This window comes from Halovulum sp. GXIMD14794 (assembly GCF_054457455.1).
On the sequence record NZ_JBTLNF010000008.1, the window covers coordinates 221,967 to 323,481 of the forward strand.

At 66.9% G+C, this 101,515-nt stretch carries 102 protein-coding genes, 1 tRNA gene and 3 pseudogenes; 68 read left to right on the forward strand and 38 right to left on the reverse strand.

Going from position 1 to position 101,515, the window contains the following annotated elements; translation table 11 throughout:
- Window positions 1–41 precede the first annotated feature (41 nt).
- Window positions 42–1,337, forward strand: coding sequence for an aminotransferase class I/II-fold pyridoxal phosphate-dependent enzyme (locus ACW9UR_RS20215; protein ID WP_458918871.1), 1,296 nt, complete (start codon window positions 42–44; stop codon window positions 1,335–1,337).
- Entirely contained in the window at window positions 1,307–2,089 is a 783-nt protein-coding gene (locus tag ACW9UR_RS20220) for an SDR family NAD(P)-dependent oxidoreductase (RefSeq protein WP_458918872.1), read from the forward strand. Before ACW9UR_RS20215 ends, ACW9UR_RS20220 begins: the two co-directional genes overlap by 31 nt.
- A 6-nt stretch (window positions 2,090–2,095) precedes the next feature.
- On the opposite strand, the gene ACW9UR_RS20225 is transcribed toward ACW9UR_RS20220, so the two are convergent.
- From ACW9UR_RS20225 to ACW9UR_RS20235, 3 genes are read right to left on the reverse strand one after another with little or no spacing between them, the layout of a single operon-like run.
- Window positions 2,096–3,154, reverse strand: coding sequence for a GNAT family N-acetyltransferase (locus tag ACW9UR_RS20225; RefSeq protein ID WP_458918873.1), 1,059 nt, complete (start codon window positions 3,152–3,154; stop codon window positions 2,096–2,098).
- The gene (locus tag ACW9UR_RS20230) at window positions 3,147–4,691 is read right to left on the reverse strand and encodes a GH3 family acyl-acid amido synthetase (protein WP_458918874.1); all 1,545 of its coding nucleotides are present in this window, start codon (window positions 4,689–4,691) and stop codon (window positions 3,147–3,149) included. Before ACW9UR_RS20230 ends, ACW9UR_RS20225 begins: the two co-directional genes overlap by 8 nt.
- Complete coding sequence (locus tag ACW9UR_RS20235) at window positions 4,688–5,116, reverse strand: GtrA family protein (protein ID WP_458918875.1); 429 nt, start codon at window positions 5,114–5,116, stop codon at window positions 4,688–4,690. Before ACW9UR_RS20235 ends, ACW9UR_RS20230 begins: the two co-directional genes overlap by 4 nt.
- Before the next feature lie 272 nt (window positions 5,117–5,388).
- Here ACW9UR_RS20235 and ACW9UR_RS20240 point away from each other — a divergent pair, with 272 nt between their 5' ends.
- The 5 genes and pseudogenes from ACW9UR_RS20240 to ACW9UR_RS20260 all read left to right on the forward strand — a co-directional run.
- Entirely contained in the window at window positions 5,389–6,249 is an 861-nt protein-coding gene (locus ACW9UR_RS20240) for a ceramidase domain-containing protein (RefSeq protein ID WP_458918876.1), read from the forward strand.
- A gap of 45 nt (window positions 6,250–6,294) precedes the next feature.
- Window positions 6,295–7,491 (forward strand): bifunctional phosphopantothenoylcysteine decarboxylase/phosphopantothenate--cysteine ligase CoaBC, encoded by a 1,197-nt coding sequence (gene coaBC, locus ACW9UR_RS20245; RefSeq protein ID WP_458918877.1) that lies wholly within the window; start codon window positions 6,295–6,297, stop codon window positions 7,489–7,491.
- Entirely contained in the window at window positions 7,488–7,967 is a 480-nt protein-coding gene (dut, locus tag ACW9UR_RS20250) for a dUTP diphosphatase (protein WP_458918878.1), read from the forward strand. Before coaBC ends, dut begins: the two co-directional genes overlap by 4 nt.
- Window positions 7,967–8,644 (forward strand): hypothetical protein, encoded by a 678-nt coding sequence (locus ACW9UR_RS20255; protein ID WP_458918879.1) that lies wholly within the window; start codon window positions 7,967–7,969, stop codon window positions 8,642–8,644. Before dut ends, ACW9UR_RS20255 begins: the two co-directional genes overlap by 1 nt.
- Window positions 8,644–9,390, forward strand: a pseudogene (locus ACW9UR_RS20260) (HesA/MoeB/ThiF family protein); the annotation flags it as partial. The gene ACW9UR_RS20255 and the pseudogene ACW9UR_RS20260, both read left to right, overlap by 1 nt.
- On the opposite strand, the gene ACW9UR_RS20265 reads toward ACW9UR_RS20260, so the two are convergent.
- The 3 genes from ACW9UR_RS20265 to ACW9UR_RS20275 form a co-directional block, all read right to left on the reverse strand.
- Window positions 9,387–9,854: a DUF1203 domain-containing protein gene (locus ACW9UR_RS20265; RefSeq protein WP_458918880.1), complete on the reverse strand. Its 468-nt coding sequence runs from the start codon at window positions 9,852–9,854 to the stop codon at window positions 9,387–9,389. The pseudogene ACW9UR_RS20260 and the gene ACW9UR_RS20265 sit on opposite strands and share 4 nt — an antisense overlap.
- A gap of 231 nt (window positions 9,855–10,085) precedes the next feature.
- Window positions 10,086–10,496, reverse strand: coding sequence for a hypothetical protein (locus ACW9UR_RS20270; RefSeq protein WP_458918881.1), 411 nt, complete (start codon window positions 10,494–10,496; stop codon window positions 10,086–10,088).
- A gap of 42 nt (window positions 10,497–10,538) precedes the next feature.
- Window positions 10,539–11,525: a 2-hydroxyacid dehydrogenase gene (locus ACW9UR_RS20275; RefSeq protein WP_458918882.1), complete on the reverse strand. Its 987-nt coding sequence runs from the start codon at window positions 11,523–11,525 to the stop codon at window positions 10,539–10,541.
- Between the two features lie 103 nt (window positions 11,526–11,628).
- Between ACW9UR_RS20275 and ACW9UR_RS20280 the strand changes: the two genes are divergently transcribed.
- A complete protein-coding gene (locus ACW9UR_RS20280; RefSeq protein ID WP_458918883.1) occupies window positions 11,629–12,141 on the forward strand; it encodes an SH3 domain-containing protein in 513 nt (170 codons plus the stop codon).
- Here the strand turns inward: ACW9UR_RS20280 and ACW9UR_RS20285 are convergent.
- From ACW9UR_RS20285 to ACW9UR_RS20295, 3 genes are all read right to left on the reverse strand, one after another.
- Window positions 12,138–13,901, reverse strand: a complete 1,764-nt coding sequence (locus ACW9UR_RS20285) for a hypothetical protein (protein ID WP_458918884.1) — start codon at window positions 13,899–13,901, stop codon at window positions 12,138–12,140. The two genes, ACW9UR_RS20280 and ACW9UR_RS20285, sit on opposite strands and share 4 nt — an antisense overlap.
- Before the next feature lie 254 nt (window positions 13,902–14,155).
- A complete protein-coding gene (locus tag ACW9UR_RS20290; RefSeq protein WP_458918885.1) occupies window positions 14,156–14,863 on the reverse strand; it encodes a response regulator in 708 nt (235 codons plus the stop codon).
- Complete coding sequence (locus ACW9UR_RS20295; RefSeq protein ID WP_458918886.1) at window positions 14,860–15,372, reverse strand: MarR family winged helix-turn-helix transcriptional regulator; 513 nt, start codon at window positions 15,370–15,372, stop codon at window positions 14,860–14,862. Before ACW9UR_RS20295 ends, ACW9UR_RS20290 begins: the two co-directional genes overlap by 4 nt.
- Before the next feature lie 144 nt (window positions 15,373–15,516).
- Here ACW9UR_RS20295 and ACW9UR_RS20300 point away from each other — a divergent pair, with 144 nt between their 5' ends.
- The 3 genes from ACW9UR_RS20300 (at window position 15,517) to ACW9UR_RS20310 (ending at window position 17,358) form a co-directional block, all read left to right on the forward strand.
- The gene (locus ACW9UR_RS20300) at window positions 15,517–16,383 is read left to right on the forward strand and encodes a branched-chain amino acid aminotransferase (protein WP_458918979.1); all 867 of its coding nucleotides are present in this window, start codon (window positions 15,517–15,519) and stop codon (window positions 16,381–16,383) included.
- Between the two features lie 7 nt (window positions 16,384–16,390).
- Window positions 16,391–17,005 (forward strand): nucleoside/nucleotide kinase family protein, encoded by a 615-nt coding sequence (locus ACW9UR_RS20305; RefSeq protein ID WP_458918887.1) that lies wholly within the window; start codon window positions 16,391–16,393, stop codon window positions 17,003–17,005.
- Between the two features lie 86 nt (window positions 17,006–17,091).
- Window positions 17,092–17,358, forward strand: coding sequence for a YdcH family protein (locus ACW9UR_RS20310; RefSeq protein ID WP_458918888.1), 267 nt, complete (start codon window positions 17,092–17,094; stop codon window positions 17,356–17,358).
- 170 nt (window positions 17,359–17,528) lie between these two features.
- Here the strand turns inward: ACW9UR_RS20310 and ACW9UR_RS20315 are convergent, their stop codons facing one another.
- A complete protein-coding gene (locus ACW9UR_RS20315) occupies window positions 17,529–17,972 on the reverse strand; it encodes a nucleoside deaminase (RefSeq protein WP_458918889.1) in 444 nt (147 codons plus the stop codon).
- A gap of 31 nt (window positions 17,973–18,003) precedes the next feature.
- The gene (locus ACW9UR_RS20320; protein WP_458918890.1) at window positions 18,004–18,252 is read right to left on the reverse strand and encodes an excalibur calcium-binding domain-containing protein; all 249 of its coding nucleotides are present in this window, start codon (window positions 18,250–18,252) and stop codon (window positions 18,004–18,006) included.
- A gap of 77 nt (window positions 18,253–18,329) precedes the next feature.
- Here ACW9UR_RS20320 and ACW9UR_RS20325 point away from each other — a divergent pair, with 77 nt between their 5' ends.
- The 16 genes from ACW9UR_RS20325 to ACW9UR_RS20400 all read left to right on the forward strand — a co-directional run bounded on the left by ACW9UR_RS20325 (window position 18,330) and on the right by ACW9UR_RS20400 (window position 31,747).
- Complete coding sequence (locus ACW9UR_RS20325; RefSeq protein ID WP_458918891.1) at window positions 18,330–19,274, forward strand: nucleoside hydrolase; 945 nt, start codon at window positions 18,330–18,332, stop codon at window positions 19,272–19,274.
- Window positions 19,275–19,453: 179 nt separating this feature from the next.
- Window positions 19,454–19,834, forward strand: coding sequence for a ribosome silencing factor (gene rsfS / locus ACW9UR_RS20330; protein WP_458918892.1), 381 nt, complete (start codon window positions 19,454–19,456; stop codon window positions 19,832–19,834).
- 18 nt (window positions 19,835–19,852) lie between these two features.
- Window positions 19,853–20,323 (forward strand): 23S rRNA (pseudouridine(1915)-N(3))-methyltransferase RlmH, encoded by a 471-nt coding sequence (rlmH, locus tag ACW9UR_RS20335; RefSeq protein ID WP_458918893.1) that lies wholly within the window; start codon window positions 19,853–19,855, stop codon window positions 20,321–20,323.
- A gap of 67 nt (window positions 20,324–20,390) precedes the next feature.
- Window positions 20,391–21,383, forward strand: coding sequence for a hypothetical protein (locus ACW9UR_RS20340; RefSeq protein WP_458918894.1), 993 nt, complete (start codon window positions 20,391–20,393; stop codon window positions 21,381–21,383).
- Window positions 21,384–21,462: 79 nt separating this feature from the next.
- Window positions 21,463–22,989 carry a 2,3-bisphosphoglycerate-independent phosphoglycerate mutase gene (gene gpmI / locus ACW9UR_RS20345; protein ID WP_458918895.1) on the forward strand — a complete coding sequence of 509 codons (1,527 nt, stop codon included), beginning with the start codon at window positions 21,463–21,465 and terminating at the stop codon, window positions 22,987–22,989.
- Complete coding sequence (locus ACW9UR_RS20350; RefSeq protein WP_458918896.1) at window positions 22,989–24,116, forward strand: murein hydrolase activator EnvC family protein; 1,128 nt, start codon at window positions 22,989–22,991, stop codon at window positions 24,114–24,116. Before gpmI ends, ACW9UR_RS20350 begins: the two co-directional genes overlap by 1 nt.
- Before the next feature lie 14 nt (window positions 24,117–24,130).
- Window positions 24,131–25,483, forward strand: coding sequence for a S41 family peptidase (locus ACW9UR_RS20355; RefSeq protein WP_458918897.1), 1,353 nt, complete (start codon window positions 24,131–24,133; stop codon window positions 25,481–25,483).
- Window positions 25,484–25,490: 7 nt separating this feature from the next.
- Window positions 25,491–25,967, forward strand: a complete 477-nt coding sequence (locus ACW9UR_RS20360; RefSeq protein WP_458918898.1) for an RNA pyrophosphohydrolase — start codon at window positions 25,491–25,493, stop codon at window positions 25,965–25,967.
- 104 nt (window positions 25,968–26,071) lie between these two features.
- A complete protein-coding gene (locus ACW9UR_RS20365; RefSeq protein ID WP_458918899.1) occupies window positions 26,072–26,503 on the forward strand; it encodes a PACE efflux transporter in 432 nt (143 codons plus the stop codon).
- A gap of 2 nt (window positions 26,504–26,505) precedes the next feature.
- Complete coding sequence (pcaD, locus tag ACW9UR_RS20370; RefSeq protein WP_458918900.1) at window positions 26,506–27,339, forward strand: 3-oxoadipate enol-lactonase; 834 nt, start codon at window positions 26,506–26,508, stop codon at window positions 27,337–27,339.
- Window positions 27,340–27,487: 148 nt separating this feature from the next.
- Window positions 27,488–28,828 (forward strand): NAD(P)-dependent oxidoreductase, encoded by a 1,341-nt coding sequence (locus ACW9UR_RS20375; protein ID WP_458918901.1) that lies wholly within the window; start codon window positions 27,488–27,490, stop codon window positions 28,826–28,828.
- Window positions 28,825–29,274, forward strand: coding sequence for a DUF3052 family protein (locus ACW9UR_RS20380; RefSeq protein WP_458918902.1), 450 nt, complete (start codon window positions 28,825–28,827; stop codon window positions 29,272–29,274). Before ACW9UR_RS20375 ends, ACW9UR_RS20380 begins: the two co-directional genes overlap by 4 nt.
- Entirely contained in the window at window positions 29,267–30,568 is a 1,302-nt protein-coding gene (preA, locus tag ACW9UR_RS20385; RefSeq protein ID WP_458918903.1) for an NAD-dependent dihydropyrimidine dehydrogenase subunit PreA, read from the forward strand. Before ACW9UR_RS20380 ends, preA begins: the two co-directional genes overlap by 8 nt.
- A 1-nt stretch (window position 30,569) precedes the next feature.
- Window positions 30,570–31,037, forward strand: coding sequence for a HEAT repeat domain-containing protein (locus ACW9UR_RS20390; protein WP_458918904.1), 468 nt, complete (start codon window positions 30,570–30,572; stop codon window positions 31,035–31,037).
- A 59-nt stretch (window positions 31,038–31,096) separates the two neighbouring features.
- Complete coding sequence (locus ACW9UR_RS20395; RefSeq protein WP_458918905.1) at window positions 31,097–31,486, forward strand: VOC family protein; 390 nt, start codon at window positions 31,097–31,099, stop codon at window positions 31,484–31,486.
- A gap of 99 nt (window positions 31,487–31,585) precedes the next feature.
- Window positions 31,586–31,747: a hypothetical protein gene (locus ACW9UR_RS20400; RefSeq protein ID WP_458918906.1), complete on the forward strand. Its 162-nt coding sequence runs from the start codon at window positions 31,586–31,588 to the stop codon at window positions 31,745–31,747.
- Between the two features lie 46 nt (window positions 31,748–31,793).
- Here the strand turns inward: ACW9UR_RS20400 and ACW9UR_RS20405 are convergent, their stop codons facing one another.
- Window positions 31,794–32,426, reverse strand: coding sequence for a TetR family transcriptional regulator C-terminal domain-containing protein (locus tag ACW9UR_RS20405; protein ID WP_458918907.1), 633 nt, complete (start codon window positions 32,424–32,426; stop codon window positions 31,794–31,796).
- A 190-nt stretch (window positions 32,427–32,616) separates the two neighbouring features.
- On the opposite strand from ACW9UR_RS20405, the gene aptA reads away from it, so the two are divergent.
- The 6 genes from aptA (at window position 32,617) to hydA (ending at window position 38,207) form a co-directional block, all read left to right on the forward strand.
- A complete protein-coding gene (gene aptA, locus ACW9UR_RS20410) occupies window positions 32,617–33,945 on the forward strand; it encodes an omega-aminotransferase AptA (RefSeq protein WP_458918908.1) in 1,329 nt (442 codons plus the stop codon).
- A gap of 106 nt (window positions 33,946–34,051) precedes the next feature.
- Window positions 34,052–35,302, forward strand: coding sequence for a Zn-dependent hydrolase (locus ACW9UR_RS20415; protein WP_458918909.1), 1,251 nt, complete (start codon window positions 34,052–34,054; stop codon window positions 35,300–35,302).
- Window positions 35,299–35,739, forward strand: coding sequence for a hypothetical protein (locus tag ACW9UR_RS20420; protein WP_458918910.1), 441 nt, complete (start codon window positions 35,299–35,301; stop codon window positions 35,737–35,739). Before ACW9UR_RS20415 ends, ACW9UR_RS20420 begins: the two co-directional genes overlap by 4 nt.
- Window positions 35,736–36,083 (forward strand): hypothetical protein, encoded by a 348-nt coding sequence (locus ACW9UR_RS20425; protein WP_458918911.1) that lies wholly within the window; start codon window positions 35,736–35,738, stop codon window positions 36,081–36,083. Before ACW9UR_RS20420 ends, ACW9UR_RS20425 begins: the two co-directional genes overlap by 4 nt.
- Before the next feature lie 26 nt (window positions 36,084–36,109).
- Window positions 36,110–36,655: a hypothetical protein gene (locus tag ACW9UR_RS20430; protein ID WP_458918912.1), complete on the forward strand. Its 546-nt coding sequence runs from the start codon at window positions 36,110–36,112 to the stop codon at window positions 36,653–36,655.
- A 91-nt stretch (window positions 36,656–36,746) separates the two neighbouring features.
- Complete coding sequence (hydA, locus tag ACW9UR_RS20435) at window positions 36,747–38,207, forward strand: dihydropyrimidinase (RefSeq protein WP_458918913.1); 1,461 nt, start codon at window positions 36,747–36,749, stop codon at window positions 38,205–38,207.
- Window positions 38,208–38,248: 41 nt separating this feature from the next.
- Here hydA and ACW9UR_RS20440 read toward each other — a convergent pair whose 3' ends face one another.
- Window positions 38,249–38,662, reverse strand: coding sequence for a cupin domain-containing protein (locus ACW9UR_RS20440; RefSeq protein ID WP_458918914.1), 414 nt, complete (start codon window positions 38,660–38,662; stop codon window positions 38,249–38,251).
- A gap of 45 nt (window positions 38,663–38,707) precedes the next feature.
- Here ACW9UR_RS20440 and ACW9UR_RS20445 point away from each other — a divergent pair, with 45 nt between their 5' ends.
- From ACW9UR_RS20445 to ACW9UR_RS20465, 5 genes are all read left to right on the forward strand, one after another.
- Complete coding sequence (locus tag ACW9UR_RS20445; RefSeq protein WP_458918915.1) at window positions 38,708–39,529, forward strand: ABC transporter ATP-binding protein; 822 nt, start codon at window positions 38,708–38,710, stop codon at window positions 39,527–39,529.
- Between the two features lie 138 nt (window positions 39,530–39,667).
- Window positions 39,668–40,585 (forward strand): ABC transporter permease, encoded by a 918-nt coding sequence (locus tag ACW9UR_RS20450; RefSeq protein ID WP_458918980.1) that lies wholly within the window; start codon window positions 39,668–39,670, stop codon window positions 40,583–40,585.
- The gene (locus ACW9UR_RS20455) at window positions 40,582–41,508 is read left to right on the forward strand and encodes an ABC transporter permease (RefSeq protein WP_458918916.1); all 927 of its coding nucleotides are present in this window, start codon (window positions 40,582–40,584) and stop codon (window positions 41,506–41,508) included. The genes ACW9UR_RS20450 and ACW9UR_RS20455 overlap by 4 nt, the downstream gene beginning before the upstream one ends.
- 55 nt (window positions 41,509–41,563) lie before the next feature.
- A complete protein-coding gene (locus ACW9UR_RS20460) occupies window positions 41,564–42,556 on the forward strand; it encodes an ABC transporter substrate-binding protein (RefSeq protein ID WP_458918917.1) in 993 nt (330 codons plus the stop codon).
- A 135-nt stretch (window positions 42,557–42,691) separates the two neighbouring features.
- Window positions 42,692–43,498, forward strand: coding sequence for an AAC(3) family N-acetyltransferase (locus ACW9UR_RS20465; protein ID WP_458918918.1), 807 nt, complete (start codon window positions 42,692–42,694; stop codon window positions 43,496–43,498).
- A gap of 4 nt (window positions 43,499–43,502) precedes the next feature.
- On the opposite strand, the gene ACW9UR_RS20470 is transcribed toward ACW9UR_RS20465, so the two are convergent.
- The 7 genes from ACW9UR_RS20470 to ACW9UR_RS20500 form a co-directional block, all read right to left on the reverse strand.
- Window positions 43,503–44,114, reverse strand: coding sequence for an MliC family protein (locus ACW9UR_RS20470; protein ID WP_458918919.1), 612 nt, complete (start codon window positions 44,112–44,114; stop codon window positions 43,503–43,505).
- A 58-nt stretch (window positions 44,115–44,172) separates the two neighbouring features.
- Window positions 44,173–44,670, reverse strand: a complete 498-nt coding sequence (locus ACW9UR_RS20475) for a hypothetical protein (RefSeq protein ID WP_458918920.1) — start codon at window positions 44,668–44,670, stop codon at window positions 44,173–44,175.
- 101 nt (window positions 44,671–44,771) lie between these two features.
- A complete protein-coding gene (locus ACW9UR_RS20480) occupies window positions 44,772–47,141 on the reverse strand; it encodes a 5'-nucleotidase C-terminal domain-containing protein (RefSeq protein ID WP_458918921.1) in 2,370 nt (789 codons plus the stop codon).
- Between the two features lie 245 nt (window positions 47,142–47,386).
- Window positions 47,387–49,486, reverse strand: a complete 2,100-nt coding sequence (locus tag ACW9UR_RS20485; RefSeq protein ID WP_458918922.1) for a hypothetical protein — start codon at window positions 49,484–49,486, stop codon at window positions 47,387–47,389.
- Window positions 49,487–52,270: a DUF4159 domain-containing protein gene (locus ACW9UR_RS20490; RefSeq protein ID WP_458918923.1), complete on the reverse strand. Its 2,784-nt coding sequence runs from the start codon at window positions 52,268–52,270 to the stop codon at window positions 49,487–49,489.
- The gene (locus ACW9UR_RS20495) at window positions 52,271–53,167 is read right to left on the reverse strand and encodes a DUF58 domain-containing protein (protein ID WP_458918924.1); all 897 of its coding nucleotides are present in this window, start codon (window positions 53,165–53,167) and stop codon (window positions 52,271–52,273) included.
- Window positions 53,164–54,186 (reverse strand): AAA family ATPase, encoded by a 1,023-nt coding sequence (locus ACW9UR_RS20500; protein ID WP_458918925.1) that lies wholly within the window; start codon window positions 54,184–54,186, stop codon window positions 53,164–53,166. Before ACW9UR_RS20500 ends, ACW9UR_RS20495 begins: the two co-directional genes overlap by 4 nt.
- 165 nt (window positions 54,187–54,351) lie before the next feature.
- On the opposite strand from ACW9UR_RS20500, the gene ACW9UR_RS20505 reads away from it, so the two are divergent.
- Entirely contained in the window at window positions 54,352–54,984 is a 633-nt protein-coding gene (locus ACW9UR_RS20505; protein WP_458918926.1) for a sulfotransferase family 2 domain-containing protein, read from the forward strand.
- Window positions 54,985–55,038: 54 nt separating this feature from the next.
- The gene (locus ACW9UR_RS20510; protein ID WP_458918927.1) at window positions 55,039–55,638 is read left to right on the forward strand and encodes a DUF1285 domain-containing protein; all 600 of its coding nucleotides are present in this window, start codon (window positions 55,039–55,041) and stop codon (window positions 55,636–55,638) included.
- Here ACW9UR_RS20510 and truA read toward each other — a convergent pair.
- Window positions 55,635–56,402, reverse strand: a complete 768-nt coding sequence (truA, locus tag ACW9UR_RS20515) for a tRNA pseudouridine(38-40) synthase TruA (protein WP_458918928.1) — start codon at window positions 56,400–56,402, stop codon at window positions 55,635–55,637. The genes ACW9UR_RS20510 and truA overlap by 4 nt on opposite strands.
- 93 nt (window positions 56,403–56,495) lie before the next feature.
- Between truA and ACW9UR_RS20520 the strand changes: the two genes are divergently transcribed.
- From ACW9UR_RS20520 to ACW9UR_RS20545, 6 genes are all read left to right on the forward strand, one after another.
- Window positions 56,496–57,923, forward strand: coding sequence for a YcjX family GTP-binding protein (locus ACW9UR_RS20520; protein WP_458918929.1), 1,428 nt, complete (start codon window positions 56,496–56,498; stop codon window positions 57,921–57,923).
- Entirely contained in the window at window positions 57,920–58,387 is a 468-nt protein-coding gene (locus tag ACW9UR_RS20525; protein ID WP_458918930.1) for a GNAT family N-acetyltransferase, read from the forward strand. Before ACW9UR_RS20520 ends, ACW9UR_RS20525 begins: the two co-directional genes overlap by 4 nt.
- The gene (locus ACW9UR_RS20530) at window positions 58,384–59,394 is read left to right on the forward strand and encodes a YcjF family protein (protein ID WP_458918931.1); all 1,011 of its coding nucleotides are present in this window, start codon (window positions 58,384–58,386) and stop codon (window positions 59,392–59,394) included. Before ACW9UR_RS20525 ends, ACW9UR_RS20530 begins: the two co-directional genes overlap by 4 nt.
- Window positions 59,395–59,534: 140 nt before the next feature.
- A complete protein-coding gene (locus ACW9UR_RS20535) occupies window positions 59,535–62,297 on the forward strand; it encodes a DUF2339 domain-containing protein (RefSeq protein WP_458918932.1) in 2,763 nt (920 codons plus the stop codon).
- Window positions 62,298–62,459: 162 nt separating this feature from the next.
- The gene (gene ileS, locus ACW9UR_RS20540) at window positions 62,460–65,420 is read left to right on the forward strand and encodes an isoleucine--tRNA ligase (protein WP_458918933.1); all 2,961 of its coding nucleotides are present in this window, start codon (window positions 62,460–62,462) and stop codon (window positions 65,418–65,420) included.
- Window positions 65,417–65,902, forward strand: coding sequence for a hypothetical protein (locus ACW9UR_RS20545; protein WP_458918934.1), 486 nt, complete (start codon window positions 65,417–65,419; stop codon window positions 65,900–65,902). Before ileS ends, ACW9UR_RS20545 begins: the two co-directional genes overlap by 4 nt.
- A gap of 4 nt (window positions 65,903–65,906) precedes the next feature.
- On the opposite strand, the gene ACW9UR_RS20550 is transcribed toward ACW9UR_RS20545, so the two are convergent.
- The 5 genes from ACW9UR_RS20550 to fsa all read right to left on the reverse strand — a co-directional run bounded on the left by ACW9UR_RS20550 (window position 65,907) and on the right by fsa (window position 69,700).
- Window positions 65,907–66,572 (reverse strand): CDP-alcohol phosphatidyltransferase family protein, encoded by a 666-nt coding sequence (locus ACW9UR_RS20550; RefSeq protein ID WP_458918935.1) that lies wholly within the window; start codon window positions 66,570–66,572, stop codon window positions 65,907–65,909.
- A 121-nt stretch (window positions 66,573–66,693) separates the two neighbouring features.
- Window positions 66,694–67,269 carry a cytochrome P460 family protein gene (locus ACW9UR_RS20555; RefSeq protein ID WP_458918937.1) on the reverse strand — a complete coding sequence of 192 codons (576 nt, stop codon included), beginning with the start codon at window positions 67,267–67,269 and terminating at the stop codon, window positions 66,694–66,696.
- 111 nt (window positions 67,270–67,380) lie between these two features.
- Entirely contained in the window at window positions 67,381–68,319 is a 939-nt protein-coding gene (locus tag ACW9UR_RS20560; RefSeq protein WP_458918938.1) for a tyrosine recombinase XerC, read from the reverse strand.
- Window positions 68,316–69,032, reverse strand: a complete 717-nt coding sequence (locus ACW9UR_RS20565) for a DUF484 family protein (protein ID WP_458918939.1) — start codon at window positions 69,030–69,032, stop codon at window positions 68,316–68,318. The genes ACW9UR_RS20560 and ACW9UR_RS20565 overlap by 4 nt, the downstream gene beginning before the upstream one ends.
- Before the next feature lie 14 nt (window positions 69,033–69,046).
- The gene (gene fsa / locus ACW9UR_RS20570; RefSeq protein WP_458918940.1) at window positions 69,047–69,700 is read right to left on the reverse strand and encodes a fructose-6-phosphate aldolase; all 654 of its coding nucleotides are present in this window, start codon (window positions 69,698–69,700) and stop codon (window positions 69,047–69,049) included.
- A gap of 87 nt (window positions 69,701–69,787) precedes the next feature.
- Between fsa and ACW9UR_RS20575 the strand changes: the two genes are divergently transcribed.
- From ACW9UR_RS20575 to ACW9UR_RS20605, 7 genes are all read left to right on the forward strand, one after another.
- Window positions 69,788–71,983, forward strand: a complete 2,196-nt coding sequence (locus ACW9UR_RS20575) for a primosomal protein N' (RefSeq protein ID WP_458918941.1) — start codon at window positions 69,788–69,790, stop codon at window positions 71,981–71,983.
- Window positions 71,984–72,049: 66 nt separating this feature from the next.
- Window positions 72,050–73,138 (forward strand): histidinol-phosphate transaminase, encoded by a 1,089-nt coding sequence (gene hisC, locus ACW9UR_RS20580; protein ID WP_458918942.1) that lies wholly within the window; start codon window positions 72,050–72,052, stop codon window positions 73,136–73,138.
- A complete protein-coding gene (locus tag ACW9UR_RS20585) occupies window positions 73,135–74,067 on the forward strand; it encodes a prephenate/arogenate dehydrogenase family protein (RefSeq protein WP_458918943.1) in 933 nt (310 codons plus the stop codon). Before hisC ends, ACW9UR_RS20585 begins: the two co-directional genes overlap by 4 nt.
- Window positions 74,064–74,690, forward strand: a complete 627-nt coding sequence (locus ACW9UR_RS20590; RefSeq protein ID WP_458918944.1) for an extensin-like domain-containing protein — start codon at window positions 74,064–74,066, stop codon at window positions 74,688–74,690. Before ACW9UR_RS20585 ends, ACW9UR_RS20590 begins: the two co-directional genes overlap by 4 nt.
- Before the next feature lie 32 nt (window positions 74,691–74,722).
- Window positions 74,723–76,138 carry a pyridoxal phosphate-dependent decarboxylase family protein gene (locus ACW9UR_RS20595; RefSeq protein WP_458918945.1) on the forward strand — a complete coding sequence of 472 codons (1,416 nt, stop codon included), beginning with the start codon at window positions 74,723–74,725 and terminating at the stop codon, window positions 76,136–76,138.
- A 4-nt stretch (window positions 76,139–76,142) separates the two neighbouring features.
- Window positions 76,143–76,751, forward strand: coding sequence for an SOS response-associated peptidase (locus ACW9UR_RS20600; RefSeq protein ID WP_458918946.1), 609 nt, complete (start codon window positions 76,143–76,145; stop codon window positions 76,749–76,751).
- 51 nt (window positions 76,752–76,802) lie between these two features.
- Window positions 76,803–77,129 carry an antibiotic biosynthesis monooxygenase family protein gene (locus ACW9UR_RS20605; protein ID WP_458918947.1) on the forward strand — a complete coding sequence of 109 codons (327 nt, stop codon included), beginning with the start codon at window positions 76,803–76,805 and terminating at the stop codon, window positions 77,127–77,129.
- 121 nt (window positions 77,130–77,250) lie between these two features.
- Here ACW9UR_RS20605 and ACW9UR_RS20610 read toward each other — a convergent pair whose 3' ends face one another.
- The 3 genes from ACW9UR_RS20610 to ACW9UR_RS20620 all read right to left on the reverse strand — a co-directional run bounded on the left by ACW9UR_RS20610 (window position 77,251) and on the right by ACW9UR_RS20620 (window position 79,028).
- Window positions 77,251–77,628 carry a hypothetical protein gene (locus tag ACW9UR_RS20610; protein ID WP_458918948.1) on the reverse strand — a complete coding sequence of 126 codons (378 nt, stop codon included), beginning with the start codon at window positions 77,626–77,628 and terminating at the stop codon, window positions 77,251–77,253.
- A gap of 84 nt (window positions 77,629–77,712) precedes the next feature.
- Window positions 77,713–78,051 carry a hypothetical protein gene (locus tag ACW9UR_RS20615; protein ID WP_458918949.1) on the reverse strand — a complete coding sequence of 113 codons (339 nt, stop codon included), beginning with the start codon at window positions 78,049–78,051 and terminating at the stop codon, window positions 77,713–77,715.
- Between the two features lie 143 nt (window positions 78,052–78,194).
- Window positions 78,195–79,028 carry a DUF6782 family putative metallopeptidase gene (locus tag ACW9UR_RS20620; RefSeq protein ID WP_458918950.1) on the reverse strand — a complete coding sequence of 278 codons (834 nt, stop codon included), beginning with the start codon at window positions 79,026–79,028 and terminating at the stop codon, window positions 78,195–78,197.
- Window positions 79,029–79,076: 48 nt separating this feature from the next.
- Between ACW9UR_RS20620 and ACW9UR_RS20625 the strand changes: the two genes are divergently transcribed.
- A complete protein-coding gene (locus ACW9UR_RS20625; protein ID WP_458918951.1) occupies window positions 79,077–79,547 on the forward strand; it encodes a methyltransferase family protein in 471 nt (156 codons plus the stop codon).
- A 36-nt stretch (window positions 79,548–79,583) separates the two neighbouring features.
- Here ACW9UR_RS20625 and ACW9UR_RS20630 read toward each other — a convergent pair whose 3' ends face one another.
- Window positions 79,584–79,838 (reverse strand): hypothetical protein, encoded by a 255-nt coding sequence (locus tag ACW9UR_RS20630; protein ID WP_458918952.1) that lies wholly within the window; start codon window positions 79,836–79,838, stop codon window positions 79,584–79,586.
- 280 nt (window positions 79,839–80,118) lie between these two features.
- Here ACW9UR_RS20630 and ACW9UR_RS20635 point away from each other — a divergent pair, with 280 nt between their 5' ends.
- On the forward strand, window positions 80,119–80,766 hold the full coding sequence (locus ACW9UR_RS20635; RefSeq protein ID WP_458918953.1) for a hypothetical protein: 648 nt from the start codon (window positions 80,119–80,121) through the stop codon (window positions 80,764–80,766).
- A gap of 65 nt (window positions 80,767–80,831) precedes the next feature.
- Here ACW9UR_RS20635 and uvrB read toward each other — a convergent pair whose 3' ends face one another.
- Window positions 80,832–83,012, reverse strand: a complete 2,181-nt coding sequence (gene uvrB / locus ACW9UR_RS20640) for an excinuclease ABC subunit UvrB (protein WP_458918954.1) — start codon at window positions 83,010–83,012, stop codon at window positions 80,832–80,834.
- A 324-nt stretch (window positions 83,013–83,336) separates the two neighbouring features.
- Between uvrB and ACW9UR_RS20645 the strand changes: the two genes are divergently transcribed.
- The gene (locus tag ACW9UR_RS20645) at window positions 83,337–83,648 is read left to right on the forward strand and encodes an ETC complex I subunit (RefSeq protein WP_458918955.1); all 312 of its coding nucleotides are present in this window, start codon (window positions 83,337–83,339) and stop codon (window positions 83,646–83,648) included.
- Window positions 83,649–83,721: 73 nt separating this feature from the next.
- A tRNA-Arg gene (locus tag ACW9UR_RS20650) sits at window positions 83,722–83,798 on the forward strand.
- Window positions 83,799–83,980: 182 nt separating this feature from the next.
- On the opposite strand, the gene ACW9UR_RS20655 is transcribed toward ACW9UR_RS20650, so the two are convergent.
- Together ACW9UR_RS20655 and ACW9UR_RS20660 are read right to left on the reverse strand one after the other, a co-directional pair.
- Entirely contained in the window at window positions 83,981–85,837 is a 1,857-nt protein-coding gene (locus ACW9UR_RS20655) for a TniQ family protein (protein WP_458918956.1), read from the reverse strand.
- 709 nt (window positions 85,838–86,546) lie between these two features.
- Window positions 86,547–87,230: pseudogene (locus ACW9UR_RS20660) on the reverse strand (IS6 family transposase).
- 166 nt (window positions 87,231–87,396) lie between these two features.
- Between ACW9UR_RS20660 and ACW9UR_RS20665 the strand changes: the two are divergent.
- From ACW9UR_RS20665 to ACW9UR_RS20705, 9 genes are read left to right on the forward strand one after another with little or no spacing between them, the layout of a single operon-like run.
- Window positions 87,397–87,777 (forward strand): hypothetical protein, encoded by a 381-nt coding sequence (locus ACW9UR_RS20665; protein ID WP_458918957.1) that lies wholly within the window; start codon window positions 87,397–87,399, stop codon window positions 87,775–87,777.
- A gap of 3 nt (window positions 87,778–87,780) precedes the next feature.
- Window positions 87,781–89,976 (forward strand): 4Fe-4S binding protein, encoded by a 2,196-nt coding sequence (locus tag ACW9UR_RS20670; protein WP_458918958.1) that lies wholly within the window; start codon window positions 87,781–87,783, stop codon window positions 89,974–89,976.
- Between the two features lie 5 nt (window positions 89,977–89,981).
- Window positions 89,982–91,928, forward strand: coding sequence for a TAT-dependent nitrous-oxide reductase (gene nosZ, locus ACW9UR_RS20675; protein WP_458918959.1), 1,947 nt, complete (start codon window positions 89,982–89,984; stop codon window positions 91,926–91,928).
- Window positions 91,925–93,256 (forward strand): nitrous oxide reductase family maturation protein NosD, encoded by a 1,332-nt coding sequence (locus ACW9UR_RS20680; RefSeq protein WP_458918960.1) that lies wholly within the window; start codon window positions 91,925–91,927, stop codon window positions 93,254–93,256. Before nosZ ends, ACW9UR_RS20680 begins: the two co-directional genes overlap by 4 nt.
- Window positions 93,225–94,115: an ABC transporter ATP-binding protein gene (locus tag ACW9UR_RS20685; RefSeq protein WP_458918961.1), complete on the forward strand. Its 891-nt coding sequence runs from the start codon at window positions 93,225–93,227 to the stop codon at window positions 94,113–94,115. The genes ACW9UR_RS20680 and ACW9UR_RS20685 overlap by 32 nt, the downstream gene beginning before the upstream one ends.
- Window positions 94,115–94,942 (forward strand): ABC transporter permease, encoded by an 828-nt coding sequence (locus ACW9UR_RS20690; RefSeq protein WP_458918962.1) that lies wholly within the window; start codon window positions 94,115–94,117, stop codon window positions 94,940–94,942. Before ACW9UR_RS20685 ends, ACW9UR_RS20690 begins: the two co-directional genes overlap by 1 nt.
- Window positions 94,939–95,493: a nitrous oxide reductase accessory protein NosL gene (locus tag ACW9UR_RS20695; RefSeq protein WP_458918963.1), complete on the forward strand. Its 555-nt coding sequence runs from the start codon at window positions 94,939–94,941 to the stop codon at window positions 95,491–95,493. Before ACW9UR_RS20690 ends, ACW9UR_RS20695 begins: the two co-directional genes overlap by 4 nt.
- 1 nt (window position 95,494) lies before the next feature.
- Entirely contained in the window at window positions 95,495–96,412 is a 918-nt protein-coding gene (locus tag ACW9UR_RS20700) for an FAD:protein FMN transferase (RefSeq protein ID WP_458918964.1), read from the forward strand.
- Between the two features lie 14 nt (window positions 96,413–96,426).
- Window positions 96,427–96,849, forward strand: coding sequence for a c-type cytochrome (locus ACW9UR_RS20705; RefSeq protein ID WP_458918965.1), 423 nt, complete (start codon window positions 96,427–96,429; stop codon window positions 96,847–96,849).
- A gap of 37 nt (window positions 96,850–96,886) precedes the next feature.
- Here the strand turns inward: ACW9UR_RS20705 and ACW9UR_RS20710 are convergent, their stop codons facing one another.
- Window positions 96,887–98,086 carry an NnrS family protein gene (locus ACW9UR_RS20710; protein WP_458918966.1) on the reverse strand — a complete coding sequence of 400 codons (1,200 nt, stop codon included), beginning with the start codon at window positions 98,084–98,086 and terminating at the stop codon, window positions 96,887–96,889.
- A 111-nt stretch (window positions 98,087–98,197) separates the two neighbouring features.
- Here ACW9UR_RS20710 and ACW9UR_RS20715 point away from each other — a divergent pair, with 111 nt between their 5' ends.
- A complete protein-coding gene (locus tag ACW9UR_RS20715; RefSeq protein ID WP_458918967.1) occupies window positions 98,198–98,899 on the forward strand; it encodes a Crp/Fnr family transcriptional regulator in 702 nt (233 codons plus the stop codon).
- Here the strand turns inward: ACW9UR_RS20715 and ACW9UR_RS20720 are convergent.
- Both ACW9UR_RS20720 and ACW9UR_RS20725 read right to left on the reverse strand, forming a co-directional pair.
- Window positions 98,874–99,143 carry a DUF1858 domain-containing protein gene (locus ACW9UR_RS20720; RefSeq protein WP_458918968.1) on the reverse strand — a complete coding sequence of 90 codons (270 nt, stop codon included), beginning with the start codon at window positions 99,141–99,143 and terminating at the stop codon, window positions 98,874–98,876. The genes ACW9UR_RS20715 and ACW9UR_RS20720 overlap by 26 nt on opposite strands.
- Before the next feature lie 218 nt (window positions 99,144–99,361).
- Window positions 99,362–99,592 (reverse strand): annotated as a pseudogene (locus ACW9UR_RS20725) (DDE-type integrase/transposase/recombinase); the annotation flags it as partial.
- Between the two features lie 162 nt (window positions 99,593–99,754).
- Here ACW9UR_RS20725 and ACW9UR_RS20730 point away from each other — a divergent pair.
- Complete coding sequence (locus ACW9UR_RS20730) at window positions 99,755–100,387, forward strand: tyrosine-type recombinase/integrase (protein ID WP_458918969.1); 633 nt, start codon at window positions 99,755–99,757, stop codon at window positions 100,385–100,387.
- Window positions 100,388–100,463: 76 nt separating this feature from the next.
- On the opposite strand, the gene ACW9UR_RS20735 is transcribed toward ACW9UR_RS20730, so the two are convergent.
- Together ACW9UR_RS20735 and ACW9UR_RS20740 are read right to left on the reverse strand one after the other, a co-directional pair.
- Window positions 100,464–101,228, reverse strand: a complete 765-nt coding sequence (locus tag ACW9UR_RS20735) for an SDR family oxidoreductase (RefSeq protein WP_458918970.1) — start codon at window positions 101,226–101,228, stop codon at window positions 100,464–100,466.
- A 47-nt stretch (window positions 101,229–101,275) separates the two neighbouring features.
- Window positions 101,276–101,515: carboxymuconolactone decarboxylase family protein (locus ACW9UR_RS20740; RefSeq protein WP_458918971.1), on the reverse strand; the 240-nt coding region annotated here is incomplete at its 5' end.

Consider the following 101,515-nt stretch of genomic DNA (forward strand, 5'->3'; position numbering starts at 1 on the left):
GCAATACGCTTCTCCCGCAGTCATCAGCGGGAGGGACAAAGATGCAAACGCCAACCCCGTCTCCGTCCGACCGGATCAAGGCTCTTGTCCAGAAGGTCAAGGCGTCGGACCTGTATCCGAGGAATCCGATCGTCAACAGCGCCACGACGGAGCCCGTCATCTGGGTTGATGGGCGCGATCATCTGCTCTTCTGCTCGAACAACCTGCTCGGGCTGTCCAACCACCCCGAGGTGAAAGAGGCCGCGAGCAAGGCCCTGGATCGCTATGGCCTGGGATCCGGAGGGTCGCGGCAGATGGCGGCCAATATCGACGTACACCGGGCCCTGGAACTCCGCATCGCCGAGCATGTGGGGCAGCAGGATGCGATCTGCTTCGCTGCGGGATACATGGCCAACGTGGGCGCGATACCTGCCCTGATGAAGGTCGACCTGCTCCAGGCTATCGCAGAGGCGCATCTGGGCGGCGCCACCATCGACGCCCCGCAAAAGGGCCAGACGCCCGGGTGGGAAATATTCAGCGAAGAGCTCAACCACGCCAGCGTGGTAGACGGAGTTCGCCTTGCGACGGCAACCGTCAGCAAGTTTCCTCACAAGGACACGAACGTTCTGGCCGCGCAACTCGGGCGATCCGAAGCGGCGTCGAAGCTCGTTGTGAGTGACGGCGTCTTCAGCATGGACGGCGACATCGCGCCCGTCAAAGATCTGGCACGGCTCGCGCGCGAGCATGGGGCGATGCTCATGATCGACGATGCGCATGGCGTTGGCATGCTGGGGGCCAACGGTCGAGGAAGCCTTGAGCACTGCGGGGTTTCGACGACGGATGTCGACCTGCAGATGGGTACCTTCACCAAGGCTTTCGGCGGTATCGGCGGCTACGTAGCCGGAGATCAGGAACTGATTGATTTCCTGCGGATCTCCGCGCGCACCTACATCTTCTCCGCCCCGTTGCCGCCGGCGATCGCGGCCGGCGTGGCGGAAGCGATCGACATCGCGGAGCGCGAGCCCTGGCGGCGCGAGAAGGCGATGGAGAATGCGTTCTACTTCCGCCGCGAGGTCGAGGCGATGGGCTTCAGCACATTGGGCAGCGAGGCGCATATCGTGCCGGTCCTGATCGGTGACGAGCTCAAGGCCGGGGAAGTGACCCGCGATCTGCGGCACCGCGGGATCGTGGCGCCGCATGCGCGCTATCCTGCCGTGGCGCTGGGCATGGCCCGGATCCGGTTCGTGATGACGTGCCAGCACGAGCGGGACCAGATCGATTTTCTTCTGAGATGCCTTCGTGAGATCCGCGAGAAAGCCAAGCTGAAATGCCCGGACGCGGAACAGACGCCGTCCTGATAACCGGCGCCTCCGCCGGTATGGGACTCAGCTTTGCGCGGGCCTACGCGAAGACGGGCAGGAACCTGGTTCTGGTTGCGAGGCGCGAAGACCTGCTTCGGGAAACCGCGCGAGACCTGACCGAGAAACACGGGATCGACGCCGCCGCCCTGTCTGCGGATCTCGCTGACCCCGGCGCACCGACGCGGTTGTTCGAGGAGATCGCGTACCTGGGGATCGATGTCGGGGGCCTCGTCAACAATGCCGGGTTCGGAGTGCCTGGACACCTCTGCGCGGTAGACTGGTCCCGGCACCGCGATACCATTCAGGTCATGGCGACGGTGCCTGTCCACCTGACCCGGTTGTTCGCACCGGCGATGATGCAGCGCGGCCGGGGCACGATCATCAACGTGGCGTCCCTGTCGGCGCTGCTGCCGCCCCATGCCGGGGGGACCTTGTACTATCCGGTGAAGTCGTTTCTCTATCAGTTCTCGCTGGCGACGCATGAAGAATTGCGTCCCCGGGGTGTGCATGTCACCGCCCTCTGCCCCGGTTTCACGGTAACCGATTTCCAGAAGGCGGCTGGCGGAACGGTGGAGTCGGTTTCCGTGCCGCAATGGATGTGGAGCAAGCCGGAAGACGTCGTCGACGCGGCCATTGCAGCCGTGGACCGCAATCAGCCCGTCTGTATCCCCGGCTTCGCGAACAAGGCGATTGCGCAGGCCTTCAAACTGATGCCAGGAGCCCTTGGGCGTTGGCTGGTGCGGGCCTGATAACCGCTACATCACGTCGCCAGCGCTGACCAGCAACGGGCGGTCCTTCAGCCTGGCCAGCATCCGCTCCGGCATGTCCGCGACGTCGATATGAAGCCTTGCCGACCCGGAAAGCGCGCCGGACAACAGTCCGAGTTTCCGCTGTGCAAGCAGGCGTTTGAGCACCGGGCTCCGGCGATCCAGCATGATCAGGCCCACGCGGGCCGAGTGCCGCGCCAGCGCAGTCGCGAGAACACGCAACAGGGCTGTTTCGGATCCGACCGGCATAAGCATGTTGGTGAAGCGGACGATCCTCAGATCGGCCAGATCCAGAAACCGGTTCCACCCCGGCATGTGCGGCAGCACCTTCAGCAACACGTACCCCGCCAGCCCGGGCATGGATTGCACCGACCAGCGCAGCACCTCGGTCTGTACGCCTGCCAGGATCTGCCCGTCCTCCCGGATGGCCAGGTAGGCATCCGGGCGCAAGGTGGTCTCGAAATCGCTCAATTCGTGATCGGAGTAGAGGGTGTCGAGAGCCCCGAGGACGGTCTCGCGATCCTCTTCCGCCAATGTGCACACCGCCGGATCACTCCGCGGGCGCAGGCGCGAGAACAGCGTGAGCGGAATGTCCGCATGAGCCGAGTATCCGATCTTCTCGGACAATCTGAGCGAAAATTCGGTGCTGGCTTCGACATAGGCAAAGCCGAAACCCGGCGCACCGACCGTCTCGACGCAATATGCGCGAACATGTTCGATCAGCCTGCCGCCCAGCCCCTCGTTCTGCCGCTCGGGCAAGGTCGCGGCCATGACGAAATGCCAGGCGCCCACTTGCTGATGCATCAGGCGCTTGTGGCAGAAGTCCAGAACGAAGACGCAAAGTTCCCGTCCGTTCTCCGAGAGGGTAAAGAAGGTCGGGTTGCGCAAGCGCGCCAGTTTCCGCTCGATTCCGAGTATCTTGTAGCGCGTGGCGCGACTGCCCCAGACCGTGCCTTGCAGAAGCGCGATCGTCTGGGCGCTCGGCCTGTTGTTTCGCGTGATCTGAAGACCCGTCTCCGGATCCGACCAGGTGGCAGCTTCACTCATCGGCGGCCTCGGGATCACACACCACTTGGGCGATGTCGGCAAACAGCGCCGGGTCGGTCACGATGCGGGGCACCTTGTTCTGCCCGCCAAGCTTCCGCCGCCGTTTCATCCAGGTCGAGAAACCTCCCGGCGCCACCAGTCGGATCCGCGGCGGCCCGAGGGCGCGGCTCTGACGCAGTTCGGCATAGTCCGCATTGAGCTCCGCCAGCCGGCGGTCGATCGCATTCGCCAGGTGCGAGGCGCAATCGCGCGGCGCGGACGTCGTGGCCTCGATCAGATACTCATGGTGGCCCGGCGCCGTTTCCCGGGATGCCGCGACGGAGTAGTCGAGTATCGCCATGTCGAGGGTCCTCGACGCCTCGGCAACGGCGTCGGCGATCTCGGACTCGATCAGATGCTCGCCGAAGGCCGACAGGCTCTGCCGGACCCGTCCGGTCACGACAAGGCGGGGCGGATCAAAATCGACGACGCGCACGATGTCGCCCACGCAGTAGGACCAGAGGCCAGCCGCCGTGGAAATCACCAGGGCATAGTCCTGCCCGGGCGTGACGTTGGCGATCCAGCGGCGGTCCGGCCCGGGATCGTCGAGCTGTTCCGGCGGGACGAACTCGAAGAAGATCCTGCCGTCCAGATGCAGGCGCAGGCCCTCTCCGTCGCCACGGTCGGCATAGGCGAAGACCCCCTCGGAGGCCGAGTACATCTCGCGGGTTTCGGCGTGACCGCCCTCGAGCAGCGCGGCGAACCGGTCGCGATAGGGCGCGAAGTTCACGCCGCCATGAACGATGAGTTCCAGATGCGGAAACCAGTCGACAAGGCGGCTGCCGTGGTTCGCGTCGGACTTCGCCACCTCGGCAAGAAACAGCAGAAGCCAGTTCGGCGAGCCGCCCATGACGCGCAGATCGCTGCCCAGCGCCAGCGGCGCCAACCGCCGGATCTTCTCTTGCCAGTCCTCGAGATCCGCCAGCTCCGGCGGGGGCAGGAACCGCTTCCGCAGCAGGCTCGGAAGCGCCGCAGCCGTGATGGCACTGACCGCGGCCGCCGTCGCGCCTTCGTCCGACGGATCGAGCGATGTCGGCCCGGTCAGACCCAATGCGGTGCCTCCCAGCATGTGGCTTTGCGGTCGGTTGATCAGGTGAAAGCACAGAAGATCCAGGAATCCGCGAGCGGCGGACCAGCGCATTTCCTCGGTGTAGGGGATGTATTTCGACCGGCCGGTGGTCGTTCCCGATGTCATTGCAAAGAAAGGGATCTCTCCCGGCCAGCTGACATTTTCGAGGGTCGGATAAGGCGCCGCCCACCAGCCGTCCCAGAAATCCTCGTACTTTCGGACCGGCACGGCGCGCTGGAAGCTCGCCACATCGCTGATCTGGTCGAACCGATGGGTGCGCCCGAACTCGGTCTCGCGCGCTTTGCGCAGCATCGTCCGCAGGGCCGCCTCCTGCGCCTCGGCCGGGCGGATCGCTTCGAGTTGACGGACCCGAAGCCGGGCGTATCGCCGCATGAGCGGCGTGAAGTCCATGTATCGTGGCCCGCTCACGACCGCTTCCCCGACCGGCCTCGAAACACGTAGAGCTTCATCATCGTGTAGTCCAAGGCCGCGACTGTCAGCAGGCAGACGGCCCAGGTGGTGCGATGGTGAAACCCGAAGATCGACACGAGCGTGTAGTTCAGCCCCGCGCTCGCAGCCAGGATCCAGATGCTCGACCAGATCTCCCGCGTCAGAGAGATCAGGTACGAGTTCCTGTTGTTCGGGAATGACAGCCTCCTGTGCAGATGGTGCTGCCGGAAGATGCCGATGGTGAAGGCGATCACCCAACTGGTGGTGGCGCGGGAGTCGAGGCCGTTCAGTGCATAGACGATCTCGTAGGTGATCCACGCCAGAACCGTGTTTATCAGCGCGGTGATAGCGACACGAACCAGTTCCGGCCGGCGATGTATCCAGCCGATAACTCTCTGCAGCATGGTTTGAGTACCCGGAATGCGCGGAATGTGAACCATGCTTTCCGCCTCCCTTCATTGACCTGCATCCATGCAAGTTCACCGCAAACGAACCGGCAATGATCTCGGTCAAGTTTCGACCTTTCGCTCGACGGCTCATGGCCCACGCCGAAAGTCTGGATCGGGACGCCTGAAAGGGCGGAGCATTCCAGGAACGAGCCTCGGTCTTGGGCCGGCAGGTCCCGCCGGATCGTGCGCCTTGCGCCTGAGGTGCAGCGGGCTAGAATGGCCGCTCCATGCCAATTCTGATCTTCGTACCCTGGGCGTTCACCGCCCTGCTCATGGGCGCATTCTTCGCGGTCGGCGCACTCGGTTGGCCCGGCGAATTCGTCGGCGCGGGAGCCATGTTCTGCGAGGCGTTTCGCGATTCCTGGATCAGGCAGCCCGCGAACACCTGGTCCAACCTGGGGTTCGTGGCGGCCGGGTTGTGGATGGTCTCCCACGCGGCTCAGGCTGGCAGGCGCGCGTCCGCGCCGGGCAACATCTTCTCGAACTCGCGATCCCTCCCGATCCTCTATGCTGCGCTGGTCATCTCCATTGGTCCGGGCAGCATGGCACTGCATGGTACGGGGCATGCGTGGGGACACAGCGCCGACGTGGTGGCGATGTTCACCTTCATCATGTTTCCGATCGCCTGGGCGGTAACCCATCTGGCCGGTGGCTCAGAGCGCGCTTTCTGGACGGTTTATCTGGCTCTGACCGGCCCGGTCACACTCGCCCATCTGCTCGAGGTCCTGCCGTTCTCAGGTATCGTCCTCTACGCCATTCTGATCCCGACCGCGGTTGCGCTCGAACTCGTGCGGTACTTCAGGAAGCCGACCGGAACACGAAGCCTCATCCTGACCCTCGGCGCGCTGGGGTGTTTCCTGCTCGGGTTCGTGGCCTGGCGTCTGTCCCTCACCGGAGCCCCGCTGTGCGCCCCGGGGTCACTCCTCCAAGGTCACGCGCTCTGGCACCTGCTCTGCGCCGCGGCAACTGTGTGCCTTTACCTTGCTTACATGAACGAAAGAACCGGCGCCGCAGCGGATACCCGCCGCGCCGCTCGGTCGGCGCCAGATGCGCGACCTGCGATTGCCTGTCGGGCCCCGCGCCCCTAAGTTGCCCGCAGGCACCACGCAGGTGACATGATGCAGGGGCGAGACATGGTTCAGGGCAGACACATCCTGCTGATCATCGGCGGCGGCATCGCCGCCTACAAAAGCCTTGAGCTGATCCGCCTCCTGCAGAAACAGGGCGCCAGCGTCACTCCGGTCCTGACCCGCGCGGCCGAGCAGTTCGTGACGCCCCTCACCGCCGGGGCGCTGGCCGGGAACAAGTGCTTCCGTGACCTGTTCGACCTGACCGACGAGGCCGAGATGGGGCATATCGAACTGTCCCGCGCCGCCGACCTGGTGGTTGTCGCTCCCGCCACCGCCGACCTGATGGGCAAGATGGCCAACGGGCTGGCGGATGACCTTGCCTCGACCCTGCTGATGGCCACCGACAAGCGCGTGCTGATCGCGCCCGCGATGAACGTGCGCATGTGGGAGCACCCGGCGACCCGCCGCAATCTCGCGACGCTGCAAGCGGACGGCATCCTGACCGTCGGCCCCGACGAGGGGCCGATGGCCTGCGGCGAGTATGGCTTCGGCCGCATGGCCGAGCCGCCCGGCATCGTCGAGGCCGTGGCCCGCGCCCTGACCGACGGCCCGCTCAAGGGCCGCCACATCGTTGTCACCTCCGGCCCCACGCACGAGCCGATCGACCCGGTGCGCTACATCGCCAACCGGTCCTCCGGCGCGCAGGGCACCGCGATCGGCGCGGCGCTTGCGGGCATGGGGGCGGAGGTCACATTCATCACCGGCCCCGCCAGCGTGCCGCCGCCGCAGGGCGTCAAGGTCGTCCGCATCGAGACCGCCGCCCAGATGGCCGCGGCGATGGAGCAGGCCCTGCCCGCAGACGCCGCGATCTGCGCCGCCGCGGTCGCCGACTGGCACGTGGTCGGCGCGGGCAACAGCAAGCTGAAGAAGGACGGCAGCGGCAAGGCCCCGGCGCTGGAGTTCGCCGAGAACCCGGACATCCTGAAGACCGTTTCCAACCACGCCACGCAGCGCCCGCGCCTCGTCATCGGCTTCGCCGCCGAAACCGATGACGTGATCCGCCACGCGACCGAGAAACGCGCCCGCAAGGGTTGCGACTGGATTCTCGCCAACGACGTCCGGCCCGAGACCGGCATCATGGGCGGCACCGACAATGCGGTCACCCTGATCAGCGCCGACGGCGCCGAGGACTGGCCGCGCATGACCAAGGATCAGGCCGCCCGCCGGCTGGCGCACAAGATCGTCGAGGCACTGTCATGATCCGCGTCCTGCCCGAAGAAGAGGTCGAAATCCTGCGCCTCGAGGGGGCCGATCCGGCCGTGCCGCTGCCCGGCTACGAAACTGCACAGGCCGCCGGGATGGACGTCCGCGCCAATTTCGACGCGCCCCGGCGCGGCCACGGGATCACCCTGCAACCCGGCGAGCGGGCGCTGATCCCCACCGGGTTCGCCATCGCCCTGCCGCGCGGCTACGAGATGCAGGTGCGGCCCCGCTCGGGGCTGGCGCTCAAGCACGGGATCATGCTGGTCAACAGCCCCGGAACCATCGACGCGGATTATCGCGGGCCGGTGGGTGTCATCATGCTCAACGCCGGGCAGGACCCTTTCACCGTTGCCCACGGCGACCGCATTGCGCAACTGGTACTGGCGCCGGTGTTCCGCACCGTCTGGCGCAAGGTGGACGCACTGGATACCACCCAGCGCGGCGCGGGCGGGTTCGGCTCGACGGGCGTCTGATGCTGGAGATTCTCGGCCAGGGCGGCGTGCTGACGCTTGCAGTCATCGGCCTGCTGGCCTGGGGCTTCGCGCGCGTGCTCGACGGCCCGGCCTGGTCGGGCCGGGCGATCCTGCTGGCGCTGGTGCTGCTGGCGCTCGCAGGGCTGATCCTGCTGCCCGAGGACGCGCCCTTCCGGCAAAGCGTGCAAGGCTCGCTCAGCTTCGCACTGGTCGCCGCCATCGTCGCGGTGCCGGTGCTGGCCTATCGCTGGGGCTTTCGCCGCCTTCGCGCGCGCCATGCGCCGGAACCGCAACCCACGGGTATCACTGGCCGTACCGTTCTGGTCCCGGAGGCGCCGGCGCTGGCTGCCGATCTCGACCGCGCGCTGGATGCCGAGACGCCGCACCGGATCGGCCTCGTCCACCGCGCGCCCGATGGCAGCCTGCTCGCCGGGGCGAGTGTCACACTGACCGGCGCCCGCGCGACGCTCGCGCCGCTCTGGTGGGACGAAGACGCCGACACCGCGCAGGTCGTCGCGCCGCTGCTTGACGCCGCCGCGGCCGAGGCCCGGCAGCGCGGCGCGCACCTTCTGGCCGCCGAGACCAGCCAGCCCCGCATCGCCCGCGCCCTGATCGCGCTGGGCTTCACCCGGACCGAGACCGGACCCCCGCAACGCCTGATACGGGAACTGCCATGAGCTTCACCCCCGACGAGCTGGAGCGCTACGCCCGCCACATCGTCCTGCGCGAGGTCGGCGGCATGGGGCAGCGCAAGCTGTCCGAGGCCACCGTCGCGGTGATCGGGGCAGGGGGGCTGGGCAGCCCGGCGCTTCTGTATCTTGCCGCTGCCGGGGTCGGGCGGCTGATCGTGATCGACGACGACCACGTGAGCCTGTCGAACCTGCAGCGCCAGGTGCTCCATACCACCGCGCGCGTCGGCATGGCCAAGACCGACAGCGCCGCCGAGACGATCCGCGCGCTCAACCCGCACGTCACCGTCGAGGGCCGGCCCGAGCGCCTGACCGGGGACAACGCCGCCCGCCTGCTGGACGGCGCGCAACTGGTGCTGGACGGCTCGGACAGTTTCGCCACCCGCGCAGCGGTCAACGCCGCCTGCGTGGCGCTGGGCCTGCCGCTGATCTCGGGCGCCATCGCGCAATGGGAGGGGCAGATCTCGCTGTTCCACCCGGCCAGCGGCCTGCCCTGCTATGCCTGCCTGTTTCCCGACCCGCCCGCGCCGGGGCAGGCCCCCAGTTGCGCCGAGGCCGGCGTCATGGGCGCGCTGCCCGGCGTCGTCGGGTCGATGATGGCGACCGAGGCGCTCAAGCATATCACCGGCGCGGGGCATACCCTGTCCGGCGAGATGCTGATCTACGACGCCCTCTGGACCGAGACCCGCAAGGTCCGCATTTCCCGCAATCCGTCCTGCAAGACCTGCGGCTAGGCGCGCAGAGCCCGCGCCGCGAAACAGCCCGGCGCGGCATAGTGTATGTGAACCTGCGCGATCTCGGGGATATTGAAAATCCGCTCCAGCGCCGGTGCGGCGGCATCGCCCGGTATGACCTCGGCCTCCAGCAGCATCTGCCCGGCATCGAAGGCCCGCAGCGACAGTACGCGCCGCGCCATGACCCCGGGCACATCCCCCGGCGCGGGCCGGGCCTGCGCGGCATTCTTGCGGACGTAGATCGCATGGCTCGCCCTGAACGGCGATGGCCCCGCAAGGTGCTCGTGGTTCAGCAGAAGGACGGTCTCGCCGATGGCGGCGTCCTCAAGGCTCACACGGCATGGATAACCGGGCGCGCTGTCCGCCATCATCCTGCGAATGCCACGGGATGTGAGGTCCGTCTCGGGCAGGGAAAAGAGCGCCGTGTATGGCGCGGGATCGAGCGCGTGGATCTGAAAGCTCATCGGATGTCTCCTGAAATTGCCAGAGACCTTATTCCCGCGCGAGGGTCTACGAGTGACCCGATCCATGCGTGTTCGTCTAGCGGGCCCACGACGCCGCACGATGTTCGAATGCTCGCGCCGCAAGCGGCTTTGCGCCATCGGACGGGGTAAAGTTGCCCGTATTGGAGGTTCGTTTCGAGCATGGGGTCACCATGCCGCGACCACGTCTACAGCTGAATCACCGGCCCGCGCCTAGCGCTCGCGGTGCGGGTTCTCGGGCTCGCTGAAGGCGGCATTGGCGCGCGCCTCGGCCTCGGCCTCCAGCAGCGCCTCGATTTCCTTCTGCTTGTGCACCTCGCCCCGCGCGTGGGCTCGCCGCGAGCGTTCCACGGCGGCATAGATCTCGTCCCGGGACTTGCTGCGCTTCCGCTCCGGCGGGGCGAGCATCTTGCCCAGCGTCTTGGGCGACAGCGTACCGCGATAGCTTTGGCCCATCGAGCGGTTGTCCCGCACCGTCGGCGGTCGGTTCAGCGCCCAGATCAGCAGGAACACCAACCCCATGACACCGACCAGCAGCCAGATCGGATCGACCTGCCGCGTCTGGTCCGCCACGCCCTGAAGCGCGGCGATCGGACCCCAGTTCCAGAACCACTCCAACGCCACCTACTCCCCTACCGTCCAGGCGGGTCTAGCAGCAGAATGTGATCAAAGCATGGACGGCACGACCTGGTCCGGCGGGCGGTGCCCGTCGGCGAAGGTCTTGATGTTGATGATCACCTTCTCGCCCATCTCCAGCCGCCCCTCGACGGTGGCCGAGCCCATGTGCGGCAGCAGGAACACGTTCGGCAGCTCGCGCAGCCGCGGGTTCACGTTATGCCCGTGCTCGTAGACGTCCAGCCCCGCGCCGGCCAGCTCTCCGGCGCGCAGCATCCGGGTCAGGGCGTTCTCGTCGATCACCTCCCCGCGCGAGGTGTTCACGACGTATGCGGTGGGCTTCATCAGTTTCAGCCGCCGCGCGTTCAGCAGATGGAAGGTCGAGGGCGTGTGCGGCGCGTTCACCGACAGGATGTCCACCCGCGCCAGCATCTGGTCGAGGCTCTCCCACCAGGTGGCCTCCAGCGCCTCTTCCTGCTCGGGGCGCAGGCGGCGGCGGGTGTGATAGTGGATCTGCAAGCCGAAAGCGCGGGCGCGCCGCGCGACGGCCTGGCCGATCTGCCCCATCCCCAGGATCCCCAGCCGCTTGCCGCCGATCCGGTGGCCCATCAGCGCGGTGGGGGACCAGCCGGCCCACTGCCCCGACTGGATCATCTCGGCGCCTTCCTTCAGGCGGCGCGGCACGGCCAGGATCAGCGCCATGGCCATGTCGGCGGTGTCCTCGGCCAGAACGCCGGGCGTGTTGGTGACGGTGATCCCGCGGCTCAGCGCGGTCTGCACGTCGATGTGATCGAAGCCCGCACCATAGTTCGCCAGCAGCTTCAGCTCCGGCCCCGCCTGCGCCAGCAGGGCGGCGTCGATCTTGTCGGTGAGCGTCGGCACCAGCACCTCGGCGCGGCCCATCGCGTCGGCCAGCGCCTCGCGGCTCATCGGCGCATCGGTGTCGTTCAACTCGACATCGAACAGCTCATGCAGCCGCGTTTCCACCGGTTCCGGTAGCTTTCGGGTCACAATGACCTTCAATTTCCTGCCTGGCATGCCCGATCCCGTTCCCAGTTCCCGCTTGCGCGGCTATGTTTCAGGCAGTTTATGGCACGCGGGGTCGGTCCGAGAAACCCCCGGCATGAGGTGAGAGCAACGGATGCGCAGAGGCGCGCGACCCCTGATAGCGGCGCTGGCCGCCCTGTTGAGCATGGCGGCGGCAGCCCCCGCGCAACAGGAAGGCGCGCCCGGCCCGGTGACCAATCTGCCGATCCCCCGCTACGTCTCGATCAAGACATCCGAGGCGAACGTGCGGCGCGGGCCCAGCCTCAGCCACCGCATCGACTGGGTGTTCCAGCGCCGCCACCTGCCGGTACAGATCACCGCCGAATACGGCCACTGGCGCCGGGTCCGCGACATCGAGGGCGCTGGCGGCTGGGTCCACTACTCGCTGCTGTCGGGGGCACGCTACGTGCTCGTGACCGAGGATCAGGCCGCGCTGCGCCGCCGCCCGGACCCCGACGCCCAACCCGTCGCCCGGGCCGAAGCCGGGGTTGTCGCCCGCCTCGGCGACTGCGAGCGCGAATGGTGCGAGATCACCGCGGACCGCCTGACCGGCTGGGTCCGCAAGTCGGACCTCTGGGGCGTCGATCCGGACGAGATCCGCGACTAGTCCGACAGCGCGTCCAACGCCTCGGTCCGCGCAGCCTCGATCTCGGACAGAAGCTCCGCGCGCAGCGCCTCGCGGTTCATCTCCTCATCCAGCATCAGCAGCAGTTGGTCAGTGCCCACGCCTGCCGCGATCCCGCCGATCGCAGCGCCGACCGTCGCGCCTAGCGCGGTGCCGGGCCCCGGCACGATCGAGCCAGCCACGCCGCCAACCCAGCCGCCGACCACCGCGCCCGCGCCGCCGCCCGCGATCCGGGCGCCCGCGACCTTGCGCAGCGCACCCGCCGCCAACCGCACGGTGCCCTTCGCCGCCAGACGACCGGCCATCGCACCCGCGACCGCGCCAGACACACCCGCCGCACCCGTAACGGCCGCACGCCCGCGCATCCAGTCCCGGGTCGCTGCGATGTTTCCACCCGCATCCCGCACGGGCAGGGGCGGCACTACGCCCGCGCCGGTGTCCAGCATCGGTGCGCCGCGCGCATCCAGCGCGTTCTGCGCCAGCAGCGCCTCGCGGGCCCCGCGCCATTCGTCCAGCGTAGCAATCTCGGTCGTCTCGGCCAGATCCAACGCGGCCTCCAGCCCGCCGAACGGATCGCCCTCGGCCAGTCGCTCGGTCAGCTGGTCAGACAGGTAGTCTTCGAAATCCCCGGCGACCAGTTGACCCAGCCGCGCGTACTCGGCGGGCAGGCTGTAGTACCAGTCGAGGAACCCGTCGAGATTGGCCTCCATCCGGTCGAAGCCCGCGTTCACCGCTGCCGCCAGAGGCTCCGCCGCCTGGGCGAAGGCCGCGCGGCGCAGGCTGTCGAGTTCCTCCAGCGCCGCCAAAGTGCCGCCCTTGTACCAGGCGTCGCCGATCCGCTCGGCGGGCTGCATCAGCCCGGTGACGGGCCGCGCCTCGGGTGGACGCTGCGAGAGCCGCGCCTCCAGCCACCCGGCGCCCGCGAGTGCCAGCGCGGAGGCAACTACCAAAGCGCCCCCGGCCCGTGTCCATGCCCCTGCGCCGGGGGCCCCAGCCACACCCGCCGGGCGCACCGCCCGCGCCAGTTCGGCACGCGGGATCCAGAATACCGCAATGGCCGAGACCGCCGCCCAGAACAGCCCGACCGTACCTGCCACCGCCAGCAGCGCCGCGCCCGCCCGGCCCCAACTGCCAAGCGTTGCGACTTGCCCGAAGACGAACCCCTCCAGCCCGCGCCAGAGATGGCCGAGCGCCAGATACTCGCCCACAACCGCGCTTTTCGCCCCGGCCACGGCGTCGATCTGCAAGGGAGCGGTGGGCGCGCTCGTCGCCGCGCCGAGGCCGAGCCACAGCACCAACAGCACGGCAACGGTTCCCCATTTCGCCCATTTCAGCGATTGCGCCAGCGCGAACTGCGGGCGCATCTCGGCGCTCATCAGCGGAGTGATCCGGTGCAGCAGTGCGGCGAGGACGAACGGCGCGGCAGCGAGACACAGAAGCTCCGGCCCGCCACTGTGCAGCCGGTAGAGCATCGCCGAGGCGACCACGGCCACCGCCACCACGAAGCGCCCCGAAAGGCGCAGCATCCAGCCCGAGAGCAGCGCCCGCAGACGGCCATCCGGCGCGAACCGGTCCAGCAGGTGCCCCCGGTCGAGCGCCGCCGCCCAGCCGCCCTGCAGCGTGATCGGCACCGCCGTCGCGAGGATCAGCGCGACGAAGGCGACCAGGCCGAAACCTTCCAGTCCCTGCGCCAGCGCCCAAAGCGCGGCGAGCAGGATCAGGCTGGTGAGGATCGGGCGCATCGCGGTCTCCGGTCGGGAATGGGCGCAGGGTAGGAGCGTGCCGGGGGTCTCGCAAGCCTTGCGGACGGCGGTTTGTGCGGCTGGCCCGGGGACGCCTCTGGCGGGAGTATTTTGGGGGGATGAAGAAGGCTGGAGCGCGTTGAAATTTCAGGTCACGCGGGCATTAACGAAGTTTTCAGAAAGTTTTCACGTTATAAGTCATGGGCTTAAGGGGGTTTTCACGATGAAATCCCCCATTTTCACGCTGAAACCCGTCAGTCCGGCGCCAGCATGTAGCCCGCGCCGCGCACCGTCTGAAGATAACGCGGGGTCTTCGGATCGGCCTCGATCTTGCGCCGCAGACGGGTGATCTGCACGTCCACCGCCCGCTCCTGCGCCTGGCCATCGTCGCGGCCCAGATCGTGCACCAGCTGGGTCCGGCTGATCGCCTCGTTCGGACGCGCCGAGAAGATCCGCATCAATGCGCTTTCGGTGGCGGTCAGGCGGATCATCTCCTGTCCGTTCCACAGCTCTCCGCGCACCATGTCATAGCGGATCGCCCCCATCTGCAGCGTCTTCGGAGGCTCGTTCTGACCTTCGGTCCGGGGCACCCGCCGCAGGATCGCGTTGATCCTCAGCAGCAGCTCGCGCGGCTCGAAGGGTTTCGGCAAGTAGTCGTCGGCCCCCGCCTCCAGCCCCTTGATCCGGTCGTCCGCATCGCCCTTGGCGGTCAGCAGCAGGATCGGCGTCGCGATCTGGTCCGACAGCGCCCGTGTCAGCGTGAAACCGTCCTCGCCGGGCATCATCACGTCGACCACCAGCAAGTCGAACTCCAGCCCGTCCAGCAGCTTGCGGGCGTGCGCCGCATCCCGGGCGGTGCTCACCAGGTAGCCGTTCCGGGACAGGAACTTCTTAAGCAGGTCGCGTATCCGCTCGTCGTCGTCCACCACCAGGATGTGGGCGTCGGGCAGGGCGTCAGTCATTCCCGTTTCTCCAGAAGGCTTTGCATCCGGTTGCGCATCTCGGGCTCTATAATCTGTTCAAGCACCTGGCGGAACCCCTGCACCGCCTCGGGGCCCGCAGCCGAGAATGCCCGCCGCATCCGCGCCTGCTGCGCCGCCGAGAGCTTGCTTTCCAGCGCCCGCCCGGTCTCGGTCAGGGTCAGGTTCCGCTGCCGCCGATCCTGCCGCCCCACGCGGCTGGCCACCAGCCCATCCTCGACCAGCTGCCGCAGCACCCGGTTCAGCGATTGCTTGGTGACATCGAGGATCGCCAACAACTCGTTCACCGTCAGCCCCGGCCGCCGCGAGACGAAGTGCAGCACCCGGTGATGCGCCCGGCCGTAGCCATGCTCTTCGAGGATCCGGTCCGGGTCCGAGGTGAAGTCGCGATAGGCGAAGAACATCAGCTCGATTCCCTGCCGAAGCTGCTCGTCGGTCAGGAACAGAAGCTGCTCGCCGCTGCGCACGCCGGGGCGGGCGGGATGGGTCATGTGGGGCTCCGATCGTTTGGCCGGATTTTATGTCAGCCTTGTTGACTTTCCAAGGTGCGAATGTTAGCGGATTCGCAGTTTTCAGAAATATCGTGTCGCGCAGTCGGTGTTTCGCGCAACATGAGTAAATCGGAGGGAATGGTCATGGGCAGCTATGACGATCGCGACGGCACCATCTGGATGGATGGAGTCCTGACCCCCTGGCGCGAGGCGAAGGTCCACATCCTGACCCACGCACTGCACTACGGCAGCTCGGTCTTCGAGGGCGAGCGGGCCTACAACGGCAAGATCTTCAAGAGCCGCGAGCACTCGCAGCGGCTGCTCGACTCGGGCCGGATGATGGACATCCCGATCCCCTATACGCTCGAGGAGATCGAAGCCGCAAAAGCCGAGACGCTGGCCGCGTCTGGCCTTTCGGACGCCTATGTTCGCGCGCTCTGCTGGCGCGGGTCCGGCGATGACATGGGCGTCGCTTCGGCCCGCAACCCGGTGCACATGGCGGTCGCGGTCTGGGCCTGGGGCGCCTATTATGGCGATGCCAAGATGCAGGGCGCGAAGCTCGACATCTCCAAGTGGAAGCGGCCCTCGCCCGAGACCATCCCCTGCTTCGCCAAGGCGGCCGGGCTCTACATGATCTGCACCATGTCCAAGCACGCGGCCGAGGCCAAGGGCTGCTCGGATGCGCTGATGTTCGACTACCGCGGCTATGTCGCCGAAGCGACCGGGGCCAACGTCTTCTTCGTCAAGGACGGCAAGGTGCACACGCCCACGCCCGACTGCTTCCTGAACGGGATCACCCGGCAGACGGTCATCGGCATGCTGCAGGCGCGCGGTGTCGAGGTCATCGAGCGCCACATCATGCCGGACGAACTGGACGACATGGAGCAGTGCTGGCTGACTGGCACCGCGGCCGAGGTCACCCCCGTCGGCCAGATCGGCGAGCATACGTTCGAGGTCGGCACGCTGACCCGTTCGATCGCCGAGGAATACGAGAAGCTCGTCCGGGCCTGAGCAGGCGATGGTGACGCTCGAACAGCTCGCCGCCGACGCCGCCCGCCTGGGCGGTGCCGGTCGGGCGATCCTGGGGCTGGTGGGGGCACCGGCCTCGGGCAAGTCGACGCTGGCCGAACGGCTGGCGGCGGAAATCTCGGGGTCGGTGGTGCTGCCGATGGACGGGTTCCACCTGGACGACGGCATCCTCGTGCCGCGCGGTCTGCGCCCACGAAAGGGCTCGCCCGAGACCTTCGATGTCGGCGGGTTCGTCAATACCCTTAAAAGGGTGCGTGCGGGCGAGACGGTCTATGCCCCGCTCTTCGACCGCAGCCTGGAACTGGCCCGCGCCGGTGCGATCGAAATCGGCGCCGACGCCGCGCTGGTGATCGTCGAGGGCAACTGGCTGCTGCACCAGGGCGGCGGCTGGGAGGCGGTGCGCCCGCTGCTCGACGCCTGCTGGTATGTGGACGTGCCCGAGGACGAACTGGCGAAACGGCTCGCCGCCCGCTGGCGCGGCTTCGGGCTGTCCGAGGCCGAGGTGCGCGCAAAGGTGCAGGACAACGACCTGCCGAACGGAAAGCTGGTGGCTCGGGGGCGCGCCCGCGCCGACCGCGTCGTGTCGCCCGAGGTGCTCGACTGAACATCTCAGCGGATTGATGCAGGTCAAGGGCAGGCCCGCGCGAGTCGCTATCCTGATCCGCGAAAGATGGACAGGAGACACCCCCGATGACCCACGTGCCGCACGAACTCATGGAAGACTTTCCCGGCATGGGCGACCGCCTTCACCGGCTGAAGATCAGCGACCTGCACTTCGCCCGGCTCTGCGACGAGTACCACGAGCTGAACCGCGCGATTCACCGCGCCGAGACGAATGTCGAACCGACGGACGATTTCCACATCGCGGTGATGCGCAAGAACCGGATGCTGCTGAAGGACAAGATCGCCGCCCGGCTGGGAGAGCCGGACGCCGCGGCGGAAGCTGCCGAGGGCTGACTCCCGGAGGCCCAGACGCAGCTTGTACGGGCGGTTGCCGAGGTGGGGCAGCCGCCCGTCGCATTTTCGGACGCAGGAAACGCCTGCCGGCTGGCGCGGGCGCAGAGCGACCGGGCCGTGCGGGTGGGCTCGATGCCCGCCCGCGCGGCGGCCCCAACACGAGCGCCGCGCTATTCGCCGATGTCCTCGTCCCAGAGTTCCGGATGCGCCGAGATGAAGTCACGCATCATCTCGATGCACGCGGGATCGTTCAGGACCGTCACCTCGATACCGCGCGAACGCAGGAATTCCTCGTTGCCGCCGAAGTTCTGGTTTTCGGCGATCACGACGCGCGGAATGCCGAACTGAACGATCGTTCCCGCGCACATCATGCAGGGGGAGAGCGTGGTGAACAGCGTCATCTTTCCATAGTCGCGGCGGCGTCCGCAGTTCTCGATCGCTGCCATCTCGCCGTGCAGGATCTGGCTGCCGCGCTGGACCCGCTGGTTGTGACCCGCGGCGATCACCGCGCCGTCGATCATCAACGACGAGCCGATCGGAATGCCGCCTTCGGCCAACCCCTTGCGGGCCTCCTCGACTGCTGCCGCCAGACCGGCCTTCGTATTTTCGTCCATGTGCATCCCACGCTCCTGTCGTTGCCGCGGCTCAGCATCGCCGGGAGCAGAGGGACTCGCAAGGGATGCCGTCGTTGTCGCCGTCGCGTGCGGTGTCGCCGCAGACCAGCAGCGCGTGGCAGGCCTCGGCGCACGAGCGCATCCGCCCGCAGGTCTTCCGCGAGCAGGTGAAGCTTTGCGCCATCTGCAGTTCGGGGGCGTTCAGCGCCTGCAGCCGTTCCGAGACGGGGCCGGCCTGCGCGCTTGTCGAAAGGATCAGAAACAGGATCAGTGTCCGCATGGGTGGAATCGCCTTGCTCAAAATGCAATGCCATCCCGATAGGCAGCCAATCCGGCGGAATTAAGGAATTGTTAACCATGTGCGCGGCGCGAAAGATCATCATCGACACCGATCCCGGCCAGGACGACGCTGTCGCGATCCTGCTGGCGCTGGCCTCGCCCGAGCTCGAGGTGCTGGGCATCACCGCCGTCGCCGGGAACGTCCCGCTGCACCTGACGCAGGTGAACGTACGCAAGATCTGCGAACTGGCGGGACGGTCCGACATGCCGGTCTTCGCCGGTGCCATCCGGCCGTTGGTACGGGATCTCGTGACGGCGGAATACGTGCACGGCAAGAGCGGCCTCGACGGCCCGGACCTGCCCGCGCCGACCATGCCTCTGCAGCCGCAGCACGGTGTCGATTTCATCGTCGAGACCCTGCGCGCCACGCCCGAGGGCGTCACGCTCTGCGCGCTGGGTCCGCTGACCAATATCGCGCTGGCGATCAACCGCGCGCCCGACATCCTGCCACGGATCGATCGGATCGTGGCGATGGGCGGCGGCTTCTTCGAGGGCGGCAACACCACGCCCGCCGCCGAGTTCAACATCTACGTCGATCCGCATGCCGCCGACGTGGTCTTCCGCTGCGGCCGCCCGGTGACGCTGCTGCCGCTGGACCTGACGCACCAGTGCCTGACCACCCGCGCCCGCGTCGCACGTTTCCGCGAGTTGGGCACGCCGGTGGGCACAGCAACGGCCGAGCTGCTGGATTTCTTCGAGCGCTTCGACGAGGAGAAATACGGCACCGACGGCGGCCCGCTGCACGATCCCAACGTGATCGCCTGGATGCTGAAGCCCGAGCTTTACGAGGGGCGCGAGGTCAATCTCATGGTCGAGACGGGTTCCGAGCTGACCATGGGCATGACCGTGGTCGACTGGTGGGGCGTCACCGGGCGCGCGCCCAACGTGCTCTACCTGCGCGACGTGGACAGCGACGGATTCTACGATCTGCTGGTCGAGCGGCTGGCCCGGTTGCCGCTCTAGCGGCGTCGCTTGCCGGTCACGCACTACGACAGTTTCGCGACCCTGGCCCGCAAGGCTTGAGAAAACGGCCCTCAGCGACTACCTTTCGGTTACTGAAGCCGGGAAACCGGCGCTTTATTGGAGGCAAAGTTCTGTCGGAACGTGTAGATGCAGCGCCTGCCGCTGCGACACCGCGTGAAATGACCACCCCGGCCGGGCCGGGCGCGCGGGACACCGCCCTTCTGAACCTGATCCTGACATCGCTGGACGATGACAAGGCCGAGGACGTGATATCCATCGACCTCGCCGGGAAGTCCGAAGTCGCCGACCACATGGTCGTCGCCTCGGGCCGGTCGTCGCGCCAGGTGACCGCGATGGCCGAGAAACTGGCCGACCGGTTGAAGCAGGCGACGGGACAGAGCGTGCGGATCGAAGGTAAGGACACCGGAGACTGGGTGCTGATCGATTGCGGCGACGCCATCGTTCACCTGTTCCGTCCCGAGGTTCGTGACTTCTACCAGCTGGAGAAGATGTGGCTGTCGCCCGAAGAGCAGCGCAAGCGCGCCCCGCTCGACGCCTGATCGCCGTCTGATCCGCCTGTGAAGGTCACTATCGCCGCCGTCGGCCGGCTTCGCGCCGGCCCCGAACGCGAGTTGATCGACGACTATGCCACCCGGTTCGACCGGACCGGGCGGACGCTGGGTCTTGGTCCGTTGAACGTGGCCGAGGTCGAGCCTCGAAAGGGGCAGGGCCCCGAGGTCGAGGCGCCGCTGCTGCGCGGCGCAATCCCTGACGGCGCGGTCGTCATCGCGCTGGACGAACGCGGCAAGCTGATGACATCCCCTGAATTCGCCCGGCAACTGGGCGACTGGCGCGACCAGGGCCGCCGCGATGCGGTGTTCCTGATCGGCGGCGCGGACGGTCTGGCCAAGGACCTGCGCGGCGCTGCGGATGCGCGGCTGTCCTTCGGCAAGATGGTCTGGCCGCACATGCTGGCGCGGGTGATGCTGGCCGAACAGCTTTACCGCGCGGCCTCGATCCTGGCGGGCAGCCCTTACCACCGCGCGTGACAAGGCTTGCCAAAATGCCCGTCATGTCAGAGACTTGGGGCAGTCAGCAGTGCCCAGAGTAGCGTAGATGCCATCCGTACTCGAACAGTACCGTAGCGGCGCGCACGCGGCTGCATGGCAGGCGCTCGATACCGATTGGCAAGAAGGCCTGACCTTCCGCGCCTGGGCCGATCGTCCTTCGTCGGACGAGGTCGAGGCGCTGATGCACGAGACCTTCGGACGCGTCGCCCGCAACATCGACCTGCTGATCGAACGCCTGCGCGACACCGGCTACAGGTTCGAATGCGAAAGCGGGCGGGTTGGTCCCGCGGTGCCGCCGCGCCGCCCGGTCGCGGATCTGCGCGAGGCGGACGTGGCCGCGGCGCTGCGCCGCCGGTTCGCGGCCCTGCCGGGTCTCGAGGCCGAGCACCTGGCGCTGCCCGGTGCACTGACCTGGTTCGCCCGCATCGTCGGCACAGTCGACCTGCGCCAGCGCTTTCCGCCGCGAGGCAGGCTGGACCTGCCGGACGAGTTGGATCTGCTGGGCGAGGACGAAGACGACGATCTGCTGGAGTCGCTCGATTTCCTTGACGCGCTCGACGACGAGAGTCGGGACGACAGCCGTCTGCGAGACCTGGCCGAGGAGGACCGCGCGCCGCATCCCCACGCTGACGATCCGGTCCTGTCGCGGCTGGGCGATTGGGACCCGCTGGTGGTCGAGCCCGAGATGCTTCTGGCCGATATCCTCGACCCTGACGCCGACTGGCAGCTCGTTCCCGGCGGCGGCGTCGGCCTCGCGCCGGAATTTGCCCCCAGTTTCGAGCATAAGGCCGATGTCAGTGGCGCGGTGAACTATCACATCTACCTACCGACGGGCCGCTTCGATCCGATCGTGCATGCCGAGCGGGTGAACCTGTCGTTCTTGACCTACCTGCGCACCACCCTCTCGCGCGGCGGTTTCTTCGGCGTGCCCCGGCCCCTGCGCAAGGCCGAGGTTGCTGCGCAGGAGGTCTCGCCCGGGATCTGGCTGCCCGAACATCCGGTTTTCGCGTCGCTCGCCGCCGATATGGAGCCGTTCTAGGCCGATCCGGCATGGCGGACTTGAGGCCGGTCCGGGTGGGGGATAGGTTGCGCGCGATCCAAGCCGGAAAGGACCCCGCATGGCCACCAAACCCGTCGTCCTGTGCATCCTCGACGGATGGGGTCTGAACCCCTCGCGCGAGGCGAATGCCGTCGCCCTGGCGGATACCCCGAATTTCGATCGCATCATGCGGGACTGCCCGAACGCGACGCTGACCGCCCATGGCCCCGCCGTGGGTCTGCCCGAGGGGCAGATGGGCAATTCCGAGGTCGGGCACACGAACATCGGTGCGGGCCGGACCGTCTGGATGGATCTGCCGAAGATCGACAAGGCGATCGAGGACGGGGAGTTCGACGCGAACCCCGCGCTGGCCGAGTTCGCCGAGGCGTTGAAAGCCTCGGGCGGGACCGCGCATCTGGCGGCCCTGGCCTCGCCCGGCGGGGTGCACGCGCATCAGCGCCACATCGCCCGCGCCGCGAAGGTGCTGGCGGGGCATGGCATCCCGGTGGCGATCCACGCCTATACCGATGGCCGCGACGTTGCACCGAAGTCCGCGCGCGAGCAGTTGGCGAAGCTCGAGGCCGATCTGCCCGAGGGCGCGCGCATCGTCACCGTCTCGGGGCGGTTCTACGCCATGGACCGTGACAAGCGCTGGGATAGGGTCGAGCAGGCCTTCCTCGCCATGACCGCCGCCAAGGGGGACAAGGCCGAGAGCGCCGATGCCGCCGTCGCCGCCGCCTATGACGCGGACACGACCGACGAGTTCGTGACGCCCACGGTGATCGGCGACTATGACGGCATGAAGGACGGCGACGGCCTGCTGTTCCTCAACTTCCGCGCTGACCGCGCGCGCGAGATCCTTGCGGCGCTGGCGGACCCGGAGTTCGGCGATTTCGACGTCTCGGCCCGGCCGACGTTCGCCGCCGTCTGCGGACTGGTCGAGTATTCCGACCGGCACAACGCGTTCATGCAGGTGATGTTCCCCTCCGAGGAGATCGTGAACACGCTGGGGTCCTGGGTCGCGAAACAGGGTCTCAAGCAGTTCCGCATCGCCGAGACCGAGAAGTACCCGCACGTCACCTTCTTCCTGAACGGAGGCGTCGAGACGCCGGAAAAGGGCGAAGCGCGCTACATGGCGCCCAGTCCGAAAGTGAAGACCTATGACCTGCAGCCGCAGATGTCTGCCGAGGAGGTGACCGAGAATCTGGTCGGCGCCGTCGAAAGTGGCGAGTACGCGCTGATCGTGGTGAACTATGCCAACCCCGACATGGTAGGGCATACCGGCGATGTGGACGCCGCCATTGCCGCCTGCGAGGCGGTGGACCGGGGGCTGGGGGAATTGCTGGACGCGCTGGAAAGCGTCGGCGGCGCGGCTATCGTGACCGCAGACCACGGCAATTGCGAGATGATGATCGACCCCGAAACCGGTGGACCGCACACCGCGCACACGCTGAACCCAGTGCCGGTGATCCTTGTCGGTGGCCCCGACGGCGCGACCGTGCGGCCGGGCGGAACGCTCGCGGATCTCGCCCCGAGCCTGCTGAGCCTGATGGGTCTCGAGCAGCCCGCCGAGATGACCGGCCGCTCGCTGATCGAGGGGGCATGATGCGGCGCGCCACGGCGCTCCTGACGATCCTGCTGGCGCTTGGCACGCCCGCGCTGGCGCAGACCGGCGGTGCCCAGGGCCGGGTCGAGGCGCTGCGCGCGGCCGAGGACCGGTTGGGCGAGGCGCGGACCAGCATTGCGCAGCGCCGGGCGCTGGCCGGGGCGATCCGCGCCTACGAGGCCGCGATGCAGTCCCTTCGTCGGGACATCGGCAAGGTCGCTGCAAAGGCCCGCGCCCGCAGCCGCGCCCTGACCGAGCAGGAGGCCGAGCTGCGCCGCCTGACCGGCAGCATCGCGCGGCTGGGGCGGGTGGCCGCTCCGCTGGTGCTGACCGGCGCGCAGGATCCCCGCGACGGCGCTCGGGCGCTGATGCTGATGGAGGATGCCGCCGCCAACGTGCGCGAGCGGGCCGAGGCGTTGCGGAACGAACGCGCCGCCCTGTCGAATCTGCAGGCGCAGCAGCAGGCGCTTCTTTCGGACCTCGAGGACAGCCGCGACCGGCTGGCCGAGGTGCGCGACCGGCTGATCGAGCGGGTCGAGGAGGATCGCGTCTCGACCGGCCCTCTGCCCGATCTGGGCGAGGATGCTGCCAACCTCGCGATGCTGGCGGTCGCGCTGGAGACCACGCTGCCCGCGGACCCGGACACGGTGCCGGACGACCTTGGGCCCTATGCGACGCCGGTGGATGGGCCGCTGACCCGCGAATTCGGCACGCCCGACCCCGCGGGGCTGGAGCGGCCCGGCATCGCCATTGCCACGACCCCCGGCGCGCTGGTCACCGCGCCCGCCGAGTCGACGGTGCGCTTCACCGGCAGGCTCGACGGATACGGCGAGGTGGTGATCCTCGAGCCGCAGGAAGACGTATTGATGGTACTGTCCGGGCTTGGCACCTACCTTGTCCGCTCGGGCGAGGTGGTGGAACCTGGCGGCGTCGTGGGCTTCATGCCGGGACTGGATGAGGAGGCCCCGGACGAGGTGGGGCTGGACAGTCCGGCGGCATCTCACGAAGAATTATCCGCGCAAGGGGGCGAAGCGGGTGGCAATGCGGCCACGAAAACGCTCTATATGGAAGTGAGAGTGAACCAGAGCCCGGTCGACCCGCTGCCCTGGTTCGAGGCATTGAGATAACGACAGGGCAAGACATGAAAAAGCTGATGATTGCCGCCGTCGGCGGCGCGCTTGCAGGCTTCGTCGTCACGACGCAGTTTGCCGCCCCGATCATCGCGCAGGAGGTAGACCGGGACCGGCTCACCTATGAACAGCTGGACCTGTTCGGCGATATCTTCGAGCGCATCCGTTCGACCTATGTCGAGGACGTCGAGGAGAAGGAGCTGATCGAGAGCGCCATCAACGGCATGCTCTCGTCGCTGGATCCGCACTCCAGCTACCTGCCGCCCGACGACTATGACGACATGCGCGTGCAGACCCGCGGCGAGTTCGGCGGGCTCGGCATCGAGGTCACGCAGGAGAACGGTTTCGTCAAGGTCGTGACCCCCATCGACGATACCCCTGCCGCGCGCGCGGGCGTCGAGCCGGGCGATTACATCACCCATGTCGACGGCGAGTCGATCCTGGGTCTGACCCTGAACGAGGCGGTCGATCTGATGCGCGGCCCGGTGGGCAGCGACATCATCGTGACCATCGTGCGCGGCGAGGAGACCGAGCCGTTCGACCTGACGCTCACCCGTGACACGATCACCATCTCGGCCGTGCGCCCCCGCACCGAGGGCAATGTGGTGGTGCTTCGTGTCACCACCTTCACCGAGCAGACCTATCCGAATCTCGAAGAGGGTCTGAAAAAGCAGGTCGAGGAACTGGGCGGCATGGACAATGTCGACGGGTTCGTTCTGGACTTGCGCAACAACCCCGGCGGGCTGCTGACCCAGGCGGTGCAGGTCTCGGACGCGTTTCTCGATGCGGGCGAGATCGTCTCGACCCGGGGCCGCGATCCGCGCGACAGCGACCGCTACAACGCCGAGCCGGGCGACTTGGCCGAGGGCAAGCCGGTGGTCGTGCTGATCAACGGCGGCTCGGCCTCGGCGTCGGAGATCGTCGCCGGTGCGCTGCAGGACCACCACCGTGCGATCGTTGTGGGCACCCGCAGCTTCGGCAAGGGCTCGGTGCAGACCATCGTGCCGCTGCAGGGCAAGGGCGCGATGCGCCTGACCACCGCGCGCTACTACACGCCGTCGGGCCGCTCGATCCAGAACCTGGGCGTGCAGCCGGACGTGATCGTGGAACAGCGCCCGCCCACCGAAACCGCCGAGGGCGAGGACGGCGATACCGAGAGCAGTGCCGCGTCCGCGCGCCGCTCCGAGGCGGACTTGCGCGGGGCGCTGTCCAATGACAGCCTCTCCGAGGACGAGCTGCGCCAGCTGGAAGAAGAGCGCGAGGAGGCAGAGACCATGGCTGCCCGCCGCGACGAGGACTACCAGTTGGCCTATGCACTGGACATGATCCGGGGCCTCAACGTCCTGGCCGGCCGCGACCAGTAAGGCCGCGATGACCAGCGATCTGCCGTACCGGCCTTGCGTCGGCGTTGCGCTCTGCAACGCCGACGGCCTTCTGTTCGCGGGCGAGCGTATCGACACGCCCGGCGCCTGGCAGATGCCGCAGGGCGGCATCGACAAGGGCGAGAAGCCGCTCGAAGCGGCGCTGCGCGAGATGGAGGAAGAGATCTCCGTTCCAGCGTCCGCCGTGACCAAGCTTGCCAAGACCGAGGACTGGATTACCTATGATCTTCCGGATCACCTGATCGGAAAGGTCTGGGGCGGGAAATACCGGGGCCAGCGGCAGCGCTGGTTCCTGTTCCGGCTCGACGGGACCGACGACGCGGTGGACCTCGCGACCCGGCATCCCGAGTTCCGCACCTGGCGCTGGATGACCCCGGCGGACATGCTGACTGCGATCGTGCCTTTCAAGCGCCCGGTCTATGCACAAGTACTGGACGCCTTCGCCGGTCACCTGGCCCACCCTTGACCCCGCACGCCCCGAGGCTTAGCTCAGGGGCGCAAGCGAGGACGACCTCCCCCACTTCCGGGAAGAGCACGCGGGACGGCCCGAACGCTATCGGAGTGCATCCCATGCGCAGCACACGCGACCGCATCCGACAGGCTGTCAGCTTCGAACTGCTGGGCCTTGTCATCGTCACGCCCCTCGGGGCACTTCTGTTCGGCCACGATCCGTTCGACATCGGACTTCTGGCCGCCGCCGCCGCGACGATCGCGACGGCCTGGAACTATGTCTACAACCTGATCTTCGACCATGCGCTGCTGCGCCTGACGGGCCGCGTCCGCAAGCGTCCGATGGAGCGCGTCGTGCACGCGCTCGGCTTCGAGGGTGGTCTGCTGATCGTCTTCCTGCCCGTTGTCGCCTGGTGGCTGGGCATCTCGCTCTGGCAAGCCTTCGTGCTCGACCTGTTCTTCGCGGGCTTCTACCTCGCGTATACATTCGTTTTCACTTGGGTCTACGAGCGTATGTTCCCGATCCCCGAACCGGCCGGACAGGGCGCCTGAGCATGCAGGTGATCCAGGCCAACGGTATCGGGATACGGCACGTGCAGGACGGCACGCTTGACGGTGCGCCCGTGCTGCTGCTCCACCCGCTGGGCCTGGATCTGAGGGTTTGGGATGACTTGGTGTCACACCTGCCGCCGGACCTGCGGGTGATCCGCTGCGATCTGCGCGGCCACGGCGGCTCCGACGTGCCCGAGGGGGCGCAGGGCATGCAAAGCTATGTGCACGACACCGCCGGGCTGCTGGATGCCCTGGACGTTCAGGGCGCGGTGGTCGTGGGCCTCGGCATGGGCGGTCTGGTCGCGCAGGGACTGGCGGCGGAGCGTCCCGACCTCGTGCGTGCGTTGGTTCTCGCCTGCACTGCCGCACGGATCGGGAACGAGGCAATCTGGGCGAACCGGGCCGAGGCCGCGCGCAATCTCGGCATGGCGGCGCTGGCGGACGAGGCGATAACGCGCTGGCTTCCCGCACGCTTCCGCACAACCCGCCCCGAGGTTGCCGCGCTGTGGCGCGAGCGCCTGTTGCAGACCCCACCCGAGGGGCATGCCGGGGCCTGCGCGGCGATCGGCGGCACCGATCTTCTGACCAGCACCTCGCGCCTGCGGCTGCCTGCGATGGCGGTGGCCGGAGCCATGGACGCCGCCGTGCCCGCCGACATGGTGCGCGAGACCGCCGACCTGATTCCCGGCGCCGAGTTCCACGTTCTGCCCGGCGTCGGCCACCTGCCGCCCGTCGAAGCGCCCGAGGCATTCGCAGCGCTTCTCGACCCGTTCCTGGCGAAACACGCGCCTCCGCCCGATCTGGGCGGCGCCCAGGATCCGCCGCGCATCCTGTAGGCTCGCGGCCTGACTTCTACCAGATGTTGTGCCTGTGGCCCGGTTTCCGGGCCTCAATATCTTTGTGTCATTTCCAAGATTTTACCAGTTGATAAAAAATTGGACCTGTGGAACGCTTTCTCTGTCAAACGACTGCAGAGGAGCGCGCATGTCCGCATCGTCCCGAACCGATGGCATCGTGGCCGGCCGGCTGGACCCGGCCACGCTGGAAGCCAATTTCGCCGACCTGCATCCTCCGCTGGATCCGCACGAGGCGGCGGTGGCGGCGGATCGCTGCTATTTCTGTCATGACGCGCCCTGCATGACGGCCTGCCCCACGTCTATCGACATTCCGCTGTTCATCCGCCAAATCGCCACCGGCACGCCCGAGGCGGCGGCGAAGACGATCTTCGAGCAGAACATCCTCGGCGGCATGTGCGCCCGTGTCTGCCCGACGGAAACGCTCTGCGAAGAGGTCTGCGTGCGCGAGGTGGCCGAGGGCAAGCCGGTCATCATCGGCCAGCTTCAGCGCTATGCGACCGACACTCTGATGGCGCGAAACGAACACCCGTTCACCCGCGCCGAGCCGACCGGTAAGCGCGTTGCCGTCGTCGGGGCGGGGCCGGCCGGCCTCGCCTGTGCCCACCGGCTGGCGATGAAGGGCCATGACGTCGTGATCTACGACGCCCGGCCGAAGCCCGGCGGCCTGAACGAGTACGGCATCGCCGCCTACAAGTCGGTCGACGGCTTTGCACAGGCCGAGGTGGACTGGCTGCTGAAGATCGGCGGCATCACCCAGGAATTCGGCAAGGCGCTGGGCCGGGATCTGGATCTCGATGCGCTGCGCGAAGAGTTCGACGCCGTGTTCCTCGGCGTCGGCCTCGCGGGCGTCAACGCGCTCCGCACCAAGGGCGAGGACCGCGAGGGCGTGCAGAACGCCGTCGATTTCATTTCGAAACTGCGCCAGTCGGACAACCTGGCCGCGCTGCCCGTCGGCCGCCGCGTGGTGGTCATCGGCGGCGGCATGACCGCAATCGACGCTGCCGTACAGTCCAAGCTGCTGGGCGCCGAGGAGGTGACGATGGTCTATCGCCGCGGCCCCGAGGCGATGGCCGCCAGCAAGTTCGAGCAGGATCTCGCGACCTCCAAAGGGGTGCGGATTGTCTTCAACGCACAGCCCGTGAAGATCAAGGGCAAGAAGGACATGGACGAGCGCAAGGTCGTCTTCGCCTACACGCGCTCCGGCCCCGACGGGTTCGAGGTCACCGACGAGACCTTCGAGATCCGCGCCGACCAGGTGCTCAAGGCGATCGGCCAGACGCTCTACGATCCGCCCGAGGCGCTCAAGCTGGAGCGCGGCAAGATCCTGGTGGACACCGCCGGGCGCACTTCGGTGCAGGGTGTCTGGGCGGGCGGCGACTGCGCGCTGGGCGGCGACGACCTGACCGTCACCGCCGTGGCCGAGGGCCGCGACGCCGCCGAGGACATCCACAAGGCGCTCAGCGCGTGACCGCCGCGGCGGGATATTCCGGAACGCCGCTGGCCCGCAAGCTGGGCTACGGCACCGGCCCGGTCTGGGCCCCGGACATGCCCGCCGAGGTGCGCCGTCTGATCGAACGGGACGGCCCCCAGATCTGGGCCGAGCCTGAAACGGCCACGGACGCGCATCTGTTCGTGACCGAATATGCTACGCTGACAACACGCCTTGCGCAGGCCATGCGATGCCTGCCCGAGACCGGCATGATCTGGGTGTCCTGGCCCAAGCGGGCCTCGAAGCGGGCCACCGACGTGACCGAGGACCGGATCCGCGACGCCGCGCTTCCTTTGGGCCTGGTCGACGTCAAGGTTTGTGCCCTCGATGCCACCTGGTCCGGGCTGAAACTGGTGCTGCGCAAGGAAAACAGAACCGGGGCCAAGACAATGGCCCAATCCAACACGGAGGCTCCCAATGGCTGACCTGACCACCGACTTCGTGGGCATCAAGAGCCCCAATCCCTTCTGGCTGGCCTCGGCCCCGCCGACCGACAAGGAATACAATGTCCGCCGGGCCTTCGAGGCCGGCTGGGGCGGCGTGGTCTGGAAGACGCTGGGCCTCGACCCGCACGTGGTCAACGTCAACGGCCCGCGCTACGGCGCCGTCTGGGGCGCCGACCGCCGCCTGCTGGGCCTGAACAACATCGAACTGATCACCGACCGTCCGCTTGACGTGAACCTGCGCGAGATCAAGCAGGTCAAGCGCGACTACCCCGACCGGGCGATGGTCGTCAGCCTCATGGTCCCCTGCGAGGAGGACCCCTGGAAGTTCATCCTGCCGCTGGTCGAGGACACCGGCGCCGACGGGGTCGAGCTGAACTTCGGCTGCCCGCACGGCATGTCCGAGCGCGGCATGGGCGCGGCCGTCGGCCAGGTCCCCGAGTACATCGAGATGGTCACACGCTGGTGCAAGCAGCACACGCGGATGCCGGTCATCGTCAAGCTGACGCCGAACATCACCGACATCCGCAAGCCAGCCAAGGCCGCCAAGGATGGCGGCGCCGACGCGGTCAGCCTGATCAACACGATCAACTCGATCACCGCCGTCGATCTGGACAGTTTCGCGCCCGAGCCGACCATCGACGGCAAGGGCAGCCACGGCGGCTATTGCGGTCCGGCGGTCAAGCCGATCGCGCTGAGCATGGTCTCGGAGATCGCCCGCGATCCCGAACTGGCCGGTCTGCCGATCAGCGGCATCGGCGGCGTCACCACCTGGCGCGACGCGGCCGAGTTCATCGCGCTGGGCGCGGGCTCGGTGCAGGTCTGCACGGCGGCGATGACCTACGGCTTCAAGATCGTGCAGGAGATGATCTCGGGCCTCGAGCAATGGATGGACGAGAAGGGTCACGCCAACATCGACGCGGTGAGGGGCCGCGCGGTGCCCAACGTCACCGACTGGCAGTACCTGAACCTCAACTACATCACCAAGGCGAAGATCGACCAGGATCTCTGCATCAGCTGCGGACGCTGCTTCGCGGCATGCGAGGACACCAGCCACCAGGCCATCGCGATGAAACCGGGCCGGGTCTTCGAGGTGATCGACGAGGAATGCGTCGCCTGTAATCTCTGCGTCAACGTCTGCCCGGTCGAGAACTGCATCACGATGGAGCAGATGGCCCCCGGTACCGTTGATCCGCGCACCGGCAAGACGGTCGAGGCCGAGTACGCCAACTGGACCACGCACCCGAACAACCCGGCCGCCAAGGCGGCCGAGTGACGTGACCGGCGCGGCCGATATCGAGGCCGCGCTGCTTGCCCTGGACGCAAAAACCTGGGGCGATGTCGAAACCGCGCGCGAGGCCCTGCTGCCGCTGGGCCCCGCGATCTTTCCCGCCGCCCTGCAGGTCTATCCGCGCCTGCGCGGCTTCAAGGCCCGCACGGCGCTGGTCTACACAGCGATGAAATTCGCCCAGGTCGAACCGGATGCCGTCACCCTCGCACTGAGCGCGCTCGAGGACCGCTCCGCCCCCGTCCGCTACCGCGCCTGCATGTTGCTGTCCGTTGCCGGTCGGCGCGACACGCTCCCCGCGCTGCGCACGCTATTGCACCACCCGAAGGATGAAACGCGCGCGGACGCCGGCGCCGCGATCCGCGCCATCGAGCGGGGCAATCCGCACCTGTTCGTGGACCGCACCGGCTCGGGCCGGGTGCACCTGCACATTGGCGGACTGGTGCGCCCTGACTGACCCCGTGGACGGACCTTGCAATACGGGTCTAGGATTGCGGGCAAAATGGGGGGAAGACAATGATCGAACGGCTGGATCACATCAACCTGCGCACCACGCGCCTCGACGAGATGATCGCCTGGTATGGCGATGTGCTTGAGCTGACACCCGGTCCTCGCCCACCCTTCGATTTTCCCGGAGCCTGGCTCTACGCGGGGGATCACGCGCTGGTCCACCTGGTGGGGATCGAGCGCGAAGCGGGATCGGATCCGGACGATCTGAAGCTGGAACACGGCGCATTCAGCGCGAAAGGCTTCACGAAGCTCATCGAAAGGTTGAAGGCGCGCGGCGATCGCTATCGTACCTTCCGCGTACCCGGGTTCCCGATCGTTCAGGTAAACGTCTGGGACCCCGACGGAAATCACCTCCACGTCGATTTCGATGCCGCCGAGGTGCCTGCGGACCTGTGACGTAACGCCGCCGATTCCTTGCTGGAGTGATAAAACCCGTCGCAGACTCGGAGCCACATCGGTATATTCGAATGTGTGGTAAAGAGTGGGGGTTTTCGTATGTCCACGTATTCCGACTATTTGTTCGCGGGAATCATCGGGGTGGCGCTTTTCACGATCGTCGGGACGGCCATCTGGTCCGGTCGCCCGGATGATCCGACCGATATCGTTCCGGCGAGCAACAGTACGCAAATCGAGGAGACGGTTGCCGAGTCCCGGTGACCGATCCGCTTGAAAGGCGCGGGCGGGCGGATCTGCCCGCTGGCCCCTAGCCGCGTTTCGGCGACAATCCTCCGGTGAAAAGCTGATCCAGGTAGCGCGCGGCGTCGTGGAAATGCCCGTCCTCCGACGCGCCCAGTATGCCGCGCACCTGGACTTCGAAATCGGCGTAATGCTGGGTGGTCGCCCAGATCGAGAAGATCAGGTGATAAGGGTCCACCGGGGCGATTCTGCCCTGGCGGATCCAGTCGCGGATCACCGCAGCTTTCTCGTCCACCAGTTCCTTCAGCTGGCCCTTGACCTCGGCTTCCATCCGGGGCGCGCCCTGCAGCATCTCGTTCGCGAACAGCCGGCTTTCGCGCGGGTAGTCGCGGCTCATCTCCAGCTTGCGCAGCATGTAGGCGCGGATCTCCTTCAGCGGCTCCCCCCCGGGGTTCAGCTGGCGTAAAGGATCCAGCCAGGTGTCCAGCAACCGGCTGAGAAGCATCCGGTGGATCGCTTCCTTGCTTTCGAAATAGTAAAGCAGGTTGGGCTTCGACAGCCCGGCGGCGTCGGCGATCTGGTCCAGGGTCGCGCCGCGGAACCCGTGTTGCGAGAACACGTCCAGCGCGGCGTTCAGGATCGCCTTTGTCTTCTGCTTCTGGATGCGGGTCGGGGTCTTGTTCGCTGCGGCCCGGGCCATGTGTGCGTTCCGGTCTCCGTTCTGGCGGCCGGGCCCGGGATTACACTTGACCTGTCACCGGGTTTGGCTAGCGTGGTTTTTACCATTTGGTCAAAGCGAGTTTTGCACAGCCCGGGCAGGCTGGCAATCGCCAAGACCCCAGACGTAGCCATTCGCGGGGACGGAACCCCGCAGACAGCGGAGCTAGTCCATGTCCGACCGCCGACCCGTCGCCCCGAACGACCTCGCCGCCTTCTGGATGCCGTTTACCGGAAACCGCCAGTTCAAGAAGGCGCCGCGCATGCTCGTCGCGGCCGAGGGCATGCACTATACCAGCGCGGATGGCCGGCAGATCCTGGACGGCACCGCCGGCCTCTGGTGCTGCAACGCCGGTCACAAGCGCCCGAAAATCGTCAAGGCGATTCAGGAGCAGGTCGAGGAACTCGACTACGCCCCCGCCTTCCAGATGGGCCACCCCAAGGTGTTCGAGCTGGCCAACAAGCTGACTGGCCTGGCGCCCGAACCCTTCGAGCATGCCTTCTTCACCAACTCCGGCTCCGAGTCGGTCGAGACCGCGTTGAAGATCGCGCTCGCCTACCACCGTGCACGGGGAGAGGGGCAGCGGTACCGCCTGATCGGGCGCGAGCGCGGCTATCACGGGGTGAACTTCGGCGGCATCTCGGTCGGCGGGATCGTCCCGAACCGCAGGATGTTCGGCACGCTGCTCACCGGCGTCGACCACCTGCGCCACACGCACCTGCCCGAGCAGAACGCCTTCACCCGCGGGCAGCCCGAACATGGCGCCGAACTGGCGGACGAGCTGGAGCGCATCGCCCAGCTGCACGGTCCGGAAACCATCGCCGCCGTCATCGTCGAGCCGATGGCCGGGTCCACCGGCGTGCTGCTGCCGCCCAAGGGCTACCTGCAGCGGCTGCGCGAGATTTGCGACCGCCACGGGATCCTGCTGATCTTCGACGAGGTCATCACCGGCTTCGGCCGCCTCGGCGCGCCCTTCGGGGCTGACTATTTCGGGGTGATGCCGGACATGATCGTCTGCGCCAAGGGGCTGACCAACGGCGTCGTGCCGATGGGCGCGGTGCTGACCACTGGGGCGATCCACGACGCCTTCATGACCGGTCCCGAGCACATGATCGAGCTGTTCCACGGCTACACCTATTCCGGCAACCCGCTGGCCTCGGCGGCGGGGATCGCGACCCTCGAAACCTACGAGGAGGAGGGCCTGCTGACCCGTGGCTCCGAGATGGGCGGTTACTGGGAAGACGCACTGCACTCGCTCAAGGGCCTGCCGCATGTCACCGATATCCGGAACCTCGGCCTGATCGGCGCGGTGGAACTGGAGCCGATCGCTGGTGCACCGACGCAGCGCGCCTTCAACGCTTTCCTCAAGGCCTTCGAGAAGGGCATCCTGATCCGCACCACCGGCGATATCATCGCCATGAGCCCGCCGCTGATCATCGAAAAAGAGCACATCGACCAGCTGATCGGCACGCTCGCGGACGTCCTGAAGGAACTCGACTGAGCGCAGCGCAGACCACACGCGGCGGCCCCGGCCCGTCAGGGCCGGGGGTAATGGACCTGGCCCGGAACGGGCCTCCGCCGGATCAACCGAACGAAAGGAGCCGCCCATGACCGCCCCCGGAGAAAACCTCAAGATCGACGGCAGCCGCCTCTGGGACTCGCTGATGGAGATGGCCAAGATCGGCCCCGGCGTCGCGGGCGGAAACAATCGGCAGACCGTCACCGATGAGGACGGCGAGGGCCGCAAGCTGTTCCAGAAATGGTGCGAGGAAGCCGGCTGCACCATGGGCGTTGACGAAATGGGCACCATGTTCGCCCGGCGTGAGGGGTCCGACCCGGACGCGCTTCCGGTCTATGTCGGCAGCCATCTCGACACCCAGCCCACCGGCGGCAAGTACGACGGCGTTCTGGGCGTGCTCGGCGGGCTCGAGATCATCCGCTCGCTCAACGATCTCGGGATCAAGACCAGGCATCCCATAGTCGTCACCAACTGGACCAACGAGGAGGGCACTCGGTTCGCCCCCGCCATGCTGGCCTCGGGCGTGTTCGCCGGGATCCACGATCTCGACTGGGCCTACGGGCGCGAGGATGCCGAGGGCAAGAAATTCGGGGACGAACTGGCCCGCATCGGCTGGAAGGGCGACGAGAAGGTGGGCGACCGCAAGATGCACGCCTTCTTCGAGTTGCACATCGAACAGGGCCCGATCCTCGAGGCCGAGAACACCGACATCGGCGTGGTCACCCACGGGCAGGGCCTCTGGTGGCTCCAGGTCACGCTGACCGGCAAGGACGCGCACACCGGCTCGACACCGATGAACATGCGGGTGAACGCGGGCCTCGGCATGGCCCGGATCACCGAACTGGTCCACGAGATCGCGATGGAGAACCAGCCCGACGCCGTCGGCGCCATCGGCCAGGCCAATGTCTATCCGAACTCGCGCAACGTGATCCCCGGCAAGGCGGTCTTCACCATCGATTTCCGCTCGCCCGATCAGGCCAAGCTCGACGGCATGAAGGCCAGGCTCGAGGACGAGGCGCCGCGCATCGCCAAGGCGCTGGGCCTCGGTATCGAGATCGAGCCCGTCGGCCATTTCGATCCCGTCACCTTCGACGACGGCTGCGTATCGGCGGTCCGCGACGCCGCCGAGCGTCTGGGCTATTCGCACCGCAACATCATCTCGGGGGCCGGTCACGATGCCTGCTGGATCAACCGCGTCGCGCCGACCGCCATGGTCATGTGCCCCTGCGTTGACGGCCTCTCGCACAACGAGGCCGAGGAAATCAGCCCCGAGTGGGCCGAGAAGGGCGCGAACGTGCTGTTCCACGCGGTCGTCGAAACGGCCGGGATCGTGGAATGATCCCGCTCCCCGGCCTCCAGGCCCGGACGGTCGGTCGGGCGTGCGTCTTGACGCTCGCCCTTCTGTCCGGCCAAGCAATGGCCGAGGACGCTGCCTGCACCGATGTAGCGGCGCTTCTCGGGAAGCTCGCGGATCGGATGCCGAAAATGACCGAAAACGCCCGCGCTTCACGGATGGGGGTTGTCTCTCTCGGAACTTCCGCCAGTCTCGCAGCCAAGGCCGCCGAGGGGGCGGGCTGGACCGAACAGGAGATTGCGCCGATGGCCGCGATGCGGGACGCACGAGAACCGGATGGCTCCGGGCAGACACTGGACATGGCGGCGGCGAACAGGCTTTTCGCCAGCCAGGGCCGCGCACTTGCCGAGGTCGCCAGGTTGCGCTGCACCGATACCGCGCTGCCGGATCTGTCGGCGCTGGATACCGGGGGCATGCAATGACCGAGACCCACAAGCACGACAAGAAGGGCCTGATGTGCAACCATGTCGCCAAGGGCAAACGCCCCTTGCGGATGGTGGCGCATGACCGCGAGGGCATCTGGCAGTTCATGTGCGGGCACGAGGATCACAGCCGCGCCAAGCAGGCCAAACGCGTCTGCGTCGCCTGCATCTTCGACAAGAACCTGCGCAGCCTCACGCCCGACCAGCTGCCGCCCGGCCATATCGCCGAACGCGACGGGAAGGGGGCCGAGTGGGTGATCCGCGACATGACCGACGAGGAACTCGGCCAGATCAGCGATACGGACACCGCGCCGATCAAGGGCATGAACCGGGTGAAGGCATAAGCAACCGTCCAGCGAAGGGAGAGACGATGCAACCTCTGATCCGAACCCTCACCGCGACTGCTCTGGTGCTGTCCTGCGCCGCCCTGCCGGGCCTCGCGCAGGACGACGACCTCGAAGACGCCAAATGGGAGGTCATCTACCTGGACGCGGACGGCGAGGAAGTCCGCCGCAATGACCGGGCCGAGACCGTCGCCCGCGTCGAAGGTCCCCGCGACACCTTCCTCGAGGTCGGCTGCAACGCCAGTTCCGAAAACCGCTACCTGCGCGTCTCGCGCATCTCGGACGATCGCAAGGCTCAGTTCGCAGGCGAGGAACTGGTCGTGATGGCCGAGGTCTTCTCCCGCGGCGACGTGCTTCATTCCGAGGATCTCACCATGCCCTGGCGCGAGGCGGACGAGGACGCCGAGGAAAAGGGCGTCGACGGCTACTACCAGACCCGCAACCGCGCCCGGCTCTCCAACGCCATGCGCGAGGGGTTTCGCGTGGTCCTGACAAACGACGAGCAGGGCATCCGCCTGCCGTTCACCTTGCGCGGCAGTTATGTCGCGATCGGCGCGGTGCCCTGCGACTGACGCAGGCCCGCGCGCCCGTCCCTCGGGGGCGGCCAGAGAAACCGGACAAGCCGCGCACCAACGCGCGGCGCCAGACAACAGGGAAAAGAGCATGACCAAGGTTATCAAGGGCGGCACCATCGTCACCGCCGACCGCAGCTTCGAGGCGGATATCCTGATTGAGGGCGAGACGATCAAGGAGATCGGCGAGGACCTGAAGGGCGACAAATACGTCGACGCCGAAGGGGCCTACGTGATCCCCGGCGGGATCGACCCCCACACGCATCTTGAAATGCCGTTCATGGGCACCACCGCCGCAGAGACCTTCGAGTCCGGCACCTGGGCCGCCGCCGCCGGCGGCACCACGATGCTGATCGACTTCTGCCTGCCCGGTGCGGATGGCTCGATCAAGAACGCGATCAACGAGTGGCACCGCAAGTCGGCGCCGCAGATCTGTTCCGATATCGGCTACCATATGGCCGTCACCGGCTGGAACGAGACCATCTTCAACGAGATGAAGGACGCCATCGACATGGGCGTCAACTCGTTCAAGCACTTCATGGCCTACAAGGGCGCGCTGATGGTCGAGGACGACGAGATGTTCGCCTCGTTCCAGCGCTGCAAGGAACTCGGCGGCCTGCCGATGGTCCATGCCGAGAACGGCGACGTGGTCGACCTGCTGCAGAAGAAGATGCTCGAGCAGGGCATTACCGGCCCCGAGGGCCACGCCTATTCCCGCCCGCCCGAGGTCGAGGGCGAGGCCGCCAACCGCGCCATCATGATCGCCGACGCCGTGGGCACGCCGCTCTATATCGTGCACGTGTCCTGCGAGCAGGCGCACGAGGCCATCCGCCGCGCGCGTCAGAAGGGGATGCGCGTCTATGGCGAGCCGCTGGCGCAGTTCCTGATCCTCGACGACAGCGAGTATCTGTCCAAGGACTGGGACCACGCGGCGCAGCGGGTGATGTCGCCGCCGTTCCGCTCGAAAGAGCATCAGGACGGCCTCTGGAATGGCCTCGCTGCCGGCTCGCTGCAGGTCGTCGCCACCGACCATGCCGCCTTCACCACCGAGCAGAAGCGGATGGGCCGCGACAATTTCTGCATGATCCCGAACGGCACCGGCGGGCTGGAGGAACGTCTCGCCGTGCTCTGGACCTACGGTGTCGAGACCGGCCGCCTGACGCCCGAGGAGTTCGTCGCCGTCACCTCGACCAACATCGCCAAGATCCTGAACATCTATCCCCGCAAGGGCGCGCTGGTGCCCGGCGCCGATGCCGATATCGTCGTGTGGGATCCGAAGATCTCCAAGACGCTTTCGGCCAGCAACCAGAAGTCGGTGCTCGACTACTCGGTCTGGGAGGGCATGGAGGTCAGCGCGCAGGCCCGTTACACCCTTTCGCGCGGCGACGTCATCTGGGCCTGGGGCCAGAACAGCCAGCCCCAGCCGGGCCGCGGCAAGTTCATCCCGCGCCCGGCGTTCAGTTCGGCCGCCAAGGCGTACTCGCAGTGGAAGGACCTGAACAGCCCCCGCAAGGTCGAGCGCGACCCGCTCAACATCCCGGCAGGGATCTGAGCCTCATGCGGCGCGCGTCCATCCGGGGCGCAAGGCCGGGATCAGGTCCCGGCCAGCGCCTCCAGCTCGGGCAGAAGCTCCACGCTTTCCTGCTCGTGCGGATCGGTGCGGGCGATGACGGCGACAGCCTCGGTGTCGCCGGTGTTCATCGGCAGGTGCGGCACGTCCGCGGGGATGTAGATCATGTCGCCCGGACCGACCTCCATCCGGTGTTCCAGCCGGTCGCCCCAGAGCATCGCCGCCGTGCCTTCCAGCACGTAGATCGCGGTCTCGTGGGTGACATGCTTGTGCGCCTTGGCGCGCCCGCCGGGCGGGATTCGCAGCAAGTGCATGCAGATGCCCTGCGCGCCGACAGTCTCGCGCGCGATGCCTTCGAAATAGTCAAATCCCTGCTTTCCGGCATACTGCCCCGAGGCCCGCATCTTGCGGCAGACGGGCTTGGATGATCCGGTCATGGCGGTATCCTCCCTGAGGAAAACAATAACAAGCGAGGACGGTTGTTGACACCTGAAACGGCCCCCCAGCCAGAAACTTCCCCCGTAACCGCGGCCCCGGTGATCCAGGCGCGCGACCTGTCGCTGACCTTCCAGACCGGTGACGGGCCGGTGCACGCGCTCAAGGACGTGTCGCTGGACATCGGTCAGGGCGATTTCGTCAGCTTCATCGGCCCCTCGGGCTGCGGCAAGACCACCTTCCTGCGGGTGATGGCGGATCTCGAACAGCCCACGGCGGGCAGCGTCACCGTCAACGGGGTCTCGCCCGAGGAGGCCCGCCGCGCTCGTGCCTACGGTTATGTCTTCCAGGCCGCGGGCCTCTACCCGTGGCGTACCATCGGCGGCAACATCCGCCTCCCGCTGGAGATCATGGGCATCCCGCGCGCCGAACAGGCCGAGCGGGTCAAGCGCGTGCTGGAACTCGTGGACCTCGCCGGGTTCGAGAAGAAATACCCCTGGCAGCTTTCGGGGGGCATGCAGCAGCGTGCCTCCATTGCGCGGGCGCTGGCCTTCGATGCCGACATCCTGCTGATGGACGAGCCCTTCGGCGCGCTCGACGAGATCGTGCGCGACCACCTGAACGAGCAGCTTCTGGCGCTCTGGGCGCGCACCGGCAAGACCATCGCCTTCGTGACCCACTCGATCCCCGAGGCGGTGTACCTGTCCACGAAGATCGTGGTGATGAGCCCGCGCCCGGGCCGGATCAGCGACGTGATCGAAAGCCCGCTGCCGCGCGAACGGCCGCTGGATATCCGCGACACGCCGGAGTTCATCGAAATCGCCCATCGCGTCCGCGAGGGCCTGCGCGCGGGGCACCTCGATGACTGAACTCGGGCATGCGGCTGCCGCCGGGATGCCTCCGGCGGGGATATTTGAGGAAAGTGGAAGGGGGGCACGATGAGTGACGTGGCCGCCCCCGGGGCCGGCGTCGGCAAGAGCGCCGCGCCCGGCTGGGCCGTCCGGCAGATGCGGGCACTGGGCCCCGTGCTGGCCGTCGTCGCCGGGATCCTGGTGATCTGGTACGCCGCCGTGCCTCCAATGAACATCCACTGGGCTGCCAACCGGGCCGCGCGCGCGGATGTCGCGGTCTCGACCCCCGAAGGCGTGTCGATCCGCAACGCAGGGGCATGGTCGCTGGTGCTGCGCAATCCGGGACTGATCCCCGCGACCTATTCCCAGGACAAGCCGCGCCTGCCCGCCCCGCACCAGGTGGCGGCGGAACTGTGGGCGACCACGGCGGGCCAGCCTGTCACCTCGAACAAGAGCTTGCTGCATCACGCGGGCATCACGTTGACGGCGACGCTGCTGGGCTTTGTCATCGGCGCGCTGGGCGGGCTGCTGCTGGCGGTGGGGATCGTCTACAACCGGGTGATGGACGCCTCGGTCATGCCCTGGGCGATCGCCAGCCAGACGATCCCGATCCTGGCGCTGGCGCCGATGATCGTGGTGGTGCTGAACTCCATCGGCATCACCGGGTTGATCCCGAAGGCGGTGATATCGGCCTACCTGTCTTTCTTCCCAGTGGTCGTCGGCATGGTGAAGGGCCTGCGCAGCCCCAGCGCGATCCAGACCGACCTGCTGCACACCTACAACGCCAGCAACTGGCAGGGGTTCTGGAAACTGAGGCTGCCCGCGGCGATGCCGTTCCTGTTCCCCTCGCTCAAGGTCGGCATCGCGGCCAGCCTTGTCGGCGCGATCATCGCGGAATTGCCGACCGGCGCGCAAGGCGGCCTTGGCGCGCGGCTACTGTCGGGCAGCTACTACGGGCAGACGATCCAGATCTGGTCGGCGCTGTTCGCAGCCGCCATCCTCGCCGCCGTGCTGGTGGGCATCGTCGGCGCGATCCAGACGGCGACGCTGAAACGCATGGGGTTCGGGCGATGACGGGGGCGAACGGACTGCTGGTCACTTCGGTCAGCGCGCTGGCGCTGGTCGCGCTGACACTGCTGCTGCTCGCCACCGGGGCCGAGGGCGCGGCCTTCGCCGCCGCGCTACTGGCTGCCGTGGCGCTGGTCGCCCTGATCGCGCACCTGGTGCGCCGGGGGCGGCGCGGGGTGCTGCCGCCGCTGCTGCTTGGCTTCATCATCCTGCTGCTGTGGGAGACCGGGGTCCGCGCCTTCGACGTGCCGGGCGTGATCCTGCCCTCGGTCAGCGCGATCCTGACCCGCATGGCCTCGAGCGCCCCGACCCTGTGGGAGGACTTCGTGCAGACCTTCCTGCGCGGCGCGCTGGGCGGCTATGTCATCGGCTGCGGTGCGGGCTTCCTCGTCGCGCTGATCGCCGACCGCACGCCCGCGCTGCAACGCGGCATCCTGCCAGTCGGCAATTTCCTCGCCGCCATGCCCATCGTCGGCACCGCGCCGATCCTGGTCATGTGGTTCGGTTTCGACTGGCAGTCCAAGGCCGCCGTTGTCGCGGTGATGTGCTTCTTCCCGATGCTGGTGAACACGGTGCAGGGGCTGGCGGCGGCCGAGCGGATGCAGAAGGACCTGATGCGGACCTATGCCGCCGGCTACTGGAAGACGCTGACCAAGCTGCGCCTGCCCGCCGCCGCGCCGTTCATCTTCAACGGGCTCAAGATCTGCACCACCCTTGCGCTGATCGGCGCTATCGTGGCCGAGTTCTTCGGCTCGCCGATCCGCGGCATGGGCTTTCGCATCTCGACCGAGGTCGGGCGCCTGGCGCTCGACATGGTCTGGGCCGAGATCGTGGTGGCCGCGCTGGCCGGCTCGGCCTTCTACGGGGTGGTCGCGCTGATGGAGCGTGCGGCCACCTTCTGGCACCCGTCGCAACGGCGGGCGCGGTAACGACAAGAAGACGTGCAACGCACGGATAAAAAGACGTGCAACAAGGAGAGTGAGAATGAAAAGACTGATCGCGACCGCCTTGGCGCTGGGGCTGACCGCCTCGGCCGCCGCTGCCCAGGACGAGGTGACGCTGCAGCTGAAATGGGTCACCCAGGCCCAGTTCGCGGGCTATTACGTCGCTAAGGACAAGGGCTTCTACGAGGAAGAGAACCTCGACGTCACCATCAAGTCGGGCGGCCCGGACATCGCGCCCGAGCAGGTGATCGCCGGCGGCGGTGCCGACGTCATCACCACCTGGATGGCCGCGGGCCTTGCCGCGCGCGAGCGCGGCGTGCCCCTGGTCAACATCGCCCAGCCCTTCAAGACCGGCGGCCTGCAGCTGACCTGTCTCAAGGAAACCGGCGTCGAGAGCCCGGACGATTTCGCCGGCCGCACGCTGGGTGTCTGGTTCTTCGGCAACGAATATCCGTTCTATGCCTGGATGGCACAGCTTGGGCTGGAGACCGACGGCGCCGACGACAACGGCGTGACCGTGCTGAAGCAGGCGTTCAACGTCGATCCGTTGCTGCAGGGGCAGGCCGACTGCATCTCGACCATGACCTACAACGAGTACGGCCAGGTTCTTGATGCGGGCTATACCGAGGATGATCTGGTGAACTTCAACTATCTCGAGCAGGGAATCGGGATGCTTGAGGACGGGCTCTACGTGCTGGAAGAGAACCTCGAGGACCCGGCCTTCGCCGACAAGATGGTGCGTTTCGTCCGCGCCTCGATGAAGGGCTGGAAATACGCCGAGGAGAACCCGGAAGAGGCCGCGCAGATCATCATCGACAACGATCCGACCGGCGCTCAGACCCTCGACCATCAGGTCTACATGATGGGCGAGGTCGCCAAGCTGACCGCAGGCAGCAACGGCGCGCTGGATCCGGCGGACTACGAGCAGACGGTCAAGACGCTGCTCTCGGCGGTGTCCGAGGACAACCCGGCGATCACCAAGGAGCCCGAGGGCGCCTGGACCCACGCCATCTCGGATGAGGCGCTTCAGTAAGCGCCACGCGGAACACATCGCGAAAATTGCATCAGGCCGGCCACAGTGCCGGCCTGTTGTGTCTCCGCTCACTCGTTTGCGCCGGGCGGTGCGTGTATCCTCCTGCAACCGGATTGGGGCCGGAACGGAGGAAGGATGGACGGCACGACTGCCGAAACCGGAATCGGAGCGCTGACGCGGCAGCTGCGGGCGCTCGGAATCGCATCGGGCGACACGATCCTGGTGCATGCCTCCTACCGCGCGCTGCGCCCGGTCGAGAACGGCCCCGACGGGGTGATCGACGCGCTGCTGGCCGCCGTCGGCTCCGGCGGGACGGTCATGATGCCCTCATGGACCGGCGACAACGATGCGATCTTCGACGCTGGCAGCACCGCGGCGGACGCGGACCTGGGCGTGATCGCGGACCGGTTCTGGCGCCGTTCGGGCGTGATGCGCGCGCGGCATCCGATGGCTTTCGCGGCGCATGGCCCGGCGGCGGTGCGGCTGCTGCGCGACAAGCTCGTGCTGCCTCCGCACCAGATGGCCAGCCCGGTCGGACGGCTTCTGCAGGTCGAGGGCAAGATCCTGCTTCTGGGCGTTGACCACGATGCCAACACCATGCTGCACCTTGCCGAATGGATCGCCGGCGTGCCCTATGCGCTTCCGCATCACATCACACTCGCCGACGATGCCGGTCAGCCGCGCCAGCGCACCTACCGCGAGCCGGACCATTGCTGCCAGCTGTTCCGGCAGGCCGGCAACTGGCTGCGCGCCGAGGGCAAGCAGACCGAGGGCGAGGTCGCGCATGGCACCGCCCGCCTGTTCCGTGCCTCGGACCTGATCGAGGTCGTGTTGCCGCGCCTGCGCCGCGATCCGATGGTGTTCCTGCACCGCGCCGATTGCCCGGAATGCCAGGCGGCACGCGACAGCGTCCCACCCGAATACCTCAGGCAACTGCCCTGAAGCGTCAGCCTCCCGAGACCACGCACTGGTAGCTGGAGCCGTCCGGATCGGGCTCGCGATAGGTCGCTTCGTCGCCCTTGATCCAAATCTCGCGCCCGAAGCTGCCGGCGTATTTCGAGCCCGAGGCGGTGCGCTCCAGCGTGCCGACGTCGATCTGGTCGCCGCGCTCGAAGCGCAGGCTCGGCAGTTCGGTGTCGAAATACATCGTAACCACTTCGTTCGCCGGGTTGCCGTCGCAGGCCCAGAAGGTCGTGACGGTCGGCTCCTCGAGCATCCAGGTCGCGACCAGCTCGGCCTCGCGGCGCTGGTACTGCCATTCGACGCAGGCGCGCGGATCGTCCGCCTTCCAGCACTCGTCCCGGCCGCCGATCCAGCCCCGCTGTGTCGCCCGCAGCGTGTCTTCGGCCTCGGCCGCCCCGGCATCGAGCCCCTGCACCGCCTCCAGCGCTGCCGCATAGCGCTCGGCGACGCGCCGGTCGAGCGCCGCCAGCGCGGCGTCGCCGCAGACCAACTCCTCCGCGCCGCTCTCGGCCTTGGCGCAGTCGAAGGACGGCCCTTCCTGCGCGTGGGCGGGAAGCGCGCACAAGGCGATCGCGATGAACGCATACGGTTTCATGAATGTCTCCAATCTGATCTGTCGTCAGACTAGCATGGATCCGCGGCGCGAGCGTGCCTCAGCCATTCCTCGGCCGCTTGCTGCCGAACGCACCCCACAGCAGCCAGGCCAGCACCGCGCCCACTCCGGCGCCGAACAGCCCCAGCACGATCATCATCGGAACGGTGATGATCGACAGCGCGACCATCATGCTCGCGACCTCGGCGAAGCCGCCGGGACCGTGATAGCTCATCGCGTCGATCAGCTGGATCGACTGGGCCACGGCCATTCCAAGGAAACCGCCAACCGCCATCCAGCAACGCCCGGCACCGGGCTTGGCCAGCACCCTGTGCACGATCACGGCTAGCGCGACGAACGGTATATCGGCCCAGATCGCGAAGGGGATCAGCAGCCCCGCGCCGCGACCCAGCGAAACCACCGGAACGCCCTGTATTCGCAACCACTCGCGAACGCCGATCCCCAGCAACACCGTCAGGATCAGCCCGCCCAGCAGGATGAAGCGGACCACGCGCCCACGGTCGCACCAGTTCGCAGACGGTTGGATCTCATCGCTCATTCTTCAAGCGTAAACGCGCCGCGTCCATCGCAGCCTTGATCCCGCTCAAATTGAAAGGGGCCGCGCGGCGTTAACGGCGCGGCCCCTCGATCAGCCAGGGATCAGGCGAAGAGGAACGAGTCCACCGCCGCATCCAGTGGGCTGCCATCTTGATAGGCCAGGTTGACGATGCGCGCGTCTTCGTCGCGGCCGGTGTCGGCCTCGTCATAGGCGGTCTCGGCGGTGGCGTGGTTGGCCAGCAGGTACTCGGCCAGCGCGTCCTGCTCGGTGCCGTCGTCGGCGAAGGTGGCGGCGCCGGTCTGCACGCCCTCCTGCTCCAGTTCCACGAAGTCGAAGTCCTCTGGGAACGGGTAGCCGTCGCCGCCGCCGATGTAGTTGCCCGCATCGTCGAAGCGCGGCGCGGCCAGGAAGCCCAGCGTTACCACGCCGTACTCGGCATCGCCGTTGACGATCTGCCCGTCGTCGACCAGCACCGCGCGCACGTTGCCGTCTTCGTCGACGAAGACGGCATCCTCGATCCGGCTGCCCGAGGCGGCAGTCGGGTCGAAGCTGAACTCGATCCCCGAGAGCTGCGAGAACTGACCGGAGACGCCGGGCAGGGCGCCCACACCGTGCTCCAGCAGGGCGACGATCTCGGCGCCGGTCAGCGTGCCGACCACGAGGTCGTTGTTGAACGCCAGCGTGGTCTGGATGTCGTACTGGCTGATGCCGCCCAGTGGTTTGACCACGGTGCCGTCGGCGTCCAGCACCGCTTCGTTCACGGTACGGATCGGCTCGCTGCCGCCGGCAGGCACGACGGTCTCGCCGATCGAGGCGCGGATGCCGCCGCCGTTCTTGATCGACAGCCAGATGTCATCGCCGTCGCTGAACATGGCATTGGCATAGGCCAGGTTCGCATCCGCGGTCAGGTTGCCGAGATTGGTCTCCTGTGTCCGCACGCCGTCGGTATCGTCGGCAGCGTCGGTGCCCGAACGATTGCCGTTCAGGTAGACGTTCGAAATGCCGAAGACGTTGCCCTCGGTCTCGAGGATCTGCGCCAGGATGCTGTCTGCGATCTCCTGGATCTCGGGGTCGATCAGGCCCTCGGCGCCCAACTCGGCCACGCCCTGATCGTCGGTCGCATAGGCGCCCGAGATATCCTTGTCGTAGCTGTCTGCGATGATGTTGCCATCCTCGTCGAAGTCGATGACCAGGCGGCCAACATATTTGTAGCTGCCGTCGGTGTTCACGACCGCGGTGGTGGTGCCGCCCGCGTTCTCGATAAAGATCGGATAGTCGCCCTGCTTGGTGTCGCCGTCGCGCAGGCGGTCGTTCTCGTCCAGAAGCCGGGTGTTCGAACCTCCGGCGACGATGATGTCGACGTTCTCCAGCCGTTCGGCCAGCGCCTGCTCGATCGAGATCTGCTGCATGTGCGCCAGCAGCACGACCTTGTTCATCGACGGATTTGCGTCCAGCAGCGCGTCGACCTCGGCCTGGAGGTTGGCGGCCAGCGCGTCCAGCTCGGCCTCGCTCGGGGTGCTGTCGGCCCAGGTCGGCAGCACGGTCACGCCGCCGGGGCTGGAGATCGAGCCGAGCGTCGGCGTGGTGGCGCCCACGACGCCGATCAGCTCGCCGCCGGTTTCCAGAACGGTCGATGAGGTGACGACGCCGCCCTGCGGCGCCTGGCCGCCGGCGACCGCCAGCGGCGCCAGGTTCGCGTCGGTCGAGAAGTCGAGGTTCGCCGACAGGTACGGAAACAGCGTGCCGTCGAAGCCTTCGGCCGCCGCGCCCGAGATCAGCCTGGCCAGTTCGGCGGCACCGAAGTCGAACTCGTGGTTGCCGAGCGCCATCGCCTGCACGCCCAGCTCGTTCTGGATCAGGATGTCGGCGATGCCACCCGCGCCGTAAACCGACGAGGAGGCGTCATAGAACAGGCCCGGGATGAACGCATCGCCCGAGGACAGGGTCAGCACGCCATCGGCGCCCACATCCTCGCCGCGCAGGGCATTCAGGATGGCCGAGAAGTACGGCGCATCCTCGACCGCGCGCGCCCCGGCTTCCTGGTCCGCGAAATGCAGCAGGTTCAGCGTGAAGATCGACGCCTCGTCGACCAGCGAGACGTCGGCGACCTCGTCGCTGCCAGCGATCGTGTAGGTGAATGAGATCTCGGCCACGTCCGCCAGCTTGACGATCTTGACCTCGCCGGTCGGCAGAACCTTTGCGACGGCGACGCGGTTGCCGTCCTCGTCCTCGATGAACACGGCGCGCTTGGACTTGGTAAGGTCGACGCCGTTGATCGAGGTGATGGCCGCGTCCGCGCCGTCATTCCCGGTCGGATCGACGTTCAGCACCTTGCCCGCGGTACGGATGTAGTCGTCCTGCGGTGCGGCCGGGGCCGCCTCGGCCTCGGTATCCTCAATGATCGGGAACGCGCCGAAGGGGGTATCGAAACCGTCGCCGCCGAAGGGCGAGTTCTTCCTGTTGAACGCCATGTCACTGACTCCGAATACAAGCATGAAGCCCCACCCGTATGGGCGGACAGCGCCTTGTCCGAGGCGGGCGTGACGCCGCGATGAAAGGAGGTTGAAGCTTTTGCTACGGCCCGGTTACGGACGTGGCTGAACGCGCGGAAAATGGCGTTAAGGAAGTTTTTACACTCTTTTCAGAAGCAATTCCATGGGCTTAAGGGGGGTTTCACGATGAAAACCCCCGATTTCATGCCTTTTCAGGGTGAGCCTCAGCGCCCCTCGACACGCCATGCAGCGAACAGAAGCGTGCCCGCCAGCAGCAACATCAGCCATCCCGGCGCCAGCGGGGTCAGGCGGAGGTCCTGCACGTCGAACGCCTCGCGGCGGACCAGCCCCAGCCAGCCACGGCCCTCGGCCGCGCGTCCCTCGCGGACCCGGCGCAGGTCGGGGGCGCCAGCCTCCTCGACCCGGATCGCCCCGCCCCCGGTGGCCCCGGCCAGCGGATCCAGCACGGCGGCCGTCGAGACCGGGTTCTCGAACTCCTTGGGCGCGGCGGGGCCGACGGCGGTCACGGTCTCGATCTCGCCCTCGGCCAGCCGGTAGATGCCATGCTCCTCGGCGGTGAACCGCGCCGACCAGGTGCCGGGCGCGACCTGCGCCAGTTGCAGCGTGCTCTCCTCGCCCGAGGGGCTTGTCACGGTGACGGTCCCGACCTCCTCGGCCAGCGTGCGGCGGGTGACGGTTACCTGCTCGCCCGAGGGCTCGGCGGTCAGCACTTCCTCCTCCAGCTCGGGCTCCTGCATCAGCCAGTGAGCCAGCCGCCGCAGCAGTTCCCGCTGCGGGCCGCCACCCTCGAAGCCGCGCGACCACAGCCAGGCGTGATCCGAAGCCAGCATTGCGATCCGCCCCTCGCCGGGCCGGTCCAGCACCAGCAGCGGCCGACCCTCGGGGCCTTCCATCACGGTGTTGCCGGTCGCGGCCTCCATCTCGATCAGTCGGAACCAACGGCCCCAGCCGGGGGTGCCATCCTCGCCTGCGGGACGCGGCGCGAAGACCTCCAGCCCGCTGGTGACAGGGTGCCGCGCGCCCACGTCCGAAATCCGGGGCACGTAGCCTTCCTCGAGCACCCGCGCCGTCGGGGCGGCGGGCAGCACGTCTCGAAGCGGCGTCCGGTAGAGGCTCTCGGCCCCCGCGAAAGCAGGCCCCGAGGCGATCAGCACCGCGCCGCCCTCGCGCACGTAGCGGCCGATGTTGTCGATATAGAGCGACGGCAGCACCCCGCGCCGCCGGTAGCGGTCGAAGATGATCAGGTCGAACTCGTCGACCTTCTCCATGAACAGCTCGCGCGTCGGGAAGGCGATCAGCGACAGCTCGAAGACGGGGACGCCGTCCTGCTTTTCCGGGGGGCGGAGAATGGTGAAGTGGACCAGGTCCACCGCCGAGTCCGATTTCAGGATGTTCCGCCAGGTCCGCTCGCCCGCATAGGGCTCGCCCGAGACAAGCAGCACCCGCAGCCGGTCGCGGATCCCGTTGATCGACACGATCGCCTGATTGTTGCGATCCGTCAGCTCGTCCTCAAGCGCGGGGGCGGTGATCTGCAGCACGTTCAGCCCGCCACGGTCGAGCTCCAGCGGCAGGGTCTGGGTGGTGTCGGTCTCGACCATGAACGCGACCGGCTCGCCACCGTTGATCGAGATTTCCAGCGGTGTCCGCGTCGGCAGGTCGGCAGGCGCGCGACCCAGGGTCTCGACGGTCAGGCGCAGCTCCACCGCCTCGCCGACGATGGCGAAAGCGGGGGCGGTTTCGATCTTCAGACGGCGATCCCATTCCGCCTCGCGCCCGGTCAGCACCGTGTGGACGGGGGCCGGAAACTCGGTCAGCGCCTCGGTGTCGTGGACCTGCCCGTCAGTCAGCAGGATCGCCCCAGCGATGCGGTCGGGCGACACCTCGGCGGCGGCTTCGGCCAGCGCGGACAGCAGCAGCGTGCCCGGCTGCGCGCCGTCGCCCACGGTGTCGGTGACCGAGATGCGGCGGATCTCCAGCGGCGCGGTCGGATCCGAGGCCAGCTCGGCCAGTTTCGTGTCCAGCTCGGCCTGCGTCGCCTGCATCTGCCCGGGGCGCACGTCGATGCCCTGGCTCGCGGTCTCGTCCGTCACGATGAACGCGATATCGGGCAGGTAGTTGCGGTCTTCCTGCCGCCAGCTTGGTTCGGCCAGCGCGACCAGCAGCACTAGCGCGGCCAGCGCTCGCAGCCACCAGCCAGTCAGTCCGCGCCAGAGCCCGAACGCCACCAACCCGGCGGACAGCACGGCCAGCGCCAGCAGCACCGGTAGCGGGATCAGCGGAGCGAAGGAGATCGTGCTTTCCATTCAGTTCCCCAGCCGTTCCAGCAGGGCAGGGACGTGCACCTGGTCGGATTTGTAGTTGCCGGTCATGACATGCATGATCAGGTTCACCCCGAAACGATAGGCCATCTCGCGCTGTTGCGCGCCACCGGTACCGCGTCCGACCGGGTACATTGGCGCGCCGCGCTCATCGATCGCCCAAGCAGCGGCCCAGTCGTTGGCGCCGATCACCACCGGGGTCACGCCGTCGTTGAGGTCGCGGAACGGCATGCCCTCGACTTCCTCGACATTCGGCGCGGCCTCGACCCAGACCTCGGAATTCGAGAACCGGCCCGGGAAATCTTGCAGCAGGTAGAAAGTCCGTGTCAGCACATGGTCCTGCGGGGCCGGCTCCAGCGGCGGAATATCCAGCTTGGCGGCCAGCTGTTGCAGCGTGCGGCCATTGGCAGTGCCCGCGCCAAGCCGCCCGCCGAGGTTGGCGTCGCGGGTGTCGAACAGGATCATACCGCCAGAGCGCAGGTACTCGTTCAGCTTGGCATAGGCAGCATCCGAGGGCGTCAGCTGCACGTCCGAGATCGGCCAGTAGAGGAAGGGAAAGAACGCAAGGTCGTCCTGTTCCAGGTTCACGCCAACGGGGTCCACCGGCTCGATCGCCGTGCGCCGGTTCAGGACCTGGCTCAGCCCGCGCAGCCCCGCCTCGGAGGTGGCATCGAGCGTGCGGTCGCCGGTGATGACATAGGCCAGCACCGTCTCGGTCGTGGCATAGAGCGCAAGCTCGTCGTCCGTCAGCTCCTGCGCGCGGGCCTGCGGGATGGTCAGCGCGACCGCCAGCAGGACAATTGCCCCTTGCGCGACGCGTGGGCCGGTCAGACGGCCTGAAAGCCAGAGTGTCGCCAGGATATCCGCCGCCAGCGCCAGCAGCGCCAGCGTCAGCAGCCAGGGCTTGAGCGGTGTTTCGGGTGCGACCTCCATGCTTTCGACGGTGATCCCGCCGGGCAGCGCGCCGATGGGCGCGATCTGGTCGCCCGTGCGGAACAGGTTCACCGCAACGGACCGGTCCCCCGAGCCATATACGCCCGGAGGCATCTCGGCCGAGGGGTGATCCTCGATCAGCCGCGCGCCGTCGATCCCGGCCAGAAGGCGCGGCTCGACCGGGGTGCCGAAGCCGTCGAGCACGGTTTGTGCTGTCCAGGTCTGGCCCGCCAGATCCTCGGCCGCCGGGCGGGCGACGCGGGCGCTGACGGCGAGACGTTCGAGCATCTGCACGAAGAGGCCCGACAGCGGCAGGCTGGACCATTCGGCGTTGGCGGTGACGTGGAACAGCACCACGCGCCCGTCGCCCTGCGAGCGCCCTGTGACCAGCGGCGTGCCGTCCTCGAGCGCGGCCAGCACGCGGTCGGGCAGGTTGGGATCGGGCTGTGCCATGACCTGGGAGGTCACGTTGACCTCGTCCGGCGTCTCGAGGCCGAAGAACGGACTGCCCTCGCGGAACGGGCGCAGGGCCTTGGGCGCGCCCCAGGACATTGCGCCGCCAACGCTGCGGCCACCGGCGCGCAGGCGCACGGGCAGCAACGGGTCTTCCTCCAGCTGTCCCTCGCCCGAGGCCGCAAGGCGCGGCCCCGCAAAGCGGACCAGCAGACCGCCGGATTCGATCCATTCGATCAGGCGCTCGCGTTCGGTTTCCGCGACCGCGCCGACATCGGCGAAGACGATCACGTCGGGCTGGGCCGAGAGGATATCGTCGAGCGGGGCCTCGATCAGGTCGGCGGAGTCTTCGAGCGCGGTGCGCAGGTAATGAAGCGGGTCGACTAGCCGCTGCGCCTCGCCCGCGTCGCCACCGGCCAAAAGCCCTACCTTGCGGCGCTTCAGCCCGTCATCGGCCAGCGCGACCGCCCCGGCCGAGCGTTCGCCCTGGATCGCCAGCCGTGTCACGCGGTTGCGAAGCTCCACCGGCAGGTCGAGGGCAACCTCTTTCACGGCGCTGTCGTCCGGCTCGAAGATGACGCGCTGCGCGCCCAAAACCCGCTCGATCCCCAGCGGGTCGGCGCCGATCGCGGCGATCTCGATCGAGCGGCCGGCCCCGCCCTCGGGGCGCAGCACCTCGGTCTTCAGCGCGCCGTCCGAGAAGCTGGGTGCGGTCAGCGCCAGTGGCGTGCGCGGATCGGCGATCATCCGCACCGCGCCACGGTTGGTCAGCGCGTCGAAGAAGGCCTGGTCGCCCTCGGTCGCGATGCCGTCGGTCAGCCAGACGGTCTCGAAGCCCTCGTCTTCTAACGTGTCCAACCACTGGGCGAACCCGGCGCGGTCCGGGCCCCAGGCCTGTGGGGCAAGGCCGACGATGCGGTTCGCCCACCCTTCGGCAGCGCGGAACGGCAGGCGCGGCTCGCCCGGGACCGGCTCGGCCAGAGACAGCAGCGCGGCGGGGCGGCCATCGCGGGCGGCCTGGTCCAGGATATCGGCGGCGCGGGCCTGCCGCTGCGCCCAGTCCGGCGCCGAGGCCCAGCCGCCGTCCATCAGCACCAGCACCGGGCCGGTGCCGCGCTCCCGCACGTCGGGGTTCAGCACCGGGTCGGCGAAGGCGAGGATCGCGGCGGCCAGCGCGCCCATCCGCAGTGCCAGCAGCCACCACGGCGTGCGTTCGGGCATCCGCTCGGGGTCTTTCAGGCCCAGCAGAAGGCGCACGCCCGGGAACAGGCGGCGGGCTGGGGCGGGCGGGACCGCGCGCAGCAGCCACCATAGGATCGGCAGCAGCACCAGTGCCGCAAGCAGCCAGGGCGCGAGGAAAGAGAGACCGCCGAGCGTCAGCATCTACCGCAGCCCCCCGATCGCCATGTAGAGCCAGAGCAGCGCCGCCCGCGGGCTTTCCGAGGTGCGGTGGATGGTGAACTGCCAGCCAGTGTTGCGGGCCACGTCGCGCAGCAGCTCGCGACGCTCGCCCAGCCGTTTGCGGTAGGCGTCGCGCAGGGCGCGGGCACGCTGGGTCTCGAACTCGACCGAGCCGCCGACCGAGCGGAAGATGGTGCGCCCGTCGAAGGGGAAATCCTCTTCGGTGTCGTCGACGATCTGAAGGAATACGCCGGTGACGTTGTTCTGCGCGGCGTGGGCGAGGGCCGGGAAGACCTGCTCCTTGTCGCCCATGAAGTCCGACAGGAACACCGCCCGCCCGCTGGAGCGGTACTGCGCCTGCGGCGGCTTGCCGTAGTCGGGGCGCTCCTCGCGGTCCTGCGCCAGCTCCATCGCGATACGGTTGAGCTGCAACTCGCCGGTGCGGGGCTGCGCCGCGTCAGTGCCCAGCAGCGAGACCCGCTCACCCGCCTTCACCAGAAGCACGGCCAGCGCCAGCGACAGCAGCCGGGCGCGCTCGGCCTTGGTGAACTCGGATCGCTCGCCCTTGTAGTCCATCGCCAGCGCGTCGTCGCACCAGATCGAGACCGTCTGCGCGGCCTCCCATTCCTTCTGGCGGATGTACTGGATGTCGGACCGGGCCGAGCGGCGCCAGTCGACCTGGGTCAGCACGTCGCCGGGCACGGCGCGGCGGTATTGCCAGAAATTCTCGCCGATGCCGGCGCGCCGGCGGCCGTGGACGCCGAAGGCCACGGTCATCGCCAACCGCTCGGCCTCGGCCAGCAGTGGCGGCAGCGAACCGCCGACCTTCTCGGCGTCGCCGCGAAGACGCGTGGCGCGGCTGGCGGTGCTTTCGGTCACGCGGCAATGTCCGTCTCAAGCGTTTCGCGCACCAGTTCGGCGATCACCTTGTCGAGCGTGCGCCCGGCGGCGCGGGCGGCGAAGGTCAGCGCCATGCGGTGCACCAGGATCGGGTGCGCAAGCGCCGCGACGTCGTCGACTGAGGGCGCCAGCCGTCCGTCCATCAGCGCCCGCGCGCGAACCGTCAGCATCAGCGCCTGCGCGGCACGGGGGCCGGGACCCCAGGCGATTTCGTCCTTCACCAACGCGCTGGTGTCCTCGGTATCCGGACGGGCGGCGCGCACGAGGTCGAGGATCCGCTCGACCACCTGCTCGCCTACCGGCATGCGGCGAATCAGCGCCTGTGCCTTGAGCAGCCCGGCGGCGTCGAAGACCTGTTCGGCCTGCGCATCCTCGGAGCCGGTGGTGGCCAGCAGGATGTTCCGCTCGGCCTCGCGGTCCGGGTAGCCCACATCGATCTGCAGCAGGAAGCGGTCAAGCTGTGCCTCGGGCAGGGGATAGGTGCCCTCCTGCTCGATGGGGTTCTGGGTTGCGAGCACGTGGAAGGGCCGGTCCAGTTCGCGCTCGGCCCCGGCGATGGTCACGCGCTTTTCCTGCATCGCCTGCAGCAGCGCGGACTGGGTGCGGGGGCTGGCGCGGTTGATCTCGTCGGCCATCAGAAGCTGGCAGAACACGGGCCCCTGGATGAACTTGAAGGTCCGGCTGCCATCGGCGCCGGTCTCGAGCACCTCGGCGCCCAGAATGTCCGAGGGCATCAGGTCGGGCGTGAACTGCACCCGGTTGGCGTGCAGGCCCATGACGGTGCCCAAGGCCTCGACCAGGCGCGTCTTGGCCAGACCCGGCGCACCTACCAGCAGCGCGTGACCGCCGCAGAGAAGCGCGTTCAGCGTCAGGTCCACGACCTTTTCCTGGCCGATCACCCGGCGCGACAGCATCTCGCGGGCGCGCGACAGCGAGGCGGCGGTCGCCTCCATCGCCGCGATCATCTCGCCATTGTCTTCCGCGACGGGGTCGGTCATGTGAGGCTCCTGTAGATGGGGCGTCTGGCCCGGGCTGCCTTATGCATGGCTGCCTGTTGCGGGGCCGCCTGGTTCAAAGCTAACGTTTCGGCCGGAAAGGGCAATGATGGCCAACTCTGCTGAGCCGATTGTGAACCAAGCGCCGCCGATGCGGAAGGGCCTGCCGTGCTGACGCTCGACGCAGGCCGTATCAAGCGCGTGCAGTGGAACGCGGTGCCCTACCACAAGCGGCGCGTCGTGTTCCTGATCACCCCGAAATGCGGCAATTCGGCGATCAAGACGGCGCTCATGCAGGCCCAGGGCGAGGAAGACCCCCGTCACGTCCACAAGCGGACGGAAACCTGGAGCCCGGCCGAGATCGCGAAATCCGGCTATCGCGGTATCGCCGTGGTGCGGAACCCTTACGCCCGGGCGGTCTCGGTCTGGCACGAGAAGATCGTGCGCGGCAGCGGCGGCGGGGTGCAGAAATATGCCGGCGTCGCCTTCGGCCAGTCCTTCGAGGAGTTCCTGCGCGCCATGCAGAAGGTCGGCGAGCGGGGGAATCGGCACATCCGCTCGCAATGGGTGGGCATGTACCACCGCGGGCGATTCCTCGCCGACCGGGTGATCCGGCTGGAGGAGCCCGAGGGCTGGGAGGCGCTGCGGCAGGACATTCCGGAGTTGCCCACGCTGCCTGTGCTGAACGCCTCCAACGCGCCGGATTGGCGCGAGGTCTGCCGCGGCGAGGCGCAGGAACTGATCCTGCGCCGCTGGGGGCGCGATTTCGACGAGTTCGGATATCCGCGCGATCTGCCCTAGCGAGCGGCGCTGCGTGCGCTAGGCTCAGGGGCAAGCGACGTTGAAGGGAGCGACATGAGCGACGCGCCAGACAACAGCAGGACGACCCCCTCGGCCGAGGGCATTGCCGCCTCGGCCCGCGCCGCCAAGGGGCGTGGCCCCGCGCCGGTGCACCTGTGGAACCCGCCGTTCTGTGGCGATCTCGACATGCGGATTGCGGCGGACGGGACGTGGTTCTATCTCGGCACGCCGATCGGGCGGAAACCACTGGTGAAACTGTTCTCGTCGATCCTGAAGCGCGAGGGCGACAGCTATTTTCTGGTCACACCAGTCGAGAAAGTGGGCATCACCGTCGATGACGCGCCCTTCGTGGCCGTGGACTTCACCGCCGAAGGGCAGGGGCAGGCACAAGCACTGACCTTCCGCACCCACGTCGACGACGAGGTGCCCGCGGGGCCCGAGCATCCCATCGACGTGCGCCGCGACCCCGAGACCGACGAGCCCCGGCCCTACGTGATGGTCCGCAACGACCTTTGGGCGTTGATCGACCGCAAGAGCTTCTACCGGCTGGTGGAACTGGGTGCGCCTGCGGATGTAGACGGCGAGGCCTGGTTCGGCGTCCACTCGCGCGGCAGCTTCTTTCCGATCATCCCCGAGGCGGAACTGAACGTCTAGGCGAACGGGTCCTCGGGATAGCCGACGCCCGCAAGGTACAGCCCGTCCGGCGGGCTGACCGGCCCGCAGGCGGCGCGGTCGCGGGCCTGCAGCGCCTTGCGCACGTCGTCCGGCGTCCAGGCCCCTGCGCCGACTCGCTCCAGCGTGCCGACGAAGCTGCGTACCTGGTTGTGCAGAAAGCTGCGGGCGCGGACGTCGAAGCGGAACTCCGTGCCGTCGTGCCGCTCGACGGCGGTGACGTCCAGCCGATCGAGCGTGCGCACCGGGCTGTCCGCCTGGCAGATCGACGAGCGGAAGGTGGTGAAATCGTGCCGCCCCAGTAGCTGTCGGGCGCCCTCCTGCATCGCGTCTAGATCCAGCTTCTGCCGCACATGCCAGACCTTCCCCCGCTCAAGCGCCAAAGGGGCGCGGCGGCGCAGCAGCCGGAACAGGTAGCGCCGCTCGGTCGCCGAGAACCGGGCGTGGAAATCGTCTGCGACCCGCACGGCCTTCAGGATCGAAACGGGGGCAGGGCGGACATGGTGGTTCAGTGCCTCGGACAGGCGGAACGGGTCCCAGTCGCGGGGCAGATCCAGGGTCGCCACCTGTCCCAGCGCGTGAACGCCCGCGTCGGTGCGCCCTGCGGTGGCGATGGTCACGGGTTCGGGTTCCAGCCGGGTCAGCGCGTCCTCGATCGTGCCCTGCACGCTGGGCAGGTGCGACTGGCGCTGCCAGCCGTGGAACGGCGCTCCGTCATATTCGATCAGCAGGGCGTATCTGGGCATGGGCTGCCCCTAGCGCCCGGCGCGGCGCTTGCCAAGCCCTCGAAATGACGGGATGCCTTGGCTATATCGAAAGGGCCGACCACAGGGGAATGCATGGCCCGACTATCCGATCTGACCGACAGCATGGGCCGCGCGCTGGAATCGGCGCAGGCGCGCACCGAAGAATTCCTGTTCGAGCCGACCCTGCGGCTGGGCGTCACCGGTCTGTCGCGCGCGGGCAAGACGGTGTTCATCACCTCGCTGGTGGCGAACCTGCTGAACCCGGGGCGGATGCCGCAACTGGCCGCGCAGCGCGACGGGCGCCTGCTACTGAGCTTCCTGCAGCCGCAGCCCGACGACGACTTGCCGCGGTTCGGGTACGAGGATCATCTGACCCAGATGACCGGGCCGAACCCGCAGTGGCCGGATAGCACGCGGCACGTCTCGCAACTGAGGCTGTCGGTGCGGGTGCGGCCGACCGGGTTCCTGACCGGCTTCACCGGCCCCCGCACAGTTCACATCGACATCGTGGATTATCCGGGCGAGTGGCTGCTGGACCTTGCCTTGCTGAACCTCGACTACGCCGAGTGGTCCGCCCAGGCGCAGGCCCTGGCCGAGACGCCCGCCCGTGCAGGCGCCGCCGCGCCTTGGCTCCAGGCTGTGCAGGGCGTGGACGCTGCGGCGACGCTGGACGAGGGGCAGGCGCAGGGCCTCGCACGGGCGTTCACCGAATACTTGCACTGCGCCAAGGACGCCGGGTTTTCCGGCTGCGCACCTGGCCGGTTCCTGCTGCCGGGCGAGATGGAGGGCTCTCCCGCGCTGACCTTCGCACCCCTGCCACGCCCCGAGAAACCCGGCCGCGACAGCCTCTGGACCGAGTTTCGCCGCCGGTTCGAGGCGTACAAGCGGCTGGTCGTGAAGCCCTTCTTCCGGGACCATTTCTCGCGCATCGACCGCCAGATCGTGCTGGTGGACGCGCTGGGCGCGATCGCCGCCGGCCCCCCGGCGGTCGAGGATCTGCGGGTCGCCATGGCCGACATCCTGCACGCCTTCCGGCCAGGCCCGAATAGCTGGTTGAGTTCCATCATGGGCCGGCGGGTCGAGAAGATCGCCTTCGCCGCCACCAAGGCAGACCATCTGCACCACACCCAGCACCCCGCGTTGACTTCGATCATGGAGGCGCTGGTCGCCGACGCCCGCGCCCGCGCCGCTTACAAGGGTGCCAAGACCAGCAGTTTCGCCATCGCCGCCCTGCGCACCACGGTCGAGCAGACCATGACCCGCGACGGCGAGGACTACGCCTGCGTGCGCGGCGTGCTGGAGAGCACCGGGCGCGAGGCGGCGCTCTATCCGGGCAAGCTGCCCGAGGATCCGGCGATGCTTCTGAACCCCGCTCGGCAGGGCGCCGGGGAGTGGCTGGACGCCGACTACGACATCATGGCCTTCCGCCCGCCCAAGGGCGCGATGGGACAGGGCATGGGGCCGCCGCATATCCGCCTCGACCGGGTGGCGGAATTCCTGATCGGGGACCGGCTGTTGTGATCCCGCTGGCGCTCTTCCCTCCCAGGCTGCGGCCTGCACGCCCTGGTGACGCCCCGGCCTGCGCCGCTATCCTGCGCCATTGGGTCGACGAGACGCCCTGGTACGCGACGGCTCACCCGCCGCAGGCCGACACGCCTTTCGTCGCGCGCAAAATCGACGCCGGGGCGGTCACGGTCGCCGAACGACGCGGGCAGGTCGCAGGCTTCCTGGCGCTGGAGGGGGATTACGTCTCCTGCCTCTATATCGACGGCGCGCACCGCGGCCGTGGCCTCGGGCATCGGCTGCTGGAGCGCGCCAAGCGGCAGCGCGACCGGCTCAGCCTCTGGACCTTCCAGGCCAACGCCGCCGCTCGCCGCTTCTACGAGCGCGAGGGCTTCGTGGAGCACCGGCGCACAGACGGGCGTGACAATGACGAGGGGCTGCCGGATGTCGAATACGTCTGGCAGGGCAAGGAGGCACAATGAGCGGCAAGGACCAAAAGCCTCGCGGCCCGATCCTCTTCGAGGGCGACGCGCTGGAGCCGGGCGCGCCCAGCGTGGCCGAAGCGCCGCCAGTGCCCGAGCCGGACGCGCCGCCGCCGCAGGGTGCCGCGATGAAGCGCGCCACGGGCCTCGCCGCGCGCCGCGCGGGCTTCGGCACGCTGGTGCTGGGGGCGCTCGGCGCGCTGGTCAGCCTGGCGCTGGGCGTGGCGGCCTGGGATTTCGTGATGAATCTGCTGTCGCGGAACGCCGTGCTTGGGAACGTCGCGCTGGCGCTGGTGCTGATCGTTCTCGTCGGCCTGCTGGCGATCTGCCTGCGGGAACTGGCGGCGATCCTGCGCCTCTCGCGGCTTGGCAAGGTGCAGGCGCGCGCGGCCGATCCGCTGGCACGCAGCGACCGGACGAAGGCCGCGCAGGTCTGCGATGACATGCTGAATCTCTATGCGGGCCGGGACCAGTTGCGTCTGCCCGCAGAACAGCTCGCCGCCCGGCAATCCGAGATACTCGACGCCGACGCGCTGATGGATGCGACCGAAACTGCGCTGATGACCCCGCTCGACGCCGCCGCACGGGCCGAGGTCGAAAGCGCTGCCCGCCAGGTCGCGGCCGCCACCGCGATGGTGCCGCTTGCGCTGGCCGACGTGATCGTCGCGCTGACCGCCAACCTGCGGATGATCCGCCGGATTTCGCAGGTCTACGGCGGGCGCGGCGGCACGCTCGGCTCGTTCCGGCTGCTGCGCACGGTGGCGCAGCACCTGATCGCGACCGGGGCCGTGGCCGTGGGCGACGACATGCTGGGCTCGATCGCCGGGGGCGGAGTGATGTCGAAGCTCTCGCGCCGCTTTGGCGAGGGGATCATCAACGGCACGCTGACAGCCCGGGTCGGAATTGCCGCGATCGAGGTCTGTCGCCCGATGCCGTTCGCTACGCTGCCGCGCCCGCGCACCACCCGACTGGTCCAACGTGCGCTCTCGGGCCTATTCGGCGGCTGAAGCCCCGGGCGCGCGCCCGCTTTCTTCATCCCCCAAATACTCCCGCCGGAGGCGTCCGGCGCCAGCCACCACCTGCGCCTCTGCATTGCAAGCGCCCACACCAGCCGCCAAGATCGCATACCGGGCAAGGAAGGGCAGACATGGATATTATGTTGGGCGTTCTCGGGCTGGCCTATCTGCTTGGCCTGCCGGTCGCGGTGATTATTCTGCTGGTGCGCACCGGCGCCCAGCAGAGGCGGATCGAGGCGCTCGAGCGTGGGCAGACGCGCGTCGAGGCCATCGATCATGGCGCGCCGCGTACCGAGACGGCGCAACCACGCAAACCGGCTGATGAGCTGGCGACCCTCCCGCCGGATAAACCATTCGTGCCGGTGGCGCCCGCTTCGGAGCCGGTGTCTCCTCGTAGTGAAGTACTCGAGCAACCCCGCCCGGAAATCGTCACCGAAAGCCCGCCACGCGCCTTCGTCTTCCGCGAGGAGCGCCTTGCCGCCGTGGGCCAATGGCTGCACGCCAACTGGTTCCTCGCTGTCGCGGCGCTCTCCCTCGCGCTCGCGGGCGTGTTCCTTGTCCAGTATGGGATCGAGACCGGGTTGCTGACTCCGGCCATGCGCGTGCTCGGTGCCATCGTGCTGGGCCTCGCGCTGATCGGCGGCGGCGAGTGGATGCGTCGCCGGGGCGCCGAGGATGACCACGCGACCGCCTTCCTGCCCCAGACCTTCGCGGGCGCGGGGCTGGTGTCGGTCTTCGCAGGCGTGCTGGCGGCGCGGCAACTCTACGGGCTGATCGGTGCCGAAGTGGCTTTCGCCGGGCTTGCCGCAACCGGCGCGGGGGCGCTCCTGCTCGGCTGGTTCCACGGCCCTTTCCTCGCTTGCGTCGGCCTGCTCGGCGCTTTCGCCGCGCCTTTCCTCGTGGGCGGCGAGGCCGAAGACCCGTCCTGGCTCTACGGTTACTTCGCGCTGGTCACGGTCGTTGGGCTCGGGATCGACGCCGCGCGGCGCTGGGCCTGGGTCTCGGTGCTGTCGCTTGTCCTTGGCTTCGGCGCCGCCAGCCTTCTGGCGATGGCCGAGGGCGGCGGCGCGGCGCAACTGGGCTTCGCGCTGGTCGCCGCCGGGGCCGCTGCGGCGATCCCGGTCTGGCGCATGGTCCCGGACCAGGGCGGCGAGACGGTAACCGGCAGCCTGATCCGGCTGTTCATCCCTGCCGAACCTCTCTGGCCCGAGTTCCCCACGCGGCTTGCCTTTGCCGCGATGGCGGCGGCAAGCGTCGTTGCAATTTGGGTCGCCGGAGAAGGCCCCGTCGAGTTCTGGGCGGCCTGCGCAGCCCTCGGCGCGCTCTACCTGCTGGCCGCGGTCTGGTTGAGGCAGGCGCCAGGCCTCGCCGACCTGCCCGCGTTGCCGCTGGCGGCGTTCTGGGCGGTACTGGTCCTTCAGGCGGTCGATGGGACCGAGGTCTTCCGCGCCTTCACCGGCTGGACGCTGCCTGAGACGGATCAGGAAGCGATGCCGCCCCTGACCGCCAGCATCCTTGCTGCCGGTGCGCTCGCCGCGAGCCTCGTGGCGGGCTGGCGCGCAGCGATTCCGGGCCGTTTCAGCGTGCCCTGGGCCTTCGGGGCAGCGCTGGCCGGACCCGTCGCGCTGATTGTGCTCGAGGCGCTCTGGCACCCGGCAACGATCCTCGGCGGCTATCCCTGGGCGCTGCACGCGGTCGCCGCCTCGGTGCTGCTGACCGTGCTGGCCGAGCGCCATGCCCGCGCGCAGGGCGGGCCGGGGCTGGGCGTCGCGGTTCTGGCGATGGCGGCGATGGTGATGCTGAGCCTCGGCGCGGTTGTCGTCTTCACCAAGGCCGCGCTGACCGTGGCGCTTGCAGTGATGGTGCTCGTCTCGGCGCTCCTGGACCGCAGGTTCGACATGCCGCAGCTGGGCGTCTTCACCGCCCTCGGCGTGATCGTCGCGGGCTGGCGGCTGGTGCTGGACCCCGGCTTCGACTGGGCGCTGGATGCCGGGCTGGCCGAGGTTCTGCTGGCCTATCTCGGCACGCTAGCAATGTTCGGCGCGGCGCTGGTCGCGGTGCGGGAACGGGGCCGGGCGCGGCTGGTGGTCTATCTCGAATCCGGCATCTGGCTGGCGGGCGGGGTCTTCGCCTCGGTCATGCTGGGCCGCTGGTTCGGTGGCGACGAGGGGTTCTGGTACGCCTCGCTCTACGGGTCGATCTGGCTGATCGTGGCGTTGGCGCAGCTTCACCGCGCGGGGCTTGGCGGGGTGTTGAAACCGCTGCGCTATCTTCTGGCCGTTGTCGCGGGCGGGCTGGCCGTGCTGCTCTACGGGCTGTCGCTGACGCTGCTGCACCCGGTCTGGGGCTGGTCTCCCGACGGTGTTCCGGGGCCGTGGGTCTTCAACACGCTGCTGATCGCCTATGCGCTGCCGGGGCTGCTGCTGTTGGTGGGGGCGCGCTGGCTCGACAAGCAGCCGCGCCTGCTGCGCCGCGTGCTGGCGAGCCTCGGCGTAGCGGCGCTGGGCCACTGGCTGGCGCTAGAGATCCGGCACATCTGGCGCGGTCCGGACCTCGATCTGCCCGGCGTGACGGACCCGGAGCTCTACTCCTACACCCTCGCGCTGCTGCTGGTCGCCGCCGGGTTGATGGGGCTGGCGCTGGCGAAGCGTTCGGCCATGCTGCGGCGGGTCGCGCTGGTGGCGGTGGGGCTGACCATCGCCAAGGTCTTCCTGATCGACATGAGCGGGCTGACCGGGCTGATCCGCGTCGTCTCGTTCCTCGGTCTCGGCCTGTCGCTGGCGGGGCTGGCGATGCTCAATCGCTGGATGGACGCGGCCTTCGCCGCGGACGCTCCGGAGGGCCCGCCGAAACCCCCCGATCCGCAGGGCGAAAGCGGGGTGGACGGACCCTGACCCCAGCCCTATAAGCATGGCCCATGCGGACCATTTTCGGCATCGCCATTCGAATTACTGGCCCGGCCCTCGCTTCCTGAGGCGCCGGGACCAAGGCGTAGGAGACTCGCCGCGCCGACCTCGCCAGATACCCCCGAAGATCCGACCGACGGAGAGCGCGACATGTGCGCCGATACGCCCGACTACAAAGACACGCTGAACCTTCCGACCACCGAATTCCCGATGCGCGCGGGCCTGCCCAAGCGCGAGCCCGAATGGCTCGCCCGGTGGGAACGCCTCGGCGTCTATGACCGCCTGCGCGAGACCGCGGGCGCGCGCAAGCCCTTCATCCTGCACGACGGCCCGCCGTATGCGAACGGGCACCTGCACATCGGCCACGCGCTGAACAAGACGATCAAGGACATGATCGTGCGCAGCCACCAGATGATGGGCTTCGACTCGCGCTACGTGCCGGGCTGGGATTGCCACGGCCTGCCGATCGAGTGGAAGATCGAGGAGCAGTACCGCGCCAAGGGCAAGAACAAGGACGACGTGCCGGTCGTCGAACTGCGCCAAGAATGCCGCCGCTTCGCCGACCACTGGGTCGGCATCCAGCGCGACGAGTTCAAGCGCCTGGGCATCACCGGCAAATGGGACGATCCCTACCTGACGATGGACTTCAACTCCGAGGCGGTGATCGCCGAGGAGTTCATGAAGTTCCTGATGAACGGCAGCCTCTACCAGGGCTCGAAGCCGGTCATGTGGTCGGTGGTCGAGAAGACCGCGCTGGCCGAGGCCGAGGTCGAGTATCACGAGCATCAGAGCCACACGATCTGGGTGAAGTTCCCGGTGGTGAAGGCCGCGCACGGCCCCAGCCCGCTGGACGAGCCGGACGATTTCGTCGGCTTCGGCTCGGACCTGCTGGTCGAGCAGCTGATGGCGGCCAAGGTGGTGATCTGGACCACGACCCCCTGGACCATCCCGCAGAACCGCGCGGTCTGCTTCAACCCGGACCTGTCCTATGGCCTTTATCGCGTGGTCGAGGCCGCCGAGGACAACTGGGCGAAGACCGACGACACCTACCTGCTGGCCGACCGGCTGGCGGACGACGTCATGGAGAAGGCCCGCGTCACCAAGTGGGAGAAGGTCCGCGACGTCTCGGCCGACGAGCTGGAGCGGATCACCTGCGCGCACCCGCTGCGCGGCGTGGACGGCGGCAACGGCGAGTGGGATTTCGACGTGCCCATGCTTCCCGGCGATCACGTTACCGATGACGCTGGGACCGGCTTTGTGCACACCGCGCCCAGCCACGGTGCGGACGACTACGTGATCGGCCAGAAACATGGTCTGCCGATGACCTACAACGTGCTCGAGGACGGCAGCTTCCGCGCTGACCTGCCGTTGTTCGGCGGCGCAGTGATCTTCGATCACAAGGGCAAGGAGAAGGACGCCAACAAGCGTGTCATCGACAAGCTCGCCGAGGTTGGCGGTCTGATCGCACGTGGCCGGGTGAAGCATTCCTACCCGCACTCGTGGCGCTCCAAGGCCCCGCTGATCTTCCGCAACACGCCGCAATGGTTCGTCGCCATCGACAAACCGCTCGACGACGGCCACGGAGAGCTGGGCGAGACGATCCGCAAGCGCGCGCTGCACTCGATCGACCGGCTGGTGAAGTGGACGCCGCAAAGCGGGCGCAACCGCCTGTTCTCGATGATCGAGACTCGCCCCGACTGGGTGCTCAGCCGTCAGCGCGCCTGGGGCGTGCCGCTGACCTGTTTCGTAAAGAAGGGCGCCAAGCCTGACGACGCGGACTTCCTGCTGCGCGATCCGGTCGTGAACGCCCGTATCGCCGAGGCCTTTCGAGCCGAGGGCGCGGACGCATGGTACGCCGACGACGCCAAGGCGCGCTTCCTGGGCAATGACTATGACCCCGAGGACTGGGTGCAGGTCTATGACGTACTCGACGTCTGGTTCGACAGCGGCTCGACCCATGCGTTCGTGCTGCGCGACCGCGAGGACGGTGCGCCGGACGGCATCGCCGATGTCTACATGGAAGGCACCGACCAGCATCGCGGCTGGTTCCACTCGTCGCTGCTTCAGGCCTGCGGCACGACGGGACGCGCGCCCTATCGCAACGTGGTGACCCATGGCTTCACGCTCGACGAGAAGGGCGAGAAGATGTCGAAGTCCAAGGGCAACACGATCGTGCCCGAGGAGGTCATCAAACAGTACGGCGCCGATATCCTGCGGCTTTGGGTGGCGCAGACCGACTACACCGCCGACCAGCGCATCGGCCCCGAGATCCTGAAGGGCACCGCCGACAGCTATCGCCGGCTGCGCAACACCATGCGCTTCATGCTTGGCAACCTCTCGGGCTTCACCGAGGCCGAGCGCTTGCCTGAAGCCGAGATGCCGGAACTCGAGCGCTGGGTGCTGCACCGGCTGGCCGAACTGGATGAGGCGGTCCGCGAGGGCTATGCCGCCTTCGACTTCCAGGGCGTATTCCAGAAACTGTTCCAGTTCTGCACGGTGGACCTCAGCTCGGTCTATTTCGACATCCGCAAGGACGCGCTCTACTGCGACGGCGCGGACAGCATCCGCCGCCGCGGCGCGCGGACCGTGCTGGACCTGCTGTTCCACCGGCTGACCACCTGGCTTGCGCCGATCCTGCCCTTCACCATGGAAGACGTCTGGCTGGATCGCTTCCCGGGCGAGGACAGCTCGGTGCATCTGCAGGATTTCCCTGCCACGCCCGAGGGTTGGCTGGACGCGGACCTCGCGGCCAAGTGGGATACCGTGCGCCGGGTGCGCCGGGTCGTCACTGGCGCGATGGAGGTGCAGCGCCGCGAAAAGGTCATCGGCGCCAGCCTCGAGGCGGCTCCGTTCGTCCATGTCGCGGATCCGGCGGTGCGCGCGGTGCTCGAATCGGTTAGCTTCGAGGACGTCTGCATCACCTCGGCCGTGACGGTCTCGGGTGATCCCGCCCCCGCTGACGCGTTCGCTCTGCCGGACGTTGATGGCGTGGCGGTCGTGTTCGCACCTGCCGAGGGCGAGAAATGTCAGCGTTGCTGGAAGATCCTGCCGGACGTCGGCACCCACGCGCACCCGGGCGTCTGCGCCCGCTGCGACGAGGCGCTATCGTGAACCTGCTCGCCGCCCTGATCTACGTGGGCGGCCTGATCGGCGGGGCGCATGCGCAGGACGCACGCGCCCCGATCCCTTCGGCCTGCGCGGCGCTGGAAGACAGCGGTGCGACCGAGTCGCTGGGCCCTGCGGTGGCGTTCAAACCCGCGACCGGCGTGGACACCACGGTGCTGCGCCTTGACCAATGCCGCGCCTCTGCGCCCGAGGGGGCGCCGGCGGTTTCCCTTCTGGTCCGCCAGATCGACGCGCCGCGGATGCGCAGCGTTTCCGAGCAGATGGAGCGGTATATCGATGCCGACGGGCGCGGTGCGGCGCACGAGCGGCTGGACCTCGGTGACGGCGCGCTGTGGTTTCAGGACCTTGCCCAGCTTGCGGTCTGGCACCGCGACGGCGCGACAGTCTTCGTGCTCACGGTGGTTGGCGAGGATCCGCGCGCCCTCGCCGAACAAGCGGCGCGAGCCCTGCTCAAGACTTACCCGTAAGCTTTCAGGCGGCCCGGCGCTCGGGCACGATCTGCTGCGCGATCCCCGCGCTCAGCAGGTAGAGACTGCTCGCCACAAGCGCCACGGTCGCGATCGCGGGCGCGTCGAAAGAGAGCCACGCCTCCCACACGGCGGCGCCGGACCAGACCGCCATTGCGGCAAGGTTCGCAGGGCGCCAGCGTCTGGTGCGTACCGGGTGGACGAATTTGAGCGGGAAGAACTGCATCAGCGCTATCGCGATCATCAGCAGCATCGCGCCCCACGAGCCGATATCGACCGCGAAGAGCACCAGGATCACCATGTTCCAGCAGCCTGGAAAGCCCGAGAAACTGTTGTCCTTCGTCTTCATCCGCGTGTCGGCGAAGTAGATCACGCCAGTCACGCAGATCATCAGCCCGGCAGCCAGGCTCCAGCCCGGATCGATCAGCGCCGCCTCGACCATCGCGTAGGCGGGGATGATGACATAGGTCAGGTAGTCGATGATCAGGTCCAGCAGCACCCCGTCCCATTGCGGCGCGTTCTTCTCGACCCGCACCTTGCGCGCCAGCGGCCCGTCGATGCCGTCGACGATCAGCGCGAACAGCAGCCACAGGAACATCATCGGCCAGTCGCTGCGGCCGGCGGCGAGCATCGCCATCAGCGCCAGTGCGGCGCCGGTGGCTGTCAGCATATGGACGGAAAAGGCTTTGACGAAATCGGACATTAGCGCCGTATGACATCTTTGCGAAGCCAGCGCAAAGGGGCGCGGGAAGCCCCGGCGGAGAGGGCCCCGCCGGGTACGTGCAAGGGGATCAGCCCCCGGTGGCGACGCGGACGTCTTCCAGCGGGTAGCCCATGCTGTCCTGATCCTCGAACGCGGCATGGCAGTCGTGGCAGAAGCCCTGGCTGATGCCCATTGCCTGACCGTTGGGCTGCACCGCCGAATAGACCCAGTTGTCGAACTCGTCCGCCTCGCCCGCCGAGACCTTCTCCATGATGAAGAGCGGCCCAACGGCGGCCTTGCCGTCCTTCAGCGCGAAGCTCTCCTTGGCGAGCACGGTGCCCGCGGGCATCGAGAAATCGCCCGCCTCGAACTTCAGGTACTGTTCGGCCCCGGTGGCGTTGACGAAGGTCTGCAGGAACCGTTCACCATGCGGGCCAGCGACAGCGGGGCGGGTCGAGGACACGGTCCAGTCACGATAGACCTTGGCAACCTCGTTCTCGCCGCCGGTGTAGCCGTCGAGCATCGCCTGCTCGATACAGGCGTAGAGCGCGCCGACCGCTTCGCCGTCCAGATCGAACGCGTCGCCCTCGGCGGTGCAGTCCTGGGCCGAGGCCGCGCCCGCGCCAAGCAGCAGCACCGCCGCCGTTGTCAGAATTCGTTTCATGCCGTCTCCCCTTGAGTGCCCGCCTTGTTGCGGATGCGGACACAATGCCACGGAAGATCGGCTGTTTCGCTTAACAGGCAAGCACAAGGGCGTGAGCGATTGTTGCGGGCCTCAGCGTCGCCGCCCGCGCGGGTGAGCGGCCTGGTAGACCTTCATCAAACCGGCCTCGTTGACCGCCGTGTAGGCCTGCGTCGTCGATAGCGAGGCATGGCCCAGCAGTTCCTGGATCGCCCGCAGATCCGCGCCGCGTTCCAGCAGGTGCGTTGCGAAACTGTGGCGCAGCGCGTGCGGCGTCGCCGTCGCTGGCAGGCCAAGTGCCTGCCGCAGCACTTGCATCACCTTGCGCACCTGGCGCTGATCCAGCGGACCGCCGCGCATGCCGCGAAAGATCGACTGATCCGCCGCCATCGGCCAAGGACAGGCGCGCACATAGGCGTCGACCGCCTGCCGCGCGACCGGCAGCACCGGCACGATCCGTTCCTTGTTGCCCTTGCCCCGGATCCTCAGCACATCGCCTAGCGGCAGCCGCGCGCCGGTCAGGCTGAGCGCCTCGGAAATCCGCAGCCCGCAGCCATAAAGCAACGTCAGCACGGCCGTGTCTCTCAGGCCGATCCACGGCTCTTCGTGCATGCCGCCGGCCAGGTCCAGCACCGCCGCCGCGCCCTCGGTCGAAACGGGGCGGGGCAGGCGCTGCTTCTGTTTGGGGGCACGGGCCGACGAGACTGCGGCGCAGTCCACGCCCTCGGCCTCGGCCAGCCAGCGGTAGAAACCCTTTACGGCGCTCAATTCCCGCGCCAGCGAGCGGGCGGAGATTTCGCGCCCCCGCTCGTGCGCCATCCAGGCGCGCATGTCGCGCGGGCTGACACGGGCCAGCGCGGCGCGGCCCGCGGGTTCGCCCCAGTAGCCGTTGAGAAAGCCCAGGAACCCCGCCACGTCGCGCCGATAAGCCTCGACCGTCGCAGGGCTCATGTTGCGGACGCCAGAAAGCGTTGCGAGCCAGCGGTCCAGCAGCGCCTGAGCGCCCCCGGATGCCGCCGGCCGGTCGCTCACGCCAGCCAGCGGCGCAGCATCCGCTCGATCGCGCCGCCGAAGAAGGTCAGCAGGTCGACCGCCTGGTCGGGCGAGAAGCGCTGCGCGTCCTCAGCGCCCATGCTCAGCAGGGCGGGGTTGGTGCCGGGCCCTAGGTCGAGGCGCAGGACCGCCTCGGACTGGATCCAATGCTCGGTGCCATAAAGATCGTCCGAAACGCCAGTGGCCCGCCGCAGGGTGACCCGGCGGGCGGGCTGCTCGGGCTCGGCGGCGAGATAGGCGTTCACGCCGCCGCGGGGCAGGGCGATGACCAGCTCGGCCAGCTCGCCCTTGGGCCCCAGCGCGCTGCCGGCAGCGGCGTTCGATGTCTCCAGCCCCAGCCGGATCGCGTCGATCGACAGGATATGCGTGATCTCGTCGCCCAGAGTGGTCAGGAAGGTACGGAAGTCCGCCGCCTCCAGCAGCGCCAGAACGGCGCGGTGCACCTGGTTGGTGCCGGCCAGGTTCTCGTAGGCGGCGGCGATCACCGTGCGGTTGGTGTGCTCCAGCTGGTCGAGCCGGTCTTCCAACCGGTCCACCAGCTTGCCGCGCAGATCGACGATCTTGCGATCGCCTTCGCCGGGGGCATCCACCCCCAGCAAGGCGTTCATCAGCTCGCGGTCGGACAGGATCATGTCCGGGTTGCGCAGGATCTCGCTGCGCAGCGCCGAGCTGGGTTTCTGAACCTCGGTCATCTCCGCCGGCCGGATCAGAGAATCTTCTGTCCGGTCTTCGCCCAGTCGGCCAGGAAGGATTCCAGGCCCTTGTCGGTCAGCGGGTGCGCGGCCATCTTCTGCAGAACCGCCGGCGGCGCCGTCACCACGTCCGCGCCGATCCGGGCGGCTTCGGTGATGTGGTTGACGGTCCGGACCGAGGCGGCAAGGATCTGCGTCTCGAATCCATAGTTGTCATAGATCACCCGGATGTCCTGGATCAGTTCCATTCCATCGATATTGATGTCGTCCAGACGCCCGATGAACGGGCTGATGAAGGTCGCGCCCGCCTTGGCCGCCAGCAGCGCCTGGTTGGCCGAGAAGCACAGCGTCACGTTGACCATGCGGCCCTCGTCGCTCAGCGTCTTGCAGGCCTTCAGACCGTCCCAGGTCAGCGGCACCTTGATGGCGATGTTGTCGGCGATCTCGGCCAGCTTGCGGCCTTCGGCGATCATGCCCTCGGCATCCAGCGCGACGGTCTCGGCGCTCACCGGGCCGTCGACGATGCCGCAGATCTCCTTGGTGACTTCGAGGATATCACGACCCGACTTCATGATCAGCGAGGGGTTGGTGGTCACACCGTCGAGCAGACCGAGGTCCGCAAGTTCGCGAATGTCGTCGATTTCGGCGGTGTCGGCGAAGAATTTCATGATGCTCTCTCTGGTATGCCTCAGGGCCTCGGGCGCGGAGTCTACCGGAACGGCGGGACGGGTGAAACACCCGAATCGGGCCTCCGCGTGAGCCACGGCAGGGGATTTCCCGAAGGCGCGCTGGTCGGCGTGCTCACGGCCGAGCCGATCGACCGGGTGCTGGACTACAAGGCGCCCGAGGGCGGCGTCTCAACGGGCGATTTCGTCGTGGTCCCGCTGGGCCCGCGCAAGGTGGTGGGCGTTGTATGGGGGCCGGGCGAGGGCAGTTTCGACCCGGCGAAGATCCGCCGCGTTGCCGGAGTTCTGGACGTGCCGCCGATGCGCCCCGAGATGCGCGAGTTCCTGGCCCGGGCCAGCGACTACACCCTGACGCCGCTGTCGATGATGCTGCGCCTTGCCACCCGCTGCCCCGGCCTCGGCCAGCCGCCGGGCACCCGAGACGTGCTTCGCCGGGGGCAGGGGGAGCCGGACCGCGTGACCCCGGCCCGCGCCCGCGTGCTGGACGTTCTCGAGGAACACGGCGGCGCGGGTTTCGCGCCCAGCGAGTTGTCGCAGCTGGCGGGCGTGTCGTCCTCGGTGCTCAAGGGGCTCGAGGCGCAGGGCGTGCTGGTCCGTGTGCCAGAGCCGCGCGACCGGCCCTATGATCGGCTGAACGGCGGGCTCGCTGGGCGGTCCTTGTCCGACGACCAGACCCGCGCCGCCAAGGCTCTGCGCGCAACCGTAGCCACGCGGCGCTATTCCACGACGTTGCTCAAGGGCGTCACCGGCTCGGGCAAGACCGAGGTTTATCTGGAAGCCGTGGCCGAGGCGCTCTCGCAGGGCCGTCAGGCGCTGGTGCTGCTGCCCGAGATCGCGCTGACCGGGGCCTTCCTCGACCGGGTAGAGGAGCGTTTCGGCGCCAAGCCCGCCGAGTGGCACTCCGGCGTCACCCAGGCCGAGCGCCGCCGCTGCTGGAACGCCGTCGCCGAGGGGCAGGCGCAGCTTGTCGTCGGCGCGCGCTCGGCGCTGTTCCTGCCGTTCCGCGATCTTGGTCTGCTGGTCGTCGACGAGGAGCACGACAGTTCCTACAAGCAGGAGGACGGCGCACTCTACCACGCCCGCGACATGGGCGTGCTACGCGCGTCGATCTGCAAGGCCTCGGTTATCCTCGCCTCGGCGACACCGGCGCTTGAGACCTGGGCCAACGCCGATGCGGGCAAGTACCAGCGGCTCGACCTGCCGCAGCGCTTCGGCACCGCCGCCTTGCCCGAGATGGCCGCCGTCGACATGCGTACCGACACACCCGAGCGCGGCACCTGGCTGTCCCCCGGACTGGTCGAGCAGGTCCGCGCCCGAATCGAAGCCGGCGAGCAGTCTCTGCTGTTCCTGAACCGCCGGGGCTATGCGCCGCTGACCCTGTGCCGGGCCTGCGGGCACCAATTGGGCTGCAACCACTGCGACGCCCGGCTGGTCGAGCACCGCTTCCGCAAGCGCCTCGTCTGCCACCAGTGCGGCGACAGCCAGCCGATCCCGACCGAATGCCCGAACTGCAAGGTCGAGGGCAAGCTGACCGCCATAGGTCCCGGCGTCGAGCGTATCGCCGAAGAGGTCACCGCCCGTTTCCCCGACGCCCGTATCGCAGTGCTGTCCTCGGACCAGATGGAAAGCGCCCGCGCGCTGAAGGCCCGGATCGAGGAGATCGCCGCGGGCGGCGCGGACGTCATCGTCGGCACTCAGATCGTAGCCAAGGGCCACAACTTCCCACTGCTGACGCTGGTCGGCGTTGTGGACGCTGACCTCGGCCTGATGGGCGCCGACCTGCGCGCCGCCGAGCGCACCTTCCAGCTGATCCGGCAGGTCGCCGGCCGCGCGGGCCGCGCCGACAAGCCCGGCGCGGCGTTGCTCCAGACCTACCAGCCGGACCACGGCGTGATCCGCGCGATCCTCCACGGCGACGAAGAGGCGTTCTGGAAAGCCGAAGCCGCCGCCCGCGAGGCCGCCGGCGCGCCGCCCTACGGCCGCATGGCGGGCGTCATCATCAATGCCCCGGACGAGCAGCGCGCCTTCGGCGTCGGCCGCGCGCTCGCGCAGAACGCAGGCCACCTGACCCGGCTCGGCGCGCAGGTTTTCGGCCCGGTCGCTGCCCCCGTCGCCCGTGTCCGGGGCCGCGTGCGTGTCCGGCTTCTGGTCAAGGCGCCGCGCGGTGTCGGGTTGCAGCAGGCGCTCGCCGATTGGCGGGGATCCGTGCAAGTACCCTCCAATACGAGGGTCACTATCGACATAGACCCACAATCCTTTTATTGACCGTGCCGCCGGACTTCCCAAGCGGCCCCGGGTTCGCTAGTCACGCCGGCATCCTAGGAGTTCCCCATGACCGCCGCACCGACCCCGCAACCCGGTATTCTGGACATCGCGCCCTACAAGGCTGGCGATAGCGCCGCCGAAGGCGCCAATGCCGTGACCAAGCTCAGCTCGAACGAGAACCCGCTGGGGGCCTCCGCCGCCGCCAAGCAGGCGGTGCGCGACGCCGCCGAGCACGTGAACGTCTATCCGTCGTCCGACCACCGCGAGCTGCGGGCCGCCATCGCCGAGGTCCACGGCCTCGACCCGACGCGGATCACTTGCGGCGCGGGCTCGGACGAGCTGATCTCGCTTCTCTGCGGCGCCTATGCGGGCGAGGGCGACGAGGTCGTCTACACCGAGCACGGTTTCGCCATGTACCCGATCTCGGCGCTAGCCGCCGGGGCGACCCCGGTGAAGGTCCCCGAGAAGCACCGCACGGCGGATGTCGATGCGATCCTGAAGGCGATCACCCCGCGCACCGCGATCGTCTTCCTCGCGAACCCGAACAACCCGACCGGCACGATGATCCCCGATGCCGAGATCGAGCGTCTTGCGGACGGCCTGCCCGACGGCGTGCTGCTGGTGCTCGACGGCGCCTATGCGGAGTACGTCGAGGGCTTCGACGGCCACGCCCGGCTGGTCGAAAGCCGTGACAACGTGGTGATGACCCGGACCTTCTCGAAGATCCACGGGCTCGGCGGGCTGCGCATCGGCTGGTGCTATGCCCCTGCCGCCGTCTGGGACGTGCTGAACCGGGTGCGGGGGCCGTTCAACGTCTCCTCTACCGCGCTCGCCGCCGCCGAGGCTGCGATCCGCGATACCGCCTGGGTCGAGTATTCGCGCAAGGCCAACGCCCAGTGGCGCGAGTGGATGATCGACGAGTTGAACGCGATGGGCCTGCCCACCGACCCCAGCTTCGCCAACTTCGTCCTGCCCCGCTTCGCCAGCCCCGAACAGGCCGCCGCCGCGGATGCGCACCTGCGTAGTCACGGGCTGATCGTGCGCGGCGTCGCCGGGTACGGCCTGCCCGACTACCTGCGCATCACCGTCGGCGACGAGATCGCCTGCCGCCGCGTCGTCGCGATCCTGGGCGAGTTCCTGAAGGCCAATCCGTGAGTCAGCCCTACCGCCACATCGCGCTGATCGGCCTGGGCCTGATCGCCTCGTCCATCGTGCACGCCGCGCGCCGCGCCGGGTTCGAGGGACGGATCACCGGCACCGCGCGCTCGCCCGAGACCCGGGCCGAGGCCGCCCGGCTGGGCCTTTGCGAGGTGTGCGATACTCCTGCCGAGGCTGCCAAGGGCGCCGACCTGGTGATCCTCTGCGTGCCGGTGGGCGCGATGGGCGCCGTGGCGCAGCAGATCGCGCCGGTGCTGGCGCCGGGCGCGACGCTCTCGGATGTCGGCTCGGTCAAGGCTCGCGTGATCGAGGAAGTCGGCCCGCACGTCCCCGAGGGCGTGCATTTCGTGCCCGCCCACCCGATTGCGGGGACTGAGGAATCCGGCCCTGCCTCGGGCTTCGCCGAACTTTTCGACAACCGCTGGTGCCTGTTCACCCCTGTCGACGGCGGCGATCCGCAGGCGGTCGCAACCTTGCGCACCTTCTGGGAAGACATGGGTGCCAAGACCGAGGCGATGGACGCCGCGCACCACGACCTGGTGCTGGCCGTCACCAGCCACGCGCCGCACCTGATCGCCTATACGATGGTCGGCGTCGCCGACGACATGCGCCGGGTGACCGAGCAGGAAGTCATCAACTACTCCGCCGCCGGTTTCCGCGACTTCACGCGGATCGCGGCATCGGACCCGACCATGTGGCGCGACGTGTTCCTCAACAACAAGGAAGCGACGCTCGAGATTCTCGGCCGCTTCACCGAGGAACTCTTCGCGCTGCAACGCGCCATCCGCACTGGCGATGGCAACCATCTTCACGCTTACTTCACCCGTACCCGCGCAATACGGCGGGGCATCATCAGCGCAGGGCAGGATATCGGCGCGCCGGACTTCGGCCGATCTGCCGCCCGCAAGACGGAGGACCGGAAATGATCGCACGCTTCGTTGCCCTTCTTTCGATAATGGTGCTCGGCACCTGCGGCAGGGGAGGCGACGAGGGAGTCGACCTGGCCCGTGCCATGGGCCTGCCGGCCGAAGTCGGCGCGATCTGCGGCAACCCTTTGATCCTAGGTGAACAAATCGCCGATATCGATGGCCCCGGTTCCTGCGGCGTGCAGGACGCGGTGCGGGTCTACGCGGTCGGCTCGGTCCGGTTGTCGCCCTCGGCGCGGATCAACTGCCAGACCGCCAAGGCGCTCTATAGCTGGACCACCAGCGCCGCGCAGCCGGTGGCGGAACAGGCCGGCACCAAGCTGACGGGCATGAAGATCGCGGCCTCTTATTCCTGCCGTCGCCGCAACAACGGCAGTTCCGGCAAGATGTCCGAGCATTCCAAGGGCAACGCCGTCGACATCTCGGCTTTCCAGTTCGCCAACGGCGAGACCATCACCGTGTTGGGCGACTGGGGCGGGAGCGAATGGTCGCCGATGCTGCGTACCGTCCACGCCAACGCCTGTGGCCCGTTCGGTGTCGTGCTCGGCCCGCGCGCCGACCGGCACCATCGCGATCACTTCCACTTCGATGTCTCGAACATGAGCCGCCGCTACTGCCGCTGAGTGCGCTATACTGATCGCAGGGGGTGGTGGTGATGGACTGGAAGGACTTCGCCCACTGGGGGGCCGAAGCCTCGCGCTGGGCCGCCGAGTATCACGAGACCCTGCGCGACCGCCCGGTGCGCGCGCAGGTCGAACCGGGTGAAATCCTCGCCCAACTGCCCGCTGTGCCCCCCGAGGATGCCGAGGGGATCGAGGCGATCTTCGACGACTTCAAGCGCGTCATCGTGCCGGGCATGACCCATTGGCAGCACCCGCGCTTCTTCGCTTATTTTCCCGCGAATGCCGCGCCGGTGTCCGCCTTCGCCGAGGTATTGGTCAACGCGATGGCCGCGCAGTGCATGCTGTGGCAGACCTCGCCCGCCGCGACTGAGCTGGAAACCCGGATGATGGACTGGTTGCGGCAAGCGATTGATCTACCGTCCGATTTCATCGGCGTTATCCAGGATAGCGCCTCGACCGCGACGCTGGCTGCGGTGCTGGTGATGCGCGAGCGGGCGCTGGGCTTCGCCGGCAACAAGGAGGGGCTACCGGGGCAGCCGCGGCTTCGGGTCTATGCCTCGTCCGAGGTGCACAGCTCGGTCGACCGGGCGGTGCGCTTCGCCGGGATCGGGCAGGACAACCTTGTGCGTGTGCCGATCACAGGCGGCCTGCGGGGGATGGACCCCGAGGCGCTTCGCCGGATGATCGCCGGGGACCGCGCCGCCGGGTACCTGCCCGCCGGGATCGTCGCGGCGGTCGGCGGCACCGGGGTCGGCGCGACCGACCCGCTGGAGCAGGTCTCGGCCATCGCGCGGGAGGAGGGGCTGTTCCTGCACGTCGATGCCGCCTGGGCCGGCGCCGCGATGATCTGCCCCGAGCATCGGGCGTTGTGGGTGGGTGTCGAGCACGCCGACTCGGTGGTTTTCAACCCGCACAAATGGCTTGGGGCGCAGTTCGACTGCTCGGCCCACTACCTGAAGAACCCGGACGAGCTGGTGCGGACGCTGGCGATGAAGCCCGAGTACCTGCGCACCGTGGGGCAGAAGGGGGCGCGGGACTATTCGGACTGGTCGATCCCGCTGGGCCGCCGCTTTCGCGCGCTGAAACTGTGGTTCCTGATCCGCGCCCACGGGCTGCGCGGCCTCAGGCAGATGATCCGCGACCACGTCCGCTGGTCCCGCGAGTTGGCGGCGCGGCTGGCCAAGGAGCCGGGCTTCGAGGTCGTGACCGAGCCGGTGCTGTCGCTGTTTTCCTTCCGCTACGTGCCCGAAGGTGCGCCGGATCCGGATGCACTGACCCTGTCGCTGCTCGAGGCGATCAACGACGACGGGCGGATCTACCTGACCCATACGAAGCTCGATGGGGTGATGGTGCTGCGCTTCCAGGCCGGGGCGTTCACGATGACCGGCGAGGATGCCGAAATGGCGTTCGAAGCAATCCGGGACTGCGCCGCCGGGCTGGGGCACTAGGTCCGTGCCCGGCCGGTTCGCGCTGACCACGCCGCTGGCGCAGGTCGCGCGGGCCTTCGATGCCCGGTTGGATGCCCCGGACCCGGGCCCGCGCGAGGATGTGGCTCCGGGAGAGCAGGTCGCCGCGCTGATCCTGCATGATGAAACCCGCCTGCTGACCGAGGCGCGCTGGGGCATGGTCATGTCCGGCCGGGTCAACGCGCGTGGGCGTCCGGTGATGGAGACGATCTTCAACGCCCGCTCGGAGACCGTCTTCGACAAGTCCGCCTACGAAGGTGTCGGGCGCGCGGTTCTGCCGGTCGATGCCTGGTACGAGTGGACGGGCAAGCCGCGCGCCAAGACCCGCTGGCGGATCGGTGCGGTGGAGGGCGGGCTGCTGGCCTTCGCCGCGATCTTCGATACCTGGACCGCACCTGGCGGGGCGCAGGTCCGGCAGCTTGCCACGCTGACCTGCGAGCCGAGCGCTGACGTTGCCGAGTACCACCACCGGATGCCGGTGATCCTGCCGGGTCCGGACGCGGTCGCGGAGTGGCTGACCGGGCCCGACCCCTCGAGCCTGCTGGTGCCGTTGCCGGAGGGGCGGTTGCACGTTGAAAAGTCGACGCTGAAGTGAAAGCGGGCGGCGCTCGTGCTAGGCTGGGGGTGGACCACCAGGAGGAGCCAGATGCCGACCATTACCAGCGGAGCCAGCCACCAGACCGTCCTCACCACGTTCGAGGTCAACCCCGGCACCTGCCAGGACCTGCTGGACAAGCTGACCGAGGCCTATGACGGGTTCATCCGCCACCAGCCCGGTTTCATCGCGGCGGGGCTGCATGTGAACGACGCCCAGACCCGCATCGCGAACTATTCCCAGTGGACCCGGCGTGAGGATTTCCTGGCGATGCTGCGGACCGACCATATGCGCAGCGTGAACCGCGAGCTGACCGCGCTCTGCCGGAGTTTCGAGCCGGTGATGTACGAGGTCGCGCATACGGTCGAGGCAGGCTGAAACAGCGTGAAAATCGGGGATTTCATCGTGAAAACCCCCTTAAGCCTCTGAAATATATCCTGAAAACTTCGTAAAAACATCCTAAATGCCGCGCCGGAGCCCTTCCGCCGCGGCATTCTCGTCAGGCTTTCCCGGCGGCCGGGGCCTCGAAAACGATGCCGCAGTCCTTCTGGCTGTTGGCCTCCTTCAGGGCGGCCAGCCGGCCTTTGAGCTGGGACAATTCGGTTGCCGTCTGGTCGTTCCCGTTGATCAGGAAGGCGGCGGGCAGGAACAGCACCACGGCGAACGTGGTGGCCACCGCATCGTCCTGCGCCTGCTTGTTCTGTGCACCCGCCAGTTCGTTCGTCCGCGTCGCCACCCGGACGGATTCGTCATAGAGCTGCCGGCACGAGAAGCTGGCGTATTCCACGGGCGAGACATAGGCGGCCTGGATGTCGTTCGCACTGTGCGCGCAGGCGGAAAGCGACATCAGGGCCAGCGCGGCGAGGGGTCTATTCATTGGGACGTCCGTATTTCTGGTCTGTCCCGGCGGTCTGATGTGCGATTGCGGCGCGAATTGGGTGCGTGCGCGGCGGTTCGGCGATCACGCCACCCGGATCATCAGGATCATCGCGACGCAGGCGGTTAGGATCCCAAGGCCCTCGCGCAGGCGGATCGGCTCGTCGAACAGGACCGCGCCGATCAGGCACAGCGCGATCAGGCTGAACATGGAATAGGCGACGCCCGCCTGGGCCAGCGTGACGTGGCGCATGGCCACGAACCAGAGCAGCGCAGAGACGGCGTAGAGGACCACTCCGACCAGCACCAGTCGGGACAAGGCCGTATGGCCGCTGTCCGCCGCGTACTTGATGGCCGTATCGCCGAGGATCACGACAAGCGCCGTGATAAGCGAGAATCCGAGGCCGAAGATCAGGCTGGTCATGGCTGCCTCCCCAAAAGCAGTAAAGACAGCGTGCGCCTGTGACAGCCGGCGGTCAAAGCTGTGGTGCCACCCGGTGTGGCAGCTGCCACGGCGATGCCGCCCGTGGGGAGAGCCCGGCGTGCCGCCTGCCCGTCAGGGCGGTATCATCGAGGCAGTTTCTCGGGTTCGGCGCAGGAGTATCCGCCGCCCGACGGCAGCCGGCAGACCCCGTCGAGGTAGTCCTGGGGTAGCTCTGCGGTCCCGGCCAGGCGCTTGGACGCGTCCAGCCGGTCCAGGTAGTCCGAGCAGACCGCGCGGTAATAGGCATCGCGCCGGGTGTCGTCGGCGTACCAGGCATCGAAGGCGGCGGCAGTGGCTTCGGCGACACTTGCGCCTGCGGTCATGCGGTCTGCGAAGGTTGCGCCGATGTCCGCAAAGAGCGGCATTCCTCGGAGTGCCTGCCAGAGGTCATCGCGGCCCGCCTCGGCCTCGGCCCAGGCGACGAGGGCTGTGACGGCGGCGGCGTCGGCCTCCAGCACGAAAGCGGCGCGGGCGGTCGCCTCCATCGTCAGGCCGTTTTGCAGGCAGATGCCGCGGGTCCATTGCTCCAGGTGGCGCAGTTCGTGGACGAGGATCACCGCCTGGGTGCCCTGGGGCAGGTCGTCGCGGAGCACGATCCGGGGCGAGGAGGTTTCCAGGTAGCCGCGGGCCGCGATGCCCCGATCCTCGACGCAGAGCGGCGGCTTGGCGCTGTTCCAGGCTTTGGTCAGTGAGGGGAAGCCGTCGAAGATCGGGCCCATCCGGTCAAGGAGGGCGGCAAGTCGGTGCTGAGCGTCGGAGGTCGGGGTCTGACCCGGTGAAAGGCAGAGAGCGCTGCCCTCGGGGTGCCAGGGCGCGGGTACCGGCTCGGCCGCGGGGGCGGCGAGGGGCAGCAGGGTCAGCAGAAGGATCGCGCAGCGCATGGGCGAAGTGTGCAGGGGCAGGGCGGGCTTGGGCAAGCTTGCGATGCCACGGGCGCGGGGGCATCCTGCGGCGCGGGAGGTTTCATGGCGGACGCTGCGCATCAACATCCATGGAAGATCAGCGACGTGGTGCTGTTTCCGCTCGCCGTGCTGGGCGGGATCGCGGAATGGCTTTGGCCGACACGGATCGCCGGGTTTCCCAATGTCTGGCTGATCGTTGCGGGCGTGCTGCTGGCGCTGGCGGGGGCCGGGCTGATCGGCTGGGCCAAGCGCACGCTGGATGCCGGCGCGCAGCCCAATCTTCCGGGCGTGCCGACGACCGAGCTGCTGACCGGCGGTGCGTTCCGCGTTTCGCGCAATCCGAACTACCTGGGCACGGTGCTGATCGCGCTGGGGCTGGGCCTGGCGCTGGATTCACTCTGGCTGCTGGGCACGGCGCTGGTGTCGGCACTGGTGCTCGACCGCTGGATGATCGCGCCGGAGGAGCGGTACCTGTCGGCGCGGTTCGGCGAAACCTATGCAGGCTACCGGCGGCAGGTGCGTCGGTGGCTCTAGCGAAGGAAGGCGGGGGCCGGCCCGCCGCCCGTCCGGTCAGTTCGCGGCGCGTTCGATCCCGTAGACCTTGTCCCAGCCGTTGTCGGCATTGGACCGGAAGTTGATGATGACGCGGTCGCCGGAGGTCAGCGCCTCGGGCACGGCGGTGGTCTTCGGCAGCATCCACACGGTCTGATCGGTAAGCGTCAGCGTGTTGGTGCGGCTGTCGAACCCGGCGACGGTGCCGGAGGTGTAGTCGGCAAGGGCAGGCGACGCGACGGCCAGAAGGGCCGCTGCAAGAAGGACGCGCATGTGCGGTTCTTTCAGGTGAGGGTGTTGCCCTGGGGGACATCCCTTGCGGCGGCCGCGCGGAGCCTCGCAGCGCGGCTGCCGCGGAATATGCGCTCGGGGGGTGAGTCGTTCAAGGGGCGCTGCGAACTGGGGGGAAAAGCCTTACTACTCTGTAATTGCCCGGCTTGTAGCGGTTTTCTGGAGCATCGAACTCCCGTGGTGGCGGCTGCTGTTCCGGTATATTGTCGGCGGGTCCTTAGAGGATATTTAGAGTCGTCATAATAATGGAGTCCCAAAATAAATGGAAATAGTGCAGACAAATTTTTCTGAAAATATTCTCTTTGGAGATGGCGCTTCAGATAAAGCCGTTTCGCAGAAGGCTTGGTATTCTCTAATGTGGTATCCGTTTCAAACCAATGAGTTTGGGGATCAAGGTAGGGCGCAAGCGAAACTCGAGGAGGTTTTCTCGGAAATCACTGGTGATTATTCAAGAGTTGATTTCAGCTCCGATTTCTATCTGGGATCCTCAGTTGAGGGCAGGTCTTTCGTCGTTTCTGAGGCGCGGCGGATAGATGTAGATGACATTACAGGCTGGTTGTTACGTTCATTCGACAATGATTATGACAACTTTTCGGATGTGAATGGGTCAAGCCGATCTCGTAGGTCTTCAATCGATTTGAGGGAAGTAAATGTCGTTAAGCATTCCTCTCCGCCGGAGTGGATCAGCTTGTTTGATCTATTGTCTAGCATGGGGATGCTTTCTGCCGAGATCAGGACGGCGGGTGATGCAGCAAAGTTGTTCCTTTGGGTAGTGGGTCTCAGCGCCTCCGGGGTAATAGTGATGGGAGCGGCTCGAGGAATTGCTGCAGGTCTCCAGATGGGCTTACAGGAGAGAATTTTTGAACTGATCAAAGTAAAACGTGAGGATGACGGCGACGGGCCAAGCTAGAGAGCTTGCAGTTTTATGGCCTCAGGGGAATTCGCCAAAATTCCCTAATTTAGCCTACGAATGACCTACCCGCTCCGTTTCCGCCGCGCCACGTTCCCCCCGCGCTGGCCCGGGCGGCCGGCGGTGCTGCGGCCCTCGGCCTTGCGGGAGGTTTCCACCGCCGCTTCGACTGCCGACTGGCGGGCCAGCGGGTCGTCGTGGACGGCGAGGTCGACCTCTTCCAGGCGCTTGATCTCGTCGCGCAGGCGGGCGGCTTCCTCGAACTCCAGGTTCTCGGCGGCCTTGACCATGTCCTTGCGCAGCGCGTCGAGATGCGCCTGCAAGTTCGCGCCGACCAGCGGCTTGTCGACCTTGGCCGTCACGCGGGCCATGTCGGTGTCGCCCTGGTAGAGCCCGGCCAGCACGTCCTCGACGTTTTTGCGGACCGTTGCGGGCGTGATGCCGTGTTCCTCGTTGTAGGCCTGCTGCTTGGCGCGGCGGCGGTCGGTCTCGCCGATGGCGCGCTCCATGCTGCCGGTGATCCGGTCGGCGTACATGATGACCTTGCCGTCGGCGTTGCGCGCGGCGCGGCCGATGGTCTGGATCAGCGAGGTTTCCGAGCGCAGGAAGCCCTCCTTGTCGGCATCGAGGATCGCCACCAGCCCGCATTCGGGGATGTCGAGACCCTCGCGCAGCAGGTTGATGCCCACCAGTACGTCGAAGGCGCCAAGGCGCAGGTCGCGCAGGATCTCGATCCGTTCCAGCGTGTCGATGTCCGAGTGCATGTAGCGGACGCGGATGCCCTGTTCGTGCAGGTATTCGGTCAGGTCCTCGGCCATGCGCTTGGTCAGCACGGTGCAAAGGACGCGGTGGCCGCCCTTGGCGACCTGCCGGATCTCGTCCAGCAGATCGTCGACCTGGGTCTCGACGGGGCGGATCTCGACCGGGGGATCCAGCAGGCCGGTGGGGCGGATGACCTGTTCGGTGAAGACGCCGCCGGATTGCTCCAGCTCCCACGCGGCGGGGGTGGCCGAGACGAAGACGGACTGCGGGCGCATGGCGTCCCATTCCTCGAACTTGAGGGGGCGGTTGTCCATGCAGGAGGGCAGGCGGAAGCCGTGCTCTGCCAGGGTGAACTTGCGTCGGTAGTCGCCCTTGTACATCGCGCCGATCTGCGGGACCGAGACGTGGCTTTCGTCGGCGAAGACTATGGCGTTGTCGGGGATGTATTCGAACAGGGTCGGGGGTGGCTCGCCCGGTGCACGGCCGGTCAGGTAGCGCGAGTAGTTCTCGATCCCGTTGCAGACGCCGGTCGCCTCGAGCATCTCGAGGTCGAAGTTGGTGCGCTGCTCAAGCCGCTGGGCTTCCAGTAGCTTGCCCTCGGCGACCAGCTGGTCGAGGCGCTGTTTCAGCTCGGCCTTGATGCCCTTGATCGCCTGCTGCATCGTCGGGCGCGGCGTGACGTAGTGCGAGTTGGCATAGACGCGGGTCTTGTCCATCGCGCCGGTCTTCTGCCCGGTCAGCGGATCGAACTCGACCAGGCTTTCCAGTTCCTCGCCGAAGAAGGACAGGCGCCAGGCGCGGTCCTCGAGGTGGGCGGGCCAGATCTCGAGGCTGTCGCCCCGGACCCGGAAGCTGCCGCGCTGGAAGGCGTTGTCGTTGCGCTTGTACTGCTGCGCCACCAGGTCGGCCATGACCTTGCGCTGGTCGTACTCGTTGCCGACGATCAGGTCCTGGGTCATCGCGCCGTAGGTTTCGACCGAACCGATACCGTAGATGCAGGAAACCGAGGCGACGATGATGACGTCGTCCCGTTCAAGCAGCGCCCGGGTGGCCGAGTGGCGCATCCGGTCGATCTGCTCGTTGATCTGGGATTCCTTCTCGATATAGGTGTCCGAGCGCGGCACATAGGCCTCTGGCTGGTAGTAGTCGTAGTAGCTGACGAAATATTCTACCGCGTTGTCGGGGAAGAAGCCCTTGAACTCTCCGTAAAGCTGGGCAGCCAGCGTCTTGTTGGGGGCGAGGATGATCGCCGGACGCTGCGTCGCCTCGATGACCTTGGCCATCGTGTAGGTCTTGCCGGTGCCGGTCGCACCCAGCAGCACCTGGTTCTGCTCGCCTGCGCTGACGCCTTCAGACAGCTCGGCGATCGCCGTGGGCTGGTCACCCGCGGGCTTGAATTCGCTGTGCATTACGATGCGGCGGCCGCCATCCAGCTTCTGACGGTCGTGCGGCTGCACCAGCGGTGCGGCGTTCTCTACGCTCATGTCGGCCCCCTTGGTGATCCGCATCATGTGCGGGCTGCGGCGCCAAGTTCAAGGTTAAGAGCGCGTTAAAACCTCGGGTTGAGTTTCGCGAAAAATTATCACGAACTAATCAATTTAAGGTTGCGTGAAGGGTTTGAGCATCTTAGTGTGATTGTGCAAGCAGCAGTTGAATGCCGCCGGTCGGACGCTGACCACCCACACCACCCCCACCCACCCCCTCAAGCGTCCGCCCGGCGGCATCTCTGCCCTTGCCACGCGCCGCCGAATTGGCGATACGATTTCGCGGGCGGCCGAGAACGGCCGGACGCAGAAACGGAGGGCGGCATGCCGGCACGAATCTACAAGCCAGCGCGCAACGCGATGCAGTCGGGTGTCGCGGGCACCAAGCTTTGGGTCCTGGAATTCGCTCCGTCCGAGGCGCGCCGCCGCGATCCGCTGATGGGCTGGGTCGGCTCGGGCGACACGCAGACCCAGGTGAAGCTGCGCTTCGAGACGCTGGAGCAGGCCAAGGCCTATGCCGACAAGTACGGCATCGAGTACCGTCTGCGCGATCCCAAAGAGCGTAAGCCCAACATCCGCCCCGGTGGCTACGGGGACAACTTCGCCCACAACCGCCGCAGCGGCTGGACACACTAGCCGCACAAGCCGCCCCGGATCACCCCGGGCCTCTTGACCGGCCCCGCGTTTGGGGCGACACCCGTTGCGCGACGGCCCCTTAGCTCAACAGGATAGAGCAGCTGACTTCTAATCAGCAGGTTCCGGGTTCGAGTCCTGGAGGGGTCGCCATATTGATCGGCAGTCAGAAAAAGCAGATGAGTGCGCAAAAGAAAGCATAAGCGTGCGCATGACCTGTCAAGCAGCATTTCAGCGCGAGATTGACGCGGCGCCCGCCTTAAATGGCGCATAGCGCGTTATAGTTGGCTCGCACTTGCTAATAGAATGCGTTCAAGGCGGCTGTGCCCGAGCGATCAGCGAAGGACGCTCTCGACGTCTTTCCGTAGATAAAGGAAACCATAGTCCTCTCCGTCCGGTGCATAGGGCTTGATGCCTGCGGCCCTGAGCTTGGCCAATAGGGTCTGGCGATGCTCCCCAAACTCCGCGGCCATCGTCGGCAGCGTGAAGAACCTAGCGTGGAACGCGGCTATGTCCGTCTCCGAGAGGTAGAGCGACCTCACGTTGGTTTTCGGATGTCTCATCCACCGTCCTGGCGTATGGCCCGCTTCGACCAACCGGGAGAACCGGTTGTTGTTCCTCATACCGATCTTTCTACCGAATACCGCGGCCGACATCGCGGCATCGCCGGGCAAGGCAGCGGTGGAGACCACCATCTTATCGATCTCGGCCTTTGGGACGAGGAGCCCGCCATACCCGGCAGGTGCGGCGCACTTGGCCACCCGCAGATCGCCGCTACGAATGGCCGAGATGATGGTCCCGACACGAACGCCGGAGCGCTTCTGTGCGTTCTGGATCGTTTCCCATGCACTGTCCGGCCCCTCTTGCTTCACGGCGGATCCCTGAAGTTCGGCAACCAAATTTGTACCATCCGTGAGGAGCCAAGGGGACTTGAGTGTCTTCATGTCGATCCGTGGTACAAGAACGCCATCCTCGACGAGCGAATCCAGTTGCGTTCGCGTAGCGCCCATGGCTTTGCGCAATTCGCGGGGGCCTACCAAGTTCGGCAGTACTTCCAGAAGCTCAGCGTATAGCTTGGCGTTAAATGTTCGCCTGAGCGCCGGCCTGTCATCGTCTTCGGGGAGTGCGCCGGAATGGACCAGGATCTGCTCGACCAGCTCAGGGGTCATCCCGGCTTCCTGGGCCGCGGACCCGACCGAGTGCAGTCGGCGCTCTTGAACCTCCCTTCCGAGAACAAACTGCCCGGTAGCAACCGGCCAGGTATCGAGGATGAACTCGCGCAGGATGTCGCGGAATGCGTCGAACTGCTCGTCGTCGCGCTTGTCTACCGACAGAAGGCCATAGAGCGTGCCGAATGCCCCGCTCGGCTTGGCCTTCTCATTGCTCTCCGCCACCAGCAATCGATCGAGTGCGCGATGGATGGCGTCCTCGCCATGGCGTACCACTTCAAATCCCAAGGCTCGCGCCGCACAGGGCTCTTCGCGCGGAGACAGATCCTCCTCCTGGTTCAGCCGTAGGAGATCCGATCCAAAAGCCCGACAGACCGTGGTCGCGGCATCCAGGGACTGGCCTGCTAGCCAAGTGGTGTCGCTGCCGTCCTCGAGGCGGGCATCAAGCCACAGATCGTATGGGGTTGGCTCCCGACCAGTTGCATCCAGTGCACCGCCGAGGATGTCCGACAAGAGCTCTGAGAGTCGGGCGCCGACGTCGAGGCGCTTCCCGGGATGGCGCGCTTCCCACAGCAGCACGAGAGGATGGTGATGCCGTACGCAGGTCGCGGCTTCCCGCATCAACCAGTGGCCCCGCATCACCATCGCTTCAAGAGGCTCTCCGTGATGATCCGCGGCATCTTCACGAAGGCAGATCGGGCAGCCCTTCATGACGGGGTTGCGAAGCGCTCGGGACACGAACGATTCACCGCGAAACACGGTGCGGAAATCCCCGGCACGTTGGCCAGTCCATGAGAGCATTTCCTTGACCTGCGCATCGTCGACACCACCAACTTCGGCAAGGCGACCGAGCGCGGTTTCATCGAGGTGGAGGATCCCCTTGAACGAAAAGCCCATGTCACTGGAAAAATCCGCAGCTCCCACGCGGTTCATTGCCGCCAGGCGCGAAAGAAACGAATGGACTGTTTCCCGCGGAACGGGCGTCGGGCGTAGAGGAAGCGGTAGTGTCACGATGCAGCGCATTTCTCGAGAGCGAAGGCGGGCATGTCTCAATCGATCCGGATTGTCCACACCGCTTTGGTGACGGAGCAGCCGGACTCAAAGAGTTCACCGGGAGGCTGTCACCCCGCCAATCCGCAAAAGCGGGCCCCGGAGGCCGGCAGTTCCTTGCGCGGTCAACCGGCGCGGCCGGCCCAAAGCCGACCTCCGATCCCTGCTCAGGATGCTGCAGCGCGGCCCGCCGAACCCGACGTTCGCCGCACTTGCGCGCTTTGGAAGCGGCCCGAGGTCCGCAGTGCGGACATAGCAGCCAATCCCGTCGAAGAGTCCGAATGGCGTTTCGGCCCATAGCTGCCATCCAGAAGTAGCGCCGGTGCCGCAATGCAGATTCCCTAGACCAGCCATTCATGCATGGCGCAGCATTTTCAGGGGGCAAAGTCGGCAGTGCGGACAAGGCGGTCGTTCGAAGCTGTGGCTACCGTTCGAGCGAGAAGACCGGGTGTTGCTACCAGTTCAACCCGTCGCTGGTCGTGTTAAGACCGACGACTGGATCAGCTTCACTTGTCTTTCCCAGCCTTGTGGCGTGCCGTCGTCTCGTCATTCATCGGGTATACACCCGGGAGGTTCTCTCCTCTTTCAACCTCCGACACAAGCCACCCGGTGCTGGAAGACTATTTCTAACTAATCTCAGTTCTCCACTAATGACATGAACTTACCCGGTACAAAGCGCCCGCTACTCGACGAGAGCAGCGGTTCGCTGGGCCTTGAAATTTCCCCGACTACTAAGGCTGCGTTCCTAGTAAAAATGGTTGGAGACTGAGGCGTGGACGCATGTGAGTTTCTGCAAGCTTCGCATTAGCCAGAGCCGGAGCATCGCTCGTTTTGGTCGTCGGCAGGGCAAATGCGAGTTCTCCGCCCTGTTGTGTGCCCAGCGCGCCGCTTCCTGGCGATGGGCAGAACCGATCTCCTTCAGCGCGGCGCCGCAGGACCGAAGCCTGTCGGTCACGATGACCTCAGGACGCCCATGCTTGCGCAATGCCTTTCTAAGGAATTTCAGCGCTGCTTTCTTGTCGCGGGTCTTGGTGACAAAGCTCTCCAGCACTTCGCCTTCGTGATCAACGGCGCACCAAAGGTAGTATCGCTCGCCATTGATCTTCACGAACAATTCGTCGAGACGCCACCGCCAACGGCTCGACCTCAAACCCTCGATCCTCCGCTTCCGGATCTCGGCCGCAAACATCGGTCCAAAGCGATGCCACCAATATCGCACCATCTCGTGGCTGACATCGATACCGCGCTCGTGCAGCAGATCCTCGACATTTCGGAGCGACAGAGGGAACCGGACATAGAGCATCATCGCCAGACGGATAATCTCGGGGCTCGTCTTGAACCACTTGAACGGGCTGGGTTTCGTGATGCCCCGACACTCGATGCCGCCCTTGCTCGGCTCAAGCGAAGTTCTTCTGACATGACCGCGCCTACTTTCTGAGCGGCTCAAGCCAGTTGATCGGGTGCGAAAAAATCCGGCGCCGTTGTTGCTCGGGAACAAACTCCCCAAGCCGATGCGGGCGTATTCAGCCTTCATGACCCGAGGTATCGCCACACTTGCTGTCGGATTTCTCGTCGCCGCGCTTACCCTGTCGGCGGCGGCTGGGGGATACCTCGGGACGGTTCACGAGATCGCTCGCACCGGTCAGACCGAGATCGTCATCTGCAGCGAAACCGGCACGCGCACGGTGATCCTCGACCGCGATGGCAATCTTGTCGAGCGCCAGTCAGCCGCGTGCGGCCATTGCGCGGATTGCATGATGGTGCCAATCGGCGTCGCCCCAAAGACCAGAGATCTTCCGCGCCTCCCAGCAATCGCGTTTCTCGACGAAGCTCCCGAACCGACCGGACTTCGACGACCGGCACGAATGGGGCTGCCCGATGCGCGCGGCCCTCCAATTCCGGAGTTTTCCTGACCCATGTGTTTCTCATTTCACATAGTTCTGCGCCTCGTCGCGTGCCTCCTGTTGGTGGCCGCATCGCCTGCTGCAGCGCAGCCGTCCAATTCGATCCTCTCCCGCTACCTGACCGACATCGCGCCCGCCGATCTTGTCGAGGGCGCCGACGCCTGGGGAGCAATTCGGCAGGACGTACCGGTCGCGCCCGTCCTGAGCGACGGGGAGGAGATCGGGTTCGTCTTCGTCACTTCGGACTTCGTCGGCACAACCGGGTATTCCGGCAAACCCATCCATACCATGGTCGCCATCGACGACGACGCGCGGGTGCTTGGTGTGGAGTTAGTCAAACACTCGGAACCCATCGTTCTGATCGGGATTCCCGACCGCAAGATTCGTGACATGGCCGCCGGGTATCGCGGTGTCGATCTAGTCGCGGAAGCCGCGGAGCGCGGTTCGGCACATGACCTGAACATCATCTCTGGCGCCACTGTCACCGTCATGGTGATCGACGACGGCATCATCCGGGCAGGGCTCAAGGTCGCCCGCGCGCTTGGTCTCGGCGGGTTGACGGCCGAGATCGAGATCGGCCCGATGGCCGAGATCGACGAAACCGCAACCGCCCCCGACAGCTGGATGGAAATGGAGGGCGACGGCACCATCCGCCGGCTGTCCCTCGACGTTGGGCAGGTGAACGCCGCGTTCGAGGCCGTCAGCGACCCGCGCGCCGCCCTCCGCCCGTTGACCGAAGCCTCCGAAACCACTTTTATCGACATGCAAATGGCGCTGGTCAGCGTCCCGGCGATCGGTGAGGCGATCCTCGGCGGAGCAGACAACAGGAACCTGCAGGAGTGGCTGGAGCCCGGAGACCATGCCATCGCGGTGGTCGGGCGCGGTTTGTACTCGTTCAAAGGCTCCGGCTACGTGCGAGGCGGGATCTTCGACCGGATCGTGCTGATCCAGGACGACGTGACGGTGCGCTTCCGGGATCGGGGGCACCGGCGGATGGGGCAGATCGTTGCCAGCGACGCGCCCGAGTTCACCGAGAAGGATATTTTCAAGATCCCTGCCGACCAAGGGTTCGACCCGACCCGCCCGTTCCAGCTGCAACTGCTGGTCCAGCGCGAGGTCGCGGCGATTGAGAAAGCCTTCACCACTTTCGAACTGGGCTACAAGCTGCCTGCGTCCTACCTGCGCGATACCGCGCCGCCTCCGCCACCGGCGGTGATCGATAGGCCGGAGGCAGAACAGGCCGCGCAGTCCGACCTCTGGCGCAGGATCTGGGATGGCAAGACGGTCGAGATCGCGGCGCTCGGCGTGATGCTGGCCGTGCTGACCGTCGCGTTCTTCTTCCAGAGCTACGTCACCCAATCCGGGCGGTTCACCTACTGGTTCCGCATGTCCTTTCTCGCGCTGACGCTGGTTTTTCTCGGCTGGTACGCGAATGCACAGCTGTCGGTCGTCAACCTGATGGCGCTGTTCGGCGCGCTGACCACGGGCTTCAGCTGGCAGGCATTCCTGCTGGATCCGCTGACGTTCATCCTCTGGTTCTCGGTCGCGGCGGCGCTGCTCTTCTGGGGGCGGGGCGCCTATTGCGGCTGGCTCTGCCCATTCGGCGCGCTGCAGGAACTCACCAACCAGATCGCGCGCAAGCTAGGCGTGCCGCAGATCACCTTGCCCTGGGGGCTGCATGAGCGCCTCTGGGCAGTGAAATACATGGTCTTCCTCGGGCTCTTCGGCGTGTCGCTAGCCTCGATCGAACAGGCCGAGCACCTGGCCGAGGTCGAGCCCTTCAAGACGGCCATTGTCCTTAAATTCATGCGCGCCTGGCCGTTCGTCGCCTATGCCGCGGCACTGCTCGTCGCCGGGCTCTTCGTCGAGCGCTTCTACTGCCGCTACCTCTGCCCGCTGGGCGCGGCGCTGGCGATCCCAGCGCGACTGCGAATGTTCAATTGGCTCAAGCGCTACAAGGAATGCGGCAACCCCTGTCAGACCTGCGCCAACGAGTGCTTCGTCCAAGCGATCCACCCCACTGGTGAAATCAATCCCAACGAGTGTCTGAACTGCATGCACTGCCAGGTGCTCTACCAGTCGGAAACGAAATGTCCCGTCGTCATGCGCAAGCTGAAAAGGCGCGCGGCGGTCGGTGCAGTCGATGTGCCTCGGAGAGGTTCGGAGGCCATCGGCAACCATCCCAACCTTCAAAGTGCGAAAGGGTGAAGGCCATGTCGGACAATGTGAAACGGGGCGTCAGCAGACGCGGTTTTCTCGGGGCCACGGCTTCGGGGGCGGCGATCATGGGTGGTACCAGCGGCAAGCTGGGGTTTGTCGGGGGCGCAGCGGCGCTGGGCGCCGGTGCCGCGACGCAGGCCAACGCGCAGGCCGGCGGACACGCGGACCTCCCCGGGCCGGGTGAACTCGACGAATACTACGGCTTCTGGTCCTCGGGCCAGACTGGGGAGATGCGGATCCTCGGCGTGCCCTCGATGCGCGAGTTGATGCGTGTTCCGGTGTTCAACCGGTGCTCGGCGACCGGCTGGGGGCAAACCAACGAGTCGCTCAAGATCCTGACCCAGGACATGCTGCCCGAAACGAAGGACTATCTCGCGGCGCAGGGCAAGATCGTGCATGACAACGGCGATTTGCATCACGTCCACATGTCCTTCACCGAGGGCAAGTACGACGGCCGCTACCTGTTCATGAACGACAAGGCCAACACCCGCGTCGCCCGCGTGCGATGTGACGTGATGCGCGCCGATAAGATCATCGACATCCCGAACGCCAAGGCGATCCATGGGCTGCGTCCGCAGAAGTGGCCGCGCACCAATTACGTTTTCGCCAACGGCGAGGACGAGGTGCCCATGGTCAACGACGGTTCGGTTCTAGACGATCCGAGCCAGTACGTGAACTTCTACACCGCGATCAACGCCGATGACATGACCATCGCCTGGCAGGTGATGGTTTCGGGCAACCTCGACAACACCGATTGCGACTACGAAGGCAAATATGCCTTCTCGACATCCTACAACTCGGAAATGGGCGTGACCCTCCCCGAGATGATGGAAGCCGAGATGGATCACATCGTGATCTTCAACATCGCGGAGATCGAGAAGGGTATCGCCGACGGCGATTTCATCGAGCTCAACGGCGTCAAGGTGATCGACGGGCGCAAGGGCCAGAACAAGAAGTACACCCGGTACGTTCCGATCCCGAACAGCCCCCACGGTATCAACATGGCGCCCGACAAGGTCCACCTGTGCGTCGCGGGAAAGCTATCACCCACGGTCAGCGTGCTGGATGTGACCAGGTTCGACACGCTCTTCGAGGACGACAGCGTCGATCCGCGGTCGGTCGTGGTCGCCGAGCCGGAACTGGGCCTCGGTCCGCTCCACACCTGCTTCGATGGGCAGGGCAATGCGCTCACGACGCTGTTCCTCGATAGCCAGGTTGTCATGTGGAACATCGAGAATGCGATCAAGGCCTACAACGGCGAGGACGTCGATCCGATCCTGACCAAGCAGGACGTGCATTACCAGCCGGGCCACAACTCGACCTGCGAGGGCGAGACCCTCGACGCGAGCGCGAAGTACTACCTGACGATGAACAAGTTCTCCAAGGACCGGTTCCTGAACGTCGGGCCGCTGAAGCCGGAAAACGAGCAGCTGTTCTCCATCGAGGGCAACGAACTGACGCTCCTGCATGACGGGCCGACCTTCGCCGAACCGCACGACTCGATCATCGTGCATCGCTCGAAGGTCAATCCCAAAAGCGTCTGGGACCGGAACGATCCGATGTGGGCCGATACCCGGGCCCAGGCCGAGGCGGACGGCATCGACCTGGACGACTGGCAGGACACGGTGATCCGCGACGGCAACAAGGTGCGGGTCTACATATCCAGCCAGGCGCCGGAATTCGCCTTGTCGAACTTCACGGTGAAACAGGATGACGAGGTCACGGTGATCGTCACGAACCTCGACGATATCGACGACCTCACCCATGGCTTCACGATGAACAACCACGGGGTCGCGATGGAGGTCGGTCCTCAAGCCACCTCGTCGGTCACGTTCACGGCGTCGAAACCGGGCGTCTACTGGTACTATTGCCAGTGGTTCTGCCACGCGCTCCACATGGAAATGCGCGGACGCATGTTCGTGGAGCCCAGCGGCGCATGAATCCGTCTCTCTCCCTCCTGGCGTTTGCGTTGATCCTGGCCGGCGGTCCCGCGATCGCCGACCAGATCAATGTGCCTGCAGAGCCCGGGCGGCTGGCCAATGCGCTTGCCGCTGCGACGGAGGGGGACGAGCTTGTTCTGGCACCGGGGCGGCATGCCGGCCCGGTCCATGTCACCCTGCCGCTGACCTTGCGCGGCGAACCCGGCGCACTGATCGACGCGGGCGGGCGAGGCTCGGTCGTGACAGTCGATGCGCCGGGGGTGACGATCACAACGCTTACGTTGACCGGCTCGGGCCGGTCGCACGAGGCGATCGACTCCGGCGTGTCCCTGACGCAGAAAGCGCGCGGCGCGCTGGTGCTCGACAACGTGATCGACGGTAATCTCTACGGTGTTGATATCCACGGCGCCCGCGACGCGCTGGTGAAGGGCAACCGGATCACCGGTCTGCGGCTGCAACGCATGAACGACAGGGGCAACGGCGTCTACGTTTGGAACGCCCCTGGTGCGGTCGTCGAAGGCAACGAGATCCGCTACGGCCGCGACGGCATCTTCTCGAACGTCTCGAAGCGCAACGTCTATCGCGACAACCTGATGCGGGACCTGCGCTTCGCGGTCCACTACATGTACACCAACGACAGCGAGGTCGCGGGCAATGTCTCGATCGGCAATCACCTCGGCTTCGCGATGATGTATTCCGACAGGATCACCGCGCGGGAAAATATCTCGATCGGAGACCGCGATTACGGCGTGATGCTGAACTACACCAAGTCCTCGGACGTTTTCGGCAACCTCGTGGTTCACGGCGCCGAGAAATGCGGCTTCATCTACAACAGCCATCACAACCTGCTGGCCGAGAACGTCTTCGACGGCTGCGACATCGGCATCCATTTCACCGCGGGGTCCGAGGGCAACACGATCACCGGCAACGCGTTCATCGGCAACCGGACACAGGTGAAATACGTCGGCACCCGCGACATCGAGTGGAGTTTCGAGGGGCGCGGCAATTTCTGGTCCGACCACCCCGCCTTCGATCTGGACGGCGATGCGCGAGCCGACAGCGCCTACCGGCCGAACGATCTGATGGATCACATCCTCTGGTCGCAACCGGCGGCCAAGCTGCTCTTGGGCGCCCCCGCGGTGCAGCTGGTCCGGTGGAGCCAGGAACAGTTTCCCGCGACGCTTCCGGGAGGTGTGGTGGACAGCCACCCGCTCACCGCGCCCCCGGTCCGCGAGATCCCCGAAACCTTTCTCGCCCTCGCAAGGGCGGAACCGCTCTGGGCGAAAGGAGGTCGGCATGACGATTCTCAGCCTTTCCAACCTGACTAGGCGCTACGGGCTCACGACCGCCCTCGATGCTGTCGACCTGTCGCTTGCAGCGGGCGAACGGGTCGCCCTGCTCGGCCACAACGGGGCGGGCAAGTCGACGCTGATGAAACTTGTGCTGGGCCTGATCGCGGCCAGCGATGGCCGGATCGAGGTTGCGGGCCACGCCCCCGGCTCGCCGGTCGCACGCGCACTGACAGCCTACCTGCCCGAGAACGTCGCCTTCCACCCGGCACTCACCGCGCGCGAGCAAATCCGCCATTTCCTGCGCCTGCGCGGGGCGTCCGCACGCGAAGCCGGATCCCTGGTGGAGAGGGTCGGCCTGGCCGAGGCCGCCGACCGCAGGATCGGGACCTATTCCAAGGGCATGCGGCAACGGGTCGGACTGGCCCAGGCGCTGATCGGACGGCCCCGACTGATGGTGCTGGACGAGCCGACAAGCGGGCTCGACCCGGTGTCCCGGCGGGAGTTCTACGGGCTCCTCGACGAACTTGCCGCTTCGGGAACCGCGATCCTTCTGTCCTCGCACGCGCTGTCGGAAGTCGAGACAAGGACCGATCGGATCGTGATCCTTTCGAAGGGCTGCAAGGTCGCCGAAGGCACGCTGGAGGCCCTGCGCAGCGAAGCCGCGCTGCCCCTCACCGTGACCCTGCACCCCCGCCTTGGCCGCGAAGCCGATCTCGCCGCTGCTTTCCCCGAGGCACAGCGTACCGCGGACCTGCTGACGCTGACCTGCCCACAATCGGAAAAGCTGGCACTTATGGCGCGACTGTCCGGGTCGGGTGACACGCTTGCCGATTTCGACATGCTCCCGCCCAGCCTCGACGACGTCTACGCCCACATCAGCCAGAGGGCCGCCTGATGTTCACACGTATCCTTTCCACTTCCCGCATCGAGTTCCTGATAGCGCTGCGTAACCGCTGGGTTCTAATCGCCACGCTGATGATGGCCCTGTTCTCGCTGGTTCTCTCAGTTGCGGGCTCGGCGCCCAGCGGAGAGCTTGGCATCGACCGACTGTCGGTAACCGTTGCCAGCCTGACCTCGCTATCGGTCTACCTGGTGCCGCTGCTGGCCCTTCTGATCTCCTTTGACGCCGTCGCCGGAGAGGTCGAGCGCGGCACCCTTCCCCTGCATCTGACCTACCCCCTCGGTCGAGGCGAAATGCTTGCGGGCAAATTGGCGGCGCAACTTGCCATCGTGTCGCTTGCTGTCACGCTGGGCTACGCAGTGGCGGCACTCGTGGCATTACAAACCAGCGGGACGGCGGCGCTGGAGGGGCTTCCGGCTCTCCTTAGGCTGATCTGGACCTCGGTGCTGCTGGGCGCGGCCTTCCTGTCCCTCGGGCACGCGATATCGTCGCTGGCGCGTCGACCCTCGGCCGCGGCCGGCATGGCCATCGCGCTCTGGCTGGTACTGATTGTACTCTACGACCTGGGGCTGCTGGCCGCGATCGTGGCCGATGACGGCGGCAGTTTCACGCAGCAGGCCTTCCCGTGGCTGCTGGTCGCCAACCCGGCAGACGCCTTCCGGATCTTCAATCTCGCGGCGTCCGAAGCGGTCGGAACAGCCTCGGGCCTGGGCGGGGCTGCCACATCGATCCCCGCGTGGAAACCCCTCGCATCCCTGTTGCTCTGGCCGGCCGCCGCAGCACTGCTATCGCGCGCAGCATTCGGGAGGGTCCAGCCATGAAACGCCTGTTGCTCGCCCTGTCTCTGTTCACGCTGGCCTCGTGCAAGGAAGAGGCCGCGAACCGACCCGATCCGGTCGAGCTGACACCCGACGCGGTCGGCTACTACTGTCAGATGGAGCTTCTGGAGCACGTCGGCCCGAAAGGGCAGATCCACTTGGACGGCATGCCTGCCCCGATCTTTTTCAGCCAGGTGAAAGACACCGTCGCGTACCTCCACATGCCCGAACAGAGCCACGCTGTGCGCGCAATATACGTGCAGGACATGGCCGGGATAACAGACTGGGCCAGGCCCGGAGCCTGGATTCCGGTCGAAAACGCCGTCTACGTGATCGGCTCGGACCGATTTGGCGGAATGGGCGCGCCCGAGTTCGTGCCTTTCTCGGATCGCGAGGCCGCCCGCGCCTTTGCCGCGCGCCACGGGGGCGAGCTGAGGCAGTTCGATCAGATCGGCCCGGAAGACGTGCTGGCGCCGGTGGCGGAGTTGCCTTCAGAAACCGACGAAATCACGGCGCGTCTGAATGCTCTGAAAACGGATAGCGGGAGAAACTGACATGGCCGTCTCAAGACGTCGTTTCCTTGCCATAGCCTCTGCCGCCGCATTGGCCGCACCTGCTGCGCAGGCCTATCGGTGGCAGGGTACCGCGCTCGGGGCGCGGGCTCAGATCGTGCTAAATCACCCGGACGCCGAGCGGATCACCGGCCGGGCGCTCGCTGAAATCGACAGGCTCGAGGATATTTTCAGTCTCTACCGGTCGGGCTCCGCCATCGAGCGGTTGAACGCCGACGGGCATCTGATCGCACCACCTTTCGAGTTGCTTGAATGCCTGACCACCGCATGGCAGGTCCACCGCATGACCGGTGGCATGTTCGATCCCACCGTCCAGCCGCTCTGGCAAGTGCTAGCCGAAGCCGGCGCCGGCGGAGTGCAGCCGAACCCAGAGGATCTTGCCCGCGCCAGATCCGCCATCGGTTTCACCCGCGTCCGTTTTGACGTCACCCGTATAGCGCTGGAAGCCGGGCAGCGCCTGACGTTGAACGGTATCGCACAGGGCTACATCGCCGATCGCATCGCCCGGCTGATGCAGTCCGAGGGCATTCGCGACGTGCTGATCGACACCGGCGAAATCGTCGCTCTGGGCTCCGCACCGGATCAGAAAGGCTGGCCGGTCGAGTTCGCGGGGTCTGGCATCTCGCGTCCGCTGAGCAACCGCGCAATCGCCACCTCGGCGTACATGGGTACCACGCTGGACCAGATCGGCGCGGTCGGACACATCCTCGACCCGCGCTCCGGTATCCCGCGCACTCCGGGGATCCGCCAGATCTCGATCAGTGCACCAAGCGCCGCTCTGGCGGACGCGCTTTCCACCGGCCTTTGCCTTGCGGAAGGAGCGAGTGAAGTCATTGCGACATTGCGGAAGGGCAAAGAAGCTCGCCTGGAAAACCTCCAGACCGAAGCTGACACGCAGTAACAAGGGGAACTAGGATGCGAACCAGACTGACGCTCACCATTGCCGCCGCCGTTGCGCTGACGGGCGGTGCCGTCGATGCCGCCGACGCGGCGAAAGGCGAATCGGATTTCACGCGCTGCCGGTCCTGCCATGCGATCACCGCCGAAGACGGAACCGACATCCAGAAGGGCGGCAAGACCGGACCGAACCTCTACGGCGTGATCGGTCGGGCACCGGGGTCTCTGGAAGGGTTCAGCTACGGCGCATCGCTCGTTGCAGCCGGCGAGTCCGGGATCGTCTGGGACGAGGAAAACCTGGCAGTCTACATCCAGGATCCGACCGCATGGCTGCAAGAGGTTCTGGATGACCCCGCAGCAAAGTCCGCAATGACCTTCAAGCATCGCAAGGGCGCTGAGGACATGGCCGCCTACCTGGCCTCGGTTGGCGGCGGTAGCTGAGCGATCCCCCTGCCGGCGTGGCGGCGTCCTGCTCCGATCAGGGCTTGACGACCCGCCGCGCCGGCTTCTTCAACCCTACCTTTTCGCCCACGAGCCAGGGGAGCATGCGCCACAAGGCAATTGCATACCCGATCGTCCACAGAAGCGCCGCGAGAGTTATACCGTCGATGCCGGCCACCGCTCCGTGAGCCAGCAGAACCCGGGTAAGCGCGGCCGCCATCACCAGAAAGAACGCTGCCGTCAGCGCAGGCCCAGCGGTCAGATCACGCCCGGTATGTCCAAGCGTCGCGCGCATCATCACCGCAAGGGTCATGCCTGCGATGGCTCCGATACCAAGAAGGTGAAGACCTGCCGCATCCGGGATGACGCCCGCTGAGCCCGCCGCGGCGGCAAGCAGCCCGAGTGGAACGAAAGCATAGGCGACGTGCAGCATCAGAAGCAGCGGGTTTCGCCACGTCGCGCCTCCGCGCCAGCGCGCAAGGCGTAGAACGTGCAGGAAGCCGGCAAGCGCCAGCAAGACGGCGACCGCCATGGACGGACCAATCAGAGACCATCCTGCAAGCGCAACCGCCCCCGTGCCGAGAGCGATGGCATCGAACCGACCGAAGGGCAGCGGCAGCCGGGTCACCTTGCATTCGGCGAGCCAGTTACGGGTGAAGCTCGGCACGATGCGACCCCCGATCAGCATGATCAACAGAACCATCGCGGCCAGCCCCAATCGACTGCCGATGGTCACCGCCCCTGTTGCCAGCGCCTCGGCATGAAAGCTGACATTGGCGCAAAGAAGAAGAAACAGGGGCGCCAGAACCTTCAGGTTTCGCCAGTTTCGGCCTGCCAGGATCTCGGTCAGAAAGACGCCTGCTATCACCAGTAGGAAGGCGCAGTCTACTCCCGCGACCGCAACGGGATTCAGTGATGGAACCCCCGCAACGACGACTCGCCCCGCGATCCAAAGCAGCGCGAGAAACGCCAGAGGCCAGCCCTGTTTCGGCATTCTTCCGGTCCAGTTCGGTACCGCCGTGAACAGGAAACCGGCAACGACAGCAGCGCCATAGCCGAAGATCATCTCGTGCACATGCCAATCGACGGGCGCGAAAGGGCCGTCGATGATCACGTCTCCGCGCCAGACAAGCCACCAGAGTGGAACGATCAGGCCTCCGAATCCTACAGCAACCAAGAAGAAGGGGCGGAAACCTAGGCTGAAGACGGCAGGTCCCTGATAGCTGGGACGGGGCATGGCACGAGCTCCCATTATGCACAGGAAGATTTACTCTGGTTTCGTCTTCGGGCTGGATGCACTAAGCCAAAGGGTGCAGTCCTTGTGCTCCCGCAAACTCGGCGTGAAACCGTGCTCAAACTCGACCCAAGTCTTCTGACCGGCCTGCCACCCTTCGCGCGACTTACCGTTGGCCAGATCCATGAGATCCTCGACCAGGCGACGCCGCAACGTTGGGATGAAGGAACCAGCATCTTCACCGCCGGCGCCGAGGCCGAGCGCTTCTTCCTACTTCTCGACGGCACGATACGTGTCATCCGAACGACCAAGGATGGCGAGCAGGTCGTTCCTCTGCATATCCCGCCAGGGCAGTTGTTCGGTATCGCCCCGGCTTTCAATCTCGATGCCTATCCGGCGACCGCCGTCGCCGCCGAGGAATGCCTGACCCTGTGCTGGCCGACCAGGTTGTGGGGGACCTTTGTGGGCAGGTACGAAGGGTTCGCGACCGAGACATGGCGTACTATCGGCGACCGCATGCAGGAGCTTCACACACGAATCGAGGAACTCGCGACACGGGCGGTCGAACAGCGCATTGCGTCCGTCCTGCTGCAACTGGTGAACCAGTCCGGCCGAAAGGTCGATAGCGGGATCGAGATCGTGTTCCCGATCACCCGTGCCACCATCGCCGAGATGACCGGTTCGACGCTGCACACCGTCAGCCGCCTCCTTTCGGCGTGGGAGAAGCAGGGGATTGTCAGCAGCACACGCAGGCACATCGTCGTTACCGACCCCCACCGGCTGGTCCTGCTCAGCGGTGCCGGTGGCACACCATAGCGGACGAGATGAGCGCTTTCAGCTCGTCGCGTATGACCTCTTCTCCAAGCTGATACTCCCGACACGCGTCTATCAGAGTGTGGAACGGGGCGATGGGGCAACCGACACACAGCATGCCCCGCTTTACGAATACAGAAGCTGTCTCAGGCCAAGTCCTGAACATCTCGTCCATGGTCAGGTCAGGATCGTCGATATCCGCCAGCATCACATGTCCGCCCTTTGTGATCTGGTCAGGTTCCCACATCTGCAGCCCATAGAGTTTGCGCGCGCGCAAGTCCGGACTGAAGCGGAACTACGATCAGTCACCCGCCGGGAACGTTTTCCGAGCTGCTGCCTTGGCAGACTGGCGTGAGATTGTGGCGGGCTGATGCCGGGTTCCGGCGAACGGCCGGTCACAACGAGTTACCGTTGTGCTGGCAAACTATTTCTAACTAGTCTCAGTTTTCCGCCAATGACATGAACTTACCCGGCACAAAGTGCCCGCCACTCGACGAGAGCAGCGGTTCGCTGGGCTTTGAAATTGTCTCTACTTGAAAGGCTGCGTTCCTGGTTAAATTAGTTGGAGACTGAGGCGTGGACGGCGGCGAATTTCTGCAAGCTTCGCATCCGCCGGAACCGGATCATCGCTCGTTCTCGTCGCCGGAAGGTAAGATGCGAGTTCTCCGCCCTGTTGTTTGCCCAGCGCCCCGTTTCCTAGCTATGGCCCGGATTACGGGGGAAGGTCTATTCGATGACGATCATGCCCGCTCCGGGCTCCGAGCCGACATTGGCCCTGCTACCTGATCTGCGTGGTATGATGGCGCACCAACACCAGGTTGGTGTCGTGGCAGGGCGTGGCGGACAGCAGGAGCCGTCATGTCCATCGCCAACTTACCTGCCATTCGCACCTGCCGTCGAGCCTGGAACAAGGGACGCGTCATCGGTCAGAAACGCCCACTCATGCCCAAGCACGTCTGGGCAATCCGCGTGCGCCTCGAAATCTCTGAAAACCACCGAGATCTTGCTCTTTTCAACCTCGCCATCGACAGCAAGCTCCGAGGCTGTGACCTGGTAAAACTGAAGGTCGCGGACGTCTATGCAGCGGGCCAAATCAAAGAACGCGCTTCGATCATCCAGAGCAAAACCCAAAGGCCTGTCCGCTTCGAAATCACCGAAGGCACCCGGAAGTCGCTCGCGCGCTGGATGGATGACCCACAGATGATCGGGTCGGAACACCTCTGGCCCGGCCGATTTCACGAACGCCTGCACATCTCGACCCGGCAATACGCCAGGCTGGTCCGGGGCTGGGTGAGCTCGATCGACCTCGAACCCAGCTCGTACGGCACGCACTCGATGCGACGGACCAAAGTTGCCCAGATCTATCGCAAGACCGGAAATCTTCGTGCGGTGCAATTGCTGCTAGGTCATACGAAGATGGACAGCACCGTCCGTTACCTCGGCGTCGAGTTGGAGGACGCGCTCTCGATCTCCGAGTCGGTCGAGATATGATCTGCTGGGTCGTCCGTCGCGGACGGCCCTGAGGCTTTCATATATCACTGGGCTGCCCAAGGTCTGCTCGGTGATTTCAGCCACAGGGAAGGCCGGCCAGACGTCGCCCCTCGTCGGTTTTCAGCGAGAAGTCGGTGCCGCGATAGGCATCTGCTGCCGCCGTCGTCAGCCATTCGATCGCCCGCGCCACCCAATCCGCGGGGATATGCGCCGACCAGTCCAGTTGACTGACGGGATTGATGCCTGACGTTCGGATCTGCTTCTGCATCCCCGTTGCTACTGTTCCGGGGCTGAGGCCTATGACGCGGACACCCTTGCTGCGATACTCCCTGTCGGCCACTCGGGTCAGGGACAGGGCGGCCGCCTTGGTGGAGCAATAGTGGCTCCAGCCTTCCAGGGCCGAGGTCGCCGCACCGGACGAGATGTTCACGACAGTTCCCCCGCCCTGCGCGACCATCACTGGAATGGCAAAACGCAGCCCGTGATAGACTCCCTTGAGGTTCACATCGACGATGTGCCCCCATGCGTCGGGATCGCTTTCGCCCAACCTGGCGATCGGGTCGATCAGGCCGGCGTTGTTCACCAGCAGGTCGATCCGCCCAGTTTCGTCCACCGTCGCGTCGATCAAGGATTTCACCTGCGCGGCGTCGGCCACATCCGTCGGCCAGGCACAGGCTGACAGGCCGTCTTCGTTCAACTCCTCCGCGATCGTGTTGATCCGGCTGGCGCCGCGTGCCGCCAGCACGACATGCGCGCCGAGGGCCGCGAGATGGCGGGCGGTCGCTTCTCCGATGCCCCGGCTGGCGCCGGTCACGACGACGGTTTTGTCTTTGAAGGTCATGTTGTCTCTCCAGTGTCGGTCGGGGCGAGAGACCCCGGCCGTACGGGTTACTCGGCAGCAGTCGCCATCGAAGGCGTCCAAGCGAGGGCGGGGTCGGACATGAAGTCCTCATCAGGGACGGAGGCCAGCGCCGCCGTGTAGTTCGACAGGACCTTCGTTGCGATGATTGTCACCACATCGAGCACGTTGGCTTTCGTGAACCCAGCGGCGAGGAAGCCGGGAACCGCCTCGGCAGCTTCCCCGCGCGCGATGGCGACTTGCCGGGTAAAGGACCAGAGCGCGGCAAG

Excerpts from the sequence above, each read along its gene's own strand:
- ACW9UR_RS20215 (WP_458918871.1), top strand. The coding sequence starts at position 42 with ATGCAAACGCCAACCCCGTCTCCGTCCGACCGGATCAAGGCTCTTGTC.
- ACW9UR_RS20220 (WP_458918872.1), top strand. The coding sequence starts at position 1,307 with ATGCCCGGACGCGGAACAGACGCCGTCCTGATAACCGGCGCCTCCGCC.
- ACW9UR_RS20225 (WP_458918873.1), bottom strand. The coding sequence starts at position 3,154 with ATGAGTGAAGCTGCCACCTGGTCGGATCCGGAGACGGGTCTTCAGATC.
- ACW9UR_RS20235 (WP_458918875.1), bottom strand. The coding sequence starts at position 5,116 with ATGCTGCAGAGAGTTATCGGCTGGATACATCGCCGGCCGGAACTGGTT.
- ACW9UR_RS20240 (WP_458918876.1), top strand. The coding sequence starts at position 5,389 with ATGCCAATTCTGATCTTCGTACCCTGGGCGTTCACCGCCCTGCTCATG.
- coaBC (WP_458918877.1), top strand. The coding sequence starts at position 6,295 with ATGGTTCAGGGCAGACACATCCTGCTGATCATCGGCGGCGGCATCGCC.
- dut (WP_458918878.1), top strand. The coding sequence starts at position 7,488 with ATGATCCGCGTCCTGCCCGAAGAAGAGGTCGAAATCCTGCGCCTCGAG.
- ACW9UR_RS20255 (WP_458918879.1), top strand. The coding sequence starts at position 7,967 with ATGCTGGAGATTCTCGGCCAGGGCGGCGTGCTGACGCTTGCAGTCATC.
- ACW9UR_RS20265 (WP_458918880.1), bottom strand. The coding sequence starts at position 9,854 with ATGAGCTTTCAGATCCACGCGCTCGATCCCGCGCCATACACGGCGCTC.
- ACW9UR_RS20275 (WP_458918882.1), bottom strand. The coding sequence starts at position 11,525 with ATGCCAGGCAGGAAATTGAAGGTCATTGTGACCCGAAAGCTACCGGAA.
- ACW9UR_RS20280 (WP_458918883.1), top strand. The coding sequence starts at position 11,629 with ATGCGCAGAGGCGCGCGACCCCTGATAGCGGCGCTGGCCGCCCTGTTG.
- ACW9UR_RS20285 (WP_458918884.1), bottom strand. The coding sequence starts at position 13,901 with ATGCGCCCGATCCTCACCAGCCTGATCCTGCTCGCCGCGCTTTGGGCG.
- ACW9UR_RS20290 (WP_458918885.1), bottom strand. The coding sequence starts at position 14,863 with ATGACTGACGCCCTGCCCGACGCCCACATCCTGGTGGTGGACGACGAC.
- ACW9UR_RS20295 (WP_458918886.1), bottom strand. The coding sequence starts at position 15,372 with ATGACCCATCCCGCCCGCCCCGGCGTGCGCAGCGGCGAGCAGCTTCTG.
- ACW9UR_RS20300 (WP_458918979.1), top strand. The coding sequence starts at position 15,517 with ATGGGCAGCTATGACGATCGCGACGGCACCATCTGGATGGATGGAGTC.
- ACW9UR_RS20305 (WP_458918887.1), top strand. The coding sequence starts at position 16,391 with ATGGTGACGCTCGAACAGCTCGCCGCCGACGCCGCCCGCCTGGGCGGT.
- ACW9UR_RS20310 (WP_458918888.1), top strand. The coding sequence starts at position 17,092 with ATGACCCACGTGCCGCACGAACTCATGGAAGACTTTCCCGGCATGGGC.
- ACW9UR_RS20315 (WP_458918889.1), bottom strand. The coding sequence starts at position 17,972 with ATGGACGAAAATACGAAGGCCGGTCTGGCGGCAGCAGTCGAGGAGGCC.
- ACW9UR_RS20320 (WP_458918890.1), bottom strand. The coding sequence starts at position 18,252 with ATGCGGACACTGATCCTGTTTCTGATCCTTTCGACAAGCGCGCAGGCC.
- ACW9UR_RS20325 (WP_458918891.1), top strand. The coding sequence starts at position 18,330 with ATGTGCGCGGCGCGAAAGATCATCATCGACACCGATCCCGGCCAGGAC.
- rsfS (WP_458918892.1), top strand. The coding sequence starts at position 19,454 with ATGACCACCCCGGCCGGGCCGGGCGCGCGGGACACCGCCCTTCTGAAC.
- ACW9UR_RS20340 (WP_458918894.1), top strand. The coding sequence starts at position 20,391 with ATGCCATCCGTACTCGAACAGTACCGTAGCGGCGCGCACGCGGCTGCA.
- gpmI (WP_458918895.1), top strand. The coding sequence starts at position 21,463 with ATGGCCACCAAACCCGTCGTCCTGTGCATCCTCGACGGATGGGGTCTG.
- ACW9UR_RS20350 (WP_458918896.1), top strand. The coding sequence starts at position 22,989 with ATGCGGCGCGCCACGGCGCTCCTGACGATCCTGCTGGCGCTTGGCACG.
- ACW9UR_RS20355 (WP_458918897.1), top strand. The coding sequence starts at position 24,131 with ATGAAAAAGCTGATGATTGCCGCCGTCGGCGGCGCGCTTGCAGGCTTC.
- ACW9UR_RS20360 (WP_458918898.1), top strand. The coding sequence starts at position 25,491 with ATGACCAGCGATCTGCCGTACCGGCCTTGCGTCGGCGTTGCGCTCTGC.
- ACW9UR_RS20365 (WP_458918899.1), top strand. The coding sequence starts at position 26,072 with ATGCGCAGCACACGCGACCGCATCCGACAGGCTGTCAGCTTCGAACTG.
- pcaD (WP_458918900.1), top strand. The coding sequence starts at position 26,506 with ATGCAGGTGATCCAGGCCAACGGTATCGGGATACGGCACGTGCAGGAC.
- ACW9UR_RS20375 (WP_458918901.1), top strand. The coding sequence starts at position 27,488 with ATGTCCGCATCGTCCCGAACCGATGGCATCGTGGCCGGCCGGCTGGAC.
- preA (WP_458918903.1), top strand. The coding sequence starts at position 29,267 with ATGGCTGACCTGACCACCGACTTCGTGGGCATCAAGAGCCCCAATCCC.
- ACW9UR_RS20395 (WP_458918905.1), top strand. The coding sequence starts at position 31,097 with ATGATCGAACGGCTGGATCACATCAACCTGCGCACCACGCGCCTCGAC.
- ACW9UR_RS20400 (WP_458918906.1), top strand. The coding sequence starts at position 31,586 with ATGTCCACGTATTCCGACTATTTGTTCGCGGGAATCATCGGGGTGGCG.
- ACW9UR_RS20405 (WP_458918907.1), bottom strand. The coding sequence starts at position 32,426 with ATGGCCCGGGCCGCAGCGAACAAGACCCCGACCCGCATCCAGAAGCAG.
- aptA (WP_458918908.1), top strand. The coding sequence starts at position 32,617 with ATGTCCGACCGCCGACCCGTCGCCCCGAACGACCTCGCCGCCTTCTGG.
- ACW9UR_RS20415 (WP_458918909.1), top strand. The coding sequence starts at position 34,052 with ATGACCGCCCCCGGAGAAAACCTCAAGATCGACGGCAGCCGCCTCTGG.
- ACW9UR_RS20420 (WP_458918910.1), top strand. The coding sequence starts at position 35,299 with ATGATCCCGCTCCCCGGCCTCCAGGCCCGGACGGTCGGTCGGGCGTGC.
- ACW9UR_RS20425 (WP_458918911.1), top strand. The coding sequence starts at position 35,736 with ATGACCGAGACCCACAAGCACGACAAGAAGGGCCTGATGTGCAACCAT.
- ACW9UR_RS20430 (WP_458918912.1), top strand. The coding sequence starts at position 36,110 with ATGCAACCTCTGATCCGAACCCTCACCGCGACTGCTCTGGTGCTGTCC.
- hydA (WP_458918913.1), top strand. The coding sequence starts at position 36,747 with ATGACCAAGGTTATCAAGGGCGGCACCATCGTCACCGCCGACCGCAGC.
- ACW9UR_RS20440 (WP_458918914.1), bottom strand. The coding sequence starts at position 38,662 with ATGACCGGATCATCCAAGCCCGTCTGCCGCAAGATGCGGGCCTCGGGG.
- ACW9UR_RS20450 (WP_458918980.1), top strand. The coding sequence starts at position 39,668 with ATGCGGGCACTGGGCCCCGTGCTGGCCGTCGTCGCCGGGATCCTGGTG.
- ACW9UR_RS20455 (WP_458918916.1), top strand. The coding sequence starts at position 40,582 with ATGACGGGGGCGAACGGACTGCTGGTCACTTCGGTCAGCGCGCTGGCG.
- ACW9UR_RS20460 (WP_458918917.1), top strand. The coding sequence starts at position 41,564 with ATGAAAAGACTGATCGCGACCGCCTTGGCGCTGGGGCTGACCGCCTCG.
- ACW9UR_RS20465 (WP_458918918.1), top strand. The coding sequence starts at position 42,692 with ATGGACGGCACGACTGCCGAAACCGGAATCGGAGCGCTGACGCGGCAG.
- ACW9UR_RS20470 (WP_458918919.1), bottom strand. The coding sequence starts at position 44,114 with ATGAAACCGTATGCGTTCATCGCGATCGCCTTGTGCGCGCTTCCCGCC.
- ACW9UR_RS20475 (WP_458918920.1), bottom strand. The coding sequence starts at position 44,670 with ATGAGCGATGAGATCCAACCGTCTGCGAACTGGTGCGACCGTGGGCGC.
- ACW9UR_RS20480 (WP_458918921.1), bottom strand. The coding sequence starts at position 47,141 with ATGGCGTTCAACAGGAAGAACTCGCCCTTCGGCGGCGACGGTTTCGAT.
- ACW9UR_RS20485 (WP_458918922.1), bottom strand. The coding sequence starts at position 49,486 with ATGGAAAGCACGATCTCCTTCGCTCCGCTGATCCCGCTACCGGTGCTG.
- ACW9UR_RS20490 (WP_458918923.1), bottom strand. The coding sequence starts at position 52,270 with ATGCTGACGCTCGGCGGTCTCTCTTTCCTCGCGCCCTGGCTGCTTGCG.
- ACW9UR_RS20500 (WP_458918925.1), bottom strand. The coding sequence starts at position 54,186 with ATGACCGACCCCGTCGCGGAAGACAATGGCGAGATGATCGCGGCGATG.
- ACW9UR_RS20510 (WP_458918927.1), top strand. The coding sequence starts at position 55,039 with ATGAGCGACGCGCCAGACAACAGCAGGACGACCCCCTCGGCCGAGGGC.
- truA (WP_458918928.1), bottom strand. The coding sequence starts at position 56,402 with ATGCCCAGATACGCCCTGCTGATCGAATATGACGGAGCGCCGTTCCAC.
- ACW9UR_RS20520 (WP_458918929.1), top strand. The coding sequence starts at position 56,496 with ATGGCCCGACTATCCGATCTGACCGACAGCATGGGCCGCGCGCTGGAA.
- ACW9UR_RS20530 (WP_458918931.1), top strand. The coding sequence starts at position 58,384 with ATGAGCGGCAAGGACCAAAAGCCTCGCGGCCCGATCCTCTTCGAGGGC.
- ACW9UR_RS20535 (WP_458918932.1), top strand. The coding sequence starts at position 59,535 with ATGGATATTATGTTGGGCGTTCTCGGGCTGGCCTATCTGCTTGGCCTG.
- ileS (WP_458918933.1), top strand. The coding sequence starts at position 62,460 with ATGTGCGCCGATACGCCCGACTACAAAGACACGCTGAACCTTCCGACC.
- ACW9UR_RS20550 (WP_458918935.1), bottom strand. The coding sequence starts at position 66,572 with ATGCTGACAGCCACCGGCGCCGCACTGGCGCTGATGGCGATGCTCGCC.
- ACW9UR_RS20555 (WP_458918937.1), bottom strand. The coding sequence starts at position 67,269 with ATGAAACGAATTCTGACAACGGCGGCGGTGCTGCTGCTTGGCGCGGGC.
- ACW9UR_RS20565 (WP_458918939.1), bottom strand. The coding sequence starts at position 69,032 with ATGACCGAGGTTCAGAAACCCAGCTCGGCGCTGCGCAGCGAGATCCTG.
- fsa (WP_458918940.1), bottom strand. The coding sequence starts at position 69,700 with ATGAAATTCTTCGCCGACACCGCCGAAATCGACGACATTCGCGAACTT.
- hisC (WP_458918942.1), top strand. The coding sequence starts at position 72,050 with ATGACCGCCGCACCGACCCCGCAACCCGGTATTCTGGACATCGCGCCC.
- ACW9UR_RS20590 (WP_458918944.1), top strand. The coding sequence starts at position 74,064 with ATGATCGCACGCTTCGTTGCCCTTCTTTCGATAATGGTGCTCGGCACC.
- ACW9UR_RS20595 (WP_458918945.1), top strand. The coding sequence starts at position 74,723 with ATGGACTGGAAGGACTTCGCCCACTGGGGGGCCGAAGCCTCGCGCTGG.
- ACW9UR_RS20605 (WP_458918947.1), top strand. The coding sequence starts at position 76,803 with ATGCCGACCATTACCAGCGGAGCCAGCCACCAGACCGTCCTCACCACG.
- ACW9UR_RS20610 (WP_458918948.1), bottom strand. The coding sequence starts at position 77,628 with ATGAATAGACCCCTCGCCGCGCTGGCCCTGATGTCGCTTTCCGCCTGC.
- ACW9UR_RS20615 (WP_458918949.1), bottom strand. The coding sequence starts at position 78,051 with ATGACCAGCCTGATCTTCGGCCTCGGATTCTCGCTTATCACGGCGCTT.
- ACW9UR_RS20625 (WP_458918951.1), top strand. The coding sequence starts at position 79,077 with ATGGCGGACGCTGCGCATCAACATCCATGGAAGATCAGCGACGTGGTG.
- ACW9UR_RS20630 (WP_458918952.1), bottom strand. The coding sequence starts at position 79,838 with ATGCGCGTCCTTCTTGCAGCGGCCCTTCTGGCCGTCGCGTCGCCTGCC.
- ACW9UR_RS20635 (WP_458918953.1), top strand. The coding sequence starts at position 80,119 with ATGGAAATAGTGCAGACAAATTTTTCTGAAAATATTCTCTTTGGAGAT.
- uvrB (WP_458918954.1), bottom strand. The coding sequence starts at position 83,012 with ATGAGCGTAGAGAACGCCGCACCGCTGGTGCAGCCGCACGACCGTCAG.
- ACW9UR_RS20645 (WP_458918955.1), top strand. The coding sequence starts at position 83,337 with ATGCCGGCACGAATCTACAAGCCAGCGCGCAACGCGATGCAGTCGGGT.
- ACW9UR_RS20655 (WP_458918956.1), bottom strand. The coding sequence starts at position 85,837 with ATGCGCTGCATCGTGACACTACCGCTTCCTCTACGCCCGACGCCCGTT.
- ACW9UR_RS20665 (WP_458918957.1), top strand. The coding sequence starts at position 87,397 with ATGACCCGAGGTATCGCCACACTTGCTGTCGGATTTCTCGTCGCCGCG.
- ACW9UR_RS20670 (WP_458918958.1), top strand. The coding sequence starts at position 87,781 with ATGTGTTTCTCATTTCACATAGTTCTGCGCCTCGTCGCGTGCCTCCTG.
- nosZ (WP_458918959.1), top strand. The coding sequence starts at position 89,982 with ATGTCGGACAATGTGAAACGGGGCGTCAGCAGACGCGGTTTTCTCGGG.
- ACW9UR_RS20680 (WP_458918960.1), top strand. The coding sequence starts at position 91,925 with ATGAATCCGTCTCTCTCCCTCCTGGCGTTTGCGTTGATCCTGGCCGGC.
- ACW9UR_RS20685 (WP_458918961.1), top strand. The coding sequence starts at position 93,225 with ATGACGATTCTCAGCCTTTCCAACCTGACTAGGCGCTACGGGCTCACG.
- ACW9UR_RS20690 (WP_458918962.1), top strand. The coding sequence starts at position 94,115 with ATGTTCACACGTATCCTTTCCACTTCCCGCATCGAGTTCCTGATAGCG.
- ACW9UR_RS20695 (WP_458918963.1), top strand. The coding sequence starts at position 94,939 with ATGAAACGCCTGTTGCTCGCCCTGTCTCTGTTCACGCTGGCCTCGTGC.
- ACW9UR_RS20700 (WP_458918964.1), top strand. The coding sequence starts at position 95,495 with ATGGCCGTCTCAAGACGTCGTTTCCTTGCCATAGCCTCTGCCGCCGCA.
- ACW9UR_RS20705 (WP_458918965.1), top strand. The coding sequence starts at position 96,427 with ATGCGAACCAGACTGACGCTCACCATTGCCGCCGCCGTTGCGCTGACG.
- ACW9UR_RS20710 (WP_458918966.1), bottom strand. The coding sequence starts at position 98,086 with ATGCCCCGTCCCAGCTATCAGGGACCTGCCGTCTTCAGCCTAGGTTTC.
- ACW9UR_RS20720 (WP_458918968.1), bottom strand. The coding sequence starts at position 99,143 with ATGTGGGAACCTGACCAGATCACAAAGGGCGGACATGTGATGCTGGCG.
- ACW9UR_RS20730 (WP_458918969.1), top strand. The coding sequence starts at position 99,755 with ATGTCCATCGCCAACTTACCTGCCATTCGCACCTGCCGTCGAGCCTGG.
- ACW9UR_RS20735 (WP_458918970.1), bottom strand. The coding sequence starts at position 101,228 with ATGACCTTCAAAGACAAAACCGTCGTCGTGACCGGCGCCAGCCGGGGC.